Origin of the sequence: Ancylobacter koreensis (assembly GCF_023016525.1) — a bacterium.
Taxonomy (GTDB): Bacteria; Pseudomonadota; Alphaproteobacteria; order Rhizobiales; family Xanthobacteraceae; genus Ancylobacter; species Ancylobacter koreensis.
Genome location: NZ_JALKCG010000007.1, coordinates 1 through 112951 on the forward strand (window position 1 = coordinate 1; position 112951 = coordinate 112951).

Sequence of the window (112951 nt, forward strand, 5' to 3'; positions counted from 1 at the left end):
GCCCGCGCCCATCTGTTCGAGGCCTTCCAGGGCGCGGCGCGGCGCGGCGGCTCCTCCGGCTCCGGCGCGACCGGCAGCGGCGGGCGGCGCGACAGCGCGGCGGCGAGCTCCGGATCGACCGTCATCTCGCGCGGCGGCAGGGGAGCGGGAATGGGGGCAGGGATCGGCGCAGGCGCGACAGGGGCCACACGCGGCGCGCGCGGCTCCGGCGGAGCGGCAAGGGGAGCGGGCTCCGGCGCGGGCGGCATGGGCTGCGACGCCACGGGACGCGGCTCGCGGGCGAGGGGGGCGGACTCGCGTGCCGGGCGGTGCGCCTCCGCCGCCGGCTCGCGCAGCCGGGCGGTCGGAATGCCGCTCTCGACGAGCAGATCGCTGCCGCCACCGAGAATGACCAGATGCTGCACCTCGTCGCGCTGGATCAGCACCAGCCGGCGGGTCTCGTCGATCGGCACCTGGTCGACCACCGCCAGCCGGTGGCCGGCGACCAGCCCGTGCGAACCGTGACCACGCCCGCGCCGGCCGAGCAGCACGACGATGATGGCCACCAGCGCCAGCGCGGCGAGCGCCGCAAGGGCCAGCCCGACGGGACCCAGTCCCGACATCAGATCCAACATGGGCACATCTCCGCCAAATGCGGGCGGCGGGCGCTCGGTCCGCCGGCCCGCCCGGTACACACGCGTCCTTTGTGTCGCGGAAGCCCGCTTCCGGCAAGCCCCGCGCCCCTTCGCGGGGGAAAACCCGGCGTGCCGGCCTCGCGCGCGGGCCCGCACGCCCTTGCGGCGACGCGGATAAGCCCAATCGGCGCTTGCTCACCGGGGCCGCGTCGGGCACCAAGAAGATGTGTTGAATCGCCCCGGCGCCGCTTCGGCTGCGCGGGGATGCTGGCTAGGACATGGCGGACCGCGGACCCGACGATCCCACGCTCGACCGGCCCGAGATCGGCGGCAGCATCCGCCTCGTGCTGCTGGTCGCCCTCGCGCTCGTCGGGGCCGTCGTCTCGCTGCTGCTGCTCGGGCGCGACCGCGCCGACCCCTGGATCATCGGCCTGCTCACCGTGCTCGCGGTGGTCGGCGTCTTCGCGCTGTTCGCCTATGCGACAGGCCTGCTGCGCTTCGGCCTGCCGGACATGCGCGACGAACTCGCCCGGCGCATCGTCGACAGCGCGCCGGACGGGGTGAGCATCGTCGACACGCTCGGCCGGGTGCTCTACGCCAATCCGCGCTATTACGAGATCACCGGCGCCGCTGCGCCGCAGGAGGCGCGCCCCGTCGAGCGCCTGTTCACCAGCGATCCCGACGCTTCCGAGGCGGTCTATCGTCTCGCGCAAGGCGTGCGCGAGGGCAAGGCGCTGACGGAAGAGGTGCGCATCGCCGGTCCCGGCCAGCCGGTGCGCTGGCTCAAGCTCGGCGCGCGCCCCGCCGCCGGGGCGGGCAAGAGCGCCAAGGCCGCTGTGTGGACGGTGAGCGACCTCACCCGCGAGCGCGAGCGGCAGGAGACCGCCTTCCTCGAACTGCAGCACGCCATCGACTATCTCGACCACGCCCCGGCCGGCTTCTTCTCGGCGGCGGGCGGGGCCATCCACTACATCAACGCGACGCTGGTCGACTGGCTCGGCTACGATCTTGCCGAGTTCGGTCCCGGCGGGCTCTCCGTCGTCGACATCGTGCCCGGGCCGGCGGCGGCGCTGCTGACCGGCATGGCGCCGTTGCCCGGCGGTGTGCGCACCGAGGTGCTGGACCTCGACCTGCGCCGAAAGAACGGCCAGACCCTGCCGGTGCGCATCTGGCACCGCGTCGCCTATGCCTCGGACGGCACGCCCGGCGCCTCGCGCACCCTCGTCGTCAACCGCTCGCGCGAGGATAATGCCGCCGATCCGGCCCGCGCGGCCGAGGTGCGCTTCGCCCGCTTCTTCCACAATTCGCCCATCGCCATCGCCGAGCTCGACGGGCAGGGCCGCATCGTGCGCGCCAACGCCATGTTCGCCCGCCTGTTCGGCGGCCGTGAGGGCGAGCGCCGGCGCCTGATCGACGTGGTGACGGAGGCCGCCCGCGAGCCGCTGCAGGCGGCGGTGGCCGCCGCTGTGTCGGGGCAGGCGCCGTCCGCACCGGTCGATATCGGCCTCGACCGCGAGGGCGGACGCTCGGCGCGCTTCTATCTCGCTTCGGTGGAGGAGGGCGGCGCCGGCCGCGAGGCCGCTATCGTCTATGTCATCGAAACCACCGAGCAGCGTGCGCTGGAGGCGCAGTTCGCCCAGTCGCAGAAGATGCAGGCGGTCGGCCAGCTCGCCGGCGGCGTGGCGCACGACTTCAATAATGTGCTGACCGCCATCATCGGCTATTCCGACCTGCTGCTGGCCAATTCGCGCCCGACCGATCCGTCCTTCCAGGACGTGATGCAGATCAAGCAGAACGCCAACCGCGCCGCCGGGCTCGTGCGCCAGTTGCTCGCCTTCTCGCGCCGGCAGACGCTGCGCCCGCAGGTTCTGCGGCTCGGCGACGTGATGAGCGACCTCACCATGCTGCTGCGCCGCCTGCTCGGCGAGCGGGTGAAGCTGGAGGTCAAAGAGGAGCGCGACCTCTGGCCTGTGAAGGCGGACCTCAACCAGTTCGAGCAGGTCATCGTCAATCTGGCGGTGAACGCGCGCGACGCCATGCCGGACGGCGGCAACCTCACCATCCGCACCGCCAACGTCACCGCCGCGCAGGCGGCGCAGTACGCCGAGGCCGGGCTGCCGGCGGCGGACCACGTGCTGGTCGAGGTCGCTGACACCGGCACGGGCATTCCCCCGGCCATTCTCGACAAGATCTTCGAGCCCTTCTTCTCCACCAAGGAAGTGGGCAAGGGCACCGGCCTCGGTCTCTCTACCGTCTACGGCATCGTCAAGCAGACCGGGGGCACGCTGCAGGTGGAGAGCGAGCTGGGCGCTGGCTCGATCTTCCGCGTCTTCCTGCCGCGCCATGTTCCCGACGCGGCGGAACTGGCGCCCCGCGCGGCCGAGCCGGAAGTGCCGGCAAAGTCGGCGGACCTGACCGGACGCGGCACGCTGCTGCTGGTGGAGGACGAGGAGGCGGTGCGCGCCTTCGCCGCCCGCGCGCTCGTCTCGCGCGGCTACCAGGTGCTGGAGGCCGGTTCGGGCGTCGAGGCGCTGGAAGTGATGGACGCCCATGGCGGCGAGGTCGATCTCATCCTCTCCGACGTGGTGATGCCGGAGATGGACGGGCCGACGCTGCTGAAGGAGTTGCGCGGCACGCATCCCGACATCAAGGTGATATTCATGTCGGGTTATGCCGAGGAAGCCTTCGCCAAGAACCTGCCGGAGGGCGCGGATTTCGGCTTCCTGCCGAAGCCGTTCACCCTCAAGCAGCTTATCGAGGCGGTGAAGAACAGCATGGGCCGCAGCGAGTAGCGCACGGCCGGCGAGAGCGTCTGGAGGAACCGATGAGCGCCGCGATTGAAGACGTCTTCAAGGCACTGGCCGCCGACCGCGCCGCGCGCGCGCAGGAAAAGGTGGCGGACCTGTTCGCCGCCGACCCCGGCCGCTTCGCCGCCTTCTCCGCCTCCTTCGAGGATCTGCTGCTCGATTTTTCCAAGTGCTCGCTCACCGAAGCGACGCTCGGCCTGCTGGTCGATCTGGCGAAGGCCGCCGGCGTCGAGGAAAAGCGCGCCGCGATGTTCGAGGGCGTGCACATCAACGTCACCGAGGACCGCGCCGTGCTGCACACCGCGCTGCGCGACCCCGGCACGACGCCGCTGGTGGTCGACGGGCAGGACGTGCGGGCCGATGTCGCCGCCGTGCTCGACGCCATGAGCGCCTTCGCCGAGGGCATCCGCTCCGGCGCGCTTAAGGGCTGGACCGGCAAGCCGATCACCGATGTGGTGAATATCGGCATCGGCGGCTCCGATCTCGGCCCGGTCATGGCGACCATCGCGCTCTCGCCCTACCATGACGGCCCGCGCGCGCATTACGTCTCCAATGTCGACGGCGCCCATCTCTACGACACGCTGAAGGAGCTCGATCCGGCCTCGACGCTCATCATCGTCGCCTCCAAGACCTTCACCACGCAGGAGACGATGGCGAACGCCGCCAGCGCCCGGCACTGGATCGTCGAGGCGCTGGGCGAGGCGGCGGTGGCCAACCACTTCGCCGCCGTTTCCACGGCGCTGGAGAAGGTCGCCGCCTTCGGCATCGCGCCGGACCGGGTGTTCGGCTTCTGGGACTGGGTCGGCGGGCGTTATTCCGTGTGGTCGGCCATCGGCCTGCCGGTGATGATCGCGGTGGGCGAGGCCAATTTCCGCCGCTTCCTCGCCGGCGGCCACGCGCTGGACGCGCATTTCAGCACCGCCCCGCTGGAGAAGAACCTGCCGGTGCTACTCGGCCTGATCGGCATCTGGCACCGCGACGTGTCGGGCTACGCCACCCGCGCGGTGATCCCCTACGACCAGCACCTCGCCCGTCTGCCGGCCTATCTCCAGCAGCTCGACATGGAGAGCAACGGCAAGCATGTGACGCTGGACGGCCAACTCGTCGCCCGCGATACCGGCCCGGTTGTGTGGGGCGAGCCGGGCACCAACGGCCAGCACGCCTTCTTCCAGCTCATCCACCAGGGCACCAGCCCCATTCCGGTCGAGTTCCTCATCGCCGCCCACGGCCATTCCGAGGAGGAGGAGCCGGGGCTGAAGCGCCAGCACGCCATGCTGATCGCCAATTGCCTCGCCCAGTCCGAGGCGCTGATGCGCGGGCGCACGCTGGAGGAGGCAAAGGCGCAGCTTCTCGCCGCCGGGCGCGACGAAGCGACGGCGGAACGGATCGCCCCGCACCGCGTCTTCACGGGCAGCCGTCCCTCCGTCACCATCGCCTATGACAAGCTCGATCCCTATACGCTCGGCCGCCTCATCGCCCTCTACGAGCACCGCGTGTTCGTGGAGGGGGCGATCTGGAACATCAACAGTTTCGACCAGTGGGGCGTGGAGCTCGGGAAGGAGCTTGCCAACACGCTGCTGCCGGCGGTGGAGAGCGGTGTCGCGCCCGAAAGCCTGTCGAGCTCGGCGGCCGGGCTGCTCGCGCATCTGGTTGCGAAATAGTCTGGCCTCATCCCGGACGCCGCCGAGACCGGCGGTCCGGGATCGCTCTCTATCCTGCCCGCGATCCCGGATCGGCATGCGGCCGTCCGGGATGACGACACGATCGAACCGAGGACCCCATGATCCGCACCGTCGCCACCACGCCCTTTGATGGCCAGAAGCCGGGAACCTCCGGCCTGCGCAAGAAGGTGCCGGTCTTCCAGCAGCCGCATTATGTCGAGAACTTCGTGCAGTCGGTGTTCGACAGCCTGAGCGAGTTCGAGGGCGAGACGCTCGTCGTCGGCGGCGACGGTCGCTACTACAATCGCGAGGCGATCCAGACCGTGATCCGCATCGCCGCCGCCGCCGGCTTCGGCCGGGTGCTGGTGGGGCGGGGCGGCATCCTCTCGACGCCCGCCGCCTCGGCGGTGATCCGCAAGCACGGCGCCTTCGGCGGCATCATCCTCTCGGCCAGCCACAATCCCGGCGGCGAGCACGGTGATTTCGGCATCAAGTACAATATCGGCAATGGCGGCCCGGCCCCCGAGCCCGTCACCGACGCCATCTTCGCGCGCTCGAAGGAGATTACCCAGTACCGCATCTCCGACGCGCCGGACGTCGATCTCGATACGCTCGGCATCACCCGCGTCGAGGACATGGTGGTCGATGTCGTCGATCCCGTGGAGGACTATGCCGAGCTTATGGGGACGCTGTTCGACTTCGACGCGATCCGCGACCTGTTCGGCTCCGGCTTCACCATGCGCTTCGACGCGATGAGCGCGGTGACCGGTCCCTACGCCACCGCCATACTGGAGGAGACGCTCGGCGCCGCGCCGGGCACGGTGGTGCATGGCGAGCCGCTGCCCGATTTCGGCGGCCACCATCCCGACCCGAACCTCGTCCACGCCCATGACCTGTATGAGCGCGTGATGGCACCGGACGGGCCGGAATTCGGCGCGGCCTCCGACGGCGACGGCGACCGCAACATGGTGGTCGGGCGCGGGCGCTTCGTGACGCCTTCGGATTCGCTCGCCATCATCGCCGCCAACGCGCATCTGGCGCCCGGCTACAGGAGCGGCATCGCCGGCATCGCCCGCTCCATGCCGACCAGCGGCGCCGCCGACCGGGTGGCCGAAAAGCTGGGCGTGAAGTGCTACGAGACGCCGACGGGGTGGAAGTTCTTCGGCAACCTGCTCGACGCCGGCCTCGCCACCGTCTGCGGCGAGGAGAGCTTCGGCACCGGCTCCAGCCATGTGCGCGAGAAGGACGGTCTGTGGGCGGTGCTGATGTGGCTGAACATCATCGCCGCGCGTCGGCAGGGTGTCGCCGAGATTGTCGGCGAGCACTGGGCGGCCTATGGGCGCAACTACTACACCCGCCACGACTATGAGGAGGTCGACGCCGCCGCCGCCGATGCGCTGGTGGCCGATCTGCGCGCCCGGCTCGACACGCTGCCGGGCACCGTGATCAACGGCCTCACCGTCGAGAAAGCGGACGACTTCGCCTATCACGACCCGGTCGACGGCTCGGTGACGACCAAGCAGGGCATCCGCGTCTTCTTCACCGACGGCTCGCGCATCGTCTACCGCCTGTCCGGCACCGGCACGGCGGGGGCGACGCTGCGCGTCTATCTCGAACGCTTCGAGCCGGATGCGAGCCGCCACGACCTCGACACGCAGGACGCCCTGGCGGACCTCGTGGAGATCGCCCGAACCCTGCCGGATATCGAGGGCCGCACCGGCCGCAGCGCGCCCACCGTCATCACCTGAGGGCGGCGCCGGTACCCGTCAAAAGCAAAGGGCGGCCATTGGCCGCCCCTTTGTTTCCGGGAGAGGCTCGGCTCAGCGCAGCGAGCCGGTCCAGAGCATTTCGAGCCGGCGCAGCACGCTGAAGGCGATGCCAAGCTCATAGGCTTCCTGCTCGTCGCGTCCGCTCTGATGGTTGTCGTGCATGCCGCGGATGGCCTCGCACAGGCTCTGCGCCTTGGCGGTCAGCTTGAGGCGGGCCGAGCGCCGGTCACGCTGCGAGGCCGAACGGTGGACGTAATCCGCGTCCACGAGCTGCTTGAGGTTGTAGGAGGCGTTGGAGCCGAGATAGTGGCCGCGCTCCAGCAGGTCGCGCACGGAAAGCTCGTCCTGGCCGATGGTGAACAGCAGCATCACCTGCGAGGGGCTGATGTCGTCGGTGCCGAGCCGGGTCAGCTCGACGCGCAGGAGATCGAGGAACCGGCGATGCGCCCGCTCGATCAGCCGGGCGATCTCCAGATGGGTGACCGGAACCTCGGTACCGGAGGAATCGATGAAGGTGGAAACGGATGCGTAGGCCGAACGCTGGGCGCCCGAAGTCTCCTCCACGCCTGCTTTCCCGTCCTTGCTAGCCATTCGCCTCGTCCTTGCGATCGGTCGTCGAACCCACGGCGCCGTCGGGTCGGGTTCGATTCTGCGACACCGAACTATGCCACAAACCCGTCACGCCTTGCTGCGGTGCGATAGGGGAAGTGCCACAAAACACGGATATCGCACAAGGATTTCTGAGGTACGTCCCTAAACGAGATAAAGAAAACGGTAAAGGCGGCCACGTCCGGGCGGCCGCCTCTCCAATGACGCAGCGTCAGTTGAGCCCCGCTCGGGCTCAGTTCTTTTCCTGCAGATGGGCTTCGAGGAACCACAGCGCCTTGTCGAGCGAGCGCGAGGCGGCGGTGAAGATATCCGCCGTGGTGGGGTCGCCCGCGCTGTCGGATTCGTCGATCGCCTTGCGGATGCTGTTGGCCACGGTGCCGAAGCGCGCGATCAGCTCCTTGAGGTGATCGTGCACGGCGTGGATCTCGAGAGGGTAGGGCTTGAGCGGGGTCGCCTCGGCCACGACCTGCGTGGTGCCGAGCGCCGTGCCGCCGAGCTGGACGACACGCTCGGCCATGGTGTCGTTGTGGTCGTCGAGCTCGGTGCGGAAGCCGTCGAGCATCTCGTGCACCGCGATGAACTGCGGGCCCTTGAGATTCCAGTGCGCCTGCTTGGTGGCCAAGGCGAGGTCGATGCCGGCGGCGAGATTGGCGTTGAGCAGTTCGATGGCGACCTTCTTCGCGTTCGAAGGGACGTTGTTGAGGGTCTTGAAGTCGCTCATGGTCGGTCCTCTGATGGTGACGGCGCAAGGATACCCATTCCGCCCGCGAGGGCGATGCGGATTTGCACCCACGCCAAAGAAATTGGCCGGTTTGAACGACGTTCAAGTGGCAGTCGTGACGGTAATCGGAACCCCGCCGGCGGGGCGTCAGCGCGCGCGGCGTTCGACCGCGCCGGCGAGGACGCACAGAAGCTCGAACAGGATGGTCGCACCAGTCAGCGCGGTGAGGCCGGAAGGGTCGAAGGGCGGGGCGACCTCCACGAGATCGGCGCCGATGAGGTTCAGCCCGTCCAGCAGCCGCACCATGGCTTGCGCCTCGCGGGTGGAGAAGCCGCCGATTTCCGGCGTGCCGGTGCCCGGCGCCTGCGAGGGGTCGATGCCGTCGATGTCGAAGGTGACGTAGGTCGGCCTGTCGCCGACGATCTCGCGCGCCTCGGCCATCACGTCGTCGACGCCGCGGGCCACCAGTTCCTCGATGAAGACGATGCGCACGCCCATCTCGCGGGCGTAGTCGTAATTGCCGGCGTCCGAGATCGCGCCGCGCAGGCCGATCTGGATGAAGCGCTTCGGGTCGATCAGCCCTTCCTCGATGGCGCGGCGGAACGGGGTGCCATGCGTGTAGCGCGCGCCGTTGAAGAAGCTGTCATAGGTGTCGGAATGGGCATCGAACTGGATGAGGCCGACCGGCCCGTCTGTCGCAAGGCTCCCTTGGACGAGGCCGCGCAGGATCGGCAGGCTGATCAGGTGATCGCCGCCCGCGGTCAGCGGCAGCGCGCCGGCCGCCTTCACCCCGGCATAGTGGGCGGTGATCAGGTCGAGCGAGCGCATCAGGTCGAACGGGTCGGTGAGCACGTCGCCGCAATCGGCCACGCGGGCGCGGTCATAGGGCGAGAGGCCCGTGACGTGATGTACGCGCCTCATCAGGCTGGACTGGTTGCGCAGTTCGCGCGGCCCGTGACGGGTGCCGGCCCGGTTGGTGACGCCGAGATCGAAGGGCAGGCCGAGCAGGGCGATGTCCACCTGCGAGGGTTCGGCCACCGGCAGCCGCATGAAAGTGGGAAGGCCCGCATAGCGCGGGATGCTGCCGGAATCGAGCGGCTCGAACGTCTTGGTCATGTCTCAGCCTTGGCGGGCACGCGCGCCCGAGTTGAAAACGATGCGCAGCCAAGCGCACTTACATCCCGAATTCCCTGCGCATGGCGGCGGAGATGCGGGTCACATAGTCCTCCATCAGCCATTCGCCCTTCTCGGCGGTGGAGCCGGTGGCGACCGCCAGCACGCCGGACGGCGGCAGGCCGAAATCGTCCGGCACCGGGAAACGGTCATAGGGCGGGAATTTGGCCGGCCCGTCGGTGGGAGCCTTGTCCATTTCCACCAGCTCCGGCCGCAGGACCAGCATCAGCGAGGTTTCCAGCAGGCTCGCATGTTCGAGGTCGATGCCCGGAAAGCCCTCCGGGAACAGACGGTCGAGCGTCGCGCGCTGGGCGAAGTCCCAGTATTCCAGCCGCATCACCACGAGGTCGGTAATGCCCTCGCGCCGGATTTCGCGCAGGGCGAGGTCGAGCCCTTCGACCGAGGGCCAGCAATTCTCGTAATGGCCGTTCACCACCACAAGCCGGCGCACGCCCTGGCGCACGAGGTTGCGGATCACGTCGCGCACCACGAGCGAGAAAGTGTGGGCGTCGAGGCTCAGCGTGCCGGGGAAGACCTCGCCGCCGCCCGAGCGCGGCATCGACTTGCAGCCGTAATTGACTGTCGGGGCGACGAGGCCGCCCACTTCCCGCGCCACGCGCTCGCAGACGCCGGTGGGCAGCACCACGTCGACGTTGAGCGGCAAATGCGGCCCATGCTGCTCGGTGGAGCCGAGCGGCAGCAGCACGGGCGCGCCGGCGGCGATCTTCGCCGCGAATTCCGGCCAGCTCAGTTCGTCGAGACGCACGCTGTCGACCATTCGGTTCCCCTGTCCTTGCTGTCCGCTCAGTGCATCGCCGCGCCGCCGTCGACGCTGATGCACTGGCCGGTGATGAATCCGGTGGCGCGGCTCGCGAGGAACAGCACCGCCTGCGCGATCTCCTCTGGCCGTCCGACGCGGCCGAACGGGTTGCCGGTCTCCAGCCGCTGGAGCTCCTCGCTCAGATTGGCGAAATCGAGCAGCGGCGTGTCGACCGGTCCCGGCGCGATGGCGTTGACAAGCACATGCGGGGCCAGCTCGCGCGCCCAGGAACGGGTCAGCGTCAGCACGGCGCCCTTGGTGCCGGCATAGCCGGAGAAGCCGGCGCGCCCGAGATAGGCGAGCTCCGAGGCGATGTTGATGATGCGCCCGCGTATGGGAGCGTCACCGCTGAAATGGCGCAGCGCCTCGCGCGCCATCAGGATCGGCCCGCGTATGTTCACCGCCGCCATGCGCTCATAGGCCTCGATATCGAAGCTGGCGAGCGGCGTCTCGATGCAGATGCCGGCGCAGTTCACCACCACGTCGAGCCCGCCGAGATCGCGCACGGCGGCTTCCATGCCGGCGGCGACGGCAGCGGCGTCGGTCACGTTGGTGAGGATGGTCGGCCAGGTCGTGGTCGCCTCGGGCGGGTGAAGGTCGAAGCCGATGACCTTGGCGCCGGCAGCGCTCAGCGCATCCGCGCTCGCATGGCCGATGCCACTCCCCGCACCGGTGACGACGACGCGCAGTCCCTTGTGCGGCGCTACCACGGCAGTGCTCCCCGCAGCGGCCGGACGGGCGGGAGGGGTGAGGACGGACGGCGCGGCACGAGCGACGGCACGGGCGACTCCTTGGCGGGCATGTGCATGGTCCTGCAAACTCACTTCAACGAAAAGCGGATTTAGTGGAAGATTGCATCGGCAATCTTCGATATGAAAGCCGCCCGTCGCGATTGCCCTCACGGACTTGCGCATGCGCCGCCTCGACAATATCGACCTGCGCCTGCTGCGCGTCTTCGTGGTGCTGGCCGAAGAGGGTGGCTTCCAGGATGCGCAGATTGCGCTCAACCTGTCGCAGTCGACGCTTTCCACCCATCTCGCCGCGCTGGAACGCAAGCTCGGCGGCCAGCTCTGCGAGCGCGGGCGGGCGGGGTTCCGCCTGACGCCCTTCGGGGAGTCGACGCTCGCCGCCGCCAAGCGTCTGTTCGAGGATATCGAGGCGTTCCACGGTCGCGTCGGGCGGGACCGGCGCCAGCTTGTCGGGCGGCTGCGCGTCGGCATCGTCGACGGCGTGGTGACGAGCCCGCAGCTCGGGCTGCAGACCGCGCTCGCCCGCTACATGGACTATGCGTCGGAAGTCTTCGTCGACCTCGAACTCGGCACGCCGCTCGACCTCGAACGGGCGCTGATGGACGGCGCTCGCGACGTGGTGGTCGGTCCGTTCTCGCAGAAGGTGCCGGGCATCACCTATGTGCCGCTGCACCGGGAGGCGCAGGCGCTCTATTGCGGGCGCGGCCATCCGCTCTTCGCGCTTCCGGCCGGCGAGATCGGTCATGCCCGCATCGAGGAGGCGCTGTTCTCCGTGCGGCGCTACCGGCACCTCGACGACCTCTACCGGGTCAACCACCCGCGCGCGAGCGGCGCCATCGTGCAGATGGAGGCGCAGGTGATGATGATCCTGTCCGGCCGCTTCATCGGCTACCTGCCGCGCCATATCGGCGAGGACTGGGTGCGGCGCGGGCAGATGCGTGTGCTGCGGCCGGAGAGCTACGGCTTCGAATCCCAGCACTTCGCGGCGACCCGGCGGCTCAAGGGCGAGCAGCCGCTGGCCGACGCCTTCATCCGCGAATTGCGGCAGCAGGCGCGGCGTGCGCCGGAGGACGCGCCGGATCAGGTGAGCCTGTAGATCCAGCCGGGCAGGATGTAGCGGCGGCCGATGAAGACGAAGCCGAGCGGCACCCCGCCATGGTCGATCACGCTCTCGCGCTGGGCGAGCGCGGGCGCCTTGCGCGTCTTCTCGGCGCGCAGCACCAGCACGTTGCCGTCCACCAGCTCCTCGAAGCGGTGGCCGGCGGCGTCGGCATCGCGCGCGGTGGCGCAGATCACCACCGCCTCGAAGGTGGCGTCGATCTCGTCCATCATCCGGCGCGCATCCGCGCCCGACAGGCGGATGTCGAGGAGGCGCGAGCGGGAGCGGTCGCGCAGCACCCAGAGCAGCGGCACGTCGCTCGGTGCCACATAGAGCCCGCCGACCTCGCGCGCGCCGATGCCCCCGGTCGTGTCGACCGCCGGCGCGGTGAGGTCGACGAACAGCGTGCGCAGGCCGCGCTGGGCGGTGATCTCGGCCGCCACTCCGGCCGCCAGTGGCACCAGCGCCTCATCCGGCTCGGCGGCGAGGAACTGGACGCGGCGCAGCGGCACGCCGTCGACTTCGGTGTCGAGCAGCAGCGCGGCAAGCCCGCCGAGGTCGCGTTCGTCGGCGCCCTCGTCGTCGCGTGAGCGGCTGGCGTATTCGCCCAGCATGGGCAGCGAAAGCCCGCGCTCGGCCTCGTGCGGCATGATGAAGGAAGTGCGCAGCGCCGCAGCGACGGCGCCAGCCGCAACGCCGAACAATATGCCACCGAGCACGCCGGCGCCGAGCAGCGGCAGGCGCAGGTTGCGGCTGGTGACGGCGGCGCCGGCCTCCTGCACGAGGCGCACGCTCGACTGGCGCTCATTGGCGGCAGCTTCCTCGATCTGCGCGGCGGTCGCCCGGCGCAGATATTCGCGGTAGCTCTCGTTCAGCGTGTCGCGACGGCGGTTCAGCTCGACCAGCTCGGTCTCGGCCATGCGCAGCTCGGCGAGGCGCTTCTCGGCGACCTGCTGCTGGTCGGCGAGTTCCTTCTCCTGCTGGCCGAGCGCGTCCGCCTCGATGCGCAGCGACAGAAGCATGTTGCTGAGATAGGCGATGGACGGGTTCCGCACGTCGCGCGTGGTCTGGTAGGCGCGCTGGTTGCGAGTGGCGATCTGCTGGCGAACAGTTTCGATCTTGCGGTTGATCTCGCGCATCATCGAGCCGTTCGGCGCGTATTGCAGGGCGATGCGGTCGCGCTCCACCAGCAGGCGGCTGAGCAGGGCGTTGTCGTCGTCGCCACCGGCGGAATCGGCGTTCTGGTCGAAGTCGAACACCTTCTCCGGCTGGCCCTTGAGCTGGCGATCGGCCTCGGCGATCTGGCTGGCAACCGCGACGCGGCGCTCGGCGACCTGCCGGCGGCGCTGCACCACCGCGTCGACCTGGTTGGCGGCGAGCACGGCGTCCTGGGTGAAGTCGATGATGCCGGCGCGGGACTTGAGCAGCTCGACGGCGGAATCCGCCTCGCCCAGCTCGCGCTTGAAGCGGTCGACTTCCAGCTTGAGGAAGCGGGCGGTCGGGTTCTGCATGATGGCGCGGCGGCGCGCCAGATAGACCTGCACCAGCTTATCGGCCGTCTCCACCGCGAGGTCACGATTCGCCAGGGTGAAAGAGACGTCGATGACGTTCGAGCCGTCGCGCACGCTCACCCTGAGGTCGGTGCGGAAGCGGGCGATGGCGCGGTCCATGGGGCTCGCATTACCCAACAGCTCGCGCACGCGGTTGAGCAAGCCCGGCGGATAGAGCCGGTCGATGCCGATCTCCTCGATCACCGTGCGGATGACGTCTGCGCTCTCGATGATCTGCACCTCGGATTCGACCTGCTTGAGGCCCTCGATGGAGAGCACGGCCGGGCCGCTGTCGGTGATGTTCTGCTGGTTCGTCACCTCGCGGCTGACGATCACCATCAGGAGGCTCGATGCGGTGTATTCGGTCTTGGCCAGCGTCGCGGCGGCGACGCCGACCGCCACCGGGATGAGCCCGAACAGGATGACGACGCGGATGTGGAAGAAGGCGGAGATCAGGAAATCACGGATCGTGAAGCCGGACGCCCAGCTGCCGGCGGCCGGCGCCGGGCCGTCAAACTCGCCGGCTTGCGCGCCCGACATCGACATTCCGCTTCCTCTGGCCTCCACGGGCGGCGCGTGCCCGGCAGCGCCCCGGCCATGGCGCGCCACGTGAATTTGCCCGATTAGGCCTAATGCCCGGTAAACGCGGCGTTCCCAAGGTCAGGCCGGCCTCAGAAGGCGCGCGGCAGGACGTGGCGCACGGCGAGGGCGGTGCCCACTGCGCCCTGCAAGATGACCAGCGCGCTCAGCACCGCCGCGCCGTTCATGCCGAACAGCGGCACCAGCACGGCGCCGGCGAGCGCGCAAACCGCGAGCTGCGCGGCATTCAGCCAGCGCAGCATGCCGCCATGACCGGTCATCGCCAGCATGATGTCCTGGCAGGGCAGCAGGCAGTTCACCAGCTGGCCGAGGCTCATGATGACCAGCGCGGCAGCGGCGATCTCGAACCCCGGCCCGATCAGGGCGAGCAGGGGGGCGGGGAAGAACATCATCACCGCCAGCGGCGGCAGGCCGCACAGCGCCACGAGCAGGCGGGCGCGGCGGTTCTGCGCGCGCAGGCCCTCCCAGTCACCGAGGCGGTGCAGCGAGGCGAAGCGCGGCGCGCAGATGGCCCCGATGGAGATGATGACCACCCAGATCAGCATGGAGAGCCGGCTGGCCACGCTGAAGGCGCCGACATCGGTGGGCGAGGCGAAGACGGCGAGCAGCAGCAGCGGCACCGAGTTGAGCGAGACCTGCACCACCTCGACGATGCCGAGCGGCAGCGCGGTGCGCCACAGCGCCGGCAGCGCCTGCGCTGCGGCGACCGTCTCGGGATCGGCCGAGCGGCGCTGCACGGAGCGCCCGCGTGGAATGAGCGCGAGGCCGATCAGCGCCGAGGCGAGGTTGGCGGCGGCCAGCGTGTAGAGCATGCCGTCGAGCGACTGCACCCCGGCCAGCATGGCGGCGAGCGCGAAGGACGGCCAGGCGGCGTTCTGCACCCATTGGCCGGCGACCGAGCGCCCGTAGCCGAACAGCACGTTGGCGACATAGACGCACATGGCCTGCGGGACAATCGACGCCGCGCCGATCGTCAGGGGCCGCACGAGATCGGGGTCGTCGAACACGTGCCGCGAGGCCGGAACCGCCAGCGCCAGCGTGGCCAGTGTCGCCGCCACGCTGCCGAGCGCGGTCCAGCCGAAGCCGGTGAGCATGGCCGAGCGCGCCTCCGCCAGCCGGCCTATGGCGAGGTCGCCGGCGATGTGGCGCACGGAGGCCTTCTCGAAGCCGGCGCGGGCGAGGGTGGCGGCGAGCCCCATCCAGGTCATGCAGAGGAAGTAGAGCCCCGCCTCGTGCGCGCCGAGGATGCGCGCGGCGAGCATGTAGAGGCCCAGCTTGGCGACCAGCTCCACGCCGCGCGCGACGAGGCCGCCGGCATAGGGGCCGTAGACGGCGATCAGCCGCCGCAGCTCGGGAAGGCGCGCCTTGCTCATGCTGTGCAACCGGGTGCGGCGTCGCGCGAGACAGCGGCGGGGCGCCATGGCATATGCGGCACCTGTGCCACCGGGCGAGTCGCTCAAGGGGACATACGTCGCATGAACCATGGCCGCCGCGCCGCCGCAAGGCTCCGCCGCGCCGCTTCCGGCCCGGCCCTCCTGTGGGTTCTGGCCGGGGCGTGGTTGCTGGCCTGCGGGGCCGCGCTGCCCCTCCACGCGCAATCGGGCATCAGCGATCTGCCGGTACCCGAGATCGACCCGTTGATCGACCCGGCGCCCTTCGACGGGCGCCTCGCCATTCGCGACTATATGCGGGCGGTGCTGCCGCCGCGCTGGTGGGCGAACGAGCCGCAATTCTCGCTCGGGGCCTTCGCGGTGACGATCCACCCGCCGGACGACTGGCGAGGCAACCCGACCTCGGCGGTGATGCGCCTGTGTCCGCCGAGCTACAGCGTGCTGTGGACCAAGCTCGACCGCATCGAACTCACCCCCTTCTACCGCAACGCGACGCGCACCGGCGTGACCTGCCGGAAAGGCTGATGCAGCGCCGGATTGGCGAGCGCTGCCAATCCGTTAACCATTAAACCTTCCATTAACCGCGTTCGTTTAGAGGTGAGGTGTCGCGGACCCGTTCCGCCGCGCCGATTCCGCTGTTGCGCGCCACGTCGCACGGCGGGGCCGGTGTTCGATGTGCAGGCTGGCCGGAAGTCAGTCGGGAGCCGATGTAATGCGTAGACGCCTGAGCGGTGACGGTCCGGTCGCCACGCCCTTTCCGCCGCTGGCGCGCGGCGGGCGGGGGCTGCGCGCGGCCGGGCTGCTGCTGATCGGGCTTCTCGCGGCGAGCTGCCAGACCAGTCGCGACACCACCGGCTCGGTCGGCCGTCCGGCGCCGGCCGGCGACGCCTTCACGACGGGTCAAGAGCTGCGCTTCACCGAGGTGAACCCCACCGGCTTCCGTCCGTGGAGCAGCCAGATGCCGCCCTACCGGCTCGGCGCCGGCGACAAGCTGAAGATCAAGTATTTCCTCACCCGCGAAATGGACGAGGAACTCGTCGTCGCGCCCGACGGCACCGTCGCCCCGCGCGCCATCGGTCAGCTCAAGGTCGAGGGGCTGACGCTCGCCGGCGCGCAGGAAGTGGTGCGCCGCGCCTCCAAGGTCGAACTGGCCGACCAGAAGGTCGTCATCTCGCTGGAGGAGGCGGTCTCCGCCAAGGTGTATATCGGCGGCATGGTCGAGAAGCCGGGCCCGTACAATCTGGCCGACATGCGCAACGGCACGCTGCAGAGCATCCTCACCGCCGGCGGCTTCACCGACGAGGCGCGCACCGGGCAGGTGGCGATCATCCGGCGCGGGCCGGACAACCTGCCCATGCTACGCCTGATCAATGTGAAGGAAATCGTGCAGACCGGCTTCACGCTCGACGACGTGCAGCTCGCGGCGGGCGACATCATCTATGTGCCGCGCAGCTCGGTCTCCGAGCTCAATGTCTGGATCGACCAGTTCATCAACAAGGTTGTGCCCTTCCAGCGCACCTTCAACTATACGCTGGGCACGCAGAGCCTGAACTGAGGGCCGGCGGGCAGGCGAGGAGCACGGCCGATGGCCGACGCGTCGGGCGAATTGGCGGACGGCCCGGCGGCCGGGAGGGCGGGCGATGTGGCGGGCACGCCACCGCAGGCGGAATTCCTCGGCGTGCCGATCGCCCGGCTCGATGCCGGCGAGGCGGCCGCGCTCATCGCCGCACGACCCGCGGACGCGCCCTTCGCCTATGTGGTGACGCCGAACGCCGCCCATCTCAACCGGCTGACCCGGCTCGCTGACACGCGCCTGCGCGCCGCCTATGACGGGGCCTGGCTGCGCCTGATGGACGGGCAACTGCCGCGCGCGCTGGCCCGGCGGCTGTTCGGGCTCGCGCTGCCGCACGCCGCCGGCAGCGACGTGACCGACCTGCTGCTGCGCCGCCATGTCCGCCCGCAGGACAGGGTGACGGTGATCGGCGGCAGCGGCGAACTGGTCTCGCGGCTGAAGGAGATGTTCGGCCTGCGCGAGATCGCCCATCTCAACCCCTCCATGGGTTTCATCGCGCGGCCCGCCGAGGTCGCCGCCTGCGTCGACTTCGTGATCGCCCATCCCGCGCGTTACGTGTTCCTCGTCGTCGGCGCGCCGCAGAGCGAATATCTCGCCCATGAGGTGGCGCTGCGCGGCGGCGCGGTGGGCTGCGGGCTCTGCGTCGGCTCCTCGCTCAGCTTCTCCACCGGCATGGTGCCGCGCGCGCCGCAACTCATGCGCCGGCTGGGCCTCGAAGGGGTGTACCGGCTGGCGCTCAACCCGCGCGCCCATGCGCGGCGCGTCTTCATCGATTCGCTGCCGATCCTGTGGATCGCGCTGCGGGTGCGGTTCGATCCGTCCGCCTACGGGATCGGGAAGGCGCGGCGATGAGGGTGGCCGGCCGGCGCAAGGCGGCGGTCACGCTGCCGCGGGCCTTCACCCCCGTGGTCGAGCCGCAGACCGGTGAGCGCTTCTCCGGCGCGATGACGATGGCGCTGCTGCTCGGCTGCCTGCCGCTCTTCGCGCAGAGCTTCTACTATCTGCACGAATTCACGCTTCCCTATCTGCTGTCGAAGGGATGGCCGGTCCTCACGCTTCCCGCCAGCCTCTACGCGGCGCTGCGGCTGCAGCTGCCGGCGCGGCGGCTCTATCTCATCTATTTCGCCTATGCGCTGGGCCTCACCCCGTTCATCTCGATCCTCCAGCTCGGCAACGGTCTGGTCGACGCGATCATCACCACGGTGAAGATCTGGCCGCTGACCTATTATTTCGGCCTCTCGGCGGTGCTGTTCTGGCTGTCGCCCACCTTCTTGCGGACGAAGACGGCGCTGGTGGTGCTGGGCGCGGGCACCTTCATCCTGATGCTGGCGCTCTGGATCCTGATGCCGTCGAGCTCCTATGTGAACGATCCCCAGCTCGGCAAGCTGTTCATGATCGAGGAGGAGCGCGGCTACCGCATCTACATGCCGATGTTCTTCGGCGCGCTGTACCTGTTCTATCTCACCCGCAGCTTCATACAGCGGCCGAACGTGCTGGTGCCGCTGGCGATCCTGCTCGGTTTCGTCCTGCTGCTGACCATCTACAAGCAGCGCGCCGCCATCGCCGCCATGTTCCTGGTGTGCGGCTATGGCTTCCTCATCTCGCTGGCGCCGCGCCTGCGCCTGCTGGCGGGCGGCCTCGCAGTGGCGACGGTGCCGCTGGCGCTCGCCTATTTCATGTTGCGCGATATCGAAGGGCTGACGGATTCGCTCGGCGGCTCGCTCACCGTGCGCCAGACCTCCTTCGCGCTCGGCTCGGCCTTTCTCGGCGAGGACCCGTGGCGCTGGCTGTTCGGCGTGGGCGCCACCACGCGCTTCGGCAGCATCACGCTGGCCGACATCTTCCAGAACAGCAATTTCTACGTCGCCGACCTCGGCTGGTTCGGAGTCGTGTTCGAATACGGCATCGTCGGCGCGGTGTTGCTGGCCGGGCTCTATGTGCTGAGCTACTTCGTGCTGCTGCGCGCCGCGCGCGTCGGCGACGACCCGATGCAACTCGCCCTGTCCGACTACGTGCTCTACATGCTGATCACCTCGCCAGTCTATTCGCTGGTGTTCACCCCCGGCGAGCTCGGCGTCGTGCTGGCGCTCGGCGTCTATATGAGCCGGGTGCATGGCCGCCTGCCCTCGACAGCCGCGCCGGCCCACCGCATAAGCTTTTCCACCCACCGACATCGCACCAGGACCTGACATGCTGCGCCGCGTCGCCAAGCTGCTGCACGAACCCGCCTTCCGCCGCGCGCCCCTGACGGTGATCGGGCGCGGCGTCGCGCTGGCCTTCAATGTCGCGCTTCGGCGCAGCCCGGTGTTCGAGCTGGTGCCGGGCGCCCGGCTGCGCGTGCCCGCCGACCTGCGCTTCACCTCGGTGACGGCCTATCTGCTGCGCGACGCGGTGGAGCCGGAGCTGGACTATCTGCAGAAATTCGTTGGCAAGGGCGACGTCTTCGTCGATGTCGGCGCGAATGTCGGTCTGTTCACCCTGAAGGCGGCGCCGCGCGCGGGCCGGGTGGTGGCGGTGGAGCCGGGCACCGAGGCGGGCGGCCAGCTCGACGCCAACATCGCGCTGAACAGCTTCCGGAATGTCGCGGTCGTGCGCAAGGCGCTGTCCGACGCGCCAGGCAACGCGGCGCTGTTTCACAACCCGCTCGGCCACGACCCGCAGGCCTATTCGCTGGTGAGCGACGGCTCGAACGCCGGCAGCGAGACGGTGGAACTGACGACGCTCGACCTGCTCGTGCGCGATCTCGCCTTGCCGCGCGTCGACTGCATCAAGATCGACGTGGAAGGCGCCGAGGGGCAGGTGATCGCCGGAGCTTCGGAAACACTGGCCGCCTATCATCCCACGGTGATCTTCGAGATGAACTGCCCCACGCTGGTCACCGCGGGCGGCGACACGGCGGCGGCGTGGAACCGGCTCGCCGCGCTCGGCTACCGTTTCGAGCGGCTGGACGACGATGGCGGCCTGCATCCGCTCGCGGAGCGCCCGTCCGATTTCATGAACATCATTGCTCGCCACCCCGAGGGGCCGGCCCTGCGCGCCTGAGGGCGCTTACGGCATCGGCGCGTCGCAGCCGTCGAGCTCCAGCGTCAGGCAGATGAGGCCCGACAGGGTGCGGTAGTCGGGATTGTCGGGTCCCGGCGTGCCGGGCGGCACTTCGAGCAGGGCGTAGAGCATCGCCCCGCCCGAGGGATCGCGCAGGATTTCGGAGAGCGTCGCCACCGTATAGTCGACCGTGTAGCGCGGGCCGCCCTGAGTCGAGGGCATCACCGCGACGCCGAGCGCCAGCGGTCCCTTCCACGCCGCGCGATAGGCGCGGAACGCCTGCGCCGGGCGATAGGCCGGTCCGGCGTCGTAGCTCATGATGGAGACCAGATCGAGTTCGCCCGCCTCCGGGGAGTGCAGCAGCGCCAGCAGCGAGCCGCGCCACGGGCTGCGGGGCGGGGCGTCGGCGAAGCTGCCCTCGCCATAGGCGCCGACGCTCCAGCCGGCGACGCTCACCACATGCGGGCGCGGCAGCACCGCGCGTATCCGGCGCACGATCTCGACCATCAGGGCATCGTCGGCGCAGTGGACGCGACTGGACACCGTCGTGCAGGAGGGGTTTTCCGACTCGAAGTCGATGTCCACGCCATCGGCGCCGAGATCGCCCACCAGCCGGGCCAGCGCCGCCTCGTCGAAACGCCCCCAGCCATGCGCGTTCGCGCCGCCGACGGAGACCAGCACCGCGATGCCGGGGTGGCGGGACTTGAGGCGCGCGATCGCCTCCTTCAGCACCGCGCCGGAATAGGGATATTGCAGCCCGGTGCCGGAGAGATCGAGGCCGCCGGGATAGGTCAGATCAGGCCGGGCGAAGGCGAGCGCGACATGGGTGAGATAGCCGGGCAGGCGGGCGAGGGTGGTCTCGTCTCCCCGCGTGGCGAACACGTCGTACCAGCTCGCGTGATAAGCGAGGAAGGGGCGCTGCGCCTCGGCGCGGGCAGGGGTGAGCGCCGCCAGCAGGACCACAAGCAGCGTCAGAACGCCGAGGTGTCGGCGAGGCCCTTGGTCATGGTCAGCAGGATGATGCGGATATCGAACCATATCGACCAGTGCTCGATGTAGTAGAGATCCAGCTCCACGCCGCGCGCGGCCTTCTCCATGGTGTAGATGCCGCCGCGCATGCCGTTGATCTGCGCCCAGCCGGTGATTCCCGGCTTCATGCGGTAGCGGGCAACATAGTCCCGCACCGCTTCATAGCGCAGATCCTCGTTGATGAGCATGTTCGGCACATGCGGGCGCGGGCCGACGACGGACATCTCGCCGCGCAGCACGTTGAGGAGCTGGGGGATTTCGTCGATGGAGAGGCTGCGCAGGATGGCGCCGACGCGGGTGATGCGCGGGTCGCGCTGCACGGCGCCGACCGAGCCGTCGTCGCCGGGGTCGAAGCGCATGGTGCGCAGCTTGTAGACCATGAATTCGCGCCGGTTCAGCCCGACACGCGCCTGGCGGAACAGCACCGGGCCGGGCGAATCGAGCTTGATCGCCAGCGCCGCCAGCAGCAGCACCGGGCCGAAGACGAGGAGCCCGACACCGGCGATGCTGTAATCCTCCAGCGCCTTCAATATGCGCAGCGAACCCTTGAGCGGGCGCTGCTGCACCTGCAGCGCCGCGCGCTCGCCGATCCGCGCGACATGGGCCGAGCCGGCGGTGAACACCTCCGGCTCCATCTCCACCATCACGTCGGTCGCCACGCGGTGTAGCTGGCGGGTGATGGTGCCGATGCGCCGCATGTCGCCCCAGTCCTTGGTGACGATCACGAGATCGAACACGTCGGCCTTGGCGAGTTCCAGCAGGTCCTCCATGTCGCCGAGCACCGGCGGCACCCCGTCGCCGGCGGTTTCCGCATTGGTCGCGGGGCGGCCGCCGTCGCGGAACACGCCGACGAAGGAGATCAGCCCGGCCGGCCCGCTCTCGCGCGTATACCGCTCGATCAGCTCATAGGCCCGGTCGAGATCGCCGATGACGACGGTGCTGCGCACCAGCAGCTTGTTGCGGTCGACCCAGGCGACGCCGGCGCGCACCAGCACGAGACGGCCGACGAGCAGCACCGCGAGCGTCAGCAGCGCCCAGGGATGGAACTTCTCGGGATCGCCGGGCTGCGGCGGCACCAGCGCATAATAGATGACCCACACCGCCAGCGCCGCGGGTATGAACCCGACCAGCACATGGGCGATCTGGCGCCGCGCGCGCCGGTAGTGCTCGACGCGGTAGGCCTGCCCCAGCATGAGCACGCCGCAGAAGACCGCCGCCCCGATGACGCCGAGCAGCGCCGTCTGGCGCGCGGCGAAGATGTGCCAGATCCAGTAATAGGCGGTGGCCGAAAGGCCGATCATGGCGAGATCGCACAGGATCACCAGCCGGTTGACGAGACCGTGTGTCCAGCCCGTCATGCCGCGTCTCCGCAGATGCGGCGGCTCGGGAGCGAGCGGCCGCGCGATCCGCGCCGGCCGCCGGCCTCCCGTTGTCCACGGGAGCCGGAGCTCGGGCAGGGAGGCCTCACGGCGGTGGGACCCGGGCTCGAAAAGGAGGGCATCGGCTTCCATGGAGATGATCGCGCTGACGTGGCGGCGTGCAATGACGCGCTCACGCTAGCGACCGGCGCTTACCAAAGGCTCTAGCAGATTGGTTTATCCGGTGTTTAGCGTCCAGCGGGCTAGATGCCCCGGCGCACCCGGTCGCTGAGATTTCGGCGGTCGCGGATGACCGCCGCTAGCGCGGCTTCCTCCGCCTCGCTGCGCGGCAGCAGGGCAAGCTGGTCGATCTGGTTGAGCGCGACGAGGCGCAGCAGGTCGTCGCGCACCTGGCCCTCGCCGTCGCGCGGCAGGGCGGCAACGGTCTGCAGGTGCTCGGGCGGCAATATGTCCGGCAGCTTTGCCGCCAGATGCGCGCGCAGCGCTTGCTCGTCCGTCCCGGACGGCACTTCTACGAAGGCGTAGAGGCCGAAGCTGTGGCCGGCGGTGGGGAAGTCGCAGATGTGCACGCCGGTGACGCCGGCGACCTGGCCGAGCGCTTCGGCGATGCGCGGGCCCTGCTCCATGGCGCGCGGGCCGCGCCCTTCCGTGTCATGGTAGTTCAGAAGCCGGCGGGTGACGAAATTGTAGACCTTCTTGCCCGTCTTCATCCAGACGCGGGTGAACAGGCTTTTGCGGGCGAGAATCTTCTTCTCGCGCGCGGTGAGTGCCTCCGGGCAGTAGCTGCGCTTCTGCTTGAGGAAGTGGCGGATGTCCTCATAGGCCGCGACGCGGAACGCCTTGCTGCGCCGGGAGAACACCATGGCGAGCTGGAAATCCATCAGCACCGCGCGCCCGTCGGCGGCGTAGAGCCAGTTCTGCGGCTTGGCGAGGTCGTTATGGGCGATGCCGCGCCGGTGCACTTCGCGCAGCCCCCTGCGCGCCGAGGCGAAGAAGGCAACGTCGCCGCGCGGTTTGGCGATCTGCAGCGGGAGGCCGTCGACGAAGCCGCGCACGAGGTGGCCTTCCTCCAGCGCATAGACCGGCACCGTATGGCCGCTGCCCTGTGCCTGCCGGAGCGCGCGTGCCTCGCGTTTGGCGAAGTGACGGGCGAGCGGCTTCACCCACCATTTCACGTCCGCATAATTGCGCCGCACGGCGGGGAAGGCGTTGCCCTGCGCGTCGCGCCACAGGCCGCGCTCGATGGTGGAGAAGGTGTCGCGCTTGAGAACCGTGTCGAGCTCGAAGACACCGGCGGTTTCCGGGGGGGTCACGCGGCGGCCTCGCTGGCGGCATCGGCGTGCTGCGCGGCCCACGCATCGAGATCGGCCAGCGCCCGCGCGGCCATGACCTGTTTCTTGGCGACCGTCTTCTGCGTGCCGCGCAGGCGGTTGCCCTCCGCGTCGCGCGTCGGGGCGGCTTCGAGCGGCGGGAACAGGCCGAAATTGATGTTCATCGGCTGGAAGGAGCGCGGGCCGGCTTCCACCGTCTCGATATGGCCGCCGGTGATGTGGTTGATGAGCGCGCCATGTGCGGTGGTCGCCGGCGGCAGCGCGAGGTCGCGGCCGAGCCGCTCGGCGGCGGTGAACAGGCCGGCCATCAGCCCCATGGCCGAACTCTCGACATAGCCCTCGCAGCCGGTGATCTGCCCGGCGAAGCGCAGGCGCGGCTCCGCCTTGAGGCGCAGCGTGGCGTCGAGCACGCGCGGCGAATTGAGATAGGTGTTGCGGTGCAGGCCGCCGAGCCGGGCGAATTCCGCCTTCTCCAGCCCCGGGATCATGCGGAACAGGCGGACCTGTTCGGCATGGCGGGCCTTCGTCTGGAAGCCGACCATGTTGTAGAGCGTGCCCAGCGCATTGTCCTGCCGGAGCTGGACGACCGCGTAGGGCTTCACCGCCGGGTTGTGCGCGTTGGTCAGGCCCATAGGCTTCATCGGGCCGTGGCGCAGCGTCTCGGGTCCGCGCGTCGCCATCACCTCGATCGGCAGGCAGCCGTCGAAATAGGGCGTGTTGGCGCCGGCCTCGGTCTCGAAATCCTTGAACGGCACCGTGTCGCTGGCGACCAGCGCGGCGACGAAGGCCTCGTACTGCTCCCGGTCCATCGGGCAATTGATATAGTCGGCGCCGGTGCCGCCCGGCCCCACCTTGTCGTAGCGCGACTGAAACCAGCACACCTCCATGTCGATGGAATCGAAATGGACGATGGGGGCGATGGCGTCGAAGAAGGCGAGCGCCTGCTCGTCCGTGCGGGCGCGGATCGCCTCGGCCAGCGCCGGCGAGGTGAGGGGGCCGGTGGCGACGATCACGCTGTCCCAGTCCTGCGGCGGCAGGCCGGCGACCTCGCCGCGTGCCAGCGTGATCTCCGGGCGGGAGGCGATGGCGGTGGTGACGGCGGCCGAAAAGCCGTCGCGGTCCACCGCCAGCGCGCCGCCGGCCGGAATCTGGTGGCGGTCGGCGCAGGCCATGATGAGCGAGCCAAGCCGGCGCATCTCCGCGTGCAGCACGCCGACCGCGTTGTTCTGCGCGTCGTCCGAGCGGAACGAGTTGGAACAGACCAGCTCGGCCAGCGCGTCGGTCTTGTGTGCCTGCGTCCCGCGCTCCGGGCGCATCTCGTGCAGCACCACCGGCACGCCGCGCCGGGCAAGCTGCCAGGCCGCCTCGCTGCCGGCGAGGCCGCCGCCGATGATATGGACCGGTCGGGTCGAGGTGAGGCTCATGAGTGGGGATGCGCCGCTGTCGTCAGGTCAGTTGATGGGGCGCCTTAGCACGGATCGGGGGCAAAAAAGAAACGGCCCCGGAAAATTCCGGGGCCGTTCATTCTCTTCAAGCCGTCCGTCGGACACCGGGTCCGACCGACCCGTGCGTCACTCAGGCCGCAGCGGCGGCCCGGCGCGCGACATTCGCGATCTCGCCGCGCGAGACGTTGATGTCGGCGAGGGTGCGGTCGTCGAGCTGCGACAGCTCGACGAGGGTGCGGCGGTACGCCTGGTAGCGGCGGATCTGCTTGGCAACGAGGCCCCAAAGCAGCATGTCAGTCTCCATCGGTTCACGAAACCGGATCGCGGCCTCCCGACGAACCGGGTAGCTGCACGTCCGTTAATCATTCCGATGCCTAGATATTCGACAGCGTGCTCATTTGGTAGGAAATATACCGCATCCCAGCTTTGCACGCCGCGCATGACACGCTCACATTTCATTCACGATCTGCAAGGCTGGCACAAGATTGGCCGGAATCAGGCGTTTTTCAGCGCCTGATCGAGATCGGCGATGATGTCCGCCGCGTCCTCGATGCCGACCGACAGGCGCACCACATCCGGCCCGGCGCCCGCCAGCGTCTTCTGCTCGTCGGCGAGCTGGCGATGGGTGGTCGAGGCGGGGTGGATGATGAGCGAGCGTGTGTCGCCGATATTGGCGAGGTGCGAGAACAGCTTCACCCCCGACACCAGCGCGACGCCCGCCTCATAGCCGCCCTTCAGCCCGAAGGTGAAGACGCCGCCCGCGCCCTTGGGGGCGTAGTGCTGGGCGAGGTTGTGGTAGCGGTCGCCCGGCAGGCCGGGATAGCTGACCCACGCCACCTTCTCGTGGTCGGCGAGGAATGTCGCCACCGCCAGCGCGTTGTCGCAATGGCGCTGGATGCGCAGCGGCAGCGTCTCGATGCCGGTGAGGATGAGGAAGGCGTTGAAGGGCGAGAGCGCCGGCCCGAGGTCGCGCAGGCCGAGCACGCGGGCGGCGATGGCGAAGGCGAAATTGCCGAAGGTCTCGCCGATGACCACGCCCTCATATTCCGGGCGCGGCTGCGACAGGAAGGGGTAGCGGTTCTCGCGCAGCCAGTTGAACGAGCCGCCGTCGACGAGGACGCCGCCGATGGAATTGCCGTGCCCGCCGAGGAACTTGGTCGCCGAGTGGATGACGATGTCCGCGCCGTGCTCGAACGGGCGGATGAGGTAGGGGGTCGCCAGCGTGTTGTCGACGATCAGCGGCACGCCCGCGCGCTTCGCCACCTTCGCGATGGCCGCGATGTCGGTGACGATGCCGCCGGGATTGGCGATGGATTCGACGAAGATCGCCTTGGTCCTGGGCGAGATGGCGCGCTCGAAGGAGGCGACGTCGTCCGAATCCGCCCACACGACGTTCCAGCCGAAGCTCTTGAAGGCGTGGTTGAACTGGTTGATCGAGCCGCCATAGAGCTTGCGCGCGGCGATGAACTCGTCGCCGGGCGTCAGCAGGGTCTGGAAGGTGAGGAGCTGGGCGGCATGGCCGGACGCCACCGCGAGGGCGGCGGTGCCGCCTTCCAGCGCCGCCACCCGCTCTTCCAGCACGGCGTTGGTCGGGTTGCCGATGCGGGTATAGATGTTGCCGAACGCCTTCAGCCCGAACAGCGAGGCGGCATGGTCCACATCATCGAAGACGAAGGAGGTCGTCTGGTAGATGGGGGTGGCGCGGGCCTTGGTGGTCGGGTCGGGCTGCGCGCCGGCATGCACGGCGAGCGTGGCGAAGCCGGGGGAATGGTGCGAGGCGTCGGTCATGGCGTTCTCCTGTCCGGGCATCGGCCTTCGCCGCGCCGTTGCCGGTCAGTGTCGCGCCTTCGATAAAAAACGCAATATGCTTGTCAAAACAAATATATATCGAGAATAAACTGTTGAATTTGTGGGCCGTACCGTCCGTGGTGTTCGCGCCCTCAGCCCACCGGCGCCAGGCGCAGGCGCGGAATCTCGATGGCCGGGCAGCGGTCCATGATGACGGCGACGCCGGCCGCCTCGGCCTTCGCCGCCGCGCGGTCGTCGCGCACGCCGAGCTGACCCCAGATCAGCTTCGGGCGCGGCTCCAGCGCCAGCGCCTCCTCGACCACGGCGTCGAGATATTCAGGCGCGCGGAACACATCCACCATGTCGATCGGCTCGGGCACGTCGGCGAGCCGCGCATAGGTCGGCAGGCCGGCGATGTTGCGCCCGGCCTGTCCGGGGTTGATGGCGAACACCCTGTAGCCCTGCATCGCGAGATAGCGCGCCACGCCATGGCTCGGCCGCGACGGATTGGGGCTGGCGCCGACGACGGCGATGGTGCGCACCTTGCCGAGCCAGCCGGCGATGAAGGCGTCGTCGTAGGAATCGTGGGTCATTGTCGGTCCGTCGCTGCCTGCCTCGGGCCTCTTCATATGGGGCGGCGCGCGGCAGGGCGAAGGGGCGGGCGGGCGTGATCGCGCGTTTCAAGGCGGCCGGGGAGGGCGCGGAGAGCGAATTTCAAGGACTTGCATCGAGGTAATAAATTACCTAAATTGCAACCAATTGAAATCATTGTACTATTCTGAATGTCATCGCATTGACGTTGCGCGGTGCGTCGGCTAGAAGCCGCGCCACACGAGAAGTGCGGTCGCAAAGGCCGTACCCTGTAACGGATATTCCCATGCGCACCTATTCGGCGAAACCGGCCGACGTAGAAAAGAAGTGGGTCGTGATCGACGCCTCCGGCCTCGTGGTCGGGCGTCTCGCGGTCCTCATCGCGACCCGCCTCAAGGGCAAGCACAAGCCGACCTACACCCCGCACGTCGATTGCGGCGACAACGTCGTCGTCATCAACGCCGACAAGGTGGTGCTGACCGGCAACAAGCGTAACGCCAAGGTCTACTACCACCACACCGGCTTCCCGGGTGGCATCAAGGAGCGGACGGCCAAGTTCATCCTCGAAGGCCGCTTCCCGGAGCGCGTCGTCGAGAAGGCGGTCGAGCGCATGCTCGCCCGCGGCCCGCTCGGCCGCAAGATCCTCGGCAATCTGCGCGTCTACAAGGGCGCCACCCACCCGCACGAGGCCCAGCAGCCGGAAGTGCTCGACGTCGCTGCGCTCAACCGCAAGAATGTGGGGATCTGATCATGGCTGAGCTCATCCAGTCGCTCGACGGGCTCGAAGCCCTGAAGTCGCAGGCCGCCGAGGCCCCCAAGCATGTCCAGAAGCTGGACAAGCAGGGCCGCGCCTACGCCACCGGCAAGCGCAAGAACGCGGTCGCCCGCGTGTGGGTGCGTCCGGGCACCGGCAAGATTCTCGTCAATGAGCGGGACATCGAGACCTACTTCGCCCGTCCGGTGCTGCGCCTCATCATCCAGCAGCCCTTCTCGACGGCGGCCCGCACCGGCCAGTACGACGTGGTTGCCACCGTGTCCGGCGGCGGCCTCTCCGGCCAGGCCGGCGCGCTGCGCCACGGCATCTCGCGCGCCCTGACCTATTACGAGCCCGAGCTGCGCGGCCCGCTCAAGAAGGGCGGCTTCCTGACCCGCGACTCGCGCGTCGTCGAGCGCAAGAAGTACGGCAAGGCCAAGGCCCGCCGCAGCTTCCAGTTCTCGAAGCGCTAAGCGCGCCTCGCATCCAATACGAAAGGGCGGGTCCTGCGACCCGCCCTTTTTGTTTGCCCATTCGTTCTGTTGAGCCGCGGTGTCCTGCCGGTAGTGATGGCCTGCGGCAGAGCGGGTACACGGCGAAGGCGGCATCGCCGCCCCCGCCTTCACCTTCGCCCGGTGCGTGTCAGAACGGCACGGAGAGCCGGGCGGTGCCGGTCCACACGCTGTAATCCGCGCCGATGCCGCCATATTCGCCGCCGAGCGACAGCGACCCGGCCGCGAAGACGCGCATGTTGAGGCCGCCCGTCACGCGCGCCGACCAGCCCTCGCCAATGCCGATATCCGGCACGTCCACCGGCAGGTTGTCGTCCGAGGCGAAGTTCCAGTCTGCATAGAGGCCGACATAGGGAATCACGCCCTCGAACACGTGCGGCGCTGTCAGCTTGCCGCCAAGCGCGACACGCCCGGCGGAGAAGTCGTTCGTGTCGTGAAACGCCCCAAGTGTATCGAAATAGGAGCTCTGGCTCTCCCAGAGGGCGTACACGTCGGCGGAGGGCTCGACGATGTAGCTGCCGACGGCGTAGGTGCCGCTAAGTCCGGTCGAGAGCAGCCAGCGCGAGCCGTCGAAGCTGCCGGCCGCCAGCCCGGCGGAGGCGTCGTAGCTGAGCCCGGTCCAGCCGACCATGCCTTTCCAGCGCAGCGTCGGCGTGATCTGCCAGCCCGCATAAGTGCCGACCGTGGCGCCGTCTCCATCCAGATTGCCGGTGAGCCAGGCGAAATCGTAATCGAAATTCTCGTAGCCGCCGAACACGCCGACCACGACGGTGGGGGCGAGCCGGTAGGTGAGGCCGGCGGTGGCGTTGATCTGCGTGCCCTTGAGCTGGTCCGAATCCGACTGCTCGAAGCCGCTGCCGCGCACGTCGAGCCAGGCAGTCCATTTCTGCTCGAATACCGGCGTCGCGAGGGAGAACGACTTGTTGGTGCTGGCATAGCTCAGAGCCGAGAAGGCATCGCCAGCCGTTTCCGAGACGCCGGTACGGTCGCCTGAATGGGCGAATCGCATGATGGATTCGCTCGACACACTCATGTCCACCACAAGCGGGGTAATTTTGGTGTTTTTGGGCACCGTACTCGGGTTTCGCGTGGGCACAAGCCCCGCGAGATACAGGCTGTCGTAGGTGAGGAGCGCCTCAATGTAGGACATTCGGTAGAGGTGCGCGTCGGGGGAGTCTCCTATCGGGCCTTGCCCATGAGAGGCCTTCCGGGCTACGTAATCAGCAAACTCCTCGCGGGTCATGACCACGGCTGCCGGTGTCGAGGGGCCGGGTCCGCCCAGCGCGGAATCGATGGCGTTGGACACCGAGGTGCTGATGGCGGCGCCCGAGTTGTTGGCCACGACCTTCGAACCGATCGACTGGACGCTGGTCAGTTTTTCGCTGTCGGTGAGCCCGCCGTTCGAGCCGCCGCCGGGCGTGCAATTCCACGCGAAATTCGAGCCTGGGTTGGACTGCGTGCCGCTGATGATGAATTCGTCCGACGTCGCCTCCGGCACGACATAGGTCTGCGAGCCGAGCGTATTGAAGCTCAGAACCAGCGGGTCGTGGGTGGTGGCGTTGTAGAGGCCGAGCCGGTCGGAGCCGCCGACGGCGGTGATGGTCAGCCTGATCGTGTCGCCGGCAACGAACCCCGTGCCCGACGTGCTGCCCGAGATCGAACCGTCGGAGAAGGTGCCGTTGAGCGCCGAGCACCCCGCCGAGGCGAACGCGGCGCTGCTGGCCCCCAGCAGGAAAACCGACGCGACAGCGCCCAATACAATACGACGCATGAAATTCCCCCCGGCCGTGGACGCGAAAGCCCAGCGATGATGCCGCTGCAAGATCATGCACGACACTCGCGTCCGTGGATACGACTTGATTATATTACTACTGTATTTTCTCAGAAAATCGATGGATAGGGCGTCGGCCCGCCACAAAAAAAGGGGCACCCTGCGGCGCCCCTTCGATGTCGACGCGACCGCGTGGCGATGGCACCGGATGCGGCTTCCGGCTAATGTCACGCAGCCCCCTTTACCTCCCTCCGCCGGTGGCGGGGTAGATAGCGCGGGCCTCCGCGTACAGAGTGCCGGCGACCGCATGAGCTTCGATCCACTGACTATCTGGTCGGTCGTTCTGCTGATCGGCCTGATGCTGTCTGCCGTCATGGTGCTCGCCTGGACCGTGACGCCCGACGAGCCGGCGCTGCTCTATTGGGCGGCGTTCTGCGCCATTCTCGTCACCGGCATAGCCGGCATCATGGCGCGCGGGGTCATTCCCGATTTCGTGTCGATCTCGCTGGCGAATGCGCTGGTCCTGCTGGGCTACGGCCTGATCTGGGTGGGGCTGCGCGTGTTCGACCGGCGCCGGCCGCGCCTCGGCTACACGCTGATCGCGCCGGCGCTGTGGATCGTCCTGTGCGAGCTGCCGCTGTTTCGCGATCATATCGCCAGCCGGATCGTTCTCGGCTCGTCCTTCATGGTGGTTCTGGTGCTGCTGGCGTTCGTCCAGCTCTGGCGCGGCTGGGTGGCGCCCTCGAAGGTACGCCCGGTGGCCGCCGCGCTGCTCGGCATATCGATCACCATGTCGCTGCTGCGCATCCCGTTCGCCGGCAGCTTCGTGGAGGGCGATTCCCTGCGCCTCATGAGCGATCCGCGCTATCTGTGGATGGGGCTGCTGGCGATCTCGCTGCTGATCCTCGTCGGTTTCACGCTGGTGATGCTGGTGCGCGAGCGCACCGAGCAGACGTACCGCACCGCCGCTCAGCGCGATCCGCTGACAGGGCTGCTGAACCGCCGCGGCTTCCATGCCGAAGCCGTGCCGCTCTGCCGGCGCGGCGGCGCCCTCGCCCTGATGTTGCTCGATCTCGACCGTTTCAAACAGGTCAACGACCGTTTCGGCCACGCGGCCGGAGACCGCGTGCTCATGGCCTTCGGCGAGGCGCTGATGCTCGACATGCCGGGGACCGGCATTCTCGCCCGGATCGGCGGCGAGGAGTTCGCGGTGCTGCTGCCGGGCCTGCGCATGCCGGCGGCGCGGCTGGCCGCCGAGCGCATCCAGCGCAATTTTGCGGAAGGGCTGGAACGGCTGCCGACACCGGGGCTGCCGATCCACTGCACGGTCAGCATCGGGCTGGCGAGCGGCGAGCTGACGCCCTGCCACACCGACACCCATGCCGAGGCGGCGCTTCACCAGATGCTGAAACGGGCCGATGCCGCGCTGTACCGGGCGAAGTCGGCGGGCCGCGACCGGATCGAGATCGTCGTCCTGCGCGCCGAGGACTTCAGGGCCTAGGATCCGCCCGGCGATGCCCGGCGGCCTGTCTGCTGCGCGCCCCAACGCAAAAGGGGTGCCCGAGGGCACCCCTTCGCAGGTGTCAAAGGTCCGCAGGCGGATCAGATCGAGTAGTACATCTCGAACTCGACCGGGTGCGGCGTCATCTCGAAGCGCATCACCTCGGCCATCTTCAGCTCGATATAGGCGTTGATGAAGTCGTCCTCGAAGACGCCGCCCTTCTTGAGGAACTCGCGATCCTTGTCGAGCGAGGACAGCGCCTCGCGCAGCGAGCCGCAGACGGTCGGGATCTTCTTGAGCTCCTTCGGCGGCAGGTCGTAGAGGTCCTTGTCCATCGCCGGACCCGGATCGATCTTGTTCTGGATGCCGTCGAGGCCGGCCATCAGCAGCGCGGCGAAGGCGAGGTAGGGGTTCGCGCCGGGGTCCGGGAAGCGGGTCTCGACGCGCTTCGCCTTGGGCGAGGTGGTGTAGGGGATGCGGCAGGAGGCCGAGCGGTTGCGCGCCGAATAGGCGAGCAGCACGGGCGCCTCATAGCCCGGCACCAGACGCTTGTAGGAGTTGGTCAGCGGGTTGGTGAAGGCGTTCAGCGCCTTGGCATGCTTGATGATGCCGCCTATGTACCACAGGCATTCCTGGCTGAGGTCGGCGTATTTGTTGCCCGCGAACAGCGGCTTGCCGCCCTTCCAGATCGACTGGTGCACATGCATGCCCGAGCCGTTGTCGCCGAAGATGGGCTTCGGCATGAAGGTGGCGGTCTTGCCGTAGACGTTGGCGACCTGATGGATGCAGTACTTGTAGACCTGCAGGTGGTCGGCCATCGTGACGAGGGTGTTGAACTTCAGGCCGAGCTCGTGCTGGGCCGAGGCCACCTCGTGGTGATGCTTCTCGACCTTGGCACCCATGCGGGCCATGGCCGCCAGCATTTCGCCGCGCAGGTCCTGCGCGCTGTCGACCGGCGGGACGGGGAAGTAGCCGCCCTTGGTCTTCACGCGGTGGCCGAGATTGCCGCCCTCATACTCGGTGTCGCCGTTGGTCGGCAGCTCGATCGAGTCGAGCTTGAAGCCCGTATTGTACGGGTCCGCCTTGAAGCGCACGTCGTCGAAGATGAAGAACTCGGCCTCGGGGCCGATATAGACGGTGTCGCCGATGCCGGTGGACTTCAGGTAGGCCTCGGCCTTCTTGGCCATGCCGCGCGGGTCGCGGCCATAGGGCTCGCCCGTGGTCGGCTCCAGAACGTCGCAGACGACGACCAGCGTGGTCTCGGCGAAGAACGGGTCGATGCAGACGGAATCGAGATCGGGCTGCAGATGCATGTCCGACTCGTTGATCGCCTTCCAGCCCGCGATGGACGAACCGTCGAACGCCTGGCCGTCGGCGAAGAAGTCGTCGTCGACCATCGAGATGTCGAAGGTCACATGCTGCCACTTGCCGCGCGGATCGGTGAAGCGCAGGTCGACGTATTTGACGTCGTTGTCCTTTATTAGCTTCAGTACATCCTTGGCCGTCGTCATATTTGTCGTACCTCTTCTGATACTGCCGTCTTTTGCAGGGCAGATGAATCCCCAAGCGGATGGTCAACGACGATACGCGCCGCACCCGTCAGGATGCGGCGCGCTCGGTAGGCGCGACCATACTACGCTGGCTGTCAGATGGCGTCGACGCCCGACTCGCCGGTACGAATTCGGATGGCTTCCTCGATATTCGATACGAAGATCTTGCCGTCGCCGATGCGGCCCGTCTGGGCGGCACGGCGGATCGCGTCGATCGCGGTTTCCACCGTCTCGTCGGCGACCACGATCTCAATCTTCACCTTGGGCAGGAAATCGACGACGTATTCCGCGCCGCGATAAAGCTCCGTATGCCCCTTCTGGCGGCCGAAGCCCTTGGCCTCGGTGACGGTGATACCCTGCAGTCCGACTTCCTGCAGCGCCTCCTTCACCTCGTCCAGCTTGAAGGGCTTAATGATGGCCTCGATCTTCTTCATCTGTATCCGTCTCCCTGACTCGACGATCCGCGACGCCCGGCCGAGTCAGGTCGCGTAGAAGCAGAACCCATGCCAAGCCCATCCGCCGTCGCAAAACACTGAGAGTGCGCATCATTGCACGCGCTCCGGCGCCCGCAAACGTGGGAATAATCCGAGGTGAGGTTAATAAATGTGCGACATGAGTAAAAAATAGACGGAAATAACGAACACGCACACGGCGGGCGCGCGCTAAAAATAGGCAGATGCCGATGAATGCTGCGTTTGCCGCGCGTGCCTCGCGCGGCGTCGCCATTCTCGCCTAAGCTGGCGCAACGCGGCCGGCCGTCTCGCGCATCGCGGAAACAGGGCCGCAGGGGCTGTCGCATGGAACTTCTCACCCCGCAGGAAATGGGGCGCGCCGACGCCTTCACCATCGCCGCCGGCATTCCCGGCGAGGTGCTCATGGAACGGGCGGGCCTCGCCGTGGCGCGCCTTACCGCGCGGGTGGCGCGCGTGGGCGGCCATGTTCTCGTGCTGTGCGGGCCCGGCAATAATGGCGGCGACGGCTTCGTCGCGGCCCGTCATCTCGCGGGGGCGGGCTACCGCGTCCGCGTGGCGCTGCTCGGGCGGGCCGCAGCGCTGCGCGGCGACGCGGCGCTCATGGCCGGCCGCTGGCAGGGGCCGGTGGAGGACGCGGCCGGGGCGGCGCTCGATGGCGCCGATCTCATCGTCGACGCGCTGTTCGGCGCCGGGCTGGCGCGCGATCTCGACGGCGCGGCCCGCGCTCTGGTCGAGCGGGTCAATGCGAGCGGGCTACCGGTGCTGGCGGTCGACCTGCCCTCGGGCATCGACGGCGCCAGTGGGGCGGTGCGCGGGGCCGCGATAGGCGCCCGCTGGAGCGTGACCTTCTTCCGCCCGAAGCCCGGCCACCTGCTGCTGCCGGGCCGGGTGCATGGCGGCGAACTCACCGTCGCCGATATCGGCATCCTTCCCACCGCGCTGGACGTCATCGCTCCCCGCGCGTTCGAGAACATCCCCGATCTGTGGGGCGGCGCCTTTCCCGTGCCGCGAACCGAAGGGCACAAATATGCGCGCGGCCATCTCGTCGCCGTGTCCGGCCCCGCCTACGCCACCGGGGCGACGCGGCTCGCCGCGCGGGCGGCTCTGCGGGCGGGGGCGGGGCTGGTGACGGTGGCCTGTCCGCAGGCGGCGCTGGCGATCCATGCCAGCAACCTGTCGGCGGTGATGGTGCGCCCGGTCGAGGACGCGCCGGGCCTCGCGCGGCTGCTGGCCGACCAGAGGCTGTCGACCCTCGTGCTCGGGCCGGGGCTCGGCGTGGGGCAGGGCGCGCGCGACCGGCTCGCCGCCTGCGCCGACCGCCGTCTGGTGCTCGATGCCGACCTCATCACCAGCTTCAAGGGCGATGTCGACACGCTCGCCGGCATGCTGCGCGGCTCGCCGGCCGCCGTGGCGACGCCACATGACGGCGAGTTCGCGCGGCTGTTCGAGGGCTGCCGGGACATTCTCGATGCGCCCTCCAAGCTGGAGCGGGCCCGCGCCGGTGCCGCAAGGCTCGGCATAACGCTGTTGCTGAAGGGCGCGGACACCGTCGTCACGGCGCCGGACGGGCGTGCCGCCATCGCCGCCAACGCGCCACCCTGGCTGGCGACGGCGGGGGCGGGCGATGTGCTCGCGGGCATCGTCGGCGCGCTGCTGGCGCAGGGCATGGCGCCGTTCGAGGCGGCCTGCGCCGCCGTCTGGCTGCATGGCGAGGCGGCGCGGGAAGCCGGCCCCGGCCTCGTCGCCGACGATCTGGTCGATGCGCTGCGCCCGGTCTACCGGCGGCTGTTCGCGGCGCTCGGCGCGCCGGTCTAGCCGTTCCTCGCGCAGTTCATCGCGCAAGCGTGTTCCGGCGGGTGCGCACAGGGCGCGCGGCGCACGCTTTTGGGGCTGGCGCTGGGGCAGGGCCGTGCTATAAGCCCGCACCCGGCTGGCGGCACCTTCTCGGGTGTGCGCCCGTGCGCCGTTGCCAGCCCCGATATGGCGGATTGGCGGGCGCCCGGAGCAACCGCGGGCGTGGCGGAACTGGTAGACGCGCTGGATTTAGGTTCCAGTGGCGAGAGTCGTGGGGGTTCGAGTCCCTCCGCCCGCACCAGTCTTTCCCTTGCCCGGTGCCGCCTTCCGATCCATTTGACCCAGCGAGGCCACGGCGTTCAGGCGGCGTGTTCGCGCTCAGACATTCGAGAGCTCCGCGCAAGCGGCAAACAAGACGAAGGCCGATTGAACATGCAGGTCACCGAACTCCTCGCCGAAGGTCTCAAGCGCGAATACCGCGTGGTGCTGCCGGCCGCCGAACTGGACGCCAAGGCGAATGCCCGCCTCAACGAGCTCAAGGACAAGGTCCGTCTCAACGGCTTCCGTCCGGGCAAGGTGCCGGTGGCGCATCTCAAGCGCATGTACGGCAAGTCGGTGCTCGCCGAGGTGATCGACCAGGCGGTCAACGAGGCGAACAACCAGATCGTCGAGGACAACGGCTTCAAGCTGGCGCTGCAGCCCAAGGTCGAGCTGCCGCAGGACGAGGCGGCGGTCAACGAGGTGATCGAGGGCAAGGCCGACCTGACCTTCACCGTCGGCCTCGAAGTGCTGCCGAAGATCGAGCTCGGCGACTTCAAGTCGATCGCCCTCGACAAGCCGGTGCTGGCGGTGAGCGATGAGGAGATCGAGGACACGCTGACCCGCATCGCCGAGTCGAACCGCCCCTACGCCGCCAAGCAGGGCGAAGCCGAGAAGGGCGACCGCGTCCACATCAACTTCGTCGGCTCCATCGACGGCGAGAAGTTCGAGGGCGGTTCGGGCGAGGACATCCCGCTCGTGCTCGGCTCCAACAGCTTCATCCCCGGCTTCGAGGACCAGCTCATCGGCATCAAGGAAGACGAGACCCGCACCGTCGAGGTCACCTTTCCGGCCGAGTATCAGGCGGCCCATCTCGCCGGCAAGGCGGCCTCCTTCGAGGTCACCGCGCGCATGATCGAATCGCCGGCCGAGCTTCCGCAGGGCGACGAGTTCGCCAAGGCCCTCGGCCTTGAGAGCTACGACGCGCTGCGCGAGCAGGTGAAGAGCCGCATCGCCCAGGAGCATAACGGCCAGAGCCGCAACAAGGTGAAGCGCCGCCTGCTCGACGCGCTCGACGGCCTGCACCAGTTCGAGGTGCCGCCCTCGCTGGCACAGCAGGAATTCGACGGCATCTGGAATTCGGTGACGTCGGAGATGGAAGCGCAGAAGCGCACCTTCGCCGACGAGGGCACCACCGAGGAGGAGGCCCGCGCCGATTACGACAAGATCGCCAAGCGCCGCGTGCGCCTCGGCCTGGTCCTTGCGGAAATCGGTGAGAAGAACAACATCCAGGTGACCGACGACGAAGTGACCCGCGCCGTCGTCGAGCGTGCCCGCCAGTTCCCCGGGCAGGAACAGCAGGTCTGGGAATTCTATCGCCAGAATGCCCAGGCGCTCGCGAGCCTTCGCGCGCCGATCTTCGAGGAGAAGGTCGTCGACTTCCTGCTCGAGCTCGCCAAGGTCAACGAGGTTCCCGTCACCCGCGAGGAACTCTACGCCGAGGACGAGGCCGACAAGGCCGCCTGAGTCCGCCGGATCGCGGCGGGGCCGTGCGCGAGCGCGGTCCCGCCCGCCGCGGCTTAATGGCCCGTCGGGCTGGCGGGGGCGCGCTTTCCCATTATGGTGGGCGGGGTGGATTCGCGGGCGGCGCCTGTGCGCCGAGCCGCCGAGGAACGGAATATGCGTGACCCGATCGATACTTACATGAATTATCTGGTCCCGATGGTGGTCGAGCAGACCAACCGGGGCGAACGTTCCTACGATATTTATTCGCGCCTCCTGAAGGAGCGCATCATTTTCCTGACCGGTCCGGTCGAGGACAACATGTCGACCCTCATGGTCGCGCAGCTGCTGTTCCTTGAGGCGGAGAACCCGAAGAAGGAAATCTCGATGTACATCAACTCCCCCGGCGGAGTGGTGACGTCGGGTCTGGCGATCTACGACACGATGCAGTTCATCAAGCCGGCGGTGTCGACGCTGTGCATCGGCCAGGCGGCCTCGATGGGCTCGCTGCTGCTGACCGCCGGCGAGGCGGGCATGCGCTTCGCGCTGCCGAACGCGCGAATCATGGTGCACCAGCCCTCGGGCGGCTATCAGGGCCAGGTGACGGACATTCTCATCCACGCCAAGGAGGTCGAAAGCCTCAAGCGGCGTCTGAACGAGATTTACGTCAAGCACACCGGCCAGTCGCTGCAGGCGGTGGAGGACGCGCTGGAGCGCGACAACTTCCTGACCGCCGAGACCGCCAAGAGCTTCGGACTTATCGACAATGTGATCGACAAGCGTCCCGAAGAGGCTCCGGCCAAGCCCTGACGGGCCTCGCCGCCGTGATTGAGAAGCCACGCCGGCTTCCTATATTGACAGTCAGGTCCGCGCTAAAATGAAGCGCGGACTTGCGTGCATCGCGGTATCGCGCTTGCATGACATCTGGATGATGTGTCGCCGGGAGGTGTGACAGGGGGACGACGGGGCAGCCGCCCCATCCACGCTAAGTCGGGGATGGATGGATTGCCTTCTTGATCGTGTCGGTTCCGGCATGCTTGGCTGGACGTTACGAACAGGACCCTTAAGTCGCTTCCTTTTGACGGCCTTTTCGAGCCGTCGCGTTTCTCCCCCCTTGGAGGCCCGCGGCGGCCTGCGAGACTGGGGCGGACCCGGGCGATGCCTGGGCCGCCGAGCGGACGGAGAGACGCATGAGCAAGGTTGGCGGCGGCGACAGCAAGAACACTCTGTATTGCTCGTTCTGCGGCAAGAGCCAGCACGAGGTCCGCAAGCTTATTGCGGGACCTACCGTGTTCATCTGCGATGAATGCGTCGAGCTGTGCATGGACATCATCCGCGAGGAGAACAAGTCCTCGCTGGTGAAGTCCCGCGACGGGATTCCCACCCCGAAGGAAATCTGCAAGGTGCTGGACGATTACGTGATCGGCCAGTTCCATGCCAAGCGCGTGCTGTCGGTGGCGGTGCACAACCACTACAAGCGGCTCAACCACGCGACCAAGCACGCCGGCGACGTCGAGCTCGCCAAGTCCAACATCCTGCTGATCGGGCCGACCGGCTCGGGCAAGACGCTGCTCGCGCAGACGCTCGCCCGCATCCTCGACGTGCCCTTCACCATGGCGGACGCGACGACCCTGACCGAGGCCGGCTATGTCGGCGAGGACGTCGAGAACATCATCCTCAAGCTGCTGCAGTCCGCCGACTACAATGTCGAGCGGGCCCAGCGCGGCATCGTCTATATCGACGAGATCGACAAGATCAGCCGCAAGTCCGACAACCCCTCGATCACCCGCGACGTCTCGGGCGAGGGCGTGCAGCAGGCGCTGCTGAAGATCATGGAAGGCACGGTGGCGTCCGTTCCCCCGCAGGGCGGGCGCAAGCATCCCCAGCAGGAGTTCCTGCAGGTGGACACCAGCAACATCCTGTTCATCTGCGGCGGCGCCTTCGCCGGCCTCGACAAGATCATCTCGTCGCGCGGCAAGGGCACGTCGATCGGCTTCGGCGCCGTCGTCGCCGCCCCCGAGGACCGCAAGCCGGGCGAGGTGTTCCGCGAGGTCGAGCCCGAGGATCTGCTGAAGTACGGGCTGATCCCCGAATTCATCGGCCGTCTTCCCGTGATCGCCACGCTGGGCGATCTCGACGAGGAGGCGCTGAAGAAGATCCTCGCCGAGCCGAAGAACGCGCTGGTGAAGCAGTATCAGCGGCTGTTCGAGATGGAGAACGTCGAGCTCACCATCCATGAGGAGGCGCTGGGCGCCATCGCCCGCAAGGCCATCGAGCGCAAGACCGGCGCGCGCGGCCTGCGCTCGATCATGGAGGGCATCCTGCTCGATACGATGTTCGATTTGCCCGGCCTCGAAGGGGTCGAGGAGGTCGTCATCAGCAAGGAGGTCGTCGAGCAGAATGCGCGTCCGCTGTACATCTATGCGGACCGGGCTGCCGGCGATGCGGGCGCGAGTGCCTGAGGACGCGGCGGAAGCGGAGGCCGGGCGGATGCGCCCGGCAGGGACCAAGGTGGGCTCCCTTGACGGGGGGCGGAGGCGTCGCCATTTCAGCCTCAACCACCGGTCCTCGACCGCATCGACGTGCCTCGCGCCACTCGCAGCTCCCGCACAGAGATCAACGTTCGCGTTCCGGCCGCATTGCGGCACGGTTCCGCTTCACGGCGCGTTGCGTCGGGGATCGGGGTCGGCCGTCAACTGAAAGGAAAGAGCCATGACGAGCTCCAAGCCTCGCACCGCGCTCACGCCCGGCGTCTCGCAGACCTTCCCGGTTCTCCCCCTGCGCGACATCGTCGTCTTCCCGCACATGATCGTGCCCCTTTTCGTCGGCCGAGAGAAATCCATCCGCGCGCTGGAAGAGGTGATGCGGAACGACACCTTCATCCTGCTGGCGACGCAGGAGAACGCCTCCGACGACGATCCGGCGACGAGCTCGATCTACAAGATCGGCACGCTCGCCTCGGTGCTGCAGCTGCTCAAGCTGCCGGACGGCACCGTGAAGGTGCTGGTCGAGGGCATTTCGCGCGCCAAGGTCAGCCACTACACCGACCGCGCCGACCTCTATGAGGCCGAGGCGGTGGCGCTGGAGGAGGACACCGGCTCCAAGGTCGAGGCCGAGGCGCTGGGCCGTTCCGTGCTCGCCGAGTTCGACAGCTATGTGAAGCTGAACAAGAAGGTCTCGCCCGAGGTCGTCGGCGTCGTCACCCAGATCGAGGACCACTCGAAGCTGGCGGACACCGTCGCCTCGCATCTCGCGGTCAAGATCCCCGAGAAGCAGGCGGTGCTGGAAATCCTCAAGGTGACCACGCGCCTCGAAAAGGTGCTGTCGCTGATGGAGAGCGAGATCTCGGTCCTTCAGGTCGAGAAGCGCATCCGCACGCGCGTCAAGCGCCAGATGGAGAAGACCCAGCGCGAGTACTATCTGAACGAGCAGATGAAGGCGATCCAGAAGGAGCTGGGCGACGGCGAGGACGGCCGTGACGAGCTGGCCGAGCTGGAAGAGCGCATCAAGACGGTCAAGCTCTCCAAGGAAGCCCGGGAGAAGGCGACGCACGAGCTGAAGAAGCTCCGCCAGATGTCGCCCATGTCCGCCGAGGCGACCGTGGTGCGCAACTATCTCGACTGGCTGCTGTCGATCCCGTGGGGCAACAAGAGCAAGGTCAAGAAGGACCTGCCCTTCGCCCAGAACGTGCTCGACACGGATCACTTCGGCCTCGACAAGGTGAAGGACCGCATCGTCGAGTACCTCGCGGTGCAGAGCCGGCAGAACAAGCTCACCGGCCCAATCCTGTGCCTCGTCGGCCCGCCCGGCGTCGGCAAGACCTCGCTCGCCAAGTCCATCGCCAAGGCGACGGGCCGTGAGTATGTGCGCGTCGCCCTCGGCGGCGTGCGCGACGAGGCCGAGATCCGCGGCCACCGGCGGACCTATATCGGCTCGATGCCCGGCAAGGTCATCCAGTCGATGCGCAAGGCCAAGAAGTCCAACCCGCTCTTCCTGCTCGACGAGATCGACAAGATGGGCGCGGACTTCCGCGGCGACCCGTCCTCAGCCCTGCTGGAGGTCCTCGACCCCGAGCAGAACCACACCTTCAACGATCACTATCTGGAGGTCGACTACGACCTCTCGAACGTGATGTTCGTGACGACGGCGAACACGCTGAACATCCCGCCGGCCCTTCTGGACCGCATGGAGGTGATCCGCATCGCCGGCTACACGGAGGACGAGAAGGTCGAGATCGCCCGTCGCCACCTGATCCCGCAGGCGCTGGCCAAGCATGGCCTGCAGCCCAAGGAATGGTCGATCGACAACGAGGCGCTGCTCACCCTGGTTCGCCGCTACACGCGGGAAGCGGGCGTGCGCAACCTTGAGCGCGAGATCTCCAACCTCGCCCGCAAGGCGGTGAAGGACCTGATGCTGACCAAGAAGAAGACGGTCAAGGTCACGGTCCGCCAGCTTGAGGACTATCTCGGCGCGCCGAAGTTCCGCTACGGCGAGGCCGAGACCGAGGACCAGGTCGGCGTCGTCACCGGGCTTGCCTGGACCGAGGTCGGTGGCGAGATCCTCACCATCGAAGGCGTCATGATGCCCGGCAAGGGCAAGATGACGGTCACGGGCAACCTGCGCGACGTGATGAAGGAATCGATCTCGGCGGCGGCGTCCTATGTCCGCTCGCGGGCGGTGGATTTCGGCATCGAGCCGCCGCTGTTCGACCGGCGCGACATCCATGTCCACGTTCCCGAGGGGGCGACCCCGAAGGACGGCCCGTCGGCGGGCGTCGCCATGGCGACCGTGCTTACCTCGGTGCTGACCGGCATCCCGATCCGCCGCGACGTCGCCATGACCGGCGAGGTCACGCTGCGCGGCCGGGTGCTGCCGATCGGCGGCCTCAAGGAGAAGCTCCTCGCCGCCCTGCGGGCCGGCATCAAGAAGGTGCTGATCCCCGAGGAGAACGCGAAGGATCTCGCCGAGATCCCGGACAACGTGAAGAACGCGCTGGAGATCGTGCCGGTGTCGCGGATGGACGAGGTGCTCCAGCACGCGCTCACCCGCCAGCCCGAGGCGATCGTCTGGGAAGAGAAGGTGCTGGCCCCGGCCGCCGAGGTCGAGCCGGTGATCGCCCGCGACGAGACGAGCGGCGTCGCCGCGCACTGATCGCGACGGCCCCTGCGGGCCATGCGCAGACACATGACGGCGGCGCCCTCGCGGGCGCCGCCGTTCGTGTTCCTGCGGGCCGTCGTCGCCGGCGCCGGGCGGCAGTGGAATCGGTCGTATCCGCCTAAATTGCAGGCCTTCCAACGTGCCGCAGATTACGGTTTTATGATACCTGTAAGGCCACGAAAATCGTGCATTCGTGCGGGTTTCTCGGCACAGGAGCTTGCAATCGCCGCGATTTGGGGAAAGTGTGCCCGCCCGTCGTCGGTGCATGCGACCGACGATTCTTGTGCAATCAAGGAAGGACCGGTCAAATGACCACGAAGAACGAACTCGTCGCCGCCGTGGCCGAACAGGCCAAGCTGACGAAGGCCGCTGCCGCGGCTGCGGTCGACGCGACCTTCGACGCCATTGCCGCCTCTCTGAAGGCGGGCGAAGAAGTCAAGCTCATCGGCTTCGGCAGCTTCTCGGTCGTGACCCGCGCCGCGCGCGAAGGCCGCAACCCGCGCACCGGCAAGCCGGTCAAGATCGAGGCCTCGAAGGCCCCGAAGTTCACGCCCGGCAAGGGCCTGAAGGAAACCGTCAACGGTTGATCCGATACGCCGCGACGCCCACCCCTCCCGCGCGTATCGCCGGGATGCGCGGGGCGTCGAGGGCAGATGTCCGCCGGCCCCGTGCCGGCGGACCGGCCCCTTGGGGCCTCTGCGGTACAAAGCTCCGCACCACGCCGCCGTATACGATGGCGGGCCGCCCGGCGCATCGCGCTGACCGCTCGCCGGCCCGGTAGACGCCTTCCTGACGCCTCCGGCCTCTTGCGGCCTCGTCCTGCGGATGCTTAATGACGGCCCGCCGGTGTCCGGCCGCGCAGCCAGATGGCGGTCCTGCGAACCGGCACATGTCGGTCGGGCGGTTAGCTCAGTTGGTAGAGCATCTCGTTTACACCGAGAGGGTCGGCGGTTCGAGCCCGTCACCGCCCACCACCTTTCCGCGTCGATTGCCCGCGCTGCCTTGGGCCGGCCAGCGCGCTGCTACCCCCGCGTGCTTTGAATGTCCCGGGGACTGTCGGATAATCTGACGGCGCGCCTGCGTTCATCTGGTCCGCGCCGCGCCGCGTAGAAGGACGACACGTCGCTCCGGCCGAACTCCGACACGACGTTCCATGCGGTGTTGGCTCGCGGATGCGTATTCTTTCATGCCTTTCAGGCGAACATGACCTCTCCCTCGTCGCCCTCGCCGTGATCACCTGCGTCAGCGGAAGCTGGATCGCGCTCGAAATCTTCCGACGGGCGTGCCAGCGCAGCGGGCGCCAGCGCCTGGGCTGGATCTTCATCGCGGCGGTCGCGGCGGGCTGCGTGGTCTGGTGCACGCACTTCGTCGCCATGCTCGCCTATCGCGACGAGGTACCGGCGACCTACGATCCGCTTCTCACGGTCATCTCGCTGTTGCTGGTGATCGGCGGCATCGCCCTCGCTTTCCATCTGGCGCCGGAGCATGACCTGCGGCGGCATCTGCCGGCATGGCTCATCGCCGGGCTGGTGCTCGGCGGCAGCGTCTCGGCGATGCACTATGTGGGCATGATGGCCTATCAGGTGCGGGGCCTGCTGATCTGGGACCCGCCCTATGTGGTCGCCTCGGTCGTCCTCGCCGTGCTCTTCGCGCTGCTTGCGCTGGGCGCGGTGGCCGGCGGCCGGCGGCGGCTCGCCTTCGCCGGCTTCGTCCTGTGCATCGTGTCCCTGCATTTCACCGGCATGGCGGCGCTCGCGCTCGTGCCGTTCGGCGACGTGCGGGCGGGCAGCTCCGGCGCGGGGGAGCTCGCGGTGGCGCTGGCCTGCGGCGCCATGCTGGTCGCGACGACCGGCGCGGTTAGCCGCATGATCGATTCCGACGCCAATGAGCAGGCGGTCGATGCGCTGCGCCACATGGCGCTTGTCGATTCACTTACGAATCTGCCCAACCGCAACAGCTTCACCAGCTTTCTCGAACTGGAGCTTGCGCGCGAGCGCGCCATGGGCCGGAGCTTCGCCGTGGTCGTCATCGACTTCGACAAGTTCAAGGCCGTCAACGACGTGCATGGCCATGAAGGCGGCGACACGCTGCTGCGCGAGGTGGCGGCCCGCATGCGGGCGGTGCTGCGCAGCGGCGAGTTTCTCGCCCGCATGGGAGGCGACGAATTCGCCGCCATCTGTCCGCTCCCGGATGGGCGGCGGGGAGAGGATTTCATCCGGCGTCTTGAGATGGCGCTCGACGCGCCGGTACGCATCAAGGAATTCGACGTGATGCCGGAGGCCAGCTTCGGCGTTTCCATCTTCCCGCAGGACGGCGACAGCGGCCCGCAGATACTGGGCAATGCGGACCTCGCCATGTATCGCGCGAAGCAGGATCCTGCGCGTGGGGTCAGCTATTACGAGCCGGGCATGGACGAGGCCGCGCGGGCGCGGCGTGAGCTCGTGCTCGAACTTCGCCGGGCGCTGGAGCGCCACGAGTTCGATCTCCACTATCAGGTCCAGACCAGCCTGGGCGCCACCGGCCCGCGGGCGGCCGGATGTCGGCTGGACTACGAGTTCGGCCCGACGGAGATTCTCGGCTACGAGGCGCTGCTGCGCTGGCGCCATCCCGTGCGCGGGCAGGTGGCGCCGGTGGAGTTCATCCCGCTTGCCGAGGAGAGCGGCCTCATCATCCCCATCGGCGAATGGGTGCTGCGCAAGGCGTGCCGGGACGCGGCGGCGTGGCGCCAGCCTCATTGCGTCGCGGTGAACATCTCCGCGCTCCAGATCACCCACGGAGACCTGCCGCGCCTCGTCGCGCAGGTGCTCGAGGAGACCGGGCTCGCGCCGCAGCGGCTCGAACTGGAGGTGACGGAAACCCTCATCATCGAGGACCGTGAGAAGTGCCTCGCCGCGCTCACCGCGATCCGCGCGCTCGGCGTGACGGTGGCGCTGGACGACTTCGGCACCGGCTATTCCTCGCTCGACACGCTGCGGGCCTTTCCGTTCAACCGCATCAAGCTTGACCGTTCCTTCATGCGCGACATCGCGGCAAGCCCGGAGGCGCTGGCGATCCTGCGCGCCGTTCTGGCGCTGGGCCGCAGCCTCGACATGCGGGTGCTGGCGGAAGGCGTCGAGACGATCGAGCAGCTTTGCCTGTTGCAGGCGGAGGACTGCCGCGAGGCGCAGGGCTACCTGTTCGGCCGTCCCGCGCCGCTGCAGGCGAAAGCGGATGACACGCCCGCCGAGCCGGCGGGCTTGACTTTGCCGCCGCTGTCCTGATGGTCGCCGGCTTTCGTGCGGTGCCGCTCCGAAGCGAGGCGCCGAATCTGAGGCGTGCAGCGGTCTACCGATGAAACTCGTTCTTTTCGACTGCGACGGCACGCTGGTGGACAGCCAGAATGTCATCGTCGCCGCCATGAGCCGGGCCTTCGACCGGGCCGGGCTGGTCCTGCCGCCGCGCGAGGCGGTGCTCGGCATCGTCGGCCTGTCGCTGGTGGAGGCGATGCGCCAGCTCGGTGACGACGACCCGGACTTCCCCGCCGAGCAACTGGCCGAGCTCTACCGTGGCGCCTTCCGCGAGCTGCGCACTGAGCCCGGCTTTGTCGAGCCGCTGTTTCCCGGCATGCGCGGCGTGCTCGACCGGCTGATCGCCCGCGACGACGTGCTGCTCGGCATGGCGACCGGAAAATCGCAGCGCGGCGTCGCCGCCGTGCTCGGCCATCACGGGCTGGAAGGGCGCTTCGTCACCATCCAGACGGCCGATGACGCGCCCTCCAAGCCGCATCCGGCCATGGTGTTGCAGGCGATGGCGGCGACCGGCGTGGAGGCGGCCGATACGGTGCTGATCGGCGACACCAGCTTCGACATGGTGATGGCGCGCGCGGCCGGCGCCCGCGCCATCGGCGTCACCTGGGGCTATCACGCGCGCGAGATGCTGGCCCAGTCGGGCGCCGAGTGGCTGGTGTCGGACGCCGACGGGCTGATGCGGGCGATCGACGAGATGTGGGAGGAGGTGCCGTGAGCGACAGTGATCAGAGGGCATCCGCTTCCCTCGGCGGCGAGCGCAAGCTGCCCAAGCGCTTCTACACCGAGGCCGCCGCGCGCGCGGCCGATGACGGCCTGTTCCGCGTCGAACTCGACGGCCGCCCGGTGCGCACGCCCGGCCGCAATCTCGTCGCCGTGCCCGGCCTCGCGCTGGCGCAGGAGATGGCGGGCGAATGGGCGGCGCAGGGCGAGATCATCGACCCGCTTTCCATGCCGCTGACGCGGCTGGTCAATTCGGCGCTCGACGGCGTCGGTGCCGCCATGGAGGAGGTCGGCGGCGAGGTGGTGCGCTATGCCGGCAGCGACCTGCTGTGCTACCGCGCCGACGCGCCCGACCAACTCGTCGCCTTGCAGGCCGAGCTTTGGGACCCGCTGCTGGACTGGATGCGCGAGAGCTTCAGCGCCACCTTCATGCTGAGCGAGGGCGTGATGCATGTCGCGCAGCCGCCCCGCACGCTGGAGATCGTCGCCGGCCTGCTGCCGGACGACCCGCTGCGCCTTGCCGCGCTCAACCTGATGACCACCCTGTCCGGCTCCGCGCTGATCGCGCTCGCCGTCGCGCGCGGTCGCCTCACGGCGGAAGAGGCCTGGCGGGCCGCCCATGCGGACGAGGAGGTGCAGGAGCGGCTGTGGGGGACCGATGCCGAGGCACTGGCGCGCCGCGCGGCGCGCTTTCGTGACTTCTCCGCCGCCGCCCGGCTGTTCGCGCTGCTCGACGGCTGAGGGCGCTTACGCCTGCGGGCGAAGCAGGCGCAGCGTCGCCAGCGCGATCATCCGCTCCTCGTCGGTCGGGATGACCAGCACGCTGGGCAGCGAGCCGTCGGCGTCGATGAAGGTCTCGTCCGCCGCGTTCGCCGCCACGTCGAGCGCCACGCCCAGCAGGGCGAGGCGCGCGCAGACCCGCGCGCGGATCTCCGGCGCACGCTCGCCGATGCCGGCGGTGAACACCAGCGCGTCGAGCCCGCCGAGCGAGACGGCGAGTTGCGCCACCGCCTGCGCCACGTGCAGCGTGAAGTAGTCGACCGCCAGTGCCGCCTCCGGCGCGTCGCTGGCCAGCAGCTCGCGCATGTCGTTGCTGATGCCCGAGAGCCCGCGCAGGCCACTGTCGTGATAGAGCATGTGGCCGACCTCGGCCGGGCTCATGCCTTTCTGTTCGATCAGGTGCAGCACCACGCCGGGGTCGAGCGCGCCGCAGCGCGTGCCCATGGGCAGGCCGTCCAGCGCGGTGAAGCTCATGGTGGACTCCTGGCTCCGTCCGTCCAGCAGCCCGCAGGCCGAGGCGCCCGAGCCCAGATGGCAGATGACGACGCGCCCGCGCGCCAGTTCCGGCGCCAGCTCGCGCAGCGCGCCCGAGACATATTCATAGGACAGGCCGTGGAAGCCGTAGCGCCGCACGCCGTCCTCGTAGAGTTCGTTCGGCAGGGCGAAGCGGTCGGCGACTTCGGGATGGCCACGGTGGAAGGCGGTGTCGAAGCAGGCGACCTGCGGCAGGTCCGGCCGGCGCTCGCGGATGACCCGGATCGGGTCGAGATTGGTTAGCTGGTGCAGGGGGGCGAGCGGGATGAAGCTCTCCAGCGTGCGCAGCACCTCGTCCGTCACCAGTTCGGGGTGCGAATAATGCGGCCCGCCATGCACGACGCGGTGGCCGATGCCGATGAGGTCATGTTCGGCGAGGTGGGGCGTCACCCAGTCGCCGATGGCGTGCTGGGCCTGCGACGCCTTGCCGATCTCGTCCACCGTGAAGCTGCGGTCGACCAGCACGTCGCCCGCTTCGTCCGACGCCTTGAGGCGCGGGCAGGAGCCTATGCCGTCCAGCGCGCCGCCGAGGATCAGCGCCACGTCCCGCCCGGCGACGCGGTAGAGCTTGAACTTGATGCTCGACGAGCCGGCGTTGACGACGAATATCGCCTCGCTCATCGCTCAGCCTCCCAGTCCCGGCTGGCGCTGGCGCGCGTCGGCGTAGAGCACCGCCACGGCGCAGGAGGCGAGGCGGGTGCGCAGCGTGTCGGCGCGACTGGTGAGGATCACCGGCACGCGGGCGCCCAGCACGATGCCGGCGGCGTCCGCCCCCGCCATGAAGGTCAGGTTCTTCGCCAGCATGTTGCCGGCTTCGAGGTCCGGCGCGACGAGGATCTGCGCCCGCCCGGCGACGGGGGAGACGATGCCCTTGATGCGCGCGGCCTCCGGCGAGATGGCGTTGTCGAGCGCAAGCGGCCCGTCGAGGTCGCCGCCGGTGATCTGGCCGCGCTCCGCCATCTTGCACAGCGCCGCCGCCTCGATGGTGCTGGGGATGGAGGTGGTGACGGTCTCCACAGCCGAGAGGATGGCGACGCGCGGCCGGCCGAGGCCGAGCCCTATATGCAGGTCGATGGCGTTCTGGACGATGTCGCGCTTGGCGTCGAGGTCAGGAAAGATGTTGACCGCCGCGTCGGTCACGAAGAGCGGCTCGGGGTAAGACGGCACGTCCATGATGAAGACATGGCTGACGCGCCGGCCAGTACGCAGCCCTGTCTCGCGCGCGGTGACGGCGCCGAGCAGTTCGTCGCTGTGCAGGCTTCCCTTCATCAGGAAGAAAGCGCGGCCGGCACGCACCAGTTCCACCGCACGGGCGGCGGAGGCGGCGCTGTGCGGCGCGTCGACGATCTCGATTCCCGTCAGGTCCAGCCCCTCGGCCTCGGCGACCGCGCGGATGCGCGCCTGCGGCCCGACGAGGATCGGAATGATGAGACCGGCCTTCGCCGCGTCCAGCGCGCCGCGCAGCGAGGAGGCATCGCAGGGATGGGCGACGGCGGTCGGCAGGGCTCCGACCCCGGCGGCACGGGCGATCAGGCGCTCATACTTGCCGTGATCGCTTTCGGCCCGGGCCATATTGCTCATTCCATGCCGCTCCTCGTTCATATGCCCGCCGGCGCCCGCCCGGAACGGCTCTCCCCGGGCGGGAGTATTGCGCAGCGGCGGCGACGGCGAAACGACACAGAGGGCGAAGGAGGGGTACGCGTCATTGATCCCGCGCAATCGCGGAGCAGATCGATCCGGCTGCCGGCCCGCGCGCGCGAGACCGATGCAGGTGTCGCCGCAGCCCGTGTATGCGCGTCTTGACGGGCTCAACTCCCGGTAGACACTCGAAGATATTCGGAATTTGCTGCAGGCCATCCAGAGTTTGTGATCGAAAAGCGGCGGTGCCTGTCAAAGATGCATGTTTTCCTTGATATGCCGCAGCGTTCTTTCGATTAAATGTTTGGTCCGCCCGCCAATCGAATTAAGGTGTCGGCACGCGGTGAAATCCGGCTGCTATTCGCGGTAGCTGGGTAGTTTGGTCATCGTCGCCGAAGCGGGTTTGGCGACGCTGGACGTGCCTTTGCTGTGGATGAGGAATTCAAGGGGGGCCTGGAATGAAGACGATCGCTAAAGCTCTGGCGGGCGCGGCGCTGCTGCTTTCCGTCGCCGGCACGGCCGCCAAGGCGGCGCCGCTCGACGTGTTCGCCTGCGTGCCCGAATGGGCGTCGCTGGTGAAGGCGATCGGCGGCGAACGAATCGCCAATGTCACGCTGGCGACGTCGGCGCTCGACAATCCCGAGGGCATGAAGCCGACGCCCGGCCTCATCGCCTCGCTCGGCAAGGCAAATCTCATCGTGTGCACCGGCGCCGGTCTTGAGGATGGCTGGCTGCCCTCGCTGCTGGAGCGGGCCAACAACCCCGCCATCGCCAAGGGCAAGCCCGGCTCCTTCATGGCCAGCGAATTCGTCAAGCTGATCGAGGACGAATCGGACGAGGTCGACCACGGCCACGGCCAGAAGTCCGCCGGCGGCGGCCACATGCACGGCGAGGGCAACCCGCATATCCAGGGCGACCCGAACAATGTGCGCGTCATCGCCGGCCAGCTCGCCAAGCGGCTGATCGCGCTCGATCCGGAAGGCAAGGACGTCTACACGGCGAACGCCAAGACCTTCATCAACCAGCTCACCGCGCTGACCAAGGAACTGCAGACGAAGGCGGCGCCGCTGAAGGGCGCCAGCATCGCCGTGCAGCACGGCAATTCGATCTATCTGCTGAAGTGGCTCGGTGTGCGCACCGCCGCCACGGTCGAGCCCGAGCCGGGCGTGGCGCCGGGCCCCGCGCATCTCGCCGAGATCATCGGCGACGTGCCCAAGCAGAAGATTCGCTTCATCGTCTACGCCACCTACGAGGATCCCGCGCCGTCGCGCTTCGTGGCCGAGAAGGCGAAGATCCCGCTGGTGAAGCTGCCCTTCACCGTGGGCGGCACGCCCGAGGCGAACGACCTGTTCGGCCTCTACAAGGATTCGGTCGACCGCCTGCTCGACGGGCTGGCCGGCCGCGAACGCTCGTAATCCCGTCTTGGCCGGGTCGGCGCTGCCTGCGGGGGCAGATGCCGGCCGGGCGAGGCTCCGTCTTTGCGACATCCGGGAGTGCCGACGCCGTGCGTGAGTGCCGTTTATTGCCGTAGCATGATCAATTCCGGGGGGATGAGATGAAGATCATAGCTTACGCGCTCGCGGGCGCGGCATTGTTCGGGGCGGTGTCGACGGCCAGCGCCGCGCCGCTCAAGGTATTCGCCTGCGTGCCCGAATGGGCCTCGCTGGTGAAGACGATCGGCGGCGAGCGCATCGCCAGCGTGACCCTCGCCACCACCGCCTTCGAGAACCCGGACAATCTCAAGCCGACGCCGGGCATGATCGCCGCGCTCGGCGAGGCCGACCTCCTGCTGTGCACCGGCATCGGGCTGGAGGACGAGTGGCTGCCCGCGCTCATGGAGCGCGCCAAGAACCCGAACGTCGCCAAGGGCAAGCCCGGCTACTTCATGGCCGGCGAATACGCCAAGGTGATCGAGGAGCACAATGAGGGCGAGCACAGCAAGGTGGACGCCCGCGGCGCGGAGGAGGAGGAGGTCCACCCCCACGTCCAGGGCGACCCGAACAATGTGCGCGTCATCGCCGGCCAGCTCGCCAAGCGCCTGATCGCCCTCGATCCCGAAGGCAAGGACGTCTACACCGACCGCACCAAGACCTTCCTGAGCCAGCTCACTGCGCTGACCAAGGAGCTCAAGGCCAAGGCGGCGCCGCTCAAGGGCATCAACATCGTCGTGCAGCACGACCACTCGACCTATCTGTTCAACTGGCTGGGCGTGCGTACCGCCGCCATCGTCGAGCCGGAGCCGAACGTGGCGCCGGGGCCGGCGCATCTGGCCAAGATCATCGCCGACGTGCCGAAGAACCGCATGCGGTTCGTCATCTATGCCGCCTATGAGGATCCCGCGCCGTCACGTTTCGTGAGTGAGAAGGCGAAGATCCCGCTGATCAAGCTTCCCTTCACCGTAGGCGGTACGCCCGAGGCGACCGACCTGCTTGAGTTCTACAAGGATTCAGTCCAGCGCCTGCTGGACGGACTGGCTGGCCGTGAGCGCACTTAACCTCGATATCCTCGGCCCCGCTTTGGTGGCGGGTCTGCTCATCCTCGCCACGCACGTGCCGCTTGGCACGATCGTCCTCAATCGCGGCATCATCTTCATCGACATCGCGCTCGCGCAGGTCGCCGCGCTCGGGGTCGTGTTCGGCAATCTCGTGCTGGGCGCGACCACCGGCTGGGCCGTGCAGTTCAGCGCGGTGGGCGCGGCGGTCGGCTGCTCGCTGCTGCTGACCTGGACCGACAAGCGCTTCCCGGCGATCCAGGAGGCGATCATCGGCGTGCTCTACATCGTCGCGGCGGCGCTGCAGATCGTGCTGCTCTCCTACAGCCCGAACGGCTCGGAATATCTCAAGCAACTGCTCGTCGGGCAGATCCTGTGGGTCTCGCAGACGCAGCTTATCGTGCTGGGCATTCTCTCGGCGGTGGCGCTCGGCCTGTGGGCGACGCGCGACCTCGTCCGCGAGCGCATCCTGTTCTACGGCATCTTCGCGGTGATCATCACCGCCTCGGTGCAGATCGTCGGCGTGCTGCTCGTCTTCGCCTCGCTGATCGTGCCGGCGCTGGCCACGCTCCACGCGCCGCGCCGCTGGCGGCTGATGATCGCCTTCAACATCGGCACGGCGGGCTACCTCATCGGCCTCGTGCTGTCGGCGGTGCTCGACATCTCCACCGGCGCGGCCATCGTCTGCGCGCTGGTGAGCGTGGCGCTGATCTCGGCCATCGTCATCTCGCAGGTCTCCGACGCGCCGCTGGCGATTCCCGGGCATGGCGAGGGGCATGGTCATCATGGACATCATGGGCATGCCCATGACGGCCAAGACCGCGCCGTCGAAAAGGCCGTGAACCACCCCCCTGCGGGCCATCCGACCGGTGCGCCGGTGGGCGGCGGGGCGGGCTGAGGGGAGCGGGACGGGGCCGATGTTCGCGTTTCTGGTCAATATCAGCCTCAGGGCGCGGCTGCTGGTGATCGTGCTGTTCGCCGGCGGCATGGTCTATGGCGGCGTCTCGCTCACCAACCTGCCGATCGACGTGCTGCCCGACCTCAACAAGGGGCTCGTCACCATCGTCACCGAAGCGCCGGGTCTGGCGCCGGAGGAGATCGAGGTCCAGGTCTCGGCCCGCATCGAGGCGGCGATGGCCGGCGCGAGCGGCGTGACGCGCGTGCGCTCCTCCTCGACCACCGGCCTTTCCATCGTCTTCGTCGAGTTCGGCTGGGACGGCGACGTCTATGTCGACCGGCAGATCGTCGCCGAGCGGCTGGCGCCGCTGCAGCAGGAACTGCCGGCCGGCGTGCGCCCGCTCATGGCGCCGATCTCATCCTACATGGGCGAGATCATGCTGGTCGCGATTTCCAGCACGACCCTCTCGCCCATGGACCTGCGCGAACTCGCCGACTGGACCGTCGGTCAGCGGCTGAGGTCCGTGGCCGGCGTCAGCCGCGTGGTGGCGATCGGCGGTCTGGTGAAGGAGTACCGCGTCACGCTGGACATGCTCCGCATGAGCCAGCTCGGCGTCTCGCTCGACCAGCTCAGGCTCGCGCTGCAGGCCTTCGGCTCCAACACCGGCGGCGGCGTGGTGAACCAGGGCGATCAGGAGTTCCTGATCCGCAACGTCTCGCGTACGCAGAGCCTGGAAGACCTGCGCAACATCGTCGTCGACCATCGCCTCGGCCAGCCGGTGCTGCTGCGCCAGTTCGCCGAAGTCTCCTTCCAGCCCAAGCAGCGCCGTGGATCGGCCGGCATGATGGGCCAGGAAGCCGTCGTCATCTCGGTGCAGAAGCAGCCGCAGGCCGATACGGTGAAGCTCACCCACGAGCTCGAACAGGTGCTCGCCGAGCTGCAGCGTTCCATGCCGGAAGGCACGGTCGTGAACGAATATCTGTTCCGCCAGTCCGACTTCATCCATGCGGCGGTGGGCAATCTGGAGCAGGTGCTGACCGAGGCCATCGTCGCGGTGGCGGTCATCCTGTTCCTGTTCCTGTTCAACCTGCGCACCACCGTCATCTCGCTGGTGGCGATCCCGGTCTCCGTGCTCACCACCTTCATCGTGCTGCGCTGGATGGGCATGACGATCAACACGATGACGCTGGGCGGCCTCGCCATCGCCATCGGCGAGCTGGTCGACGACGCGGTGGTCGACGTCGAGAACATCTTCCGCCGCCTGCGCGAGAACGCCCACAAGGCGGTGCCGCTGCCCGCGCTCGACGTCATCGCCGCCGCCTCGCAGGAGGTGCGCTCCTCCATCGTCTATTCGACCGCCATCATCGTGCTGGTCTTCGTGCCCCTCTTCGCGCTGCCGGGCATCGAGGGGCGCCTCTTCCCGCCGCTGGGCATCGCCTACATCGTCTCGATCCTGGCGAGCCTGGTGGTGTCAATCACGCTGACGCCGGTGCTGTGCTCCTTCCTGCTGCCCAACACCAAGGGCATCGAGCACCCCGATAACGTCGTCGTGCGGGCGCTCAAGCGCGGCAATACGCGGCTGCTGCGCTGGGTGCTCGGCCATCCCGGGCCGGTGATCTCCTGCATCCTGGGCGCCGTGCTGCTGGCGGCCTGCGTGGTGCCGTGGCTGCCGCGCTCCTTCCTCCCGCACTTCAACGAGGGCGCGCTGGTCATCACGCTGACGCTGGAGCCGGGCATCTCGCTCGACGAATCGAGCCGCATCGCGGCGACGGCGGAGAAGCTGCTGCTCGGCATTCCCGAGGCGGTGCGGGTGGGGCGCCGCACGGGGCGCTCGGAGGCGGACGAGCACGCACTCGGCGTCAACGTCACCGAGCTGGAGCTGGAGCTGGACCGCGGCAAGCGCAAGCTGCCGGCCATCATGGCGGATGTGCGCGCGCGCCTTGCCGGCCTGCCGGGGTCCTTCGGCATCAGCCAGCCCATCGCCATGCGCATCGACCACATGCTCACCGGCGTGTCGGCGCAGGTGGTGCTGAAGATCTTCGGCCCCGAGCTGTCGACGCTGCGCACCGTGGGACGGGACGTCGAGGCGTGGCTCAAGACGATCCCCGGCCTCACCGACGTGAATATCGAGCGGCAGGTGCCGGTGCCGCAGATCCAGGTGCATTTCGATCCGGACCGCGCGCTGCTCTACGGCGTGCAGCCCGGCGAGCTGACGCAGCGCATCGCCCAGCTCACCAATGGCGAGGAAATCACCGAGATCATCGACGGCATCAAGCATTTCGACCTGGTGGTCCGGCTTGGCGATAGCGACCGCACCATGGCGCAGCTCGGCTCGGTGCTGATCGACACGCCCGCCGGGCAGGTGCCGCTCTCCATGCTGGCCCGCGTCACCGAGACCTCGGGCCCCAACGAGATCCTGCGCGAGAACAACCAGCGCCGCATTCTCGTCACCGCCAACGGACGGGGCAGCGACAACACGGTCGCCATCGACGGCATCAACGAGATGCTGCGCGAGATTCGCGTACCGCCGGGCTATTTCATCGTCTATGAGGGCGTGTTCGCCGAGCAGACGCGCTCGACGCTGCGCCTCGCCGGCCTGTCCACCATCTCCTTCCTGCTGGTGTTCTCGATCCTCTATGCGCGCTTCCGCTCGGCTCTGCTGGCCGGCATCGTCATGGGCAACGTGCCGCTGGCGCTCATTGGCAGCGTGCTGGCGCTGAAGATCAGCGGCGTCGACGTGTCGATCGCCTCCATCGTTGGCTTCGTCGCGCTCGCCGGCATCGCCACCCGCAACGGCATCCTGAAGATCAACCACTACATCCACCTGATGGAGCACGAGGGCGAGGTGTTCGGCGAGAAGCTGATCATCCGCGGCGCCAATGAACGCCTCGTACCCGTGCTGATGACCGCCTCTTCGGCCATCGTGGCGCTGATCCCGCTGCTGATGGGAGCCGACCAGCCGGGCAAGGAGATGCTGCACCCGGTCGCGGTGGTGATCTTCGGCGGCCTGCTCTCGTCGACCATCCTCGATACGGTGCTGACGCCGCTGCTGTTCCGCAAATTCGCGCCGAAAGCGCTCGACAAGCTCGCCGAGACTTCCGACGCTCAGCTCAAGGGTGCCTATTGATGGGGGCGTATGTGGCGGTCGAGGCCGGTGCGCCCGGCCGGGGCGGGCATGGCACTGGGGGCAGGGCATGATCATCGGGCTGCTGAACCAGAAGGGCGGCGTCGGCAAGACTACGCTCGCGACCCATATCGCCGGCGAGCTGGCGGCGAACGGCGCGCGCGTGGCGGTGGTGGATGCCGATCCGCAGGGCTCGGCGCTCGACTGGGCGCAGACCCGCTCGCAGACCGGGCTGGAGCGCCTTTTCGGTGTGGTCGGGCTTGCCCGCGAGGTGCTGCATCAGGAAGTGCCCGATATCGCCCGCGCAAATGACCACGTCATCATCGACGGCCCGCCGCGCGTCACCGCGCTGGCGCGCTCGACCATCCTCGCCTCCGACCTCGTGTTGATCCCGGTGCAGCCTTCCTCCTACGATCTGTGGGCGAGCATGGAGATCGTGCAGCTCATCAACGAGGCCAGGCTGTTCAAGCCGGCGCTGAAGGCGGCCTTCGTGGTCAATCGCTGCATCACCGGCACGGTGATCGGGCGCGATGTGCGCAACGCCTTCGACGACGGGATCCCCGCGCTCGAATCCGTCATTGGCCAGCGTATTGCTTTCGTCGAAAGCGTGGCCACCGGACGGCTGGTGCGCGAACTGGACAAGCGCGGCGCCGCCGCGAAGGAAATCGCGGCTCTGACCGCCGAGATCATGGAGCAGGGTACATGACGGCCAAGCGCGTCACCATCGGGGCGAAGCCGACGCTGGTTCCCCGCGACACCACCGAGACCGTCGAGGAGCCGGCCGGCGAGGGCGTCCCCGCCACCGCGACGACCGCTTCGATCGAGGACTGGCTGCGGCAGGGCGAGGCGCGGGTCGCTGCGGCCGACGATGCGCAGGACGATCCCGTCGCGGATGCGGCGAGGGAAGTCTCGGCCTACGAGATTGCCGCTTCCCGGCCCGTCGCCGACGAGGCGCCCGCGCCGACGCCTCCGGTTGTCGAGCCCGCCACGGCCGCGCCCATGGCGGATACGGCTGCGGATGCGGCCGCGCACACGCCCACGACCGCCGCCGCGTCATCCGGCGCGACCCCGCCCGCCTGGGCCGGGATCGTCGGCGGTGCAGTGGCCGGCGCGGCGGCGGCCGCGCTCGTCGCCTGGGCGCTGCCGCAGTTCATGCCGGTCGGTGACGCGCGCATCGTGCCGCTGGCCGAGCGCGTCGCCCGTCTCGAAACCGGGCTGCGCGACGGCACCGCCCAGTTCGGCAAGCTCAACAGCGAACTGGCCGAACTGATCGACGCGCAGGAGACCGCGGCGACCCGCATCGCGGAACAGACGACCGCGCTTGACGCGCTCGGCAAGTCGGTGGCGGGCGAGGCCCAGCGCACGGACGCGGGCGATGCCATCGCCTCGCCGGTCTTCGCGGTGGCGCTGGCGCAGCTCCGCTCGACCTTCTATTCCGGCCGTCCCTTCGAGGCGGAGCTGGTGAACGTCTATGCCATCGCCGGCACTAACGACCTGTTCACCGGCTATCTCACCGAACTGATGGGCCCGGCGCGCACCGGCGTGCCGAACGCGGCCGAACTCTACCGCGTGTTCCCGTCCTATGTGGCAGCGGCGGGGCTGCGCATCGGCGAACCGGGCGGCTATTACCAGTACGGCATGTCGCTGATGAGCCGCTATGTCGGTCTCGCCACCGAGCCGCACAAGGTCGAGATGGCCAATCTCGGCGTCACCCGCGCCAGCGCCTTGCTGGCGGCCGGCGACGTCGCAGGTGCCGTGAGCGCGCTGCGCGACCTCGATGCGCCTTCCGCCGTGGCGATGGGCCCGTGGCTGGAAGCGGCGCGCAGCTATCTGCGCAACGAGACGGCGATCACCGAGATGACGCGCATCACCGTCGACCGGCTGCGCGAGCGCGTGGCGAAGGAGCTGCCGACGGCGCAAGTGCCCGAACTCGCGCCGGCGATGCCGGGCGACGAACCCGCGACGCTGCCTCCGGCGATACCCGCGCCCGAGGCGTCGTTCACCTCGCCGGAGGCGCCGCCGCCTTCCGCGCTGCCGGCCGATCCGCTCGCCGAGCCGGCCGCGATCGACCCGCCGCCCGCGCCGGTACCGGCCGCTCCGGCCGCGCCGTGAGGGGGAACTATTTCAGTGAGCCGGGAAGCGAGGTTTCCGGCCGCATGTCAACGACATCGCCGCCGATGATGCGGGCGCCGTGCGAGGTCACGCCGGCATCCGCCTCCATCAGCACCTCGCTGGACAGCTCGGCCGAAATCTCGACCAGCAGGTCGGCGGCGAGGCCGAGCACGATGACGGCGACGGGAACGAGGTAGAACATGGGCGACCTCCAGGCGGTCCCGAGAATAGGAACGGCGCGCGGCAGCGTAAAGGGCCATGCGCGCGCGCTCCCTTGCTCCCGACGCGGAACGGCGCATGATGGCGCCTGCGGCACCCGTCCGCGCGCGCCCGCGCCGGCAATGGCCGCCCGAGGCTTGCCGCGATGAGCGATCCGACCGGCGATTCGACCCCGCAACCGGCCGAGGATGTCGCCCGCGCCTCGCCCGCGCCGGCACCGGGAATCGGCGACGAGCCGATCCGGCCCGATCCGCAGGCGCCCGAGCGCCCGTTCAGCGAGGCCGAGGCGGCGCTAGAGCGCGAGCGCTGGCTGCGCGCGCAGTTCGAGCGCGAGCATCAGGTGACGATGTCGGTCATGCGCATCCTGCTCGGCAGCGTGCGCGAGCAGAGCCGGCGGATGCACTTCTGGCGCTGGCTGATCGACGATCTGCGCTCGGAGCGCCGCCGGCAGGAGGCTCTCTACCGTACCGACGGACAGGTCGATTCGGCCTTCGGGCGGCGGCCATGGACATGGTAGGGCGCGTGACGGCGAATGAAGGCGAGGAATGGGTGACATGCTGACCCGAGACAGGCGAAGCCCGGAAATCGGAGGAGCAGACATGGCGCGGCAAACGATCGGCCGTATCGCCGGTGTGGCCGCGGCGTTCGTGCTGGCGGCGCTTTTCCTGCTGGCACCGGCGCCCGCGCAGGCGCAGGACGGGCACAATCACGGCGCCGTCGCGCGCACCATCTCGGTGGCCCCGCGCACCGAGGCGCGCATCGGCAATCAGGAGGCCGTGCTCGCCTATGACCGCAACAAGCTGGTGCTGTTCCTGCAACGCTATTCCGACGGGCAGCCCACCACCGGCGCCGAGATCGGCGTGACCATCGACTTCGTGCCGGTCACCTTCGAGGAGGTGGCGCCCGGCACCTATGTCGCCAGCGACGTGATGCTTGCCGCCGGCCGCAACGAGCTGGAGGTGTCCTACAAGATCGGCGAGCGCGAGGGCACGGACACGCTCATCCTCAATCTGCCGCAGGGTTCCTCGGCGACCGGCGCGGCGGCCAGCACCCGCGCGCCGGGGGCGGCGGTGTCCGGCCTGCTGCTGGCCGCCATCGCGCTCGCCATCTACGCCGGCACCACGGCGCTTCTTGCCGCGAGGTCGCGAACGGCGTGACCACTTCAGGCGTTCAGATTGTCCACGCTCACCTGACCCGTCAGCATCACCCAGGCCGAGGCCCAGCACATGCCGATGGCGATCAGCCCGCCATACATGTAGAGCACGATGGGCAGCAGGTCGCTCATGTCGTGCAGCGGGATGATGCCGGCATCGACCAGCAGGTAGGCGAGCGCGCCGAGGAAGGCGACGGTGAGCGCGATGCCGGGCGCGCGGAGCTGGCGCACCGTGACGCGGATCAGCAGCACGTAGACGATGGCGTAGAGGCAGAGGATCGGCAGTTGCACCAGCCAGTCCTGCGCCCAGCGCTCGCTTATCCAGTGGACCAGCGAATAGCCGCTCGCATTGTAGGTCGACATGACGAGGAACAGCGCGCCCATAAGGCGCACCACGAACATGGCGAGGCCGAAATTGCGCGGGCGTGGACGGCGGATACGCAACGGGGTCTCCTGATGCCGCAGCCTGTGCCCGGCCGGAGGCGGCTCCCGCAGGGAGCGGCGGCAATTCTAGAGGCTCGCCGGCCCCGCGCAAACCGTGCCGGCGGGGGCACTCCCTTTCATGGGGGGAGGGCGGCGTCATGATGCCGAAGCTTGCCCTTCCCCGTGCATCTTTCGCGCGCCTCGCCACCGTGCGTCTGCCCACGCTCAGCCTGCGCATGCAATATGCCGGCGGCGTTGTCGTCTCGGCCGCAATCATCGCCGGCTTCGTCGGCGCCGCCTACCGCGTGCTGCCGCATGCGCCGTCGCCGGCGCGCATGATGTATTTCCGCGAGCCGCAGCCGGCGACCATCGGCTATACCGGCACGGTGCCGGTCTTCGTCATGAAGCCCGACCACAGCGTGGTGCGGCACGGCACCGCCGAGATGGGCGCCGGCGGGCTGATCCGCGTCGACCTGTTCCCGAGCACCATCAACGAATATGCCAACGCCACCGAGGCGCTGCTGGCCGATCCCAGCCTCGGCATCTTGTGGGCGGCGGCGACCGACACCTCGCAGGCGGAGCTGCGCCACCGGATCACGCTGGTGCAGGACATGGCGGCGCAGACCATCGAGCGGGTCATCACCTCCGACGTCTTCACCGACGACTACCGCCCGGTGCTGCGCGCCATGCTGACCGACGCCATCTCCAGCGCCTGGCGCGACCCGCGCACGCAGAAGGCGGTGGAGGGGCTGCTCGCCAATGCCGAGCCGGCGCTGCGCCGCACACTCAACGGCGAGGTGCGCCAGATTCTCGTCAGCCGGCTCTCTGCCGCCATCTGGCAGATGCTGCGCGCCAACTGGGCGAACGCTTTCGGCGTGCCCTTCGGCTACGAACTCGACTACGAGCCCGCCATCCGCGCCATGACCGAGACGCTGGCCGACCCGCGCCTCCAGCACGTGCTGCTCGGCTTCGGCCGGGCGCAGCTGGAAACCCGCGAGGCGCGCCAGCTCGCCGAGCGCCTCGTGATCGGCAGCTTCGACGCGCTAATGCGCGACCGCCGCGTGCCGGCGACGGTCTCGCAGATGTTCTGGGACGTGCGGCTGCGGGCGATGCTGCGGCCCTTCACCAATTCGCTCTTCGCGCTCGCCGGGGCTCTGCCCCAGCATCTGGGCGGGCTCGGCTCGGAGAGCACGCTGAATCCGCTGGCGGCCCACGTGTTCAAGGCTTTCGCCGTGGCCTCGCGCACGCCGCTGATCCTTCTTGTGACGCCGGCCGATCTCGACCGGCTGCAGACCATGGAAAGCGACACGGCGGTGACGCTGCAGCGCGTCGCTGCGGGGGCAGCGTCAGGCGCAGGGGAGGCGGCGCCTTGAGCGGGCAGGTGCTCTCCATCTCCGGGCTGACCATCACCACGCCCAACGGCGTCGATCTCGTGCGCGACACCCATTTCGAGGTCGGCGCGCATGAGCTGGTGATCATCATCGGGCCGAGCGGCAGCGGCAAGACCAGCATCATCAACACGCTCTGCGGCCTGATCGACGAACGCGACGGCGAATGGAAGATCGCCGGCCGGCTGAGCTATGGCGAGCGCGAGATCGACCTTTCGACCAGCCGCAGCGACATGTGCGGCCTCGTCTTCCAGGGCAACGCGCTGTTCGACGACCTGAGCGCCGGCGAGAATGTGAAGATCGCCGCCGACCATGCGGGCGAGGGCGCGCGCGGCTTCGACGCCACGCCGATCATGTCGCTGCTGTCCGACATCCGGCCCGAGCAGCCCATCGCCTCGTGCAGCGGCGGGCAGAAGCAGCGCATCGCCATCGCCCGCACGCTGATCGCCGGCCACCCGATCCTGATCCTCGACGAGCCCAATTCCGGGCTCGACATCATCTCTTCGCGGCGGCTCGCGGGCATCATCAAGGACATCTGCGTCCAGCGCGGCACGCCGGTGCTGATCGCCGCGCATCATGTCGACGATCTGCTGCCGCTGGCCGACCGGGTGCTGATGCTCGACACCCGCGCGCGCACCGTGCGCCCGGTCGCGCCCGACATGGCCTCCATCGAGCGTGCCATGCGCGGGCTCGACAGCGAGGGCGAGAGCGCGCTCGCCGCCGCCGAAACGGGCGCCACCGCCCCGCAGGCCGACGCCTGGCAGGGGCTGGCGCGGCGCGGCCGTCCCGGGCGCTGGTTTGCGCGCTACTTCGCGGAATATTTCTGGGTGCTGTGCGCCTCGCCCTTCATGCTGGCCTACCTGGGCCTCGGCGGGGCGATACTCGGCTTCGTGTCGATCTGGTTCGGCTTCAACTACCACGCCTTCGGCGGCTATCTGAAGTCGATCCTGCACGACGAGACGCTGGCCGGCATCGGCTTCGTGCAGACGACGATCTCGGTACCGCTGATCGCCTCGATTCTCGTGGTGGCGCGCAACAGCGCGGTGATCTGCGCGGATCTGGGCAACCGCACGCTCTCCGCGCAGCTTCCCGCGATGCGCAACCTCGCCATTCCGGGGCTGCGCTACCTCGTCGTGTCGATCCTCGTCGCCAATACGCTGTCGCTGGCGCTGCTCACCGTCGCGGCGCTGGCCACCGCCTCATGGTCGGCGCTGCAGACCTGGCAGGTGTTTTTTCCCGACCAGCCGCCCGAGTTCTGGCAGGAGAACTATTTCCGCCGGCTGATCGAGGCCGGCCCCGCGCTTTACGCGCAACTGGGCTGGGTGTCCGCCAAGATTGTACTGAGTTCGGTACTCGGCAGCGGGGCGGCGATCCTGATCGGCTTGCGCCCGAAATTGTCGGTGGTATCGATCAACAACGCCATCGCCAAGGCTATCGTGATCGGCGTATCTTTGACGCTGCTGTCGCATGCGTTCTTCGCGATAATGCAATTCTGGCGATGACGCCGGTGAGTTCGGGTCACGCCGGTGTCGCCCGGCGTGGCGAAGATGGGGAGAAGGATGGCGTTGCGGCGCCGTCCGGAATCGGGGCGGGCAATGCCTAAGCAGGACACGACGGGCGATCGTTTCATGGGCTATGTGGAGCTGGCGGCGCTCGACCGTCCGTTCCTCTCCAAGTCCGAGGAGCGCCGTCTGCTCGAACAGGGCATCTCTCAGTTCGGCCTCGATCCCTCCGACGCGCGCGGCATCGTGCTTTATGTCGCCCAGCAGCAAGGCCTGCGGCTGGAGCGCGAGGTGGACAGCCGCATCCTGCCGATCCTGTCGCGCTATGGCGGCAGGCGGAAGAAGATCAATAAGAAGAAGTTCCGCGAGGCGTCCGCGCTGTACAACGAGCTCGCCGGCGGCGTGCTGAGCGAGGCCGAATCGCGCCAGTACGTGAAGCAGGTGATGGAGCAGAACAAGTTCCGTCCCAAGCGGAACATGATGATGTCGCGTGGCTGGTATGATAAGATCGGCAAGGAAAAGAAGTCGGCTTCGATGCTGCAGCTTCCTTTCCGCAACGTTTGAGGCCGTGCCTTACGCATTCCGAATGGTTGATCGAGCGCCCCGTGACCGATGCGGGACCTGCGGGCGCACAGGGGGACGGACGTCGATGCGCAAATTGATCCTCGCCTTCACTCTCGCGGCCTTCGGCGCGATGAGCGTGCTGGCCACTCCGGCGTCGGCGCAGACCGCGCCCCCGGCGACGCTTCCCGCGCCGACCGTCGAGGCGGCCCCCGCCACTTCGCTCTCCTCCACCGTTCCCGCCCCGGCCGACCCCAACGCCATCGATTATTACCGCGTGGCGGCGATCACCGCCGGTGCGGTCGGCGGCATCATGGTCGCCAATATGCTCGCCGCGGGCCTTGCCGGCGGGGCGGCGGCGACGGCGGGGGGCGCCGCCGTGGCGTCGGGCGCCAGCTACGCCATGACCACGGGCCAGGTCGCGGTTTCCGCCGTCGGCGCGGTGGTCGGCGGCTATGTCGGCGGCTGGATCTACGGCAGCAACTGAGCCCGACCGAAGCGGGTCCTATGAACCGGCGACAGCGATCCGGCGATAATCTGCGGTGCATTCCCGGGCGGCTCAGCCGCCCGGTTTCGTTTGCAGGCGCGCTTTCTCAACGGACCGCCCGCCGGACCTGCCGAGCAGGACATCCCGAGCAGGACTTTCGAAGTGAAGATGGAGACGCCCGCGCTCCGGCGGTCGGCGTCGATGAGCCGCTCCGCGGGCGGCGATTACTGGCTGACGGTGCCCGCGGTGGCCGGGCGGTTGGCGGTGCGCCACTCGCCGAGCAGCGCGTCGGAAAGGCGGGCGAGCGCGTCCCGCACCTGCACGGGGTGCGATTCGGCGGGCGAGGCGACCAGCACCGCGCTCTGCCACATCACGACATAGCCGCTGCGGATCCAGCCGGCATCCTTGTCGAAGAACGAAGCCTTCTTGTAGGCACCGAGCATCAGCGTCGAATTGCACAGGCCGCTGTCGCCGTCGCGCACCGACAGGATGGTGATGACGCCGAGATTGGCGTCCGATTCGGTCGGCTTGAGCCCGCCGGATTCCAGCCCGTGCTGCAGCTCGCGCACCAGCGCGATCGATTCGATGCCGCAATCCAGCGATTCGACCGTGGTGGGGCTGATGGTGACGCGCAGCGCCTGCACGCCGCGGAAATCCATGTCGCTGGCGAGCCCCTGCGCGGCGGCGGGGTCCGCCATAATGCCGCCGGCCAGCCCGGCGAGAAGGCCGGCGAGAAGGCCGGCGACCAGCAACGTCGCCGCACGGATTCGCAGGGGCCGGTTCGTCAGGCGCCGGTTCATGGAGCGTTTCCCGAGAGTGAACCACGAGAATAGGCGGCGGCGGCTCCATATCAAGCGCAATCGCGCCCACCGGCACGGAGGCGCGCTTTGCGGGTTCCTCGCGGTAACTAAAAACCGCCTTTCCGGCCGCGAGGAAACCTTGGCGCGCCGGCCCTGGAATACCCGCGAAATTCTTCGCGTTGCCGTAGGGACGTGCTAGAGTTTCAACGCTCGGCCCGCCGGATGTCCCCCGCGCGTGCCGACGGGGCCGCGGACCGGGATAGCTATGTTCTACTACGTTGTGACCACGCTGGTTTTCGCCGCGTCCATCGCCGTGACGGGCATCGTCACCGAGGTCGGGACGAAATATGTCGCGCGCTATTTCATCGAGAATGAAAGCGGCGATTTCGGCATCAACCCGCCGGCCGATCCCGCGAAGGACCCGGCGGCGACGCCGGCCAGCGCGCAGCAGATGCGCGAGGCGACGGTGACGCCGGACGGCCGGCGCATTCCCGGAACCAGCTCCAGCCCGGTGCTGCCCATCCTCGTCAGCAGTGCCGACGGCGCGCCGGTCGCCGCGCTGCTGCCCGCCACCGCCACGCGGACACGCGGTGCCGACGGCTCCTACCGCGTCGCCTCGCTCTCGGACGGCCTGCCGCTGAAGGAGGCGCCCGCCGGCGCGGCGCCCGACGCTGCCGCGCCCGCAACGGCGGCCGCCGAGCCGGCGCCGGTTCCCCCGCAGTCGCAGCCGCCTGCGGCGCTCGATCTGCTGCGCGACACGCCGCACCGGCGCCCGGACGGCTCCGCCTTCCTGCCGATGTCGACCCAGCGGGTGTTCTCGCTGCGCTGGACGACCAGCCACACCGCCGATGTGGCGATGGCTTACGAGATTCCCGGCCACGTGATCACCGACCCGTCTACCGGCACCACGGTGGCGGTGCCGCTGGCCGGCATCATCGAGGCCAATGCCGGCACTTTCCCGTATCTCGGCATGCCGGTGCGGCGCGGCGACCTGCTCGCCTATCTCCAGCCGACGGTCACGGTGTCCGAGCGCGCGCAGATCGAGGCGCGGATCCAGCAGCTTTCCAACCAGATCTCGCTCGCCGAGAAGCAGATGGAACGGCTCGGCGACGTGCTGTTCGTGCGTTACCGCACCAACAAGATCGAGGCGATGAAGGTGCAGATCGACGGCTACCGGCGCGAGCTGGTGTCGCTGCAGGGTGCGCTCGACCGCCGCGAGACGCTGCGCGCCACCGCCGATGGCGTGATCTCCAAGGTTTCCGCCGTGGTCGGCGGCACGGTGAGCCAGGGCCAGATCGTGTTCGAGATCGTCGATCCCGAGGCGCTGTGGGTAGAGGCCGCCGCCTACGATCCCGCTATCGCCCAGAATGTGCGCTCGGCCACCGCGATCGCCGGCGACGGGCGCTCCTTCGCGCTGGACTTCATCGGCGGCGGCATGACGCTGAGCAACCAGGCCATTCCGCTGCGCTTCCGCGTCGTCGGCGCTCATGAAGGGCTGTCGGTCGGCAAGCCGGTGACGGTGATCGTGCAGCAGAACAAGACCATCGCGGGCATTCCGGTGCCCGCCGCCAGCGTCATCCGCGACGCCGACGGCCGCTCCATCGTGTGGGAGCGCACGGGGGCGGAATCCTTCATGCCCCGGCAGGTGCGCGCCACGCGCATCGCCGGCAACCGCATGGTGGTCGAATCCGGCCTCTCCGACGGGGCGCGCGTCGTCACCGACGGCGCCAGCCTGCTCAACCAGATCCGATAGGAGCGCGCGGTGGCGAGGCTGGCAATCCTGCTCACCGCCGCCCTGCTGGCCCCGGCGCTCGCTGCGGCACCGGCCAGAGCCGCCGAGCCGGCGGGCCGCGTCAACGTGCATGTCACTGCGCTCGCGCCGGCCGTCGCCTTCGGCCAGCCGGCCCGGCTTCCGACCGCCGACGAACACGCCTTGGGCGCCGCGCAGGCGGGAACCCGGGACACCGGTAGCGGGTTAGAGCTTCCGGCACAGCAGATGCTGGTCGGTGCGGCTCTGCTGGGGGGCGCCTTCGCGCTCGGTCTCGCGGCCACAGGTTCCCTCTCCACCGCTCTCGGTGCGGCGGGGGCGGTGGTCATCGGTTACGCGGTGCTGCCCTGAGGGCGCACCAGTCATATCGCAGCCGCGCGGCAGGGGCCGCCCGGAACAGAAGGAGCGTCGCATGATCCGGGCCTGCAAGACTTTCCTGCCGCTCGCCTTCGCCGGCGCCGTGCTGCTCTCGGCGCCCGCCTCCGCGCAGACGGCCGCCACCTCGGCGGCGTGGGACCCGCTGGAAACGCTGAACCGCGCGACCTACGCCTTCAACGTCGCCTTCGTGGCGGTGGTGGCCGAGCCGGTGATCAGCGCCTATCGCTCCAGCGTGCCGGCCTCGGTGCAGACCGGCATCGACAACGTGTTCACCAATCTGCGCGAGCCGCTGACCGCGATCTCCAGCGGCGTGCAGGGTGACATGAACAATCTCGGCCTGTCGGTCGGGCGCTTCGCCATCAACACGACGGCCGGTATCGGCGGCATCTTCGATGTCGCCACGCGACTGGGCTGGGTGTCGCGGGCCGAGGATCTCGGCACGGCCTTCTGCAGCTACGGCGTGCCGACCGGCCCCTATCTCGTACTGCCCTTCGTCGGCCCGACGACGGCGCGCGAGGCGGCCGGCACGGTCGTCACCTACGGCATCACCTATGGCGCCGCGCATGACTACACGCTCGGCTATGTCGTCGCCGACCGAGTGGTCGCCGCCGCCAGCGACCTGCCGCTGACGCAGGTTACGGTAACGCCGACCGAGGCGCCTGCCGCGACGCCCGCCCCGGCCACCGAGACCGCCACCACGGTGACGGCGCCCAGCTACGAGGCCAGCCGCGACGAGTATCTCGCGTTCCGCCAGCAGCTCTGCACCGACTCCATCCCGGCGGCCGACCTGAAGCCGAGCCCGCTCGGCGGGGTGATCCGCGTCAACTGATCCCGCGAGGCGGGCGCTCGCGCCCGCCGCCTTCCGCCTCAGGAGGCGCGGCACGCGTGCCGCGCCATCGCTCCCCCAAGAAGGGGCATTTCCCAAGCCCAGATTTGGCGGCCGCGTGCCGGCGAATCCTCCGGCTCTGGCGTCCGCCGGCCCGACACGCCGGTGTCACGGCTCCCGTGCCAGCTTCATCTCTCCCAGCTTCGGCTCTCCCAGCTTCCGACAGCCCGTTTTCGCTGACACGCCCGCTCCCCGCCAGACGGACATCCCGATGAACGCCTCCGCCGAGCCGGCGTCCCCGCCGCCCGATCACGCCTCGCACGACCATGCCAAGCACGATCACGCGCCCGGTGCGCATGCCCGCGGTGGCAAGGGCGGCCATGGGGCGGGTGACGGGCACGACCACGGCATTTCGGTCACCGACGACAGCCAGAACCGCGTCTTCTGGGTGATGATCTTCACCGGCGGCTACATGATCGCGCAGGCGACCGGCGGCTGGCTGTCCGGCTCTCTGGCGCTGATCGCCGATGCCGGGCACATGCTGTCCGACACCATCGCGCTGTTCCTGTCCTGGATGGCGTTCCGCCTCAGCCGCCGCCCGAGCGACGCGCGCCGTACCTTCGGCTATCACCGCTTCCAGGTGCTGGCGGCGCTGGCCAATGGCGCCACGCTGTTCCTCATCGCCATATGGGTGGTCTACGAGGCGATCGAGCGCTTCGCCCAGCCGGTCGAGGTGCTGGGCGGCCCGATGCTGATCGTTGCCGTCATCGGCCTTCTGGTGAATGTCGGCGGCGTGCTGGTGCTGCGCGGCGGCGACCGGCGCAACGTCAACATGCGCGGCGCGCTGCTGCATGTGGTCGGCGACCTGCTCGGCTCGGTGGCGGCGATTTCGGCGGCACTGGTCATCCTCGCCACCGGCTGGATGCCGATCGACCCGATCCTGTCAGTCTTCGTCAGCCTCCTGATCCTGCGCAGCGCCTGGTCGCTGATCGCCTCCTCGCTCAACATACTGATGGAAGGCGTGCCGGACGAGCTGCAGGGCACGGCGGTCTCCGACGAACTGATGACCATTCCGGGCGTCGCGAATGTCCACCATTTCCATGTCTGGGGGCTCACCGGCGAGCGGCTGCTGGCCTCGCTGCACCTCGTGCTCGCGGAGGGCGCCAGCGCCCGCGAGGTCAAGGCTGCGGTGCGCGCGCGCATGGCCGAGCGTTTCGGCATCGGCCATGTGACCATCGAGACCGAAGGGCCCGACGAGCACCCCGAGGGCATGCCGCCGCTCTTCGTCACGGCAGGGCACTGAGCTCGCTGTTCCGAAGCGGTTCAGGGCGGCGTGCGCAGCACGTCGCGCTCGCCGGAGATGCGCTTCTGCACGAAGGACCAGCTCGTGCCGACGCCGATCACCATCGAGATCCAGAACAGCACGAAATAGGTCGTGATGTGCACGTCGTCGAAGGCGAAGAAGCCGAGGCCGACGCCGGCGATGAGCGACATGATGACCAGCAGCGACAGCGCGGTGACGCCGAAATAGCCGATGGACAGGAAAGCCATGCGGCCGAAGGCGACGAGGCAGGTGAACAGCCCGACGCCGACGAAGAACTGGAAGGTGGTCGGCCCGCCAACCTGCTGCGTTACCCAGTGATAATAGGAATAGCCGCTGGGATTGTAGGTGGCGAAGACCAGCGTCGTCGCCGTCAGCCCGCGCCTCGCGAACAGCCGGAAGAAGTCGATCGGCGGATTGATGTCCAGCCGGGCCATGTCAGACCGGCGAGTTGAACGTCACGTCGGTGGAGTCGACCTGGCCGCTGAGCCGGTTGCGCAGATGCGACCAGGACAGGCCGGACGCATAGACGCAGGCGAGGATCACCAGCAGCGTGAAGGTGAAGACGCGCGGGTCCTCCACATGCAGCAGCCCGTTCTCGATCAGCACCCAGGCGCCGGAAGCGAAGGTCGCGGTGAGCAGGCCGATGCCGATGACGCCGAGCGAGCGCATGCTGGAGAGGATCGCCACCACGTGCAGGATCAGCAGCAGCACGCCGACGAGGATCTTCGCCGAGACGAAGCCGGCATGCTCGGTCAGCCAGTGGAAATAGGACAGCGCGTAAGGGTTATAGGTGCCGAGCACCAGCGCGAGGCCGGAGAGCAGGCGGGCCAGAATGTCTCCCGGTCCGAACTCGTGCATGGCTCAGGCGATCTCCGCGTGCTGGGCGATAAGGGCTGTGTTGGGCGCCCATCCGCTGGCATTTCGAATTCGTTGGGCTAAACATGCCTCTCGCAAGGTCCGCCCGCGAATCCAGTATAGGCGGTCGCGGGCTTGCGTCCACCACGGGGCAGATGTGCCGATCCGCGCGCCAAGCCGCCCGTTCTCCGCGGGCTCGTTTTTCCGTTCGCTGCGCGCCTCGCTGCACGCCACGACCTTCGTCACGCTGTCGCTGCTGATATCGCTTGCCTTCGTGCTGGCGCTGGCGACGCTGCTGAACTATTCGAAGTTCCTGACCACCTACACCGAGCTGTCGGACCGCCGGGTCGCGCTGGTGACGACCTGGACGCGCGATTCCATCGAGGTCCTGCTCAATCTCGGGCTCGAACTGAAGGGCCTGCACGCCGCCTCGGCGATCTTGGAGCAGGCCAAGACGCGCTATCCGCATATCGAGAGCATCTCGCTGTTCGACACGGCGAGCGGGCGCATCCTCTATTCCACCTCGCCGGAACTGCTCGGCAAGCCCACGCCGCATGCCTGGCTGGAGGCGCAGGCGCATTCGACCAGGCCGACCTGGAACATCGCCCAGGAAGACCCCGCCGTCGCCGGCGTCCGGCTCGATTCGAGCTTCCTCAAGGGGCTGGGTGGCATCGCCATCGTCCATTCGACGACGCAGGCGCGCGAGAAGATCGCCCGCATGCGCGACGAGCTGGTCATGACCGCGCTGGGTGTGTTCGGCGCCTTCGCGGTTCTTGCGGTCGCGCTGGCCTTGCTGGCGACGCGCGGCATGCGGCGCACGCTGCGCGGGCTGACCGAGGCGCTCGACCCCTCCACCGGCACGCCGGCGAAAAGCCAGGCACCTCCGGGGCTGCGGGGGCCGCTCTCGGCCTTCCGGCAGGCGGTGGAGGCGGCGGAAAGCGAGCTGGCCGGCGCGGAGAAGGAACTGGGATCGGGCGCGCCGCGCGAGGGCGCGGAGGGGGCGCCCGCGCCGGCCGGTGCCGGAGGGGCGCGGCCATGACGGACGCGACGGTGAGCGAGGCGACCGAAAGCGGGGCGCAGAACGGCGGGCCGGCCGGTGCCGCACCGGGCCGGGACGAGGCCGGCGCAGGCAAAGCGGCGACGGCCGATATGGCACGGCTGCGCACCCGCATCCTCGTCATCACGCTGGCGCTGGCGCTGGCGGCGGCGACGCTTCTCTCGCTGCGCACGCACACCCTGTTCAAGGACATGCTGGCGCCGGAGATAACGCAGAAGGCGGATATCGTCGACGAACTCGCCACGCAGGATATCGAGAGGGCGCTGGGCTTCGGCATTCCGCTCGACCGCCTTGTCGGCGTCGAGGACTATCTCGAGCAGCTTCTGGGCGCGCATGCCGAGATCGCCTATGCCGCCGTGGTCGACCCCGACGGCAAGGTCAAGTTCTCCGCCGGCGACGATCCCGAGGAGATCGCGGAGGAGTTGCAGGGACCCGTGGCGGGCTTCGCGCTCGGCAGCATCGACCGCGAGATCGTGTGGGAGGGCGGGCGCCAGATGGTGCTCGGCCGGGCCGAGGGTCCGGACGGCAACACGGCGGCGGTGATCGTGGTGCGCCTCGATTCCCGCTTCGTCGACCGGCAGTTCGAAGATCTGGCGCAGGATGTGTTCATCGTGCTGCTGGTGGCGCTGTTCCTGGCTTTCGAGATGGCCGTCGTGCTGCTCACCGGCCGCACGCTGCGTCCGCTGAACCAGCTCATCGAGGCGGTGGAGGCGGGCGGGCAGGGCAATCTGCACCGGCGCATTGCCTATCGCGCCAATGACGGCATCGGCCGCGTGGTGCGCCATTTCAACAGCCTGATCCAGGGGCTCAACGAGCGCTACCGCCGCCTTGTCGAGCATGCCGGCGAGCGCCCGGCGCTGCACGCGCGGGTCGCCGCCATCGGGGCGCGCTTCGGCCTGACGGAGGGGCCGATCGACAGCTTCGGCATCCGCGCCGCCGTCACCGATATGCGCCTGCCGCTGTTCGTCTTCGTGATGGCGGAGGAACTGCAGAAGTCCTTCCTGCCGCTCTACATCGCCTCGCTCGACGCCAATGTGAGCTGGCTCTCGCCGCAGCTTCTGATCAGCGTGCCGATTTCGGTCTACATGGCGACGCTGGCGCTGGCGACGCCGATCTCCGGCTCGTGGTCGGACCGCTACGGGCCGCGCCGCATCTTCCTCGCCGGGCTGATGGTCGCCATCGTCGGCTTCCTCGCCGCCGCCGCCGCGCACAGCGTGCTGGAGCTGATCGCCGCGCGCGCAGCGGGCGCGGTGGGCTACGGCATGTGCACCATCGCCGCGCAGGGCTTCATCGTGCAGGTGACGCAGAAGGAGGAGCGCACGCAGGGCGTCTCGGTTTTCGTCACCGTGCTGATGTCCGCGAGCATCTGCGGCACGGCGATCGGCGGCATCATCGCCGACCAGCTCGGCTACCGGGTTGTGTTCGTCTGTGCCGCCGCGCTGGCGCTCGTCGCCGGCCTGCTGGCGCTGCGCATGATGGCGGGCGTCGCGCCCACCGAGGAACGCCGACGCTTCCGCCTGTCGGATCTGGGCATCGCGCTGCGCAATCCGCGCTTCCTCGCGCTGGTGCTGTTCGCCGCCATTCCCAACAAGATCGTGCTGACCGGCTTCCTGTTCTACGCCGTGCCGCTCTACCTCGCCGGGCTCAACGTCTCGGAAGCCGAGACGGCGCGGGTGATGATCCTCTATTCGCTGGTCATCGTGCTCGTCGGGCCGTGGGTCAGTCGGGTGGCGGACGAGCGCGGCTATGGCTGGTCGCTGGTGATCGTCGGCACGCTGCTGTCGGGCCTCGCCATGTTCCTGCTGGCGGTGCGCTCGGACATTTACGGCGTTGCCGGAGCGGTGGTCGCGGTGGCACTGGCGCATGCCATCTCCATCTCGCCGCAGATCGCGCTGGTGCCGGAAATCTGCGCCGACGAGATCGAGCGCGTGGGCCAGACCACGGTGCTGGGCGCGCTGCGCATGCTGGAGCGCATCGGCAGCGTTATCGGCCCGATGATGGTGGCGGCGATCGCGGTGCGCTTCGGCTATACGGCGAGCCTGATGGCGATCGGCGGCCTGATCGCGCTGTGCGCGCCGGTGCTGCTGCTGGCGCAGCGCGGAACGCGCAGGGGGGCAGAACGATGAGGGCGAGGGGAGGCTTTCCCGTCCGCGCGGCGATGCTGCTGCTCGCGCTCATGCTGCTGGCGTCTCCCGGCGGACTTGCCGCGCAGGAGCGTGCGGGCAGGGCGGCCGACCCGCGCGCGCCCTTCAAGGTGATGATGGTGCTGTGGCGCGGCTGCGAGGATGCCTGTCGGGGCTTTCAGGACTACCTCTCGTTCCGCGGCGTCCCGGTGCAGTATGTGATGCGGCAGGCCGGCACGCTGAACCTGAAGTTTCCCGACCTCGTGGCGGAGGCGCGCGCGCTCAAGGTCGACCTCGTCGTGACCTGGGGCACCACGGCGACGCTCGGCATGGTCGGCGAATACGACAAGCCCGATCCGGCCCGCTACCTCACCGATATTCCCGTGGTGTTCATGATCGTCACCGACCCGCTGGCGACGAAGGTGGTGGAAAGGCTGGAGCGGCCGGGGCGCAACGTCACCGGCACGCTGGTGATCGTGCCGGAGGAGACGCAGCTGCGGGCGATCCGCTCCTATCTGCCGTTCCGCCGCATCGGCATCGCCTATAATGAGGACGAGGTGAACGCGGTTTCCTCGGTCGAGCGGGTGCGGGCGCTGGCCGGGGAGATGGGCTTCGAGCTGGTGGCGCTGCGCGTGCCGCGCGACGAGGCCGGCAAGCCGATTGCCGCGTCGCTGCCGGACGTGGTGCAGCAGCTCGCCGACGCCAAGGTAGATCTCATCTATATCGGCTCCAGCTCGTTCATCCTCAACAATCGCGACGTGTTCACCCGCGCGGCGGTGGAACGCGGCCTGCCGGTAGCGGCGGCCGGCGAGGTGCCGGTGGTGGAGGCGGATGCGCTGCTCGGGCTGGTGAGCCGCTATTACACGGTCGGCCAGCTTACCGGCACGCGGGCCGAGCAGATCCTCGTCGACGGCCGCAAGCCGGGCGACATCCCCGTCGAGGCGCTCAGCCGCTTCTCGCTGATTGTCAACATGGAGGTGGCGCACAAGCTCCACCTCTATCCGCCGCTGCTCATGCTGAACGCCATCGAGGCGATCAAGACCGGCAGGCCCCCCGCCGGCGCCGCCGCGCCATGAGGAGGGACCTCCCATGAGGATCCTCATCCTCAGCAAGCGCGACCTGACCGCCACCGTGCTGCTGAACGACCTGCTGGCGCGGTTGGCCGCGCTGCCCGGCTGCCGGCTGCGCGTGGTGCTGGCCGAGCGCACGCGGCCGGTTGAGCTGGAGGTGCCGGAGCTGGCGCGCATGAAGCATCTGGAGCGCGACCTGCCGTTCGGCACGCTGTTTCCCAGGCTCGACGCGACGCCGGAACAGGCGGGCGAACTGATGACGCCGGCCCGGCTCGCCGCCCGTCACGGCATCGACATCGGCGTGGCGCGCGGGCTCGACGACCCCGCCTTCACGGCGGCGGTGGAGGAGTTCCTTCCCGACCTCATCGTCTCGGCGCGCTTCAGCTTCCTCATTCCGCGCCGGCTGTTCGACGTCGCCCGGCACGGGGTGGTGAACGTGCATCCCGGCCGGCTGCCGGGCTATGCCGGGCTCTACCCGCATTTCTTCTCGATGCTGGCGGGCGAGGACGCGCTGGGCTGCTCGCTGCACCACATCGACGCGGGCATCGACAGCGGCCCGCTGATCACCGAGGGCGCGGTGCCGATCCGTCCCGGCCGCTCGGCCTTCGCGCACAATCTCGACAGCCACCTTCTGGGCAACCGGCTGATTAACGAACTGGTTGAAAACCTGCTGGCCGGGCGGGCTGTTACGGCTGTTCCGCAGGGACAATCCAAGGTAAAGTCGAATACTTATCCGACGCCGGCAGAATTCGAGGCCTTTCGAGCCGCCGGCCTGTCGCTGATCGGGGTGCATGAATACCGGGAATTGCTGGGCCGCTTCGGAATTTCCGAAGATCTGCCGGAGATTTCCGGGACGGTGTGAGGCGGTGTTTTCAACCGCGCCGCATGCGGGCGGCGGGTTTTCGGGTCGGGGGCTTGGATGCTGGATTTCGGCGTATTCACTTTGCCGGCGGTCGCCGCCGCCATGGTGTTCGTGGCCGCGCTGTTTGTCGGCGAGGACATCGTCATCGAGAAGGTCTACGTGCCGGAGGTCCGCGAATGGAGCGGCTACACCTCCACCGTCGCGACCCGCATCCTGACCGACGAACTGCGCGAGCTGAGCGTCGCCGCCGCCTCCGAACTCCAGGCCATCAACATCGACGAGGGCGGCGTCGAGAAGGGCATCAGCGCCTTCGAGGACTATTTCGAGGTCGGCCTGCTGATCAACGGCACGCGCAACCTGCTCGGCCTGATCAAGTACTACATCAATGGCGAGATCACCGAGCAGGGCGCCGAGACCCAGCTTGTCGTGCGCGTCTACACCAAGAAGGAAGATGAGCCGGTCAAGCTCATCATGGTGCGCGGCAAGGCCGACGACCTCGACGGGCTGCTGCACGAGGGCGCCATCCAGGTCCTCGAATACATCAACCCCTATGTCATCGCGCTCTATCACCGCCGCAACGAGCTCGACGCCAAGCAGTACGACTTCCCCAAGACGCGAGCCACGATCGAGAAGTTCCTCGAGAAGCAGCCGGCCGAGCAGCATTTCCTCGCCTATGGCCTTCTGGGCCGCACCTACATGCTGCGCGCCGAGCGCGACACCACGCTGACGCCGGAGCAGCGCGAGGCCGCCTATGCCGAGGCCATCCGCAATCTCGACGCGGCGCTCTACCAGCAGCCGGACTTCCTCTATCCGCTGATCAATCTCGGCATCATCTATGCCGGCAAGAAGGACTATGCGCGCGCCGACGCGTATTTCGCCCGCGCGGTGGTGCAGCACCCGAACTATCTCGTCACCCGCACGGCGTGGGGCAAGATGCTCGAAGAGCAGGGCTTGATCGACGACGCCATCATCCAGTTCGAGGCGGCGGTGGAGATCAAGCCCGACGATGCGGAGCTGCATGCCCGGCTGGCCAGGCTCTACGAGCGCGCCGGCCGCAAGGAAGACGCGGCGGCGGAAGCGGAGAAGGCGCTGAAGCTCGATCCGGTGTCGCAGGCCTATTTCGACGCCTCCAGGGATTTCGGCGTGAAGGACCTGCCGGCCACCGTGCAGTGACGCGTCGGCGGGCCGAGGCCCGTCGGGCGCCACGACGCGCCGCGCCGGATGTGGCATGGCGGGTGGCGGCCGGTCTTCCTTTCGCGGCGCCCTCGTCCTAAGGAAAGAGGGTGGGTCGCGGCGGGGTCGTCTTAGGTATCGCCGCCGCATGAGGTCGCCTCGGCATGCTTGAGACGCTGTTCGTCATCGGTTTCGTGCTGATTCCGCTGGCGGTCGCCGTGGTGCTCATCCTCTACCGCGCCCGCTTCCTCGTCGTCGGCCTCGCCGGCATCGTGCTGGTGCTGGTGCTGATCTGGATGGTGCTGAAGGCGAGCGACATCGTCGAGCGCAGCTTCGAACCGCGCGAGCCGGCGCTCTCCATGCCGGGCAACTGCCCGGAGGCGGTGCAGGGACAGGGCGCCCCGCCGGATTGCCGGCTCTGAGGATAGCAACAGCGCGTCGCGGCTATGGCGCGCGGCGCGTGAATCCGGCATTCTGCCACCGGGTTTCGAAAGGGAAGCTTCGGGCACGATGGGTAGCGAACTGGCACTGGCGGCGGTCGCCACGGTCGTGCAGGCAGCGGCGCTCGGTCTGTTTCCCTTCGCGCTGCTCGCCGCCTGCTGCCGTGCCATCAATGCCGCGCAGGACTGCCAGCTTCCCGCCACCCCCTATATCGAGCTGATGGCGCTCGCCATCGGCATCTTCGCCGGCGGCATCGTCATCCATGCCAATGTCCACTGGGCGCTGCTGGACCCCGGCGAGATATTCCGCCGCGGCGGGCCGTGGGACATGAGCTTCGGCCAGTTCCTCGCCGGGCCGGCCAATCCGCTCGCCTACGACCTGTCGACGATCCTGGTCCGGCCGTTCTCCGGCCGGCTGCCGAGCCTCGCCGGCCTCGCCGTGCTGCTGCTGGGGGGGCTGGTGTTCTATGTGCCCGTGTTGAAGTACCGCACCCGCCGCGCCTTCGCCCATGGACTGCGCAACGTTCTCATCGTCATCTGGGGAACATGGGCGACGGTCTATCTGTTCTTTTATGCCGGCTGGCTCGCCAACCGGCTGAACTTCTGGATATTTCTGGTTCTGCTGGTGGTTGTGGGCTATCTGCGCCGCCGCACCGAGCGCGTGGTGCTCAAGATTACCTGACGGCGGGCCCACCGCCCATGAGGAGAATGGCCATGAACATCGCCCATCGCCTGAAGATCGCCTGCGTGGCCGGCACGATGCTCGCGGCGGCCGCGCCCGCTGCGCTCGCGCAGCCGTCCGGCCAGTCGACCGAGCCGCCCAGCGCCTTCGACCGCATCGAAAAGTCGCTGGCCGATGCCGCGTCGGAGGCGATCGACTATGTGAAGAGCTACATCCCCTACGCGATGCCCGAGGTGCAGGAGAACGGCGACATCGTGATCCGCAAGCAAAAGCCGGAGACCGGCGTCTCCACCGAGGCGCCGGCCACCACCGCGCCGGACGCGCCCTCGACCGGCACCGCCACCAGCCCGGACGTGAAGATCTGACGCTTTCGGCAGAGATCGGGGATTGCGGCGGGCGAGGCCTGCCCGGTCCCGCCGCGGTTCCTCAGCCGGCGCGGTGGGCGACGAAGTCGATCTCCACCAGAGCGTCGCGGGCGAGGCCGGTAACGCCGACGCAGGTGCGGGCCGGCCGCCTTATGGCGGAGAAATACGAGGCGTAGGCGGCGTTCATGGCGGCATAGTCGCGCTTGAATTCGGTGAGGTACACCCGCGCCTGCACCACATGCGACAGGTCGAGCCCGATCCCGGCGAGCACCAGCACGAGATTGTCCATCACGCGCCGCGTCTGCGCGTCGACGCCCTCGGGCAGCGGGCGGGAATCGTCGTCCGGCCAGGTCGGCATCTGGCCGGTGAGGTAGACCCAGCCGTCGGCCTCCACCGCATGGCTGAACGGGGCCACGGGCGTCGGCGCGCCGGGAATCATGTGAAACTGGGCCATCAGGGTCTCCTCGGTGTGGGGGCGGCGGAAATGTCCGGTGGCGGCGCGCCCGCGTCAACGGTGCCGGTTCGGCTCGCGCCTTCGCGGTAGCGCAGCGCATCGACCAGCAGCGAGAAGGCGGCGGAAGGCTGCCGGCGGCTGGGGTAATAGAGATGATAGCCGGGGAAGGGCGGGCACCAGTCCTCCAGCACCCGCACGAGCCGCCCCTCGGCGAGATAGTCTGCCACCGCGTCCTCCATGGCGAAGCCGAGGCCGAGCCCGGCGAGGGCGGCGTCGATCATCATGGGCATGCTGTTGAAGGTGAGCTGCCCCTCCACTCGCACGCGGACCTCGCGCCCATCCTTCGATAGCTCCCAGGCATAGAGCCCGCCGGAGGAGCGCATGCGCAGATTGATGCAGCGATGCTCGGCGAGGTCCTGCGGGGCGCAGGGCACCGGGCGGGTGGCGAAATAGGCCGGCGAACCCACGATGGCGAGGCGCATCTCGGGGCCGATGGGCACGGCGATCATGTCCTTGGCCAGCGCCTCCCCCAGCCGCACGCCGGCGTCGAAGCGCTCCGCCACAATGTCGGTCAGCCGCGAATCGACGCTCAGCTCGACATGGATATCGGGATAGTCGGGCAGGAGACGCCGCAGCGCCGGCCACAATATGGTGGAGGCCGCGTGCTCGGCGGCGGTGATGCGGATGGTGCCGGCCGGCTTCTCGCGCAGCTCGCTCAGCGATTCGAGCTGGGCGCCGATGTCGTCGAAGGCCGGGCGCAGCGTGCCGATGAGCCGCTCGCCGGCCTCGGTGGGGGCGACGCTCCGGGTGGTGCGCGTCAGCAGCCGGACGCCGAGTCGCGCCTCCAGCCTCCGCATGGTGTGGCTGAGCGCCGATTGCGAGGTGCCGAGCCGGGCGGCGGCGCGCGTGAAGCTGCGCTCTTCGGCGACGACGAGGAAGGCGTTGAGGTCGACGAGATCATCGCGCTGCATTCATGAATGCAAGGCATAACCTCATGCCGCCGACAACGGCTAATTCATCAAAGCATTGCTGATAAACAGGAAGTGACGGCGCCAGCCGGCGAACCGGGCTACTGGCCACGCCGGCGCGCTAGTTCCCTCCGGCCGGCGGCTCACCCCCGGCGGCGCGGGCCGGCATTCGGCCGGCCCCATTCAGGAAAGATCGACCATGAAGACGACCGGCTATGCGGCCCCGTCCCGGACCGCCCCGCTTGCCCCCTTCGATTTCGAGCGGCGCGAGCTGCGCCCAAACGACGTGGCGATGGAAGTGCTCTATTGCGGCGTCTGTCATTCCGACCTGCATCAGTCGCGCAACGACTGGGGCTGGAGTCGTTTCCCGGTCGTGCCGGGCCATGAGATCCTCGGCAAGGTCATTGCGGTCGGCGCCGAGGTGAGGCGCTACAAGGTCGGCGACCATGTGGCGGTCGGCTGCATCGTGGATTCGTGCCAGGACTGCGACCAGTGCCGCAAGGGCTTCGAGCAGCTCTGCCGCAAGATGCCGGTGCAGACCTATTCGGACACCGAGCGCTTCTCCTGCGAGCCGACCGCGCCGACCTATGGCGGCTATTCCAAGCACCTCGTGACGCGCGAGGAGTTCGTGCTGCGTGTGCCGGACGGGCTCGACCTGTCGCGGGCGGCGCCGCTGCTGTGCGCCGGCATCACCACCTATTCGCCGCTGCGCACCTGGAATGTCGGGCCCGGCAGCCGGGTCGGGGTGATCGGCCTCGGCGGCCTCGGCCACATGGCGGTGAAGCTCGCCAGCGCGATGGGCGCGGACGTGACCGTGCTCAGCCGCACCGGGGACAAGGAAGCCGATGCGCTGCGCCTCGGGGCCGACCGGCTGCTGGTCTCCAGCGACCCGGAGGCGATGGCCAAGGCGGCCTCGATGTTCGAGCTCATCATCGACACCGTGCCGGTGAAGCATGACATCAACCCCTATGTGCCGCTGCTCGACATTGACGGCACGCTGGTGGTGGTCGGCCAGATCGGCCCGCTCGACGAGCCGAACACCATGCCGCTGCTGCTGGGGCGCCGGCGCATTGCCGGCTCGCCCATCGGCGGCATCGCCGAAACGCAGGAACTGCTGGATTTCTGCGCCAAGGCCGGCGTGCTGCCGGATGTGGAGATGATCCGCATGGACCAGATCAACGACGCCTTCGCGCGGCTGGAAAAGGCCGATGTGCGCTACCGCTTCGTGATCGACATGGCCTCGCTGCCGGCCGTCGCCGCCTGAAACGGCGGGCCGGCGGCGTGACCCGCCGCCGGCCCCTTGCTACCTTCAGGGCGCGGCCTCCGAGGTCCTCCAGCCTTAGCTGAGCGGTCGCACGGTGCCACCCGGGGAATCGACCACGGAGAAGGCGACAGCCTCGCGCAGATGAGGCGTGCGGCAAGCCGGCTTGGATAGGGAGGACGGAGCTAGGCGGAGGGGCGGCTATGGCGCGCCGCGAGCGGACGATTTCCGCTCTGCCAAACGGCTCAGAATGTCAATAAAGCAATCGAGTAGGCAATATTACGAGATACCTCGTATTCTATCCATAAGAACAAGTCTTGTCAATCCCACGACTCTGCGCCAGCTTGCCGTTACGGCCGGCCGTTCTCGCCGGCTGTTCACGGCACATCGAAGGTTGGAATCATGGACAAGACAAGCGCCTGCAGCGGTCACGCCGCTGCACCGGTGAAGCTCGCCTGCGCGCTGCGCACCGGCGGCTGTGCGGGCTGCAACGTGGTCGGTCTTCTGCGCGAGGTGGGGCTGCGGCCTACGCGCCAGCGCATCGCGCTCGGCCGCATGCTGTTCGCCAAGGGCCACCGCCACATCACCGCCGAGATCCTGCACGAGGAGGCCATCGCCGCCCGCGTGCCGGTGTCGCTGGCCACCGTCTACAACGCGCTGCACCAGTTCACCGAGGCCGGGCTGCTGCGCGAGATCGCGGTGGAGGGAGGCCGGGCCTATTTCGACACCAACGTGTCGGACCACCACCATTTCCTGTTCGAGGACGAGAACCGTCTGGTCGACATAGGCGGCGAAAGTGTCAGCTTCGGCGGCCTGCCGACGCCGCCCGAGGGCACGGCCATCAGCCGCGTCGACGTGCTCATCCGCCTGCGCCGCCGCCCCGTCGCGCGCTGAGCCGGCCCAGCCGCTCGCCGCGCCGGCGGTGCCGAACCCCGACGGGGCTCGGCCGATATCCTTCAGAAAAATCCTCCGAGATCGCCAAGGCCGGCTTATGCCGCGGAAAATCCCATCCGCAGGCGCAGCGCCGCCGTGTCGTCATTGACCAGCAGGGCGATGAAGCGCCCGGCTGCGGCGGGGTCCGCCGTGCCCGGCGTCGTCGCGGCCGCATAAAGGGTGGTGAGCGCATAGGGCTCCGGCAGCGGGGCGACCAGGCGGACACCCTCGACGAGGGCGATCTCCGTCGCCTGCGTGCAGCCGATGGGCTGCGTTGCGCTCGATGTGCCCATCTCCGTCATGGCGACGATGCCGTTGCCGGCGATCCGCAGGCGCCCCGCGACCTCATCCGCCACCCCGAGCGCGCGCAGCATGCCCATGACATGGGCTCCCGACGTCGCGACCGCCGGATCAGGCAGATGGATGGCATCGGCCGCGAGGAAGGCGGCGCGCACCTCCTCGGCGGTAGAGAAGGGCGGGGGCGGATCGCCGGCGCGTACCGCGACGCAGGTGGCGGCGTGGCCGACCGGGGTCGCGCCGGGCGTCGTATGACTGGAGGCGGCCAGCGCTTCGAGCGCCTTGTCGCTCAGGATCACGATATCGGCATGTTCGCCTGCCCGCAGCCTTTCCGCGATGGCGCCGACCGGTCCGTAGAGCCGTACGGTGGTGTGGCCGGTCTCGGTCTCGAAGCGAGACGCCAGGATTTCGACGTATCCCTTCGCGGCGCCGGCAGAAAAAATTCGAATTTCCGTCACAGATGCGTTTCCCAAATAAGAAAATGTCGAACAATGGCGTGCATAAAACGCCTTGCCGAACTGTTATTATGAATTTCAGGAGGTTTCCGAAGCCAAGAATCAAGCGATCTATGCATGCCTGGCCGATGGAGCGCATGGCATAAGACGTTCATTTCGCTTGGTATACTTGCTTCGCGAGGCGGGCAGCTCGTTCATTTTCTTAGGTGTATTCAATATTACGAGCTACCTCGTATTTTATTTGTAAGAAATAGACTTGTCAACCCCATGGCGCACGCCTAGCTTCGATATATCGCACGGAACCGCTTCGACGAAGTGTAGCAAAAGAACTCCGAGGCGATATGGGGGAGAAACGAGGCGTCACCGTCTGTTGACGGTAGGACAATTGCGTGCGCTTGCCTGAATCTAGGTGCGTACGGTTTCAACTCTACATAATTGTGCTGACGAATGATTTGCGGACTACGGGGTCCGCGAAAAGGAGGAAGAGTGTCATGTCGAGAATTGTGCACATCGCCCTGAAGTGCGGAGATATGGAAAGCTTCGAGAGCGCGACGACGTTCTATGAAGATATCTTCGGCATCTACCAGACCAAGAACACCCACGCCCGTGGCCACCATTCGCGCCACATGACCGATGGCAATATCGACCTCGCGCTCATGCTCTACGACAGCGAGGACGAGAAGGAAGCCAAGCTCGCCGGCGCCGGTCCCCGTATCCATCACATCGGCATCGAGGTCGACGACCGGCCGAGCATGATCAAGAAGATCGAGGACAATGGCGGTTCGATCTACTCGGATCGCGCCGAAGGGGCGCTGAAGTACCGCTCCGCCGACGGCACGCTCGGCGAGATCGTCGGTATTGGCCGCTATCTCAAGAAGGACAAGAGCAAGCTGTCGCGCATCTCGCAGGTGACGCTGCACGTCAACGACCTGGAGAAGGCCGCGAACTTCTACCGCAACGTCTTCGATTTCGAGCCGGCGCCCGGCTCGAACGGTGTCGTTCACAACCTGACCGATGGCGAGACGGTGCTTTCGCTGGTCAAGGCGGAACAGCCGGCCATCGAATACTGGACGCTGGAAGTGGCCGATCCCAAGGCGGTGGCCGAACAGGTCACGCAGCGCGGCGGCAAGATCGTCAAGGACGACGAGGCCGCCGTGAAGTTCGTCGGCCCGGACGGGAATCTGGCCGAACTCACCGGCGCCTGAGAACGCCGCAGCACCTCTCGCAGACGCCGTGCCCGCCCTTCGGGACGGCCCGCGCCAACGGGCCGTCCCGGGGAAAACAACGAGGGAGGAATTCACAATGAAACGCCAATTGAACAGACGTCATCTTCTCGGCGCCGCCGCCGCGCTCGCCATCGCCGGCGTCAGCCCGGCGTTCGCGGCCGACTTCGTGCCCACACGGCCGCTGGAACTGGTGGTGCACGGCGGGCCGGGCTCGGGCAACGATCTTCTCGCCCGCGCCGTGGTCGCCATGATCGACCAGGCCAAGCTCTCGCCGGTGCGCATACAGGTGGTCAACAAGCCGGGCGGCGGCAGCACCAACGCCTCGTCCTATCTTCTGAGCAAGAAGGGCGATCCCAACACGCTCGGCATCTTCACCAGCGTCTGGATCATCGATCCGCTCCTGCAGGAGGCCGCCACCACCCGGCTGAACGACCTCACGCCCGTCGCCCGGCTGATCTTCGAGCCGGCGCTGGTGACGGTGCGGGCCGACTCGCCCTTCCAGTCGCTGGGCGATTTCATCGCCGCCGCGAAGGCCAAGCCGGACCAGCTCAAGCAGTCCGGCGGCAACGCGTCCTCGCGCGAGAACATCCTGCGCCAGCAGCTTATGGGCGCCACCGGGACGAGTTGGGCCTTCGTGTCCTTCCCGTCCGGCGGCGAGCGGCTGTCCGCCCTGCTCGGCGGGCATGTCGACATCATGATCCTCGACCCGAGCGAGGCGACCGAGCTGATCCGCGGCGGCAAGATCCGCGTCCTCGCGCAGATCGGCGAGAAGCGGCTGCCGGCGTTCAAGGATGTTCCCACGCTGGCCGAGGCCGGGTTTAACGTCGAAACTTTCGCCCAGACCCGCGGCATTCTCGGCCCGCCCGACATGGCCCCCGAGGTGGTCGCCTACTACGACAAGCTGGTGGCGAAGCTCGTCGCGCTGCCGGCCTGGCAGAAATACGTCGAGGAGAACCACTTCATCAGCGCTCCGCTCAGCTCGGCGGAGACGCGCAAATTCGTGGTCGATTACGAGGACCAGATCCGCGACCTGCTCAAGCAGGCCGGCATGAAGGTGGTGCGCTAGCGCGCCGGGAGCGCCCGCGGCCGGGACGGCGCGCTGGGAGCGCCGCCCCTCCGCCCCGCAGGCGCGAACGCAAGAATTGGGATCGAGCCGTACCCGGCCCGATCCGCCGCTACCCGCCTCGCGGAGACCATGATGCAGTCCCTCGAAGAACATCCGCCGCGTACCGACGTGCCGCGTGCCGAGGTGCCGCATCCCGAGGTGTCACTTGCCGCCATCGCCGCGCTTCATCTGCGGATCGGCTGCCTCAGCTTCGGCGGCGGCATGACCGGCCTGATCTACCACGAGGTGGTGACGAAGCGCGGCTGGCTGCGGGAGGCCGAGTTCCTTAGCGGGCTCACCATTTGCCAGATCCTGCCGGGCGGCAATGTGGTGAACCTCGCCATCTATGTCGGGCAGCGCCTGCGCGGCCTGCCGGGCGCCGCCGTGGCCTTTGCCGCCCTGCTGGGCGGACCGTTCTTCATCATCATCGGCTTCATGCTCGTCTATGAGCGCCTCGCCGGGCTTCCCTTCGTCGCGGCCGGGCTCAACGGCGTGACCGCCGCGGCCATGGGGCTGATGCTGATGATGACGGTGCGCGGGGCGCAGCTGTCGCGGCACGCCTCCTCGCTCGCCGTCATCGCGGCGACGATGATCGCGGTTGGCGTGCTGCATTTCCCGCTCATCGCCGTGGTGTGCGTTGCCGTCCCGGTCAGCATCGCGCTGGCCGCCCGCCGGAGGGCGCGCCATGGCTGACAATCCCTATGTCGCGCTCGCCCTGGCCTTTGCGCCGCTGTCGCTGGTGGCCTTCGGCGGCGGCGTCAGCGTCCTGCCGGCGGTGCAGCACCAGGCGGTCGATCTGCACGGATGGGTCGACGCGCCGCAATTCGTCGAATTCTTCGCCATCTCCCGCACCGCGCCGGGGCCGGGCCTGATGCTCACCACGCTGATCGGCTGGCAGGTGGCGGGCTGGGCCGGCGCGCTGGTCGCGATGCTGGCGATCTTCGTGCCGTCCTCGCTGGTGTGCCTCGTCGTGATGCGCACGCTGTCGCGGCACGAGGGCAAGGCCTGGCACGCGGTGGTGCAGGAGGGGCTGGCCCCGGTCGGCACCGGCCTCGTCGGCGCCGGCGTGCTGTCGCTCTTTCGCATCGCCGATGCCGGGCCGGCCTCCTGGCTCGTCGCGGCCGCCACCGGCTCGCTCATGCTGGCGCGGCCGCGCATCCCGCCCATGCTGCTTCTGCTGGCGGCCGGCGCCCTTTTCGCCGGGTGGAGCCTCGCAAGCCCCACCTGAAATCCAGACAACCGTCGCTCCGCCGGGAAGCGGGTCGGCATCGACCACACAACAAGAAGAAATACAGGGAGGTACCAATGCTGAGATACTTAAGGGATCCGAACATCCTGTTCGGATCCGGCCTGTCCGTGCTCGGGCTGTACATCGTGCAGCAATCGCTCGGATGGGTCGTCTATGAACGCGACGGCCCCGGGCCGGGTTTCTTCCCGCTCATCTATGGCGGGGCGATGCTGTTCTTCGCGCTGTGGCTGACGCTCAAGGCGCTGCGGGCAGGGGGCGTCGCGGCGCCGCGCCCCGAGGACGAGCTGAACGCCAGCGGGCGCTGGGAGGCCATCGCGACGCTGGTGGCGCTCGCCGCGAGCGTGCCGCTGATGTGGGCCTTCGGCTTCATCCCCGGCTTCGGCCTCGTCCTGTTCTTCATCATCCGCGTCGTCTTCGCACGACCGACCCTCAACGCGGCGATCGTGGCGACCTGCATCGCGGGAGCGCTCTATCTCGGCTTCGCCGAGCTGCTGCAGTCGCCGCTCCCCGCCAGCGCCATCTGGGGGTTCTGACATGGAAGCACTCAACGGACTGCTGCACGGCTTCGGCATCGCCATGCTGCCGACGAACATCTTCTGGTGTTTTGTCGGCTGCTTTCTCGGCACGGTGATCGGCATCCTGCCCGGCCTCGGCCCGGCGGCGACCATCTCGCTGCTGCTGCCGCTCACCTACACCATGGACCCTACCGGCGGCATCATCATGCTCGCGGGTATCTATTACGGGGCGAAGTACGGCGGCTCGACGACCTCGATCCTGCTCAACATGCCGGGCGAGGCCTCCTCGGTGGTGAGCTGCATCGACGGCTACCAGATGGCCCGTAACGGCCGCGCCGGTGCCGCGCTCGGCATCGCCGCCATCGCCTCCTTCGTCGCCGGCACGGTCGGCCTGCTGCTGATGACCTTCGTGGCGCCGCCCATCGCCAACTTCGCGCTCAGCTTCTCATCGCCGGAATATTTCGCGCTGATGGTGATGGGCCTGTCGCTGGTGGTGCTGCTGTCGGGCAAGTCGATGATCAAGTCGGTGCTCTCGCTGGTGTTCGGCCTGTGGCTCGCCACCATCGGCACCGACCTGTTCACCGCGCAGGCGCGCTTCGTCTTCGGGCATAGCGAGCTGCTCGGCGGCATCGAGTTCATGACGGTCGCCATCGGCATCTTCGCCATTGCCGAAATCCTGCTGAACATCGAGGCGAAGGAGAAGAGCGAACTGCTCACCGTGCCCAAGGGGCTGCGCAACCTGCTGCCTTCCTGGGCCGAACTGAAAGCCTGCCGCTTCGCCTTCCTCAACGGGTCGGTCACGGGCTTCATCATCGGCCTGCTGCCGGGCGCGGGCGCGACGGTCGCCTCCTTCGTGTCCTACGGCATCGAGAAGGCGGTCTCCAAGCATCCCGAGCGGTTCGGCCAGGGCGCGCCGGAAGGGCTCGCCGCGCCGGAGGGGGCGAACAATGCCGATACGGGCGGAGCGCTGCTGCCGCTGCTCACCTTCGGCATCCCCAGCGGCTCGTCCACGGCGGTGCTGCTCTCCGCGCTGATCCTGTGGGGGGTGAAGCCGGGGCCGTTGATGATGACGGAGTCCCCGGACGTGTTCTGGGGCCTGGTGGCCAGCCTCTATATCGGCAATGTCGTGCTGCTGGTCATGAACCTGCCGCTCGTCGGCGTGTTCGCGCAGATTCTGCGGGTACCGCTCTACATCCTGCACCCGGCCATTCTCGGCGTCGCCGTGGCCGGTGCCTATGGAGCGGCCGGCAACCTGTTCGACATCTCGCTGCTGCTCATCTTCGGGTTCATCGGCTTCCTTCTGCCGAAGGGGGGCTTCCCCTCGGCACCGCTGATCCTCGGCTTTGTGCTCGGCCAGCCGATGGAGCGGGCCATCCGCCAGTCACTGGCCATGTCGGTGGGCGACCCGATCATCCTGGTCGACCGGCCGATCTCCGCCGTGCTGCTGGTGATCGCCCTGCTGATCCTGGTCTCGCCGCTGTGGCGGCGCTTCCGGCACATGCGGGCGGCGGCCACGGCCTGAACGTCACTCCTCGTGGAGCAAACTGCGGAACGGCGCCCTGGCGCGCCGTTCCGCTTCTTCTTTTTCTGGCGTGCAGAGATAGCGACATGACGGCCTGCGGACTGGATTTCGGAACGTCGAACACGACGCTTGGTGTGGCACGGCCGGACGGCCCGGCGCTGTGCGCGCTGGAGGGGGAGGAGACGACGCTTCCGAGCGCCATCTTCTTCGATCGCAAGGGCGAGCGTCGGCTCGGCCGCGCCGCCGTCGACGCCTATGTCGAAGGGGTCGAGGGGCGGCTGATGAGCGGGCTCAAATCCGTGCTCGGTAGCTCACTGATCGACGAGAAGACGCAGATCGGCTCCCGGCGCGTCGCCTTCCGCCATGTGATCGGCGCTTATATGCAGGGCGTGAAGCAACGGGCCGAGGAGCGGCTCGGCCATGAGCTCGGCGCCGTGGTGCATGGCCGGCCGGTGCATTTCGTCGACGGCGATGCCGCCGCCGACCGGCGCGCGGAGGACGCGCTGCGCGTCATCGCCCACGAGATCGGCTTTCGCGAGGTGTGCTTCCAGTTCGAGCCGATCGCCGCCGCGCTTGACTACGAGCAGCACATCGACACCGAGCAGGTGGCGTTGATCGCCGACATCGGCGGCGGCACGTCGGATTTCTCGATCGTGCGCCTCAGCCCCGAGCGCCGGCGCCTGATCGAGCGCGGCAAGGACATCCTCGCCAATGACGGCGTGCACATCGGGGGCACGGATTTCGACCGCGTGCTGGCGCTGCGCTCGGTGACGCCGCTGCTCGGCCACAACAGCCCGATGAAGCGGGCCGGCCTCTACGTGCCGTCCAGCTATTTCCACGACATCGCCACCTGGCACCGGATCAACCGGCTCTACGATCCCAAGGTGCTGACCGAGGTGCGGCAGGTGCGCCGTGACGCCGCCCAGCCCGAGTTGATCGACCGCCTGATCCGCGCCATTGAGGAGCGTCGCGGCCATGCGTTGGTCGGCGCGGTAGAGAAGGCGAAGATCCGGCTGGCCTCGGAGCCGCACACCCGCCTCGCGCTCGACTGGATGGGGGAGGGCGTCGCCGTCGAACTGAGCGACGAGGATCTCGCCGAGCGCACCGGAGCGCTGGCGAGCCGTATCAGCGGCCGGATCGCCGCCTGCCTCGCCCTTGCGGGGCTAAAGGCCGGCGACATCGACGCTCTCTTCCTGACCGGCGGCTCCACGCGCCTCGCCCATGTGCGCCGCGCCATCATCGGCGAACTGCCCGATGCCCGCGTGATCGAGGGCGACACCTTCGGCTCCGTCGGCATCGGCCTCTCGATCGAGGCCGGCCGCCGCTTCGGCCCCGCCGCCTAGAAGATTTCGCCCTTGGGTAGGGGGAGGAGCGGCAAGCGTTACCGGGAGGCGTGCCGAGCGAAAGTCACCTTTCAGAAGCTGACTTTGAGCGTTGCGTTGATGGCGTTCTGGGTGGTTCCGTCGCCGAACTGTCCGGTATAGGCGAGGCCCAGCGTGGTGGCGCTGGTGAGCGAGAGGTCGAGCCCGGCCTCGACAAGTGCCGCATCCTCGGCCAGCGGCACGCCGCTCACCGTGAACGGCGCCGAGCCGCGGAAGACCTGCGTCGCCTCGGGCGTGATGTCGCCGAAGGCGTGCTGCCAGCCCAGCGCCCCGCGCAGCCGTGCCGCTACCGTTCCCAGCGTCACCTCCCTCTCCAGCCGGATGCCCAGCGTCGAGAAGGCGGTGTCCATGCTGGTGCCGGCGGTGGTCAGCGTCGCCGCCCCGCCGGTCTCGGTGAAGCCGTCCGTGTCGAGCGACACATAGGCGAGGCCGGCGAAGGGCTCGAAGCTGGCGAAGGCGGTCTCGACCCGGTAACCGAGCTCTCCGAAGGCCTGGAAGGTGCCGGCGCCGTAATCGGCGCCCAGCCGGTCGGCGTAGCCGTCGAAGGCGACGGAGCGCGTGCTCTCCACGTCGCGCCAGGTATAGGCGAGGCCGGTGCGCAGGCCGAGCGCGCCCCACCGGTTGCCGGCATAGGCGCCGAGCGTCCAGTCGTCGGAGGAGCCCGAGGCGCTGCGTCGCCGTCGCATACTGGTTCGGCGTCGACGCCACAGTGATGAAGTCATCACTGACCGACACGACGACATCTATACTGTCGTCGCCCTCATCCAGCCTGACCGAAAGGAAGGGGCTGCGCGAGTTCGCCCCGTCGAAGGCACCCTCTATGCCGCCCTGCGCCGTCAGAATGCTGTAGCTCTGCCCGCTGCGGTAGCTGGTCTTCGGGTCGAGCGCGGCGACGTTTACCGTGCCGCCTTCCAGGATGGCACGCCCGTTCGCGGCGATCAGGTCGCCTCCGCCGTCGCCGGCGATCTCCACCTCATAGATCGAGCCGGCGGCGAAGGTGATGTCGCCGGTCACGGTAAGCGTGCCGATGGAGTTGCCTGGCGCCACCGTGGAGTTGTACCCGACCATCACGGTTCCGACGGTGCCCGAACCGCCCAGCGAGGCGCTGGGGAGCAGCTCGATGGTGCCGCCGAGCGCATCGTTCACCGACAGCAGGCCCTGTGTCACGGTGGTCGTGCCGGTGAAGCCCGAACCGTCGCCGGTGTAGTTGACCGCAGCCGCCGTATTCTTGACGAACATGCCGGCGCCGGAGAGCGCGCCGTCATAGGTCATCGCCTCCTGCTGGTTCAGGACGAGGTTGCCAGTGAGCTTGACGTCACCGGAGAAGTCGGAGGTCTCCACGCTCACCGTGCCCTGCGAGAGGGTCCAGTCGATCGCGGAACTGCCCGAGAGCACCAGCGTGCCGTTGCCGCTCTTGGTCAGGATGGAGGTGCCCGAGACGGCGCCGGAGAGTTCCAGCGCGGTTTCGGTTGCAATGTCCAGGGCGCCGCTTGCCGATACGGTCACGTCGCGCGCCCTCGTGAAACCGACTGTCGTCGCCAGCGTGCCGCCGGCGATCTCGAACCCGCCCGAAGCGGCGCCGAGATTGGCGTCGGACGAGACCTGCAGCGTGCCGGCCTCCACCTTGTGCCGCCCTCATAGGAGTTGGTTCCGCTCAACACCAGCCGGCCGTCGCCGAGCTTGACCAGCCCGCCTTCGCCCGAGTCTCCGCGGCTGCGGTGAAACTGTGCAGCGGGTCCTTGACCTCGATGCCGCCATTGTTCCCGCCCAGCGAGATGGTCCGCCCGGTCGAGGTGTAGCTCGTGCCCTGCACGGCGAGCACGCCGCCGTCCAGGCTCACGCCGGTTCCGGCCGCGCCGAGATTGGCGTCGGCCTCGACCCACAGCTTCCCGCCCTTGATCTCGGTTCCGCCGCCATAGGTGTTGGTGCCGGTGAGGTACAGATCGCCATTGCCGAGCTTGACCAGCCCGGCCACGCCGCTGCCATCGACGATCGCCGAATCGATGGAGGCCGTGACGCCGCCATAGGTGTTGGTGCCGGAACTGCCCGAGGCCGGGTCCATCGCCAGCGAGCCGCCACTCAGCTGATAGAAGGAGGTCTTGAACTGCAGCGTGTCGAAGGACTGTTTGCCCGACACCGTCACGGTGCCGCTCGTGGTGCCGCCGAAGACGCCGACCGAGCCGAGCCAGGGGCTGTAGGACGGATCGGGATCGTCCGGGCCGCCATCGGCCCAGTTGGGGTTGCCGGCGTTCCAGGTGCCCGGGCCGCCGCCATCGCCCTCGACCGCGCCGTCCCAGTACTGGATGACCTGACCCTCGCCCAGCGCGACAAGGGTGATCACCCCGTTGGTGCCGGTGCCGTAGTTGAGAGAGCTGCGGTCGACGGTGAACCCGCCGCTCCCGGTCACCGTCGCGTCGAACGAATCGCCGCCGGCGGAGCCATAGGTGAACAGCGTGTGAAGTCGGCCGCCCCGACCGTGATGTCGAGCGCGCTGCCCGCCTCGATGCTCAGCGCGCCCTCGACCTCGATGAGGTCGTTGTCGGCGCCGCCGACCACGCGCGGCGTAGCCAGCTCGAACGTCGTCGTCGAGCCGGTCTCCAGCGTCAGATCATCGGTGAAGGTCAGCGTGCCCGGGCTGCTGCCCGGCGACAGCGTACCCCGTCCTCGACCGTCACCGTTCCCGAAAGCTGGCGGCTTCCCCCCGAGCGTGCCGCCATCCGCGACCGTCACCGTGCCGCCGAGCTTGCCCTCGGCGAGAAGCGGCGTCCCGCCCGAGATCGACGTCTCGCCCTCGAAGAGCGAGCTGTCGCCCGACAGCGTCAGCTTGCCGATGCCGCTCTTGGTCAGCGCGCTCTGGTCGTCGCCGGTGAACGAGCCGGCGAAGCTGCTGTCCAGGACCTGCTCGATGGTCAGGTCCTTCGAACCGAGCGCGACCGTGGCTAGGGCCCCGGTGCCGGACAGGTTCTTGATGGTGGTCCCGTCGCCGGCGATGGCGGAAACGTTCAATTCGCTATTGGCGCTGCCGGCGATGTCGACGCTGGCGGCATTCGCCAGTGAGGCGTTGCCGGAAAGGGCGAGAATGCCCTTCTGAACGCTCACATCGCCGGTGAGCCCGGAAAGGTCGCCGGTCAGAGTGACGATGCCGCCCCCGTTCACCACGAACAGGCCCTCGCCGCCGATGTCGCCGCCAAGGGCCAGCGTGCCGGTGGCATGGCCGATCGCGAAGGTGGCCCCGTCGTCGATCGCCACGTCGCCGCCGAAGCCGACGGGAGCCCCGCCATCGCCGAGATTTACCTGGCCCGCCGCCACCGTCAGCGTCTGGGCGAAGGACGACACACCATCGACGAAGGTGAGTTCGCCGGTGCCCGATTTGGTGAAGTTGCCGGTGCCGTCGACGAGACCGCTCATTTCGACGGACGCCCCGGCGGCGACATTCACGGTTCCGCCATTGGCGCCGAACGTCACGCCGCGCGACATCGAGATGTCGTCCGTAATGGCGAGCGCGCCCCCGTTTAAGGTGAGCCCGCCAAGGTTGCTTCCCAGCGCTGCGTCCGCGCCGATCGACAGTGTCCCGGCCAGAATTGTCCACGGCGTCACCGGGGCCGGGGTCCCGCTCGGTGTCCCGGTGAGCGTCCAGGTGCTCGTGCCCGTCTTCTCGAACGCCTCGAAGCCCTGGAACTGATTGGTCCCGCCGATCTTCGAAACGTCGAAGGAGAGATCGCTGGCGCCGCCGAGGATGAGTGTGTCCGCCGTGCCGTTCGCGAGGACGGCGCCCGAGATGCCGGCCGTCGTCCGCAGCTCAAGGCTGTTGGTGTCCGCAGTGAATCGGATGGCCGATCCCTGCGTCGTGCCGTCCCCGGAGACGCCGCCTGAGATCGAGCCGCCGGAATTGAGGACGACGGCGAGGCCCGAGCCCGAGATGCCGCTGCCCCTGGCGCCCTAGGCGCCGTCTCGATCCTCCCCCAGACCCCGCGCTCCGCCGTTGCCGCCGACGATCGCCGCATTGACGTTGACGACGGTCCTGGCGCCGCCGGTAGTCTGCACCGTCAGGCCGGCGCCGCCATCGCCGCCGCGCGGGCCATTCTGAAATTCGCCGCTGCCGGCATCCCCGCCATCGCCGCCCGTCAGGCGCGCATTGACGCTGATGATGGTCTCCTTGCTGCCGTCGCTCTGCACCGACAAACCGGCGCCGCCATCGCCGCCATCGCCGCCATCGAGGCCGCCGCCGCCGGAGGAAGCGGAACCCTCGCCCAGTATGAGATTGCCGCCGCCGCCGCCCGCGCCCCCGTCCCCGCCATCGCTGCCGGCGATCGGCAGTTCCGTTCCGGTAAATCCATGCGCGCCGCCGTCGCCACCGCCGCCGCTGACGGACAGCAGGTCGATCGACCCGTCGCCGCCATCCTCACCCGAGCCCCCTGGAGCACTGCCGCCGGCTCCGCCGGTCCCGCCCGTCGCGACGCCGCTGGCGCCGCCATCGCCGCCGGCCCCGCCTGTAGAGCCGGCGCCGCCGCCGCCACCGCCCGAGCCGCCTCTGAAACTGCCGCTGCCATTTTCGCCCGCTGCGCCCGGCTCGCCGGCGTCATCCAGGCTATCGGCTCCGCCGTCGGCATATCCGCCGCCGCCATAGCCGCCGTCACCGCCACCGGCGAACGCGGAGGTGGTGAAGGAAACGGGGCCGCCGGCAGTGATCAGGAGCGCGGCCGAAAGCACCAGTCCCGCCGAGGCGAGCACGCGCGCGCCAGACAATGCGCTGGTGGACAGCAACCGCTGGCGCCGCGGGCCGAAGGCGCCTTTTGCCGAAGCGGGACCGGCAACCCGGTGGGCGCTCGTGTCGCCGGGCGCCGCTTTATCCTTCCACCGAGCAAAGACGCCGCCCGCAGCCGCTTCGGTCCCCGCCCGCACCTTCGCCCGCCCGTCCTGCAACTGCTTCGCTTATGTTGCCCTTTGCCCGCTGCCGGTCCTGCGCAGCGGTATTGCCCGCCCAGCCGTCTCCACGGGTACGGCGTTGGGATATGTCTACTTTCGAAACGTCGGCGGAGCTTCATCGGGACGCGCAGCATCGCAGCGTGCATAATTCAATCGGCCAGCATCCGGTTGTTATGGCGCGCTATGATTCGTTACGTTCTGTAACGAATTGCGTGTCTTCTGTGCCTCTGTCGGCGGAGAAACGACCGCGCAGGGGAGGGGCCCATTTCATCGGCCTGAGACGACCATGGTGAGCGCAGCGTTCGGCCGTGCGCGGATGGCGGCCTGTATGTCGGCGAGCCGCTGATGGCGCGGCGGCGGAGCATCGGCCATCTTCTGGCCGTGGCGCGGATCTCTGGGCGAGCCGGCCCAAGGTGCGCAGCACGGGCGTCGGACGCGGGCCGTTTTCTCGTCGTAGGTTGCCGCCGGCGCCATGGCGGCTAACGTGCGTGGGCAATGGGCCGGTCGAGCCCGGGATGACGCAGCACCTCCATGTCGACGCCGTAAACCTCGCGCAGCGCGGCCGCTGTCAGCACCTCGTCGGGGGTCCCCCGCGCCACGATCTGGCCGGCGCGCAGGGCGACGATCTCGTCGCAGAAGCGCGCGGCCATGTTGACATCGTGCAGCACGACGAGAACGCCGAGCCCGCGCTCCCCAGCCAGCCGGCGTACCAGCGCCAGCACGTCGAGCTGGTGGGCGATGTCGAGCGCGGCGATGGGCTCGTCGAGCAGCAGGTAGTCGGTCTCCTGCGCGACCAGCATGGCGAGCCAGGCCCGCTGGCGCTCGCCGCCCGACAGCGTGTCGACGCCGCGTTCCGCCAGCGGGGCCAGCCCGGTGAGCGCGATGGCCTCCTCCACCTGCCGGCTGTCGCGGAGGGAGAAGCGCCCGAAAGGCCCGTGCCAGGGATAGCGGCCGAGCGCCACCAGCTCGCGCACCTGCATGCCGCCGGTCGCCGGGGTCTGCTGCGGCAGGTAGCCGACGCGCCGCGCGAAGGGCCGGTCGCCCCAGTCGCCGAGCGGCCGCCCGTCCAGCGCCAGCGTCCCGCCGGTCGGCGCGAGCTGCCGGGCGAGCAACTTGAGCAGCGTCGACTTTCCCGAGCCGTTCTGGCCGATCAGGCCCACGACCCGCCGGGCCGGCAGGCCCAGCGAAACCGGCTTCAGCAGGTCCCGCCCGTCCAGCGCGAAGCTTGCCTGCGAAATCCCGAACAGAGGCGAGGCGCCGGGCGTCTGGGCATTCATCGGCCGGCCTCCGCCGTCGCGGGCACGATGCGGCCGGCTTCCAGCCGCACCAGCCGGTCGGCGATGTGGAAATAGCGGTCGTCATGGCTGATGACGATCAGCGTCCGCCCGCGCCGCTTCAGTTCGGGCAGCACGGTCTCGTAGAACATGCGGCGGAAGCGCGGGTCCTGGTCCGCTGCCCATTCGTCGAACACCATGACGGGCCGATCCTCCAGACAGGCATGGACGAGGGCGAGCCGTTTCTTCTGCCCGCTGGAGAGGTCGAGCGTGGAGAGCCGCCCGCCTTCCACGCTGAGCTTGCCGCCGAGGCCGAGCCAGTCGATGTGCGCGCGCGCGGCGTCGGGATCGGCGCCGGCCGGCAGGGTCTCGAACAGGAAATAGTCCGAGAGTACCGCCGAGAAGGTCTGGCGGTAGGCGTCGCGCCCCGCCGCGTCGACCGGGCGTCCGTCGAGCCGCAGCTCGCCGGCCTGTGGCGCGTGGAGGCCGAGCAGCAGATTGATCAGCGTCGTCTTGCCGGCGCCGTTGGAGCCGACCACGAAGACCGTTTCGCCCGCCTTGACGGCGAGATCGAGCGGCCCCAGCGCGAAGGCCTCGCCGTCCGCCGGGGCGGGATAGGCGTAGCGCACGCCGGAAAGCTCCAGGCTGCCGAACGACGTCGCCGTTGGGACTTCATCGCCCGGCGCCTCCCCGGCAGCGAAGGCCTCGTTCAGCTCGGCGACGCGGCGCAGCGAGATCTGCGCGCGCACCAGCGGCGGCAGCGCCTGCATGATCTGGTCGATGGGGCCTTTCATATAGAGCAGCACCAGAACCGTGCCGGTCAGCACCGCGGCATCCTCCACCTGGAGCCACGCCCCGCCCGCCGCGACCAGCGCGATGACGGCGAAATACAGCGTCGAGCCGGCCGCGTTGGCCAGCACGAACACGTTGATGGCGCGGGTGTTGACCCGGCGGATGGTCTCGATGGTCGGCGCCATCGCCCCGTCGAGCAGCTCGCTCCGGCGGTTCCGGCTCAGGCGCAACTCGCGCGCGCCCTCGATCAGCGTGCGGTAGGATTTATGCAGCGCGTCCTCGCTCTCGCGCGCCTGCCAGAAGCCCGCGACGCCGCGCAGCCGGGTGGCATAGACCGCGACCGAGCCGGCGCCGGCCAGCGCGCAGACGAGGAAGGCGAGCGGCGGCGACAGCCAGACCAGGTAGCCGACGCAGCCCAGGATCACGGCGCCGGCGATGGCGAGCGGCGCGAAGAGGAAGGCGAGGTCGCTCACCGCGTCGATGTCGCCGGTCAGCACCGGCATCAGTCGGTGCGTGCGGTAGCGCTCCAGGGCGTCGAGCGGGGCGGCGAGGATACGCTCCGCCAGCGAGCGGCGCAGCCGGGCCACCAGATGCTGGCCGGCCCTGTTGGTGAGCATGTCGGCCAGCGCGTTGCCGCCGAAGGCGACGAGGCAGAGCAGGCCGAACACCGCGAGCTCGTCCGGCCGGCGCTCCGCCTGCGCCAGCAGCGAATTGGTGGTCGCCAGCAGCGCGACGGTCGCCGCGCTCGCCAGCGCGCCGAGCAGTCCGGCGGCGGCGAGAGGCAAGGCGAAGGGCGCCAGCAATTCGCGTCGTGACGTCATCGGAGGGGCTCTCCCGGCGCCGGGCAGGCCGGGCAGGTCTCAAAATCGGGCAGCATATGGCGCAGGCAGCAGACGCGGCGTGCGCGCTCGCGGTGTTCGTGGTCCGTCGGCAGATAGCGCGTATGGCCGGCGAGCGGATTGCGGCGGCCATCCGGCCACTGCCGCGCCGTGAGCAGCCGGTCGATGTCGGCCGCCGCGTCCGGCACCGCGCCGGGCAGGTGCTCGGCCACGGCGGCGATGGCGTGCAGGCTGTCGGCGACATTGGCCCAGAGCAGCCGGCGCGAGACCCGCATCTGAGCGGCGAGCGCTTCGATCAGCGGCTCGACATGGCGGAGCAGCACCGGCGCGAAGCGGTGGAAGACATCGCCGCGCGCCGGCGCGCCGGGCGGCAGCACGAAGCCCGTGCAGATGCCGTCCTCGCCCATCAGCACCCGCACCTCGTCGAGCGCGACCGGCAGCGCGACGCCACCGAAGCGGTCGGCGGCGACGAGCGGCGGCAGCAAAGCGGCGACGTAGATTTGAAACCACATGGAGACCACGGGCCGGCGGTCGCAGCCGGGATGAAGCGCGGCGAAGCGGCCGATGATCCCGTCCAGCCGGCCCTCGATGAGCGCGGCTCCCGCCACCCCGCCGCCCGGCCCCGGCGCCGGCCAGAGACAGGTGTTCACATAGGCGTAGTTGCCGGCCAGCGCCGGCGGCAGCACCTCGATCGGCCCGGCGCTCATGCCCGCCTCCGCAGCATCAGCCAGAGGAAATAGGGGCCTCCGGCGAGGCTCACGATCAGCCCCGCCGGCATCTGCCAGGGAAAGGCGAGGGTGCGGCCGATCCAGTCCGCCAGCACCATCAGCGTGCCGCCGATCGCCATGGCCGCGACGCCCTGCGCCAGCGGCCGGCGGAAGCCCTGGAGCCGCGCAGCGTGCGGGGCGACGAGGCCGACGAAGGAGAGCGGCCCTGTCACCAGCGTGGCCGCCGCCGTCAGCGCCGAGACCAGCGCGACGATCCAGAGCCGGCCGGCGCGCACGGGGAGGCCGAGCGAAGAGGCGACCGGCGCCCCGAGCCCGAACAGGCCGAGCGCGCGCGCACTCAGCACCAGCGCGCCCACGCCCGTCACGGCGAGCACCAGCGAAGCGCCGGCCTCGCCCGGCGAGGCGAGATAGGTCGAGCCGGCCATCATGCGCAGCAGCAGGTCGAGCCGGGGATGGCCGCTGAGCATGACGAGGCCGAGCGCCGCGCCGATGATCGTGGTGAGCGCCACTCCCGTCAGCAGCAGGCGTTGGGGCGCGTAGTCGAAGCGCCGGCCGAGCGCCATGACGAGGCCGGTCGTCGCGACGGCACCGGCGAAGGCCGCGCCGAGCAGGCCGGAGCGGCCGGCCACCGGCGCGAGGATCACCAGCAGCGTCGCGCCGGCCGCCGCGCCGGAAGAGATGCCCAGTATCTCCGGGCTCGCCATGGGATTGGCGCTGACGCGCTGGATCATGGTGCCGGCAAGGCCGAGCATGGCGCCGGCACCGAAGGCGCTGACGATCCGCGGCCAGCGCCAGTCCAGCACCGGGTCGCCCGGCAGGGCCAGCCACCAGCCGTCGCCGCCCCGGCCGAGCAGCAGCGACATCGTCGGCACGGCGAGCATCACGGCTGCGAACACGGCCATGCGCGGCACAGACGCGCCTTTGCGGTCGGTTTCCGCCGGCGCAGGGGCGGGCAGGGCATCGCGCAGGCGCGGCAGCAGCACGAGCAGAAGAGGCGCGCCGAGCAGGGCGGTGAGCAGGCCGGTCGGCGGGCCGACGCCGGAAAGCCGTTCCGCCAGTTGGGCCAACTGGTCGGCGAGCCAGAGCAGCAGGGCGCCTGCCGCCGCGCCGCCGGCGAGGCGCGTCCCCGGCGTGCGTGCGCCGGCGAGCCTGGCCAGCGCCGGCCCGGCGAGGCCGATGAAGGCGACGACGCCGACATTGGCGACCACCGCCGCCGCCAGCGCCGCCGCCACGCCGAGCGCGCCGAGACGGATCGCCGCCACCGGCGCGCCAAGCCCTCGCGCGCCGGCATCGTCCAGCTCCAGCACTGCGAGCGGACGCAACAGCAGCAGGCAGGCCAGCCCCGCCACCGCCAGCGTGCCGGCCAGCGCGGCGGCGCCCTGCCAGCCGTTTTGGGCGAGCGAGCCGGCTTGCCAGAGAAACAGCGCGCTCAGATGATGGTGCTCGAACAGCACCAGCACGCCGCCCATGGAGCCGCACACCATCCCGACGACGAGGCCCGCGAGGATGAGCGCGAGCGGCGACAGGCTCTGGCGCCAGGCGATGGCGAGCGCAAGGCCGGTGGCCGCCAGCGCGCCGGCGAGCGTGACCCAGAAGGCGCCCGCCTCCAGCAGGAAGGGCGCGTAGAGCGTCGCAAAGGCCAGCGCCAGCCCGGCGCCGGCCGAGGTGCCAAGCGTCGAGGGCTCGGCCAAAGGGTTCCGCAGCACATGGGCGAACAGCGCGCCCGACAGGCCGAGCGCGGCACCCGCCAGAAGGCTCACCGCAAGGCGCGGCAGCAGGCCGAAGCGGAACACCAGCTCCGCCGCCTCGGCGCGTGGAGCGGTCAGCGCTTCCCACCAGAGAGCGGAGGGCAGACGGGTGGCGAGCCCGGCGAAGGTGAAAGCGATCCCCGCCGCCAGCAACAGCCCTACCAGCAGGGCCGCGCGGCCGCCGGAAGCGCGTCGGCCGGTCATGGTTTCCGCGCCGGCCATCACGAGCGCGTACCTGTGGGTGAGTAAAGCGCCGGGGCGAGCGAGGGCGCCATCACGCCGGCGATGCGGCCGGCGATGTCGACCAGCGTGGGCACCCCGCCCCAGACGCTGGCCGCCTCGACGAGCCGCAACCGGCCGGCCGCCACCGGCGGCAGGTTCCGCCACAGCGGGCTGCGGTGGAGCTGCGCCAGCGCGCGCCGCGTCGGCGCCCCGAAATCCAGCACCAGCACGGCGGCCTCGGGACGGTCGGCGAGGTGCTCGATGCCGGCGATCACCCAGCCATAGGACGGCATGGGCAGCGCGCAGGCATTGGCGAGGCCGAGACGACGCAACGCGTCGTCGAGCAGGCAGCCGGCGCCGTAGATCTCCAGATGCGTGCCGCCCTCGACCAGCGCGACGAGGAAGACCGGAGGCAGGTCGCGGCCCGCCAGGGCACCGCGCAGCAAGGCGAGCTGCCGCTCGGCGGCCGCCAGCGCCGCCTGCGCCTCTCCGGCCCGGCCGAGCGCGTCGCCGAGACGGCGCATGAGGTCGGCGCCGCGCGCCGCCCGCCCGCGCGTGTCGTCCGGCTCGATCAGCGTGACCGGTGCGACGCGCTCCAGCAGCGGCACCAGCATTTCGCGGTCGCGCGAGGCGAGCACGCGGGCGGGTGCCAGTTCCTGAAGCCGTTCGAGATTGGGCTCCCAGGAGGCGCCCAGCTCGGCGCAGGCGGCGGGCAGGCGCGAGCCGGGAAACCGCGCGCGGAAGCGGCTCGCCTCGGCCATCGCCAGCGGCGCCACACCGAGCGCCAGCATCGCCTCGGCGATGTCGAGCTCCATCACCGCGACGGGCGCGAGGGCGGGCGCTGCCGCCCGCGCGCCGCGCGGCGCGAGCAGCGCCGTGCCCGCCAGCGCGAGCGCGGTGCGGCGGTTCGGACGGAATGCCGGCGCCACCCGCGCTCACCAGCGATAGGTCAGCGTGCCCATCACGGTGCGCTGCGCGCCCCATTTGCAGTCGGCGGCGCTGAAGCAGGTGACGTATTCGGTGCCGAGCAGGTTGGTGGCATTCACCGCCAGCTCCGCGCCCTTCATCTGCGGCCAGAGCTGGGCGAGGTCGTAACGCACCACGGCGTCGACCAGCGTGTAGGGATCGTTGGCGATGGTGTTCAGCGCGTCGGCATAGGTGGTGCCGACATAGCGCACGCCGCCGCCGAGGTTCAGGCCGGTCAGCGGACCGTTCGAGAAGGTGTAGTCCAGCCAGATCGAGGCCATCTGGTCGGGCACCCAGCGCGGGTGCTTGCCGATCGCCAGCGAGCTGTTCGGCACGTCCGGATTGGCTTCCGTCACCACCACGTCGTTGTAGGTGTAGGAGGCGTTCAGGTTCCAGCCGTTCATGCTGACGGTGGCCTGCAACTCGACGCCGCGCGAGCGGACCTCGCCGTCCTGCACCTGCGGGCCGAAGGGATCCTCTCCATAGGGCGTGGGCACGTTCTGCTTGGTGAGCTCGAAAACCGCGGCGGTGAACATGGCGTTCCAGCCGACCGGCTGAAACTTGATGCCGGCCTCGATCTGCTCGCCCGTCGTCGGCTTCATCGGATTGCCGAAGGCGTCGACGCCGGACTGCGGCAGGAAGGAGGTGGCGTAGCTCGCATAGGGCGCGAGGCCGTTGTCGAAGACATAGGTCACGCCGCTGCGATAGGTGAACTTCTCGTCGTCGCTCTTGGCGTCGATGATCGGGTCGGCGGAATAGAGGTCGTAGCCCACCGAGCGTCCGTCCACCCAATCCTGCCGGCCGCCGAGGGTGACGATCCAGCCGTCGCCGAACTTCATCTGGTCCTGGAAATACAGGCCGTAGGTTTCGCCCGTATAGGTCACCGACTGCCAGGGTGTGGCGGTCGGCAGCGGCACGCCGTAGTCGGGGAAGAAGATGTTCAGCGGCGGCGCGTCCCAGCTATCGACGAAGGCGATCCAGTCGGACGTGTTCTGGTAGTCGACGCCGGCGAGGAGGGCGTGTTCGACCGGCCCGGTGCGGAAATCGTACTGGAGCTGGTTGTCCATCACGAGGTCGCTGCGGCGTTCGTCATTGCCGTCGACGACGCGCGAGGCCCAGCCGTCGGTCACGTCCCAGACCCAGCCGGAGCGGATCGAGCTCTCCATGTGAGTGTAGCGGAGGTTCTGGCGGAAGACGAGATCGTTGGAGAAATTGTGCTCCAGGAGGTAGCCGACCGCGTACTGCTCCTGGTTCCATACCCCGTAATTCGACGGGAGGATGGCCAGATGCGTGAGCTGGCGGGTGTCCGGCCACATGAAGGAGTTTTCCTGGCCGATCTTGTCCTTCAGATAGTTGCCCAGGAAGGTGATGGTGGTGTCGTCGTTCGGCTGCCAGGTCAGCGCCGGGGCGATGAACTGGCGTTCGTCCGGCGCGGTGATGCCGTAGTCGTAGACGATCGGTGCATCGCCATCGCGGAACAGACCGGTGAGCCGGTAGAGGAACTGCTTGTCCTTGTCGATGGCGCCGCTGAGGTCGAAGGCGCCCTGCAGGCGGTCGAAATTGCCGCCCTGCAGCTGGACCTCCCGGATGGTCTCCTCGGTCGGCAACTTGGAGACGCGGTTGACGAGGCCGCCCGGATCGCTCTGCCCGTAGAGGCTGGAGGAGGGGCCGCGCACCACGTCGTAGCTCGAATAGGCGTAGGGCTCGTAGCGGTAGTTGATGTAGCTGATCAGCCCGTCCACATAGCTGCCGCCCTGCGCGCTCGGGAAGCCGCGGATGATGTAATAGGGGTTCTGCTGGTTCTGCGCGCCGCCGAAGGGCTGGGCGTAGATGCCCGGCACATAGGTCAGCGCCTCGGCGTCGGTCTGCACGTTGCGCACGTTGAGCTCGTCGCGGGTGACTACGGAGATCGACTGCGGCACCTCGATCAGCGGCGTGTTGGTCTTGGTGCCGGCATCCGTGCGGGTGGCGACGAAGCCGTCCGTGCCGTCGCCGGTGACGTCGACCGTATCGAGCTCGATGGCCCCGCCCGGCGCGTCGCCTGCGGCGGGAGCGGGCCGCGAGATCACCACCGTGCCACCCTGGAAGCGATGCGAGAGGCCCGTGCCGGCAAGCAGCCGCTCCACCGCCGCCTCGACGCTCATGCCGCCGGAGACGCCCTGTGTGGCGATGCCGACCGCGACCGAAGGAACGTAGCTGATCTGCACCCCGGCCTGCCGGCCGAACGCCACCAGCGCGGCCGACAGGGGGCCGGCGGGAACGGCGAAGCTGCGCTCGGCGACGGCCGCCGCCTGCTGGGCGAAGGCGGTCGGCGCCGCCGCCACGAGCGCCAGCGACGCGATGGAAGCCCCCGCCGCGCCCCGCATGAGAGCGCCGCGCATCCGCGCAAGCCGTGTCCGCTTCATTCCGTACCCCACCCCGTTTCGCAACGCCATCAGCCCGATGCGCCGCCCGCTCTCGCGGCGGGCCTGCGCGGTTTCCTGATGTGTTGACGGGGCAGGTCGGGGGATTTCTCGCAATCGGCGGAAAAAAGTTCGTCAGAGCCGGCTGAGTACCGTCACCCAGGACGAGACATGCCGCACCCGCCCGCCATAGGGCGCCACCACGGCGGCGAGCGCGGCGTCGGGATCGGCGAGGTCGTAAAGGCCGCTCACCGGCATGCCGGACAGTGCGGGGTCGGCAATGAAGACGCTGCCGGGTCGCCAGCGCGCGATCTCCGCCACCACTGCGCCGACCGGATCGCCCTCCGCGACGAGCAGCTTCTGCCGCCAGGCGGCGGTCTGGCCGGCGTCGCGACGGCCCTGTTCGACGCTCGTCCCGTCGGCGGTGAGCGTCAGCCAGTCGCCGGCATGCAGCAAAGCCGGCGGACGGGCGCCCGCGAAGGCCTCGACCGAGCCTTCCTCGACGCCGACGGAGCAGCGTCCGTCATTGCGCCGCAGCTCGAAGCGCGTGCCGAGCGCCACGGCGCGCAACTCGCCGGCCTCGCCTTCGAACGGCGTGGCGGCGGGCGCCACCTCGCACAGAACCATGCCGTCGAGCACCTCGACGCGTCGTCGCCCCTCGGCGAAGGACACGTCGACGGCGCTTTCCGGGCCCAGCGTGAGCCAGCTCCCGTCCGGCAGCGGCACGCGGCGGATCTCGGCGACGGCGGTCGTGTAGTCGGCGCGCCAGCGCCGGTTGAAACGGGGCGCCGCCAGGGCGCCGGCTCCGACAAGGCCGAGCGCGCCGAGGCCGGCCAGCGTCTGGCGCCGGCTGAGGCGGGGACGCCGCCGGGCACGGTCGGCCTTCATCCCGTTCTCGGCCAGCCGATAGACCTGCTTGGCCTCCGCCCAGGCGGCGCGGTGGTCCGGGCTCTGGCCGCAGAAGCGGCGCACCGCCTCGCGCGCCGCCTCGTCCTCGGGCCGCGCCTGCCAGGCGATGAGCAGGGCCATCGCCTCGTTCCAGAGATCTTCGCTGTCCGCCGGCATCGACATGGCCATTTCCCGCGCGAGCGCGCCACCTATAGACGATGACGGTGCAGGCCGGAATTCTTCTCCCGTCCGGGCGATTCAATCGATCCCGGCGGCGCGCAGCCCGTCGCGCAGGGTGCGGTAGCCGTCCATCACCAGCCGCCCGGCATGGGCGGTGGAGATGCCGAGCGCGACGCCGATCTGCGCCAGCGTCGCCTCGCCGAGACGGTGCATCTCGAAGGCCCGGCGGGTGCGCGGGGGCATGGCGGCGAGCACGGCGAGCGTGCAGAGCAGTGCCTGCCGGTCGGCCAGCACCGTCTCCGCCGAGGGGCGGGCGTCGGCCAACTCGAACAGCCCCGCCTCGTCGAGGCTGAGATGCTCGCGCTCGCGGCGCCGGTGGTCGATGGCGAGGTTCTGCGCGATGCGGGTGAGATAGGCTTCCTTGTCCGAGATGCCCGTGCCCGCGCCCAGTCGGTCGATCAACTTGACGAAGGAATCGTGGACGAGATCCTCCGTCACCGCCCGGTTGCGGACGATGCGCTGGATCAGCCGCGCCAGCCGGCCATGTTCGGAAACATAGAGCCGGGCGGCCTGGGAAGCCGTCGAAGACATCGAGCGGAGCCACAACAGAAGCGGATAGGATGGCGGCAATCTAGCGCAAGCGAATTAATCGTGCAAATTCAATAGTTTATACTAAGTCTAATGAAGATTCACGCTAGGGGAAGAATGGGCTAAGCGGGCGAGGCCCTTCAATCTCCGGGAGGAGGAATTTGCCCGCGTGCTGCCGGCGCGCCGCGCCATCGGCAGCTTCCAGCCGCGATGGATCGCCATCATGCGCAGGAAGGAGCACAGCGCCGCGCCGGGCCGCAGCGTCATCGCCGCCCGTATGCCGAACTGATGTCCGCCGGCGACGAGGACGGCCCCCGCCAGCGCTGCGACGGCGTAGATGTCGGCATACAGCACCTCCGGCGGACGGCCGGTCAGCACGTCGCGCACCATGCCGCCGCCGATCCCGGTGACCATGCCGAGGATGGCCGCCATCAGCGGAGACACGCCGAAGGCGAGCGCCTTCTCCGTGCCGGTCGCGGCAAAGACGCCGAGGCCCGCCGCGTCCAACAAAAGCTCCGGCGCCTTTACCCGCTCCAGAAGATCGGGAAAGCGGAAGGCGAACAGCCCCGCCGCGAGCGCCAGCGCCAGAGCGTGCCAGCCGGCGACGAAGGCGGGTGGAATGGCGCCTATCAGCACGTCGCGGACGCCGCCGCCGGCCGCCGCCGTGACGAGGGCGAGCACCAGCACGCCGAACAGGTCCATGCCGCGCCGGACGCCGGCCAGGCCGCCGCTGAGCGCGAACACTGCGGTGCCGACGAGGTTCAGCGCGAGGACGAGCCCACCAGCGCGGGCCTCCATCAGTTCGCCGCCCCGTCCCCGATCGCCAGCCAGAGCCCGGCGGCCGTCAGCATCGCCTCGACGCCGGCCTGCAGGGTGGGATGAATGATCGGCGCGAAATCCGGCGCATGGTTTGCCGGCACCGGCTTGCCGCCCGGCTGCGCCGCCGCCGCGAGCACCGCCGGGTCGGTGCCGCCGACGAACCACATGACCGAGGGAATGCCCCACGCGGCGCCGAACAGGCCGAAATCCTCGCTCGCGGTGGCGGGAGGAATCTCCTGCACATTCGCCGCGCCGAAGCGGGCCGCGAAGGCCTCGACGATCCGATGCGTGGCGGCCTCGTCGTTGCGGGTCAGCGGATGCTCGCCGAGTATGGCTATCGCCGGCTCCTTGGGCGCGCCGGCGCCGACGGCCTCCGCCTTGAAGATGCGGCGTATGCCGTCCAGCACGCGGGTGCGCACCTCATCGTTGAAGGAGCGCACATTGAGCCGCAGCAGCGCCTCTTCGGGAATGGTGTTCTCGCTGACGCCGGCGTGGAACGAGCCGACCGTCACCACCGCCTCCTCCTCCATGCCGATCTGGCGCGACACCACGGTCTGCAGATTGAGCACGGCGGAGGCGGCCATCACGATGGGATCGAGGCTGCGCTCGGGCATCGAGCCATGCGCGCCCCGCCCGAAGATGGTCACGTCCCAGCTGTCCGAGGCGGACATGGCGGGGGCCCGGCACGCCAGCCGATAGTGCCCGCCGGCGCCGGCACCACATGCGGGCCGAGCGCGACGTCGGGCCTGGGGAAACGGCGCGCCATGCCGTCCTCGATCATGGCCCGCGCACCCTGTCCGGTCTCCTCTCCGGGCTGGAACACCGCCATCACCGTGCCCCGCCACCCGGCGCGGTTCCCGGCGAGGAGTTTCGTCGTGCCGCACAGCCAGGCGACGTGCATGTCGTGGCCGCAGCTATGGGCGACGGAGGTCGCCTGGCCGGAGCGGTCGACCCCGGTCGCCTCGCTGGCATAGGCGAGGCCGGTCTGCTCACGGATCGGCAGCGCGCCATGTCGGCCCGCAGCAGCACGGTCGCTCCCTCGCCGTTGCGCAGCAGCCCGACCACGCCGGTGCCGCCGACACCACGTGTCACCTCGTAGCCGAGGCCTTCGAACCAGTCGGCGGCGAGGCCGGCGGTACGCTCCTCGTGCATGGAGAGTTCAGGTTGAGGGTGGATGCTCTTGTACAGCGCCTCCAACTCGTCGAGCAGTTCCTCGGACGGTGCGGGAGGCGAGGCGTTTTCTGCGGTCGCGGGAGCGATCTCAGGTTGTTATGCCGGCTCGCAGAGGAAGCCCGACGGGATGGGGCGCGCGAGCGCGAGGATCTCGGCGCCCAGAGGCAAAGCAAGGTCGGGCGGCAGCGCCTCGGGATGCTCGAACACCGCCAGCAGGCGCAGGATTCGGAGCCGCTCGATCTCGCCGGGCGGGCGAGGGGCGTGGCAGGCGCAGATGGGTGTCATCGCTCGCCGGCGAGACGCCGAGAGGCTTTGCAGGTTCACAACTCGCCTCCCACTATGGCGCGTGCGGCGCGTTCATAGCATGTCGTCGCCGCGTTGAAGCGAGAGGTAGAAGCAGTTTCAGCCAGCGAGTAGAGCTGGCCGCATCGCCCTCGGCGTGGCGTCCGCCGAGGGCCCGGGGGAGGTGCCCGCATGAAATCGGCCTAGAAGTCGATCCTGAGCGTTGCGTTGAACCCGTTCTGGCTGACGCCGTCGCCGAACTGGCCGTTATAGGCCACCCCCAGCGTGGCGGCGGAGCCTACCTTCACCTCGATGCCGGCCTCCATCGTCGCGGCGTCGACCGCGATCGGCGTGCCGTCGACGGTGCAACCCCCCACCACCAGAACGAACGCCGGTAATTTCATCGAGAACATATTGCGAACATCGAACAAAAAGGGTACATATCGCTCAACATTCCGCAAACCCCGTTCCTCCCCTTGCATACAGCCCGGAGCCCGGCGATGACTCAAGCGTCTCTGCGACTCGTTGAAGGATCTTCCATGGACAAGGCCAAGGCGCTGGACGCCGCGCTGACTCAGATCGAGCGCCATTTCGGCAAGGGCTCGATCATGCGTCTCGGGAAGAACGACAAGATCATGGAGATCGAGACGGTCTCCACCGGCTCGCTCGGGCTCGACATCGCGCTCGGCATCGGCGGGCTGCCGCGCGGCCGCATTGTTGAGATTTTCGGGCCGGAATCGTCCGGCAAGACGACGCTCGCCCTGCACACCATCGCCGAGGCGCAGAAGAAGGGCGGCGTGTGCGCCTTCATCGACGCCGAGCACGCGCTCGACCCGATCTATGCCCGCAAGCTGGGCGTGGACCTCGACAACCTGCTGATTTCCCAGCCCGACGCCGGCGAGCAGGCGCTCGAGATCGCCGATACGCTGGTGCGCTCGGGCGCGGTGGACGTACTGGTGGTGGATTCGGTGGCGGCGCTGACCCCGCGCGCCGAGCTCGACGGCGAGATGGGCGACAATCAGCCCGGCATGCAGGCGCGCCTGATGAGCCAGGCGCTGCGCAAGCTCACCGCCTCGATCAACCGCTCGCACACCATGGTGATCTTCATCAACCAGATCCGCATGAAGATCGGCGTGATGTATGGCAGCCCGGAGACCACGACGGGCGGCAACGCGCTGAAGTTCTACGCCTCCGTCCGCCTCGACATCCGCCGCATCGGCGCGATCAAGGAGCGCGACGAAGTGGTGGGCAACCAGACCCGCGTGAAGGTGGTCAAGAACAAGCTGGCGCCGCCGTTCAAGCAGGTCGAGTTCGACATCATGTATGGCGAGGGCGTCTCGAAGATGGGCGAGCTCATCGACCTCGGCATCAAGGCCGGCGTGGTCGAGAAGTCGGGCGCCTGGTTCTCCTATGACAGCCAGCGTCTGGGCCAGGGCCGCGAGAACGCGAAGAACTTCCTGCGGCAGAATCCCGACGTGTCCGGCCGCATCGAGGCGACGATCCGCCAGAATGCCGGGCTTATCGCCGAGCAGATCCTCGCCGGCGCCGAGGCGGGCGAGGACGACGAGGGCGAAGGCGAGGCCTGATCTTTCCGGCCTAAAACCCGCACCTGACCCCGGCGCCCGCGTGGCGCCGGCATCCGTCTTGCCCGGCGCCGGCATGGGGCGGCCGGGGGGTACTCGTGCTTTCTGGACAAGGGGTTGACGCGTCGTTAGAACCGTTGCGCCCGCGCCGGCGCGGGCCGGCGCCGTTCCTTGAGGCGCCGCTACTTCTCATCGGCGGATCCGGGTTTCATGAGCGGCGTTAACGAGATACGTGCGACCTTCCTCGATTATTTCGCGAAGAACGGTCATCAGGTGGTGGAATCGTCGCCGCTCGTGCCGCGCAACGACCCCACGCTGATGTTCACCAACGCCGGCATGGTGCAGTTCAAGAACGTCTTCACCGGCATCGAGAAGCGTCCTTATTCGCGTGCCGCTACGTCGCAGAAATGCGTGCGCGCCGGCGGCAAGCACAACGACCTCGACAATGTCGGCTACACCGCCCGCCACCACACCTTCTTCGAGATGCTCGGCAACTTCTCCTTCGGCGACTATTTCAAGGAGAATGCCATTGAATTCGCGTGGAACCTGATCACCCGCGAGTTCGAGCTGCCGGTCGATAAGCTCATGGTCACCGTCTACCATGAGGATGACGAGGCTTTCTCGCTGTGGAAGCGCATTGCCGGCCTGCCCGATTCGAGGATCGTGCGCATCGCGACCTCGGACAATTTCTGGCAGATGGGCGACACCGGCCCCTGCGGCCCGTGCTCCGAGATCTTCTACGACCACGGGGCGCACATCCCCGGGGGACCGCCGGGTTCGCCGGACGCCGATGGCGACCGTTTCATCGAGATCTGGAATCTCGTCTTCATGCAGTTCGAGCAGCTGCCCGGCGGCGAGCGCGTCGCGCTGCCGCGCCCTTCCATCGATACCGGCATGGGGCTGGAGCGTATCTCGGCGGTGCTGCAGGGCACGCACGACAATTACGAGATCGACCTGATGCGCGCACTGACCGGCGCGGTCGAGGAGATGACCGACGTGCCCGCCGACGGCCCGCAGAAGGCGAGCCATCGTGTCATCGCCGATCATCTGCGCGCGTCTACCTTCCTGGTGGCGGACGGCGTGCTGCCCTCCAATGAGGGGCGAGGCTACGTGCTGCGCCGCATCATGCGCCGCGCCATGCGCCACGCGCAGCTTCTCGGCGCGCGCGACCCGCTGATGCACCGCCTCGTTCCCGTGCTGGTGCGCGAGATGGGCCGGGCCTATCCCGAGATCGTGCGCGCCGAGCCGCTGGTCGCCGAGACGCTGCGGCTGGAGGAGACCCGCTTCCGCAAGACGCTGGAGCGCGGCCTGTCGATCCTGGAAGCGGAGAGCGAGGGGCTCGGCGCCGGCGCGAAGTTCTCGGGCGAGACGGCTTTCAAGCTTTACGACACCTATGGCTTCCCGCTCGACCTGACCGAGGACGCGCTTCGCGCGCGCGCGATCACGGTCGATGTCGACAGCTTCAACGTCGCCATGGAGCGCCAGCGCGCCGAGGCGCGCGCCTCCTGGGCGGGCTCGGGCGAGGCGGCGACCGATACGGTGTGGTTCGGCGTGCGCGAGGAGGTCGGTGCGACCGAGTTCCTCGGCTACGGCACCGAGGCGGCCGAAGGCTCGGTCACCGCGCTGGTGGCGGACGGGCGCCGCGTGCCGGAGATCGCCGCCGGGGCGCGCGGCCTCGTGGTGCTGAACCAGACGCCGTTCTACGGCGAATCCGGCGGCCAGGTCGGCGACACCGGCACGCTGACCGGGGAGGGCGGGCTCAGCGCCCGCGTGCTCGGCACCCAGAAGAAGCTCGGCGACGTCTTCGTCCATGAGGTCGAGGTCGAGGCCGGCACGCTCACTGTCGGCGCGCCTGTCGTCCTCACCGTAGACCCCGACCGCCGGCAGGCGATCCGCGCCAATCATTCCGCCACCCATCTGCTGCACGAGGCGCTGCGCCGCGTGCTGGGCGACCATGTCGCGCAGAAGGGCTCGCTGGTGGCGCCGGACAGGCTGCGCTTCGACTTCAGCCACCCCAAGCCGCTCGACGAGGAGGAGCTTCGGCGGGTGGAGGACATCGCCAACCGCATCGTGCTGCGCAACGAGCCGGTGGTGACGCGCCTGATGGCAGTGGACGATGCCATCGCGTCGGGCGCGCGGGCGCTGTTCGGCGAGAAATATGGCGAGGAAGTGCGCGTCGTCTCCATGGGCACCGACCCCGGCAATGGCGCGCCCTATTCGGTCGAGCTGTGCGGCGGCACCCATGTGGCGCGCACCGGCGACATCGGCATCGTCAGCGTGCTCGGCGAGAGCGCGGTCGGCGCGGGCGTGCGGCGCATCGAGGCGCTGACCGGCGACGGTGCGCGTTTCCACCTGAACGCCGAGAGCCGCGCGCTGCACGGTGCGGCGGGCCTGCTCAAGGCGCCCGTCGGCGAGGTCGAGGCGCGCATTGCCCAACTCGTCGAAGAACGCCGCAAGCTGGAGCGCGAGCTCGGCGAGGCGCGGCGCAAGCTTGCCATGGGCGGCAGCGCCGGCGGCGAGGAGCCGACCCGCACGGTGGGTGACGTGAAGCTGCTGGCCCGCGAGGTGACGGGCATCGAGCCGAAGGATCTCAAGAGCCTGGTCGACGAGGGCAAGAAGCGTATCGGCTCGGGCATCGTCGCCATCGTCGGTGTCACCGGCGAGGGCCGGGCCGGCCTCGTTGTCGGCGTCACCGACGACCTGACCGACCGCTACGACGCCGTGGCGCTGGTGCGCCATGGCGCCGAGGCGCTGGGCGGCAAGGGCGGCGGCGGCCGGCGCGACCTCGCGCAGGCCGGCGGGCCGGACGGCGCGCGGGCGGCCGAGGCGCTGGCGGCGATCGAGGCTGCGCTCGCCGGCTAGCGCCGCGCGGGGGCGTCTCCGGCCGGGGAGTGGCGCCCATGACGGCGCGCAGGCAGGACAAGGGACGGCTGGCGACGGCCTGGTGGCGCGCGCGTCGTCGTCGCGTCTATCAGGTGCTGGAGCGGGATTCGGCGCAGGACCGCTGGTCCGAATGGGTCAATCTCGGCCTCATCGTGCTCATCGTGCTGAACGTGTTCGCCGCCGTACTCGAAACGGTGCCGAGCCTGCTGCTGCACGACCATGTCGCCTTCCTCATCTTCGAGCGGCTGTCGCTGCTGGTGTTCGCCGGGGAATATATGCTGCGCGTCTGGGTGGCAGTGGACGATCCGCGCTTTCGCGGCGCGTCGCCCCTGCGCGCGCGGCTGCGCTACATGCTCACCCCGGTGGCGATCGTCGATCTGCTCGCCTGGCTGCCTTTCATCGTCTCGGCGCTTTTCGGCGTCAATCTGAAGACGCTGGCGATCCTGCGCCTGCTGCGCTTCGTCAAGCTGGTGCGCTATTCGCCGGGCATGCAGTCGCTGCTCGAAGTGCTGCACCGCGAGCGGCAGTCGCTGCTGGCCTGCTTCTGGCTGCTGGCGGCGGCGGTGCTCATCGCCGCCTCGGCGATGTATGTGGCGGAAGGTGCGGTGCAGCCGGAGCGGCTTGGCTCCATTCCCGCCGCCATGTGGTGGGCGATGGCGACCGTGACCACGGTGGGCTATGGCGATGTCTACCCCGTGACGGCGGCGGGGCGCATCATTGCCGGCATCACCATGGTGACGGGCATCGTGATGATCGCGCTGCCGGTCGGCATCATCGCGACCTCCTTCGTCGACGTCATCAAGCGCCGGGATTTCGTCATCACCTGGGGGATGGTGGCGCGCGTGCCGCTGTTCGCCGATCTCGACGCCGCCGGCATCGGCGAAATCCACAAGGCGCTGTCGGCGCATACGGCGCAGCCCGGTGAGATCATTGCTCGCCGCGGCGATCCGGCCCGCTCGATGTATTTCATCGCGTCCGGCGAGGTGGCACTGGAGTTCGCCAATGAGACGACGGTGCTGAGCGACGGGCAGTTCTTCGGCGAGATGGCGCTGCTGCATTCGGCCCGCCGCGCGGCGACGGCGCGGGCGCGCACGCGCTGCATGCTGCTGATGCTGGAGGCCGAGAACCTCGCCGACGTAATCCGCCGGCATCCGGAGATCGGCCTGCGCATCCGCGCCATGGCGCGCGACGAGGAAGGCCCGCAGGCACTGAGCCGGCGCGTTGACATTGCGGAGGG

Annotated in this window: 104 protein-coding genes and 2 tRNA genes (1 of these 106 cut by a window edge); 60 read left to right on the top strand and 46 right to left on the bottom strand. The window is 68.8% G+C overall.

Annotated features, from left to right (window positions below):
• The coding region (locus MWN33_RS15180; protein WP_247201890.1) for a flagellar biosynthetic protein FliO at positions 1-614 on the bottom strand (614 nt) is incomplete at its 3' end.
• Positions 615-892: 278 nt separating this feature from the next.
• On the opposite strand from MWN33_RS15180, the gene cckA reads away from it, so the two are divergent.
• The 3 genes from cckA (at position 893) to MWN33_RS15195 (ending at position 6830) form a co-directional block, all read left to right on the top strand.
• The gene (gene cckA, locus MWN33_RS15185) at positions 893-3406 is read left to right on the top strand and encodes a cell cycle histidine kinase CckA (RefSeq protein WP_247201891.1); all 2514 of its coding nucleotides are present in this window, start codon (positions 893-895) and stop codon (positions 3404-3406) included.
• Between the two features lie 32 nt (positions 3407-3438).
• Entirely contained in the window at positions 3439-5082 is a 1644-nt protein-coding gene (gene pgi / locus MWN33_RS15190; protein ID WP_247201892.1) for a glucose-6-phosphate isomerase, read from the top strand.
• Between the two features lie 119 nt (positions 5083-5201).
• Positions 5202-6830 (top strand): alpha-D-glucose phosphate-specific phosphoglucomutase, encoded by a 1629-nt coding sequence (locus MWN33_RS15195; RefSeq protein WP_247201893.1) that lies wholly within the window; start codon positions 5202-5204, stop codon positions 6828-6830.
• 72 nt (positions 6831-6902) lie between these two features.
• Here the strand turns inward: MWN33_RS15195 and MWN33_RS15200 are convergent, their stop codons facing one another.
• The 5 genes from MWN33_RS15200 to MWN33_RS15220 form a co-directional block, all read right to left on the bottom strand.
• Positions 6903-7415, bottom strand: coding sequence for a MarR family winged helix-turn-helix transcriptional regulator (locus tag MWN33_RS15200; protein WP_247201894.1), 513 nt, complete (start codon positions 7413-7415; stop codon positions 6903-6905).
• Between the two features lie 277 nt (positions 7416-7692).
• Complete coding sequence (dps, locus tag MWN33_RS15205) at positions 7693-8181, bottom strand: DNA starvation/stationary phase protection protein Dps (RefSeq protein ID WP_247201895.1); 489 nt, start codon at positions 8179-8181, stop codon at positions 7693-7695.
• A gap of 147 nt (positions 8182-8328) precedes the next feature.
• Complete coding sequence (gene speB / locus MWN33_RS15210; protein ID WP_247201896.1) at positions 8329-9297, bottom strand: agmatinase; 969 nt, start codon at positions 9295-9297, stop codon at positions 8329-8331.
• A gap of 58 nt (positions 9298-9355) precedes the next feature.
• A complete protein-coding gene (locus tag MWN33_RS15215; RefSeq protein WP_247201897.1) occupies positions 9356-10132 on the bottom strand; it encodes a creatininase in 777 nt (258 codons plus the stop codon).
• Positions 10133-10158: 26 nt separating this feature from the next.
• Positions 10159-10884, bottom strand: a complete 726-nt coding sequence (locus MWN33_RS15220) for an SDR family NAD(P)-dependent oxidoreductase (protein WP_247201898.1) — start codon at positions 10882-10884, stop codon at positions 10159-10161.
• A gap of 202 nt (positions 10885-11086) precedes the next feature.
• Here MWN33_RS15220 and MWN33_RS15225 point away from each other — a divergent pair, with 202 nt between their 5' ends.
• On the top strand, positions 11087-12019 hold the full coding sequence (locus tag MWN33_RS15225) for a LysR family transcriptional regulator (protein ID WP_247201899.1): 933 nt from the start codon (positions 11087-11089) through the stop codon (positions 12017-12019).
• Here MWN33_RS15225 and MWN33_RS15230 read toward each other — a convergent pair.
• Together MWN33_RS15230 and MWN33_RS15235 are read right to left on the bottom strand one after the other, a co-directional pair.
• Positions 12004-14118 carry a GumC family protein gene (locus tag MWN33_RS15230; RefSeq protein WP_247201900.1) on the bottom strand — a complete coding sequence of 705 codons (2115 nt, stop codon included), beginning with the start codon at positions 14116-14118 and terminating at the stop codon, positions 12004-12006. The genes MWN33_RS15225 and MWN33_RS15230 overlap by 16 nt on opposite strands.
• Positions 14119-14243: 125 nt before the next feature.
• A complete protein-coding gene (locus MWN33_RS15235) occupies positions 14244-15545 on the bottom strand; it encodes a lipopolysaccharide biosynthesis protein (RefSeq protein WP_247201901.1) in 1302 nt (433 codons plus the stop codon).
• A gap of 102 nt (positions 15546-15647) precedes the next feature.
• Here MWN33_RS15235 and MWN33_RS15240 point away from each other — a divergent pair, with 102 nt between their 5' ends.
• From MWN33_RS15240 to MWN33_RS15260, 5 genes are all read left to right on the top strand, one after another.
• Positions 15648-16088 (top strand): hypothetical protein, encoded by a 441-nt coding sequence (locus MWN33_RS15240; RefSeq protein ID WP_247201902.1) that lies wholly within the window; start codon positions 15648-15650, stop codon positions 16086-16088.
• Between the two features lie 187 nt (positions 16089-16275).
• The gene (locus MWN33_RS15245; RefSeq protein ID WP_247201903.1) at positions 16276-17118 is read left to right on the top strand and encodes a polysaccharide biosynthesis/export family protein; all 843 of its coding nucleotides are present in this window, start codon (positions 16276-16278) and stop codon (positions 17116-17118) included.
• A gap of 30 nt (positions 17119-17148) precedes the next feature.
• Entirely contained in the window at positions 17149-17988 is an 840-nt protein-coding gene (locus tag MWN33_RS15250) for a WecB/TagA/CpsF family glycosyltransferase (protein ID WP_247201904.1), read from the top strand.
• Positions 17985-19325, top strand: coding sequence for a hypothetical protein (locus MWN33_RS15255; protein WP_247201905.1), 1341 nt, complete (start codon positions 17985-17987; stop codon positions 19323-19325). The genes MWN33_RS15250 and MWN33_RS15255 overlap by 4 nt, the downstream gene beginning before the upstream one ends.
• Position 19326: 1 nt before the next feature.
• Positions 19327-20178 carry an FkbM family methyltransferase gene (locus MWN33_RS15260; RefSeq protein WP_247201906.1) on the top strand — a complete coding sequence of 284 codons (852 nt, stop codon included), beginning with the start codon at positions 19327-19329 and terminating at the stop codon, positions 20176-20178.
• A 6-nt stretch (positions 20179-20184) separates the two neighbouring features.
• On the opposite strand, the gene MWN33_RS15265 is transcribed toward MWN33_RS15260, so the two are convergent.
• The 7 genes from MWN33_RS15265 to MWN33_RS15295 all read right to left on the bottom strand — a co-directional run bounded on the left by MWN33_RS15265 (position 20185) and on the right by MWN33_RS15295 (position 27743).
• Complete coding sequence (locus MWN33_RS15265; protein WP_247201907.1) at positions 20185-21141, bottom strand: glycosyl hydrolase family 18 protein; 957 nt, start codon at positions 21139-21141, stop codon at positions 20185-20187.
• An 8-nt stretch (positions 21142-21149) separates the two neighbouring features.
• Positions 21150-22565 carry an exopolysaccharide biosynthesis polyprenyl glycosylphosphotransferase gene (locus tag MWN33_RS15270; RefSeq protein WP_247201908.1) on the bottom strand — a complete coding sequence of 472 codons (1416 nt, stop codon included), beginning with the start codon at positions 22563-22565 and terminating at the stop codon, positions 21150-21152.
• 263 nt (positions 22566-22828) lie between these two features.
• The gene (locus MWN33_RS15275; protein WP_247201909.1) at positions 22829-23899 is read right to left on the bottom strand and encodes a serine/threonine protein kinase; all 1071 of its coding nucleotides are present in this window, start codon (positions 23897-23899) and stop codon (positions 22829-22831) included.
• On the bottom strand, positions 23896-25341 hold the full coding sequence (gene trmFO, locus MWN33_RS15280; RefSeq protein ID WP_247201910.1) for a methylenetetrahydrofolate--tRNA-(uracil(54)-C(5))-methyltransferase (FADH(2)-oxidizing) TrmFO: 1446 nt from the start codon (positions 25339-25341) through the stop codon (positions 23896-23898). Before trmFO ends, MWN33_RS15275 begins: the two co-directional genes overlap by 4 nt.
• 151 nt (positions 25342-25492) lie before the next feature.
• On the bottom strand, positions 25493-25654 hold the full coding sequence (locus tag MWN33_RS15285; RefSeq protein WP_247201911.1) for a DUF1127 domain-containing protein: 162 nt from the start codon (positions 25652-25654) through the stop codon (positions 25493-25495).
• A 203-nt stretch (positions 25655-25857) separates the two neighbouring features.
• Positions 25858-27150 carry an O-acetylhomoserine aminocarboxypropyltransferase gene (locus MWN33_RS15290; RefSeq protein ID WP_247201912.1) on the bottom strand — a complete coding sequence of 431 codons (1293 nt, stop codon included), beginning with the start codon at positions 27148-27150 and terminating at the stop codon, positions 25858-25860.
• Between the two features lie 152 nt (positions 27151-27302).
• Positions 27303-27743 carry a CoA-binding protein gene (locus tag MWN33_RS15295; protein ID WP_247201913.1) on the bottom strand — a complete coding sequence of 147 codons (441 nt, stop codon included), beginning with the start codon at positions 27741-27743 and terminating at the stop codon, positions 27303-27305.
• A 284-nt stretch (positions 27744-28027) separates the two neighbouring features.
• On the opposite strand from MWN33_RS15295, the gene rplM reads away from it, so the two are divergent.
• Both rplM and rpsI read left to right on the top strand, forming a co-directional pair.
• Positions 28028-28489: a 50S ribosomal protein L13 gene (gene rplM / locus MWN33_RS15300; RefSeq protein WP_247201914.1), complete on the top strand. Its 462-nt coding sequence runs from the start codon at positions 28028-28030 to the stop codon at positions 28487-28489.
• A gap of 2 nt (positions 28490-28491) precedes the next feature.
• Entirely contained in the window at positions 28492-28968 is a 477-nt protein-coding gene (rpsI, locus tag MWN33_RS15305; protein WP_247201915.1) for a 30S ribosomal protein S9, read from the top strand.
• A gap of 169 nt (positions 28969-29137) precedes the next feature.
• Here rpsI and MWN33_RS15310 read toward each other — a convergent pair whose 3' ends face one another.
• Complete coding sequence (locus tag MWN33_RS15310; RefSeq protein ID WP_247201916.1) at positions 29138-30778, bottom strand: autotransporter outer membrane beta-barrel domain-containing protein; 1641 nt, start codon at positions 30776-30778, stop codon at positions 29138-29140.
• A gap of 307 nt (positions 30779-31085) precedes the next feature.
• Here MWN33_RS15310 and MWN33_RS15315 point away from each other — a divergent pair, with 307 nt between their 5' ends.
• Positions 31086-32279: a GGDEF domain-containing protein gene (locus tag MWN33_RS15315; protein WP_247201917.1), complete on the top strand. Its 1194-nt coding sequence runs from the start codon at positions 31086-31088 to the stop codon at positions 32277-32279.
• Positions 32280-32380: 101 nt separating this feature from the next.
• On the opposite strand, the gene glnA is transcribed toward MWN33_RS15315, so the two are convergent.
• Both glnA and MWN33_RS15325 read right to left on the bottom strand, forming a co-directional pair.
• Positions 32381-33790, bottom strand: coding sequence for a type I glutamate--ammonia ligase (glnA, locus tag MWN33_RS15320; protein ID WP_247201918.1), 1410 nt, complete (start codon positions 33788-33790; stop codon positions 32381-32383).
• A 134-nt stretch (positions 33791-33924) separates the two neighbouring features.
• Positions 33925-34263 carry a P-II family nitrogen regulator gene (locus tag MWN33_RS15325; protein ID WP_213372002.1) on the bottom strand — a complete coding sequence of 113 codons (339 nt, stop codon included), beginning with the start codon at positions 34261-34263 and terminating at the stop codon, positions 33925-33927.
• 363 nt (positions 34264-34626) lie between these two features.
• Here MWN33_RS15325 and MWN33_RS15330 point away from each other — a divergent pair, with 363 nt between their 5' ends.
• From MWN33_RS15330 to MWN33_RS15380, 11 genes are all read left to right on the top strand, one after another.
• The gene (locus MWN33_RS15330; RefSeq protein WP_247201919.1) at positions 34627-36117 is read left to right on the top strand and encodes an NAD(P)H-hydrate dehydratase; all 1491 of its coding nucleotides are present in this window, start codon (positions 34627-34629) and stop codon (positions 36115-36117) included.
• Between the two features lie 195 nt (positions 36118-36312).
• Positions 36313-36397: transfer RNA gene (locus tag MWN33_RS15335), tRNA-Leu, on the top strand.
• 131 nt (positions 36398-36528) lie between these two features.
• On the top strand, positions 36529-37881 hold the full coding sequence (gene tig / locus MWN33_RS15340) for a trigger factor (protein WP_247202087.1): 1353 nt from the start codon (positions 36529-36531) through the stop codon (positions 37879-37881).
• Between the two features lie 153 nt (positions 37882-38034).
• Positions 38035-38667 (top strand): ATP-dependent Clp protease proteolytic subunit, encoded by a 633-nt coding sequence (locus tag MWN33_RS15345; RefSeq protein ID WP_247201920.1) that lies wholly within the window; start codon positions 38035-38037, stop codon positions 38665-38667.
• A 380-nt stretch (positions 38668-39047) separates the two neighbouring features.
• The gene (gene clpX / locus MWN33_RS15350; protein WP_144342625.1) at positions 39048-40319 is read left to right on the top strand and encodes an ATP-dependent Clp protease ATP-binding subunit ClpX; all 1272 of its coding nucleotides are present in this window, start codon (positions 39048-39050) and stop codon (positions 40317-40319) included.
• A 250-nt stretch (positions 40320-40569) separates the two neighbouring features.
• Positions 40570-43008, top strand: a complete 2439-nt coding sequence (gene lon, locus MWN33_RS15355) for an endopeptidase La (protein WP_247201921.1) — start codon at positions 40570-40572, stop codon at positions 43006-43008.
• Positions 43009-43322: 314 nt separating this feature from the next.
• Complete coding sequence (locus tag MWN33_RS15360) at positions 43323-43601, top strand: HU family DNA-binding protein (RefSeq protein WP_013167015.1); 279 nt, start codon at positions 43323-43325, stop codon at positions 43599-43601.
• A gap of 311 nt (positions 43602-43912) precedes the next feature.
• Positions 43913-43988 (top strand) — tRNA-Val (locus tag MWN33_RS15365).
• Between the two features lie 198 nt (positions 43989-44186).
• On the top strand, positions 44187-46274 hold the full coding sequence (locus MWN33_RS15370; protein WP_247201922.1) for a putative bifunctional diguanylate cyclase/phosphodiesterase: 2088 nt from the start codon (positions 44187-44189) through the stop codon (positions 46272-46274).
• A gap of 70 nt (positions 46275-46344) precedes the next feature.
• Positions 46345-47016 (top strand): HAD-IA family hydrolase, encoded by a 672-nt coding sequence (locus MWN33_RS15375; RefSeq protein WP_247201923.1) that lies wholly within the window; start codon positions 46345-46347, stop codon positions 47014-47016.
• Positions 47013-47762 carry an ATP12 family chaperone protein gene (locus tag MWN33_RS15380; RefSeq protein WP_247201924.1) on the top strand — a complete coding sequence of 250 codons (750 nt, stop codon included), beginning with the start codon at positions 47013-47015 and terminating at the stop codon, positions 47760-47762. Before MWN33_RS15375 ends, MWN33_RS15380 begins: the two co-directional genes overlap by 4 nt.
• Positions 47763-47768: 6 nt before the next feature.
• Here MWN33_RS15380 and MWN33_RS15385 read toward each other — a convergent pair whose 3' ends face one another.
• Both MWN33_RS15385 and MWN33_RS15390 read right to left on the bottom strand, forming a co-directional pair.
• Positions 47769-48956 carry an acetate/propionate family kinase gene (locus MWN33_RS15385; RefSeq protein WP_247201925.1) on the bottom strand — a complete coding sequence of 396 codons (1188 nt, stop codon included), beginning with the start codon at positions 48954-48956 and terminating at the stop codon, positions 47769-47771.
• A 3-nt stretch (positions 48957-48959) separates the two neighbouring features.
• On the bottom strand, positions 48960-49916 hold the full coding sequence (locus MWN33_RS15390; RefSeq protein WP_247201926.1) for a phosphate acetyltransferase: 957 nt from the start codon (positions 49914-49916) through the stop codon (positions 48960-48962).
• Between the two features lie 515 nt (positions 49917-50431).
• Between MWN33_RS15390 and MWN33_RS15395 the strand changes: the two genes are divergently transcribed.
• The 6 genes from MWN33_RS15395 (at position 50432) to MWN33_RS15420 (ending at position 58598) form a co-directional block, all read left to right on the top strand.
• Complete coding sequence (locus MWN33_RS15395; protein ID WP_247201927.1) at positions 50432-51388, top strand: metal ABC transporter substrate-binding protein; 957 nt, start codon at positions 50432-50434, stop codon at positions 51386-51388.
• Between the two features lie 140 nt (positions 51389-51528).
• Positions 51529-52467, top strand: a complete 939-nt coding sequence (locus MWN33_RS15400; RefSeq protein WP_247201928.1) for a metal ABC transporter substrate-binding protein — start codon at positions 51529-51531, stop codon at positions 52465-52467.
• Positions 52454-53362: a metal ABC transporter permease gene (locus MWN33_RS15405; protein ID WP_247201929.1), complete on the top strand. Its 909-nt coding sequence runs from the start codon at positions 52454-52456 to the stop codon at positions 53360-53362. The genes MWN33_RS15400 and MWN33_RS15405 overlap by 14 nt, the downstream gene beginning before the upstream one ends.
• Positions 53363-53381: 19 nt before the next feature.
• Positions 53382-56489, top strand: a complete 3108-nt coding sequence (locus tag MWN33_RS15410) for an efflux RND transporter permease subunit (RefSeq protein ID WP_247201930.1) — start codon at positions 53382-53384, stop codon at positions 56487-56489.
• A 67-nt stretch (positions 56490-56556) separates the two neighbouring features.
• The gene (gene parA, locus MWN33_RS15415; RefSeq protein ID WP_247201931.1) at positions 56557-57192 is read left to right on the top strand and encodes a ParA family partition ATPase; all 636 of its coding nucleotides are present in this window, start codon (positions 56557-56559) and stop codon (positions 57190-57192) included.
• Positions 57189-58598 carry a COG4223 family protein gene (locus MWN33_RS15420; RefSeq protein WP_247201932.1) on the top strand — a complete coding sequence of 470 codons (1410 nt, stop codon included), beginning with the start codon at positions 57189-57191 and terminating at the stop codon, positions 58596-58598. The genes parA and MWN33_RS15420 overlap by 4 nt, the downstream gene beginning before the upstream one ends.
• A gap of 7 nt (positions 58599-58605) precedes the next feature.
• Here MWN33_RS15420 and MWN33_RS15425 read toward each other — a convergent pair whose 3' ends face one another.
• Complete coding sequence (locus tag MWN33_RS15425; RefSeq protein ID WP_247201933.1) at positions 58606-58800, bottom strand: hypothetical protein; 195 nt, start codon at positions 58798-58800, stop codon at positions 58606-58608.
• A gap of 162 nt (positions 58801-58962) precedes the next feature.
• Between MWN33_RS15425 and MWN33_RS15430 the strand changes: the two genes are divergently transcribed.
• Together MWN33_RS15430 and MWN33_RS15435 are read left to right on the top strand one after the other, a co-directional pair.
• Complete coding sequence (locus MWN33_RS15430) at positions 58963-59334, top strand: hypothetical protein (protein WP_247201934.1); 372 nt, start codon at positions 58963-58965, stop codon at positions 59332-59334.
• Positions 59335-59416: 82 nt separating this feature from the next.
• A complete protein-coding gene (locus MWN33_RS15435; RefSeq protein WP_247201935.1) occupies positions 59417-59974 on the top strand; it encodes a hypothetical protein in 558 nt (185 codons plus the stop codon).
• 5 nt (positions 59975-59979) lie between these two features.
• On the opposite strand, the gene MWN33_RS15440 is transcribed toward MWN33_RS15435, so the two are convergent.
• Complete coding sequence (locus MWN33_RS15440) at positions 59980-60414, bottom strand: DUF6524 family protein (protein ID WP_247201936.1); 435 nt, start codon at positions 60412-60414, stop codon at positions 59980-59982.
• Positions 60415-60551: 137 nt separating this feature from the next.
• Here MWN33_RS15440 and MWN33_RS15445 point away from each other — a divergent pair, with 137 nt between their 5' ends.
• From MWN33_RS15445 to MWN33_RS15460, 4 genes are all read left to right on the top strand, one after another.
• Positions 60552-61766, top strand: a complete 1215-nt coding sequence (locus tag MWN33_RS15445) for a hypothetical protein (RefSeq protein WP_247201937.1) — start codon at positions 60552-60554, stop codon at positions 61764-61766.
• Positions 61763-63283, top strand: coding sequence for an ATP-binding cassette domain-containing protein (locus tag MWN33_RS15450; RefSeq protein WP_247201938.1), 1521 nt, complete (start codon positions 61763-61765; stop codon positions 63281-63283). Before MWN33_RS15445 ends, MWN33_RS15450 begins: the two co-directional genes overlap by 4 nt.
• A 93-nt stretch (positions 63284-63376) precedes the next feature.
• Positions 63377-63847 carry a hypothetical protein gene (locus tag MWN33_RS15455; RefSeq protein ID WP_247201939.1) on the top strand — a complete coding sequence of 157 codons (471 nt, stop codon included), beginning with the start codon at positions 63377-63379 and terminating at the stop codon, positions 63845-63847.
• An 85-nt stretch (positions 63848-63932) separates the two neighbouring features.
• A complete protein-coding gene (locus MWN33_RS15460) occupies positions 63933-64331 on the top strand; it encodes a hypothetical protein (RefSeq protein ID WP_247201940.1) in 399 nt (132 codons plus the stop codon).
• A 224-nt stretch (positions 64332-64555) separates the two neighbouring features.
• Here MWN33_RS15460 and MWN33_RS15465 read toward each other — a convergent pair whose 3' ends face one another.
• The gene (locus MWN33_RS15465; RefSeq protein ID WP_247201941.1) at positions 64556-65131 is read right to left on the bottom strand and encodes a hypothetical protein; all 576 of its coding nucleotides are present in this window, start codon (positions 65129-65131) and stop codon (positions 64556-64558) included.
• A 265-nt stretch (positions 65132-65396) separates the two neighbouring features.
• On the opposite strand from MWN33_RS15465, the gene MWN33_RS15470 reads away from it, so the two are divergent.
• From MWN33_RS15470 to MWN33_RS15485, 4 genes are all read left to right on the top strand, one after another.
• Positions 65397-66884 (top strand): efflux RND transporter periplasmic adaptor subunit, encoded by a 1488-nt coding sequence (locus tag MWN33_RS15470; RefSeq protein WP_247201942.1) that lies wholly within the window; start codon positions 65397-65399, stop codon positions 66882-66884.
• Between the two features lie 9 nt (positions 66885-66893).
• Positions 66894-67250 (top strand): hypothetical protein, encoded by a 357-nt coding sequence (locus MWN33_RS15475; protein ID WP_247201943.1) that lies wholly within the window; start codon positions 66894-66896, stop codon positions 67248-67250.
• Positions 67251-67311: 61 nt separating this feature from the next.
• Positions 67312-68106, top strand: a complete 795-nt coding sequence (locus MWN33_RS15480; protein ID WP_247201944.1) for an MlaA family lipoprotein — start codon at positions 67312-67314, stop codon at positions 68104-68106.
• Between the two features lie 268 nt (positions 68107-68374).
• Positions 68375-69406 carry a cation diffusion facilitator family transporter gene (locus MWN33_RS15485; RefSeq protein ID WP_247201945.1) on the top strand — a complete coding sequence of 344 codons (1032 nt, stop codon included), beginning with the start codon at positions 68375-68377 and terminating at the stop codon, positions 69404-69406.
• A gap of 20 nt (positions 69407-69426) precedes the next feature.
• Here MWN33_RS15485 and MWN33_RS15490 read toward each other — a convergent pair whose 3' ends face one another.
• Both MWN33_RS15490 and MWN33_RS15495 read right to left on the bottom strand, forming a co-directional pair.
• Positions 69427-69861 (bottom strand): DUF6524 family protein, encoded by a 435-nt coding sequence (locus MWN33_RS15490; RefSeq protein WP_247201946.1) that lies wholly within the window; start codon positions 69859-69861, stop codon positions 69427-69429.
• A 1-nt stretch (position 69862) separates the two neighbouring features.
• Entirely contained in the window at positions 69863-70285 is a 423-nt protein-coding gene (locus tag MWN33_RS15495; protein ID WP_247201947.1) for a DUF6524 family protein, read from the bottom strand.
• A gap of 154 nt (positions 70286-70439) precedes the next feature.
• Between MWN33_RS15495 and MWN33_RS15500 the strand changes: the two genes are divergently transcribed.
• The 8 genes from MWN33_RS15500 to MWN33_RS15535 all read left to right on the top strand — a co-directional run bounded on the left by MWN33_RS15500 (position 70440) and on the right by MWN33_RS15535 (position 78054).
• Positions 70440-71321: a hypothetical protein gene (locus MWN33_RS15500; protein WP_247201948.1), complete on the top strand. Its 882-nt coding sequence runs from the start codon at positions 70440-70442 to the stop codon at positions 71319-71321.
• Positions 71318-73465: an MFS transporter gene (locus MWN33_RS15505; protein ID WP_247201949.1), complete on the top strand. Its 2148-nt coding sequence runs from the start codon at positions 71318-71320 to the stop codon at positions 73463-73465. The genes MWN33_RS15500 and MWN33_RS15505 overlap by 4 nt, the downstream gene beginning before the upstream one ends.
• On the top strand, positions 73462-74538 hold the full coding sequence (locus MWN33_RS15510; protein ID WP_247201950.1) for an ABC transporter substrate-binding protein: 1077 nt from the start codon (positions 73462-73464) through the stop codon (positions 74536-74538). The genes MWN33_RS15505 and MWN33_RS15510 overlap by 4 nt, the downstream gene beginning before the upstream one ends.
• A 13-nt stretch (positions 74539-74551) precedes the next feature.
• Positions 74552-75394, top strand: a complete 843-nt coding sequence (locus MWN33_RS15515) for a formyltransferase family protein (protein ID WP_247201951.1) — start codon at positions 74552-74554, stop codon at positions 75392-75394.
• 57 nt (positions 75395-75451) lie between these two features.
• Entirely contained in the window at positions 75452-76567 is a 1116-nt protein-coding gene (locus tag MWN33_RS15520) for a tetratricopeptide repeat protein (RefSeq protein ID WP_247201952.1), read from the top strand.
• A 164-nt stretch (positions 76568-76731) separates the two neighbouring features.
• Entirely contained in the window at positions 76732-76989 is a 258-nt protein-coding gene (locus MWN33_RS15525; RefSeq protein WP_247201953.1) for a hypothetical protein, read from the top strand.
• 88 nt (positions 76990-77077) lie between these two features.
• Positions 77078-77689: a hypothetical protein gene (locus tag MWN33_RS15530; RefSeq protein WP_247201954.1), complete on the top strand. Its 612-nt coding sequence runs from the start codon at positions 77078-77080 to the stop codon at positions 77687-77689.
• Positions 77690-77721: 32 nt separating this feature from the next.
• On the top strand, positions 77722-78054 hold the full coding sequence (locus tag MWN33_RS15535) for a hypothetical protein (RefSeq protein ID WP_247201955.1): 333 nt from the start codon (positions 77722-77724) through the stop codon (positions 78052-78054).
• A 61-nt stretch (positions 78055-78115) separates the two neighbouring features.
• Here MWN33_RS15535 and MWN33_RS15540 read toward each other — a convergent pair whose 3' ends face one another.
• Both MWN33_RS15540 and MWN33_RS15545 read right to left on the bottom strand, forming a co-directional pair.
• Positions 78116-78493, bottom strand: coding sequence for a RidA family protein (locus MWN33_RS15540; RefSeq protein ID WP_247202088.1), 378 nt, complete (start codon positions 78491-78493; stop codon positions 78116-78118).
• Positions 78494-78507: 14 nt separating this feature from the next.
• Positions 78508-79479: a LysR family transcriptional regulator gene (locus tag MWN33_RS15545; protein ID WP_281493802.1), complete on the bottom strand. Its 972-nt coding sequence runs from the start codon at positions 79477-79479 to the stop codon at positions 78508-78510.
• Positions 79480-79675: 196 nt separating this feature from the next.
• Here MWN33_RS15545 and MWN33_RS15550 point away from each other — a divergent pair, with 196 nt between their 5' ends.
• Positions 79676-80740 (top strand): NAD(P)-dependent alcohol dehydrogenase, encoded by a 1065-nt coding sequence (locus MWN33_RS15550; protein ID WP_247201956.1) that lies wholly within the window; start codon positions 79676-79678, stop codon positions 80738-80740.
• 399 nt (positions 80741-81139) lie between these two features.
• Positions 81140-81631, top strand: a complete 492-nt coding sequence (gene irrA / locus MWN33_RS15555) for an iron response transcriptional regulator IrrA (RefSeq protein ID WP_247201957.1) — start codon at positions 81140-81142, stop codon at positions 81629-81631.
• Positions 81632-81726: 95 nt separating this feature from the next.
• Here the strand turns inward: irrA and MWN33_RS15560 are convergent, their stop codons facing one another.
• Entirely contained in the window at positions 81727-82425 is a 699-nt protein-coding gene (locus MWN33_RS15560) for a substrate-binding domain-containing protein (RefSeq protein WP_247201958.1), read from the bottom strand.
• A gap of 488 nt (positions 82426-82913) precedes the next feature.
• On the opposite strand from MWN33_RS15560, the gene MWN33_RS15565 reads away from it, so the two are divergent.
• The 7 genes from MWN33_RS15565 to MWN33_RS15595 all read left to right on the top strand — a co-directional run bounded on the left by MWN33_RS15565 (position 82914) and on the right by MWN33_RS15595 (position 89382).
• A complete protein-coding gene (locus MWN33_RS15565) occupies positions 82914-83627 on the top strand; it encodes a VOC family protein (RefSeq protein ID WP_247201959.1) in 714 nt (237 codons plus the stop codon).
• A gap of 97 nt (positions 83628-83724) precedes the next feature.
• Positions 83725-84714, top strand: a complete 990-nt coding sequence (locus MWN33_RS15570; protein WP_247201960.1) for a Bug family tripartite tricarboxylate transporter substrate binding protein — start codon at positions 83725-83727, stop codon at positions 84712-84714.
• Positions 84715-84846: 132 nt separating this feature from the next.
• On the top strand, positions 84847-85446 hold the full coding sequence (locus tag MWN33_RS15575; RefSeq protein ID WP_247201961.1) for a chromate transporter: 600 nt from the start codon (positions 84847-84849) through the stop codon (positions 85444-85446).
• On the top strand, positions 85439-85981 hold the full coding sequence (locus MWN33_RS15580) for a chromate transporter (protein ID WP_247201962.1): 543 nt from the start codon (positions 85439-85441) through the stop codon (positions 85979-85981). The genes MWN33_RS15575 and MWN33_RS15580 overlap by 8 nt, the downstream gene beginning before the upstream one ends.
• A gap of 77 nt (positions 85982-86058) precedes the next feature.
• The gene (locus MWN33_RS15585) at positions 86059-86535 is read left to right on the top strand and encodes a tripartite tricarboxylate transporter TctB family protein (RefSeq protein ID WP_247201963.1); all 477 of its coding nucleotides are present in this window, start codon (positions 86059-86061) and stop codon (positions 86533-86535) included.
• A 1-nt stretch (position 86536) separates the two neighbouring features.
• The gene (locus MWN33_RS15590; protein ID WP_247201964.1) at positions 86537-88039 is read left to right on the top strand and encodes a tripartite tricarboxylate transporter permease; all 1503 of its coding nucleotides are present in this window, start codon (positions 86537-86539) and stop codon (positions 88037-88039) included.
• Positions 88040-88125: 86 nt separating this feature from the next.
• Entirely contained in the window at positions 88126-89382 is a 1257-nt protein-coding gene (locus tag MWN33_RS15595) for an Hsp70 family protein (protein ID WP_247201965.1), read from the top strand.
• Positions 89383-89453: 71 nt separating this feature from the next.
• Here MWN33_RS15595 and MWN33_RS15600 read toward each other — a convergent pair whose 3' ends face one another.
• The gene (locus MWN33_RS15600; RefSeq protein ID WP_247201966.1) at positions 89454-90107 is read right to left on the bottom strand and encodes an autotransporter outer membrane beta-barrel domain-containing protein; all 654 of its coding nucleotides are present in this window, start codon (positions 90105-90107) and stop codon (positions 89454-89456) included.
• A gap of 314 nt (positions 90108-90421) precedes the next feature.
• Between MWN33_RS15600 and MWN33_RS15605 the strand changes: the two genes are divergently transcribed.
• Positions 90422-90628 (top strand): hypothetical protein, encoded by a 207-nt coding sequence (locus tag MWN33_RS15605; RefSeq protein WP_247201967.1) that lies wholly within the window; start codon positions 90422-90424, stop codon positions 90626-90628.
• Between the two features lie 295 nt (positions 90629-90923).
• Here the strand turns inward: MWN33_RS15605 and MWN33_RS19215 are convergent, their stop codons facing one another.
• The 17 genes from MWN33_RS19215 to MWN33_RS15685 all read right to left on the bottom strand — a co-directional run bounded on the left by MWN33_RS19215 (position 90924) and on the right by MWN33_RS15685 (position 107652).
• A complete protein-coding gene (locus tag MWN33_RS19215; protein WP_425532014.1) occupies positions 90924-91082 on the bottom strand; it encodes a hypothetical protein in 159 nt (52 codons plus the stop codon).
• Complete coding sequence (locus tag MWN33_RS19160; RefSeq protein WP_247201968.1) at positions 91076-91828, bottom strand: autotransporter-associated beta strand repeat-containing protein; 753 nt, start codon at positions 91826-91828, stop codon at positions 91076-91078. The genes MWN33_RS19215 and MWN33_RS19160 overlap by 7 nt, the downstream gene beginning before the upstream one ends.
• Positions 91825-93018: a hypothetical protein gene (locus MWN33_RS15615; protein WP_247201969.1), complete on the bottom strand. Its 1194-nt coding sequence runs from the start codon at positions 93016-93018 to the stop codon at positions 91825-91827. The genes MWN33_RS19160 and MWN33_RS15615 overlap by 4 nt, the downstream gene beginning before the upstream one ends.
• Before the next feature lie 342 nt (positions 93019-93360).
• A complete protein-coding gene (locus MWN33_RS15620) occupies positions 93361-94344 on the bottom strand; it encodes a hypothetical protein (RefSeq protein ID WP_247202100.1) in 984 nt (327 codons plus the stop codon).
• A 482-nt stretch (positions 94345-94826) separates the two neighbouring features.
• A complete protein-coding gene (locus MWN33_RS15625) occupies positions 94827-95624 on the bottom strand; it encodes an ABC transporter ATP-binding protein (RefSeq protein WP_247201970.1) in 798 nt (265 codons plus the stop codon).
• Positions 95621-97234 carry a cyclic peptide export ABC transporter gene (locus MWN33_RS15630; protein ID WP_247201971.1) on the bottom strand — a complete coding sequence of 538 codons (1614 nt, stop codon included), beginning with the start codon at positions 97232-97234 and terminating at the stop codon, positions 95621-95623. Before MWN33_RS15630 ends, MWN33_RS15625 begins: the two co-directional genes overlap by 4 nt.
• Positions 97231-97959 (bottom strand): siderophore-iron reductase FhuF, encoded by a 729-nt coding sequence (gene fhuF / locus MWN33_RS15635; protein ID WP_247201972.1) that lies wholly within the window; start codon positions 97957-97959, stop codon positions 97231-97233. Before fhuF ends, MWN33_RS15630 begins: the two co-directional genes overlap by 4 nt.
• A complete protein-coding gene (fhuB, locus tag MWN33_RS15640; protein ID WP_247201973.1) occupies positions 97956-99932 on the bottom strand; it encodes a Fe(3+)-hydroxamate ABC transporter permease FhuB in 1977 nt (658 codons plus the stop codon). The genes fhuF and fhuB overlap by 4 nt, the downstream gene beginning before the upstream one ends.
• Before the next feature lie 17 nt (positions 99933-99949).
• Positions 99950-100879, bottom strand: coding sequence for an ABC transporter substrate-binding protein (locus MWN33_RS15645; RefSeq protein ID WP_247201974.1), 930 nt, complete (start codon positions 100877-100879; stop codon positions 99950-99952).
• Between the two features lie 6 nt (positions 100880-100885).
• A complete protein-coding gene (locus MWN33_RS15650) occupies positions 100886-103297 on the bottom strand; it encodes a TonB-dependent siderophore receptor (RefSeq protein ID WP_247201975.1) in 2412 nt (803 codons plus the stop codon).
• Between the two features lie 156 nt (positions 103298-103453).
• Complete coding sequence (locus tag MWN33_RS15655; protein WP_247201976.1) at positions 103454-104389, bottom strand: FecR family protein; 936 nt, start codon at positions 104387-104389, stop codon at positions 103454-103456.
• 75 nt (positions 104390-104464) lie between these two features.
• Complete coding sequence (locus MWN33_RS15660; protein WP_247201977.1) at positions 104465-104977, bottom strand: RNA polymerase sigma factor; 513 nt, start codon at positions 104975-104977, stop codon at positions 104465-104467.
• Between the two features lie 87 nt (positions 104978-105064).
• Positions 105065-105772 carry a trimeric intracellular cation channel family protein gene (locus MWN33_RS15665; RefSeq protein WP_247201978.1) on the bottom strand — a complete coding sequence of 236 codons (708 nt, stop codon included), beginning with the start codon at positions 105770-105772 and terminating at the stop codon, positions 105065-105067.
• Positions 105772-106464: a peptidase dimerization domain-containing protein gene (locus MWN33_RS15670; protein ID WP_247201979.1), complete on the bottom strand. Its 693-nt coding sequence runs from the start codon at positions 106462-106464 to the stop codon at positions 105772-105774. The genes MWN33_RS15665 and MWN33_RS15670 overlap by 1 nt, the downstream gene beginning before the upstream one ends.
• Positions 106437-106910 (bottom strand): M20/M25/M40 family metallo-hydrolase, encoded by a 474-nt coding sequence (locus MWN33_RS19165; RefSeq protein WP_343313414.1) that lies wholly within the window; start codon positions 106908-106910, stop codon positions 106437-106439. Before MWN33_RS19165 ends, MWN33_RS15670 begins: the two co-directional genes overlap by 28 nt.
• A gap of 152 nt (positions 106911-107062) precedes the next feature.
• Positions 107063-107251, bottom strand: a complete 189-nt coding sequence (locus tag MWN33_RS15680; protein ID WP_247201981.1) for a hypothetical protein — start codon at positions 107249-107251, stop codon at positions 107063-107065.
• 200 nt (positions 107252-107451) lie between these two features.
• Positions 107452-107652: an autotransporter outer membrane beta-barrel domain-containing protein gene (locus MWN33_RS15685; RefSeq protein ID WP_247201982.1), complete on the bottom strand. Its 201-nt coding sequence runs from the start codon at positions 107650-107652 to the stop codon at positions 107452-107454.
• Positions 107653-107748: 96 nt separating this feature from the next.
• Here MWN33_RS15685 and recA point away from each other — a divergent pair, with 96 nt between their 5' ends.
• The 3 genes from recA to MWN33_RS15700 all read left to right on the top strand — a co-directional run.
• On the top strand, positions 107749-108834 hold the full coding sequence (gene recA, locus MWN33_RS15690; protein WP_247201983.1) for a recombinase RecA: 1086 nt from the start codon (positions 107749-107751) through the stop codon (positions 108832-108834).
• 207 nt (positions 108835-109041) lie between these two features.
• Positions 109042-111693, top strand: coding sequence for an alanine--tRNA ligase (gene alaS / locus MWN33_RS15695; protein WP_247201984.1), 2652 nt, complete (start codon positions 109042-109044; stop codon positions 111691-111693).
• 38 nt (positions 111694-111731) lie between these two features.
• Positions 111732-112951, top strand: the 5' portion of a protein-coding gene (locus tag MWN33_RS15700) for a cyclic nucleotide-gated ion channel (protein WP_247201985.1). The gene runs 37 nt beyond the window's last position; only the first 1220 of its 1257 coding nucleotides appear in the window; its start codon is at positions 111732-111734; its stop codon lies off the right edge, out of view.

Bases quoted from the DNA above. Each gene is read 5' to 3' on its own strand.
- cckA (WP_247201891.1), top strand. From the start codon at position 893: ATGGCGGACCGCGGACCCGACGATCCCACGCTCGACCGGCCCGAGATC.
- pgi (WP_247201892.1), top strand. From the start codon at position 3,439: ATGAGCGCCGCGATTGAAGACGTCTTCAAGGCACTGGCCGCCGACCGC.
- MWN33_RS15195 (WP_247201893.1), top strand. From the start codon at position 5,202: ATGATCCGCACCGTCGCCACCACGCCCTTTGATGGCCAGAAGCCGGGA.
- dps (WP_247201895.1), bottom strand. From the start codon at position 8,181: ATGAGCGACTTCAAGACCCTCAACAACGTCCCTTCGAACGCGAAGAAG.
- speB (WP_247201896.1), bottom strand. From the start codon at position 9,297: ATGACCAAGACGTTCGAGCCGCTCGATTCCGGCAGCATCCCGCGCTAT.
- MWN33_RS15215 (WP_247201897.1), bottom strand. From the start codon at position 10,132: ATGGTCGACAGCGTGCGTCTCGACGAACTGAGCTGGCCGGAATTCGCG.
- MWN33_RS15225 (WP_247201899.1), top strand. From the start codon at position 11,087: ATGCGCCGCCTCGACAATATCGACCTGCGCCTGCTGCGCGTCTTCGTG.
- MWN33_RS15230 (WP_247201900.1), bottom strand. From the start codon at position 14,118: ATGTCGATGTCGGGCGCGCAAGCCGGCGAGTTTGACGGCCCGGCGCCG.
- MWN33_RS15235 (WP_247201901.1), bottom strand. From the start codon at position 15,545: ATGAGCAAGGCGCGCCTTCCCGAGCTGCGGCGGCTGATCGCCGTCTAC.
- MWN33_RS15240 (WP_247201902.1), top strand. From the start codon at position 15,648: ATGAACCATGGCCGCCGCGCCGCCGCAAGGCTCCGCCGCGCCGCTTCC.
- MWN33_RS15245 (WP_247201903.1), top strand. From the start codon at position 16,276: ATGCGTAGACGCCTGAGCGGTGACGGTCCGGTCGCCACGCCCTTTCCG.
- MWN33_RS15250 (WP_247201904.1), top strand. From the start codon at position 17,149: ATGGCCGACGCGTCGGGCGAATTGGCGGACGGCCCGGCGGCCGGGAGG.
- MWN33_RS15255 (WP_247201905.1), top strand. From the start codon at position 17,985: ATGAGGGTGGCCGGCCGGCGCAAGGCGGCGGTCACGCTGCCGCGGGCC.
- MWN33_RS15260 (WP_247201906.1), top strand. From the start codon at position 19,327: ATGCTGCGCCGCGTCGCCAAGCTGCTGCACGAACCCGCCTTCCGCCGC.
- MWN33_RS15270 (WP_247201908.1), bottom strand. From the start codon at position 22,565: ATGACGGGCTGGACACACGGTCTCGTCAACCGGCTGGTGATCCTGTGC.
- trmFO (WP_247201910.1), bottom strand. From the start codon at position 25,341: ATGAGCCTCACCTCGACCCGACCGGTCCATATCATCGGCGGCGGCCTC.
- MWN33_RS15285 (WP_247201911.1), bottom strand. From the start codon at position 25,654: ATGCTGCTTTGGGGCCTCGTTGCCAAGCAGATCCGCCGCTACCAGGCG.
- MWN33_RS15290 (WP_247201912.1), bottom strand. From the start codon at position 27,150: ATGACCGACGCCTCGCACCATTCCCCCGGCTTCGCCACGCTCGCCGTG.
- MWN33_RS15295 (WP_247201913.1), bottom strand. From the start codon at position 27,743: ATGACCCACGATTCCTACGACGACGCCTTCATCGCCGGCTGGCTCGGC.
- rplM (WP_247201914.1), top strand. From the start codon at position 28,028: ATGCGCACCTATTCGGCGAAACCGGCCGACGTAGAAAAGAAGTGGGTC.
- rpsI (WP_247201915.1), top strand. From the start codon at position 28,492: ATGGCTGAGCTCATCCAGTCGCTCGACGGGCTCGAAGCCCTGAAGTCG.
- MWN33_RS15310 (WP_247201916.1), bottom strand. From the start codon at position 30,778: ATGCGTCGTATTGTATTGGGCGCTGTCGCGTCGGTTTTCCTGCTGGGG.
- MWN33_RS15315 (WP_247201917.1), top strand. From the start codon at position 31,086: ATGAGCTTCGATCCACTGACTATCTGGTCGGTCGTTCTGCTGATCGGC.
- glnA (WP_247201918.1), bottom strand. From the start codon at position 33,790: ATGACGACGGCCAAGGATGTACTGAAGCTAATAAAGGACAACGACGTC.
- MWN33_RS15325 (WP_213372002.1), bottom strand. From the start codon at position 34,263: ATGAAGAAGATCGAGGCCATCATTAAGCCCTTCAAGCTGGACGAGGTG.
- MWN33_RS15330 (WP_247201919.1), top strand. From the start codon at position 34,627: ATGGAACTTCTCACCCCGCAGGAAATGGGGCGCGCCGACGCCTTCACC.
- tig (WP_247202087.1), top strand. From the start codon at position 36,529: ATGCAGGTCACCGAACTCCTCGCCGAAGGTCTCAAGCGCGAATACCGC.
- MWN33_RS15345 (WP_247201920.1), top strand. From the start codon at position 38,035: ATGCGTGACCCGATCGATACTTACATGAATTATCTGGTCCCGATGGTG.
- clpX (WP_144342625.1), top strand. From the start codon at position 39,048: ATGAGCAAGGTTGGCGGCGGCGACAGCAAGAACACTCTGTATTGCTCG.
- lon (WP_247201921.1), top strand. From the start codon at position 40,570: ATGACGAGCTCCAAGCCTCGCACCGCGCTCACGCCCGGCGTCTCGCAG.
- MWN33_RS15360 (WP_013167015.1), top strand. From the start codon at position 43,323: ATGACCACGAAGAACGAACTCGTCGCCGCCGTGGCCGAACAGGCCAAG.
- MWN33_RS15370 (WP_247201922.1), top strand. From the start codon at position 44,187: ATGCGTATTCTTTCATGCCTTTCAGGCGAACATGACCTCTCCCTCGTC.
- MWN33_RS15375 (WP_247201923.1), top strand. From the start codon at position 46,345: ATGAAACTCGTTCTTTTCGACTGCGACGGCACGCTGGTGGACAGCCAG.
- MWN33_RS15385 (WP_247201925.1), bottom strand. From the start codon at position 48,956: ATGAGCGAGGCGATATTCGTCGTCAACGCCGGCTCGTCGAGCATCAAG.
- MWN33_RS15390 (WP_247201926.1), bottom strand. From the start codon at position 49,916: ATGAGCAATATGGCCCGGGCCGAAAGCGATCACGGCAAGTATGAGCGC.
- MWN33_RS15395 (WP_247201927.1), top strand. From the start codon at position 50,432: ATGAAGACGATCGCTAAAGCTCTGGCGGGCGCGGCGCTGCTGCTTTCC.
- MWN33_RS15400 (WP_247201928.1), top strand. From the start codon at position 51,529: ATGAAGATCATAGCTTACGCGCTCGCGGGCGCGGCATTGTTCGGGGCG.
- MWN33_RS15410 (WP_247201930.1), top strand. From the start codon at position 53,382: ATGTTCGCGTTTCTGGTCAATATCAGCCTCAGGGCGCGGCTGCTGGTG.
- parA (WP_247201931.1), top strand. From the start codon at position 56,557: ATGATCATCGGGCTGCTGAACCAGAAGGGCGGCGTCGGCAAGACTACG.
- MWN33_RS15420 (WP_247201932.1), top strand. From the start codon at position 57,189: ATGACGGCCAAGCGCGTCACCATCGGGGCGAAGCCGACGCTGGTTCCC.
- MWN33_RS15425 (WP_247201933.1), bottom strand. From the start codon at position 58,800: ATGTTCTACCTCGTTCCCGTCGCCGTCATCGTGCTCGGCCTCGCCGCC.
- MWN33_RS15430 (WP_247201934.1), top strand. From the start codon at position 58,963: ATGAGCGATCCGACCGGCGATTCGACCCCGCAACCGGCCGAGGATGTC.
- MWN33_RS15435 (WP_247201935.1), top strand. From the start codon at position 59,417: ATGGCGCGGCAAACGATCGGCCGTATCGCCGGTGTGGCCGCGGCGTTC.
- MWN33_RS15445 (WP_247201937.1), top strand. From the start codon at position 60,552: ATGATGCCGAAGCTTGCCCTTCCCCGTGCATCTTTCGCGCGCCTCGCC.
- MWN33_RS15455 (WP_247201939.1), top strand. From the start codon at position 63,377: ATGCCTAAGCAGGACACGACGGGCGATCGTTTCATGGGCTATGTGGAG.
- MWN33_RS15460 (WP_247201940.1), top strand. From the start codon at position 63,933: ATGCGCAAATTGATCCTCGCCTTCACTCTCGCGGCCTTCGGCGCGATG.
- MWN33_RS15465 (WP_247201941.1), bottom strand. From the start codon at position 65,131: ATGAACCGGCGCCTGACGAACCGGCCCCTGCGAATCCGTGCGGCGACG.
- MWN33_RS15470 (WP_247201942.1), top strand. From the start codon at position 65,397: ATGTTCTACTACGTTGTGACCACGCTGGTTTTCGCCGCGTCCATCGCC.
- MWN33_RS15480 (WP_247201944.1), top strand. From the start codon at position 67,312: ATGATCCGGGCCTGCAAGACTTTCCTGCCGCTCGCCTTCGCCGGCGCC.
- MWN33_RS15485 (WP_247201945.1), top strand. From the start codon at position 68,375: ATGAACGCCTCCGCCGAGCCGGCGTCCCCGCCGCCCGATCACGCCTCG.
- MWN33_RS15490 (WP_247201946.1), bottom strand. From the start codon at position 69,861: ATGGCCCGGCTGGACATCAATCCGCCGATCGACTTCTTCCGGCTGTTC.
- MWN33_RS15495 (WP_247201947.1), bottom strand. From the start codon at position 70,285: ATGCACGAGTTCGGACCGGGAGACATTCTGGCCCGCCTGCTCTCCGGC.
- MWN33_RS15505 (WP_247201949.1), top strand. From the start codon at position 71,318: ATGACGGACGCGACGGTGAGCGAGGCGACCGAAAGCGGGGCGCAGAAC.
- MWN33_RS15510 (WP_247201950.1), top strand. From the start codon at position 73,462: ATGAGGGCGAGGGGAGGCTTTCCCGTCCGCGCGGCGATGCTGCTGCTC.
- MWN33_RS15515 (WP_247201951.1), top strand. From the start codon at position 74,552: ATGAGGATCCTCATCCTCAGCAAGCGCGACCTGACCGCCACCGTGCTG.
- MWN33_RS15520 (WP_247201952.1), top strand. From the start codon at position 75,452: ATGCTGGATTTCGGCGTATTCACTTTGCCGGCGGTCGCCGCCGCCATG.
- MWN33_RS15525 (WP_247201953.1), top strand. From the start codon at position 76,732: ATGCTTGAGACGCTGTTCGTCATCGGTTTCGTGCTGATTCCGCTGGCG.
- MWN33_RS15530 (WP_247201954.1), top strand. From the start codon at position 77,078: ATGGGTAGCGAACTGGCACTGGCGGCGGTCGCCACGGTCGTGCAGGCA.
- MWN33_RS15535 (WP_247201955.1), top strand. From the start codon at position 77,722: ATGAACATCGCCCATCGCCTGAAGATCGCCTGCGTGGCCGGCACGATG.
- MWN33_RS15540 (WP_247202088.1), bottom strand. From the start codon at position 78,493: ATGATTCCCGGCGCGCCGACGCCCGTGGCCCCGTTCAGCCATGCGGTG.
- MWN33_RS15545 (WP_281493802.1), bottom strand. From the start codon at position 79,479: ATGCAGCGCGATGATCTCGTCGACCTCAACGCCTTCCTCGTCGTCGCC.
- MWN33_RS15550 (WP_247201956.1), top strand. From the start codon at position 79,676: ATGAAGACGACCGGCTATGCGGCCCCGTCCCGGACCGCCCCGCTTGCC.
- irrA (WP_247201957.1), top strand. From the start codon at position 81,140: ATGGACAAGACAAGCGCCTGCAGCGGTCACGCCGCTGCACCGGTGAAG.
- MWN33_RS15565 (WP_247201959.1), top strand. From the start codon at position 82,914: ATGTCGAGAATTGTGCACATCGCCCTGAAGTGCGGAGATATGGAAAGC.
- MWN33_RS15570 (WP_247201960.1), top strand. From the start codon at position 83,725: ATGAAACGCCAATTGAACAGACGTCATCTTCTCGGCGCCGCCGCCGCG.
- MWN33_RS15575 (WP_247201961.1), top strand. From the start codon at position 84,847: ATGCAGTCCCTCGAAGAACATCCGCCGCGTACCGACGTGCCGCGTGCC.
- MWN33_RS15580 (WP_247201962.1), top strand. From the start codon at position 85,439: ATGGCTGACAATCCCTATGTCGCGCTCGCCCTGGCCTTTGCGCCGCTG.
- MWN33_RS15585 (WP_247201963.1), top strand. From the start codon at position 86,059: ATGCTGAGATACTTAAGGGATCCGAACATCCTGTTCGGATCCGGCCTG.
- MWN33_RS15590 (WP_247201964.1), top strand. From the start codon at position 86,537: ATGGAAGCACTCAACGGACTGCTGCACGGCTTCGGCATCGCCATGCTG.
- MWN33_RS15595 (WP_247201965.1), top strand. From the start codon at position 88,126: ATGACGGCCTGCGGACTGGATTTCGGAACGTCGAACACGACGCTTGGT.
- MWN33_RS15600 (WP_247201966.1), bottom strand. From the start codon at position 90,107: ATGCGACGGCGACGCAGCGCCTCGGGCTCCTCCGACGACTGGACGCTC.
- MWN33_RS15605 (WP_247201967.1), top strand. From the start codon at position 90,422: ATGTCGCCGGTCACGGTAAGCGTGCCGATGGAGTTGCCTGGCGCCACC.
- MWN33_RS15625 (WP_247201970.1), bottom strand. From the start codon at position 95,624: ATGAATGCCCAGACGCCCGGCGCCTCGCCTCTGTTCGGGATTTCGCAG.
- MWN33_RS15630 (WP_247201971.1), bottom strand. From the start codon at position 97,234: ATGACGTCACGACGCGAATTGCTGGCGCCCTTCGCCTTGCCTCTCGCC.
- fhuF (WP_247201972.1), bottom strand. From the start codon at position 97,959: ATGAGCGCCGGGCCGATCGAGGTGCTGCCGCCGGCGCTGGCCGGCAAC.
- fhuB (WP_247201973.1), bottom strand. From the start codon at position 99,932: ATGACCGGCCGACGCGCTTCCGGCGGCCGCGCGGCCCTGCTGGTAGGG.
- MWN33_RS15650 (WP_247201975.1), bottom strand. From the start codon at position 103,297: ATGCGCGGCGCTCTCATGCGGGGCGCGGCGGGGGCTTCCATCGCGTCG.
- MWN33_RS15655 (WP_247201976.1), bottom strand. From the start codon at position 104,389: ATGTCGATGCCGGCGGACAGCGAAGATCTCTGGAACGAGGCGATGGCC.
- MWN33_RS15660 (WP_247201977.1), bottom strand. From the start codon at position 104,977: ATGTCTTCGACGGCTTCCCAGGCCGCCCGGCTCTATGTTTCCGAACAT.
- MWN33_RS15665 (WP_247201978.1), bottom strand. From the start codon at position 105,772: ATGGAGGCCCGCGCTGGTGGGCTCGTCCTCGCGCTGAACCTCGTCGGC.
- MWN33_RS15670 (WP_247201979.1), bottom strand. From the start codon at position 106,464: ATGTCCGCCTCGGACAGCTGGGACGTGACCATCTTCGGGCGGGGCGCG.
- MWN33_RS15680 (WP_247201981.1), bottom strand. From the start codon at position 107,251: ATGACACCCATCTGCGCCTGCCACGCCCCTCGCCCGCCCGGCGAGATC.
- MWN33_RS15685 (WP_247201982.1), bottom strand. From the start codon at position 107,652: ATGAAATTACCGGCGTTCGTTCTGGTGGTGGGGGGTTGCACCGTCGAC.
- recA (WP_247201983.1), top strand. From the start codon at position 107,749: ATGACTCAAGCGTCTCTGCGACTCGTTGAAGGATCTTCCATGGACAAG.
- alaS (WP_247201984.1), top strand. From the start codon at position 109,042: ATGAGCGGCGTTAACGAGATACGTGCGACCTTCCTCGATTATTTCGCG.